The organism is Streptomyces sp. NBC_01707 (genome assembly GCF_041438805.1).
Taxonomy (GTDB): Bacteria; Actinomycetota; Actinomycetes; order Streptomycetales; family Streptomycetaceae; genus Streptomyces.
In genome coordinates this window covers 7,284,213-7,397,828 of the sequence record NZ_CP109190.1, presented here as the reverse complement: position 1 = coordinate 7,397,828, position 113,616 = coordinate 7,284,213, and the positions used below count along the sequence as shown (strand labels likewise).

102 protein-coding genes, 1 tRNA gene and 1 pseudogene (2 of these 104 running past the window's edge) are annotated in these 113,616 nt (G+C 69.5%); 41 read left to right on the top strand and 63 right to left on the bottom strand.

Going from position 1 to position 113,616, the window contains the following annotated elements:
* Positions 1 to 253: the 5' end (the start) of an antibiotic biosynthesis monooxygenase gene (locus OG963_RS33175; RefSeq protein ID WP_362270941.1), read on the bottom strand. It extends 455 nt beyond the left edge of the window; 253 of the gene's 708 nt are visible here — the first part of the coding sequence; its start codon is at positions 251 to 253; its stop codon lies off the left edge, out of view.
* Positions 254 to 418: 165 nt separating this feature from the next.
* Between OG963_RS33175 and OG963_RS33170 the strand changes: the two genes are divergently transcribed.
* A complete protein-coding gene (locus OG963_RS33170; protein ID WP_093771855.1) occupies positions 419 to 862 on the top strand; it encodes a GNAT family N-acetyltransferase in 444 nt (147 codons plus the stop codon).
* A gap of 15 nt (positions 863 to 877) precedes the next feature.
* Here the strand turns inward: OG963_RS33170 and OG963_RS33165 are convergent, their stop codons facing one another.
* Positions 878 to 1,564 (bottom strand): DUF4232 domain-containing protein, encoded by a 687-nt coding sequence (locus OG963_RS33165; protein WP_093929673.1) that lies wholly within the window; start codon positions 1,562 to 1,564, stop codon positions 878 to 880.
* 156 nt (positions 1,565 to 1,720) lie between these two features.
* On the opposite strand from OG963_RS33165, the gene dapA reads away from it, so the two are divergent.
* A complete protein-coding gene (gene dapA, locus OG963_RS33160) occupies positions 1,721 to 2,605 on the top strand; it encodes a 4-hydroxy-tetrahydrodipicolinate synthase (RefSeq protein ID WP_371799762.1) in 885 nt (294 codons plus the stop codon).
* Here the strand turns inward: dapA and dapD are convergent.
* Together dapD and OG963_RS33150 are read right to left on the bottom strand one after the other, a co-directional pair.
* Positions 2,602 to 3,588 carry a 2,3,4,5-tetrahydropyridine-2,6-dicarboxylate N-succinyltransferase gene (gene dapD / locus OG963_RS33155; protein WP_030919878.1) on the bottom strand — a complete coding sequence of 329 codons (987 nt, stop codon included), beginning with the start codon at positions 3,586 to 3,588 and terminating at the stop codon, positions 2,602 to 2,604. The two genes, dapA and dapD, sit on opposite strands and share 4 nt — an antisense overlap.
* A gap of 91 nt (positions 3,589 to 3,679) precedes the next feature.
* Positions 3,680 to 4,927: an MFS transporter gene (locus OG963_RS33150; RefSeq protein ID WP_371799761.1), complete on the bottom strand. Its 1,248-nt coding sequence runs from the start codon at positions 4,925 to 4,927 to the stop codon at positions 3,680 to 3,682.
* 100 nt (positions 4,928 to 5,027) lie between these two features.
* Between OG963_RS33150 and OG963_RS33145 the strand changes: the two genes are divergently transcribed.
* Positions 5,028 to 5,897: a winged helix-turn-helix transcriptional regulator gene (locus OG963_RS33145; RefSeq protein WP_093771849.1), complete on the top strand. Its 870-nt coding sequence runs from the start codon at positions 5,028 to 5,030 to the stop codon at positions 5,895 to 5,897.
* Between the two features lie 123 nt (positions 5,898 to 6,020).
* On the opposite strand, the gene OG963_RS33140 is transcribed toward OG963_RS33145, so the two are convergent.
* Together OG963_RS33140 and OG963_RS33135 are read right to left on the bottom strand one after the other, a co-directional pair.
* A complete protein-coding gene (locus OG963_RS33140) occupies positions 6,021 to 6,557 on the bottom strand; it encodes a TetR family transcriptional regulator (RefSeq protein WP_319325382.1) in 537 nt (178 codons plus the stop codon).
* Positions 6,557 to 6,877, bottom strand: coding sequence for a multidrug efflux SMR transporter (locus OG963_RS33135; protein WP_093771845.1), 321 nt, complete (start codon positions 6,875 to 6,877; stop codon positions 6,557 to 6,559). Before OG963_RS33135 ends, OG963_RS33140 begins: the two co-directional genes overlap by 1 nt.
* Before the next feature lie 275 nt (positions 6,878 to 7,152).
* On the opposite strand from OG963_RS33135, the gene OG963_RS33130 reads away from it, so the two are divergent.
* Positions 7,153 to 8,169, top strand: coding sequence for a hypothetical protein (locus tag OG963_RS33130; protein WP_093929669.1), 1,017 nt, complete (start codon positions 7,153 to 7,155; stop codon positions 8,167 to 8,169).
* A gap of 55 nt (positions 8,170 to 8,224) precedes the next feature.
* On the opposite strand, the gene OG963_RS33125 is transcribed toward OG963_RS33130, so the two are convergent.
* From OG963_RS33125 to OG963_RS33080, 10 genes are all read right to left on the bottom strand, one after another.
* Entirely contained in the window at positions 8,225 to 8,590 is a 366-nt protein-coding gene (locus tag OG963_RS33125) for a VOC family protein (RefSeq protein ID WP_093771841.1), read from the bottom strand.
* 65 nt (positions 8,591 to 8,655) lie between these two features.
* Entirely contained in the window at positions 8,656 to 8,805 is a 150-nt protein-coding gene (locus tag OG963_RS33120; protein ID WP_176901976.1) for a hypothetical protein, read from the bottom strand.
* Positions 8,806 to 9,080: 275 nt separating this feature from the next.
* Positions 9,081 to 9,419 carry a metal-sulfur cluster assembly factor gene (locus tag OG963_RS33115; RefSeq protein ID WP_030919840.1) on the bottom strand — a complete coding sequence of 113 codons (339 nt, stop codon included), beginning with the start codon at positions 9,417 to 9,419 and terminating at the stop codon, positions 9,081 to 9,083.
* Positions 9,416 to 9,871, bottom strand: coding sequence for a Fe-S cluster assembly sulfur transfer protein SufU (gene sufU, locus OG963_RS33110; protein ID WP_037822147.1), 456 nt, complete (start codon positions 9,869 to 9,871; stop codon positions 9,416 to 9,418). Before sufU ends, OG963_RS33115 begins: the two co-directional genes overlap by 4 nt.
* A gap of 10 nt (positions 9,872 to 9,881) precedes the next feature.
* Complete coding sequence (locus OG963_RS33105; RefSeq protein WP_030919837.1) at positions 9,882 to 11,138, bottom strand: cysteine desulfurase; 1,257 nt, start codon at positions 11,136 to 11,138, stop codon at positions 9,882 to 9,884.
* Entirely contained in the window at positions 11,135 to 11,899 is a 765-nt protein-coding gene (sufC, locus tag OG963_RS33100) for a Fe-S cluster assembly ATPase SufC (RefSeq protein ID WP_030919835.1), read from the bottom strand. Before sufC ends, OG963_RS33105 begins: the two co-directional genes overlap by 4 nt.
* Before the next feature lie 7 nt (positions 11,900 to 11,906).
* Positions 11,907 to 12,224 (bottom strand): bifunctional 3-phenylpropionate/cinnamic acid dioxygenase ferredoxin subunit, encoded by a 318-nt coding sequence (locus OG963_RS33095; protein WP_030919832.1) that lies wholly within the window; start codon positions 12,222 to 12,224, stop codon positions 11,907 to 11,909.
* Positions 12,224 to 13,405, bottom strand: coding sequence for a Fe-S cluster assembly protein SufD (sufD, locus tag OG963_RS33090; RefSeq protein WP_030919831.1), 1,182 nt, complete (start codon positions 13,403 to 13,405; stop codon positions 12,224 to 12,226). Before sufD ends, OG963_RS33095 begins: the two co-directional genes overlap by 1 nt.
* Before the next feature lie 59 nt (positions 13,406 to 13,464).
* Positions 13,465 to 14,886 (bottom strand): Fe-S cluster assembly protein SufB, encoded by a 1,422-nt coding sequence (gene sufB, locus OG963_RS33085; RefSeq protein WP_030919829.1) that lies wholly within the window; start codon positions 14,884 to 14,886, stop codon positions 13,465 to 13,467.
* Positions 14,883 to 15,623, bottom strand: a complete 741-nt coding sequence (locus OG963_RS33080) for a metalloregulator ArsR/SmtB family transcription factor (protein WP_030919827.1) — start codon at positions 15,621 to 15,623, stop codon at positions 14,883 to 14,885. The genes sufB and OG963_RS33080 overlap by 4 nt, the downstream gene beginning before the upstream one ends.
* Positions 15,624 to 15,759: 136 nt before the next feature.
* Here OG963_RS33080 and OG963_RS33075 point away from each other — a divergent pair, with 136 nt between their 5' ends.
* The 3 genes from OG963_RS33075 to OG963_RS33065 all read left to right on the top strand — a co-directional run bounded on the left by OG963_RS33075 (position 15,760) and on the right by OG963_RS33065 (position 18,542).
* Positions 15,760 to 16,686, top strand: a complete 927-nt coding sequence (locus tag OG963_RS33075; RefSeq protein WP_093771837.1) for an ABC transporter ATP-binding protein — start codon at positions 15,760 to 15,762, stop codon at positions 16,684 to 16,686.
* The gene (locus tag OG963_RS33070; RefSeq protein ID WP_093771835.1) at positions 16,683 to 17,450 is read left to right on the top strand and encodes an ABC transporter permease; all 768 of its coding nucleotides are present in this window, start codon (positions 16,683 to 16,685) and stop codon (positions 17,448 to 17,450) included. Before OG963_RS33075 ends, OG963_RS33070 begins: the two co-directional genes overlap by 4 nt.
* A gap of 78 nt (positions 17,451 to 17,528) precedes the next feature.
* Complete coding sequence (locus OG963_RS33065; RefSeq protein ID WP_030919821.1) at positions 17,529 to 18,542, top strand: heme A synthase; 1,014 nt, start codon at positions 17,529 to 17,531, stop codon at positions 18,540 to 18,542.
* Between the two features lie 107 nt (positions 18,543 to 18,649).
* Here OG963_RS33065 and OG963_RS33060 read toward each other — a convergent pair whose 3' ends face one another.
* The 3 genes from OG963_RS33060 to OG963_RS33050 form a co-directional block, all read right to left on the bottom strand.
* Positions 18,650 to 19,783: an amidohydrolase gene (locus OG963_RS33060; protein WP_093771833.1), complete on the bottom strand. Its 1,134-nt coding sequence runs from the start codon at positions 19,781 to 19,783 to the stop codon at positions 18,650 to 18,652.
* Positions 19,784 to 19,902: 119 nt separating this feature from the next.
* The gene (locus OG963_RS33055) at positions 19,903 to 20,262 is read right to left on the bottom strand and encodes a hypothetical protein (protein ID WP_030919814.1); all 360 of its coding nucleotides are present in this window, start codon (positions 20,260 to 20,262) and stop codon (positions 19,903 to 19,905) included.
* Between the two features lie 95 nt (positions 20,263 to 20,357).
* Positions 20,358 to 21,311, bottom strand: coding sequence for a heme o synthase (locus OG963_RS33050; protein ID WP_078878798.1), 954 nt, complete (start codon positions 21,309 to 21,311; stop codon positions 20,358 to 20,360).
* Between the two features lie 400 nt (positions 21,312 to 21,711).
* Here OG963_RS33050 and tkt point away from each other — a divergent pair, with 400 nt between their 5' ends.
* From tkt to OG963_RS33020, 6 genes are all read left to right on the top strand, one after another.
* Entirely contained in the window at positions 21,712 to 23,814 is a 2,103-nt protein-coding gene (gene tkt / locus OG963_RS33045; RefSeq protein WP_371799760.1) for a transketolase, read from the top strand.
* 34 nt (positions 23,815 to 23,848) lie between these two features.
* Positions 23,849 to 24,967 (top strand): transaldolase, encoded by a 1,119-nt coding sequence (gene tal / locus OG963_RS33040; protein WP_093771829.1) that lies wholly within the window; start codon positions 23,849 to 23,851, stop codon positions 24,965 to 24,967.
* A 5-nt stretch (positions 24,968 to 24,972) separates the two neighbouring features.
* On the top strand, positions 24,973 to 26,505 hold the full coding sequence (gene zwf / locus OG963_RS33035; RefSeq protein ID WP_030919801.1) for a glucose-6-phosphate dehydrogenase: 1,533 nt from the start codon (positions 24,973 to 24,975) through the stop codon (positions 26,503 to 26,505).
* Positions 26,502 to 27,518, top strand: coding sequence for a glucose-6-phosphate dehydrogenase assembly protein OpcA (opcA, locus tag OG963_RS33030; RefSeq protein WP_093771827.1), 1,017 nt, complete (start codon positions 26,502 to 26,504; stop codon positions 27,516 to 27,518). Before zwf ends, opcA begins: the two co-directional genes overlap by 4 nt.
* The gene (pgl, locus tag OG963_RS33025; RefSeq protein WP_093771825.1) at positions 27,515 to 28,297 is read left to right on the top strand and encodes a 6-phosphogluconolactonase; all 783 of its coding nucleotides are present in this window, start codon (positions 27,515 to 27,517) and stop codon (positions 28,295 to 28,297) included. Before opcA ends, pgl begins: the two co-directional genes overlap by 4 nt.
* Before the next feature lie 80 nt (positions 28,298 to 28,377).
* Positions 28,378 to 28,737, top strand: a complete 360-nt coding sequence (locus OG963_RS33020; protein ID WP_093771823.1) for a VOC family protein — start codon at positions 28,378 to 28,380, stop codon at positions 28,735 to 28,737.
* A 253-nt stretch (positions 28,738 to 28,990) separates the two neighbouring features.
* Here OG963_RS33020 and pgi read toward each other — a convergent pair whose 3' ends face one another.
* The 10 genes from pgi to uvrC form a co-directional block, all read right to left on the bottom strand.
* On the bottom strand, positions 28,991 to 30,661 hold the full coding sequence (gene pgi / locus OG963_RS33015) for a glucose-6-phosphate isomerase (RefSeq protein ID WP_371799759.1): 1,671 nt from the start codon (positions 30,659 to 30,661) through the stop codon (positions 28,991 to 28,993).
* A 155-nt stretch (positions 30,662 to 30,816) separates the two neighbouring features.
* Entirely contained in the window at positions 30,817 to 31,152 is a 336-nt protein-coding gene (locus OG963_RS33010; protein WP_078852825.1) for an RNA polymerase-binding protein RbpA, read from the bottom strand.
* 109 nt (positions 31,153 to 31,261) lie between these two features.
* Positions 31,262 to 31,492: a preprotein translocase subunit SecG gene (gene secG, locus OG963_RS33005; RefSeq protein WP_030919783.1), complete on the bottom strand. Its 231-nt coding sequence runs from the start codon at positions 31,490 to 31,492 to the stop codon at positions 31,262 to 31,264.
* A 129-nt stretch (positions 31,493 to 31,621) separates the two neighbouring features.
* On the bottom strand, positions 31,622 to 32,398 hold the full coding sequence (gene tpiA, locus OG963_RS33000; RefSeq protein WP_030919781.1) for a triose-phosphate isomerase: 777 nt from the start codon (positions 32,396 to 32,398) through the stop codon (positions 31,622 to 31,624).
* Positions 32,399 to 32,404: 6 nt separating this feature from the next.
* The gene (pgk, locus tag OG963_RS32995) at positions 32,405 to 33,616 is read right to left on the bottom strand and encodes a phosphoglycerate kinase (protein ID WP_093929666.1); all 1,212 of its coding nucleotides are present in this window, start codon (positions 33,614 to 33,616) and stop codon (positions 32,405 to 32,407) included.
* A gap of 108 nt (positions 33,617 to 33,724) precedes the next feature.
* Positions 33,725 to 34,732 (bottom strand): type I glyceraldehyde-3-phosphate dehydrogenase, encoded by a 1,008-nt coding sequence (gene gap, locus OG963_RS32990; protein ID WP_030919775.1) that lies wholly within the window; start codon positions 34,730 to 34,732, stop codon positions 33,725 to 33,727.
* Positions 34,733 to 34,993: 261 nt separating this feature from the next.
* The gene (whiA, locus tag OG963_RS32985; protein WP_030919772.1) at positions 34,994 to 35,983 is read right to left on the bottom strand and encodes a DNA-binding protein WhiA; all 990 of its coding nucleotides are present in this window, start codon (positions 35,981 to 35,983) and stop codon (positions 34,994 to 34,996) included.
* Entirely contained in the window at positions 35,974 to 37,008 is a 1,035-nt protein-coding gene (gene yvcK / locus OG963_RS32980) for a uridine diphosphate-N-acetylglucosamine-binding protein YvcK (protein ID WP_093771817.1), read from the bottom strand. The genes whiA and yvcK overlap by 10 nt, the downstream gene beginning before the upstream one ends.
* Entirely contained in the window at positions 37,005 to 38,015 is a 1,011-nt protein-coding gene (gene rapZ, locus OG963_RS32975; RefSeq protein WP_051878074.1) for an RNase adapter RapZ, read from the bottom strand. Before rapZ ends, yvcK begins: the two co-directional genes overlap by 4 nt.
* On the bottom strand, positions 38,012 to 40,048 hold the full coding sequence (gene uvrC / locus OG963_RS32970) for an excinuclease ABC subunit UvrC (protein WP_371799758.1): 2,037 nt from the start codon (positions 40,046 to 40,048) through the stop codon (positions 38,012 to 38,014). Before uvrC ends, rapZ begins: the two co-directional genes overlap by 4 nt.
* Positions 40,049 to 40,364: 316 nt before the next feature.
* Between uvrC and OG963_RS32965 the strand changes: the two genes are divergently transcribed.
* Positions 40,365 to 41,291, top strand: a complete 927-nt coding sequence (locus tag OG963_RS32965) for a hypothetical protein (protein ID WP_093771813.1) — start codon at positions 40,365 to 40,367, stop codon at positions 41,289 to 41,291.
* 71 nt (positions 41,292 to 41,362) lie between these two features.
* On the opposite strand, the gene OG963_RS32960 is transcribed toward OG963_RS32965, so the two are convergent.
* Positions 41,363 to 41,788, bottom strand: a complete 426-nt coding sequence (locus OG963_RS32960; RefSeq protein ID WP_030919756.1) for a Rieske (2Fe-2S) protein — start codon at positions 41,786 to 41,788, stop codon at positions 41,363 to 41,365.
* Between the two features lie 255 nt (positions 41,789 to 42,043).
* Positions 42,044 to 45,067: an excinuclease ABC subunit UvrA gene (gene uvrA, locus OG963_RS32955; protein WP_093771811.1), complete on the bottom strand. Its 3,024-nt coding sequence runs from the start codon at positions 45,065 to 45,067 to the stop codon at positions 42,044 to 42,046.
* Positions 45,068 to 45,242: 175 nt separating this feature from the next.
* On the opposite strand from uvrA, the gene OG963_RS32950 reads away from it, so the two are divergent.
* Positions 45,243 to 45,932, top strand: coding sequence for a maleylpyruvate isomerase family mycothiol-dependent enzyme (locus OG963_RS32950; protein WP_371799757.1), 690 nt, complete (start codon positions 45,243 to 45,245; stop codon positions 45,930 to 45,932).
* Between the two features lie 10 nt (positions 45,933 to 45,942).
* Positions 45,943 to 46,599, top strand: a complete 657-nt coding sequence (locus OG963_RS32945; protein ID WP_030919748.1) for an MBL fold metallo-hydrolase — start codon at positions 45,943 to 45,945, stop codon at positions 46,597 to 46,599.
* A gap of 48 nt (positions 46,600 to 46,647) precedes the next feature.
* Here OG963_RS32945 and OG963_RS32940 read toward each other — a convergent pair whose 3' ends face one another.
* The 5 genes from OG963_RS32940 to OG963_RS32920 form a co-directional block, all read right to left on the bottom strand.
* Positions 46,648 to 47,649 carry a TerC family protein gene (locus OG963_RS32940; RefSeq protein ID WP_030919744.1) on the bottom strand — a complete coding sequence of 334 codons (1,002 nt, stop codon included), beginning with the start codon at positions 47,647 to 47,649 and terminating at the stop codon, positions 46,648 to 46,650.
* A gap of 252 nt (positions 47,650 to 47,901) precedes the next feature.
* A complete protein-coding gene (locus OG963_RS32935) occupies positions 47,902 to 49,878 on the bottom strand; it encodes a TerD family protein (protein ID WP_371799756.1) in 1,977 nt (658 codons plus the stop codon).
* Positions 49,879 to 50,054: 176 nt separating this feature from the next.
* On the bottom strand, positions 50,055 to 50,633 hold the full coding sequence (locus tag OG963_RS32930) for a TerD family protein (RefSeq protein ID WP_030919738.1): 579 nt from the start codon (positions 50,631 to 50,633) through the stop codon (positions 50,055 to 50,057).
* A gap of 132 nt (positions 50,634 to 50,765) precedes the next feature.
* The gene (uvrB, locus tag OG963_RS32925) at positions 50,766 to 52,904 is read right to left on the bottom strand and encodes an excinuclease ABC subunit UvrB (RefSeq protein WP_371799755.1); all 2,139 of its coding nucleotides are present in this window, start codon (positions 52,902 to 52,904) and stop codon (positions 50,766 to 50,768) included.
* A 40-nt stretch (positions 52,905 to 52,944) separates the two neighbouring features.
* Positions 52,945 to 53,832 carry an MHYT domain-containing protein gene (locus OG963_RS32920; RefSeq protein ID WP_093771803.1) on the bottom strand — a complete coding sequence of 296 codons (888 nt, stop codon included), beginning with the start codon at positions 53,830 to 53,832 and terminating at the stop codon, positions 52,945 to 52,947.
* A 215-nt stretch (positions 53,833 to 54,047) separates the two neighbouring features.
* Between OG963_RS32920 and OG963_RS32915 the strand changes: the two genes are divergently transcribed.
* From OG963_RS32915 to OG963_RS32905, 3 genes are all read left to right on the top strand, one after another.
* Positions 54,048 to 55,007: a glycerophosphodiester phosphodiesterase family protein gene (locus OG963_RS32915; protein WP_093771801.1), complete on the top strand. Its 960-nt coding sequence runs from the start codon at positions 54,048 to 54,050 to the stop codon at positions 55,005 to 55,007.
* Positions 55,008 to 55,064: 57 nt separating this feature from the next.
* Complete coding sequence (locus OG963_RS32910; RefSeq protein WP_093771799.1) at positions 55,065 to 55,631, top strand: methylated-DNA--[protein]-cysteine S-methyltransferase; 567 nt, start codon at positions 55,065 to 55,067, stop codon at positions 55,629 to 55,631.
* A gap of 69 nt (positions 55,632 to 55,700) precedes the next feature.
* Positions 55,701 to 56,993 carry an MFS transporter gene (locus OG963_RS32905; protein WP_093771797.1) on the top strand — a complete coding sequence of 431 codons (1,293 nt, stop codon included), beginning with the start codon at positions 55,701 to 55,703 and terminating at the stop codon, positions 56,991 to 56,993.
* Positions 56,994 to 57,105: 112 nt separating this feature from the next.
* Here OG963_RS32905 and OG963_RS32900 read toward each other — a convergent pair whose 3' ends face one another.
* Positions 57,106 to 57,468, bottom strand: coding sequence for a cupin domain-containing protein (locus OG963_RS32900; RefSeq protein ID WP_362270913.1), 363 nt, complete (start codon positions 57,466 to 57,468; stop codon positions 57,106 to 57,108).
* Between the two features lie 151 nt (positions 57,469 to 57,619).
* Here OG963_RS32900 and OG963_RS32895 point away from each other — a divergent pair, with 151 nt between their 5' ends.
* A complete protein-coding gene (locus tag OG963_RS32895; protein ID WP_093771795.1) occupies positions 57,620 to 58,600 on the top strand; it encodes a pseudouridine-5'-phosphate glycosidase in 981 nt (326 codons plus the stop codon).
* Positions 58,597 to 59,493, top strand: coding sequence for a PfkB family carbohydrate kinase (locus tag OG963_RS32890; RefSeq protein WP_319325391.1), 897 nt, complete (start codon positions 58,597 to 58,599; stop codon positions 59,491 to 59,493). Before OG963_RS32895 ends, OG963_RS32890 begins: the two co-directional genes overlap by 4 nt.
* 30 nt (positions 59,494 to 59,523) lie before the next feature.
* Here OG963_RS32890 and OG963_RS32885 read toward each other — a convergent pair whose 3' ends face one another.
* From OG963_RS32885 to OG963_RS32875, 3 genes are all read right to left on the bottom strand, one after another.
* On the bottom strand, positions 59,524 to 60,171 hold the full coding sequence (locus OG963_RS32885; RefSeq protein WP_093771791.1) for a uridine kinase: 648 nt from the start codon (positions 60,169 to 60,171) through the stop codon (positions 59,524 to 59,526).
* A gap of 283 nt (positions 60,172 to 60,454) precedes the next feature.
* Positions 60,455 to 60,970, bottom strand: a complete 516-nt coding sequence (locus tag OG963_RS32880) for a cupin domain-containing protein (protein WP_371799754.1) — start codon at positions 60,968 to 60,970, stop codon at positions 60,455 to 60,457.
* Between the two features lie 111 nt (positions 60,971 to 61,081).
* On the bottom strand, positions 61,082 to 61,750 hold the full coding sequence (locus tag OG963_RS32875) for a helix-turn-helix domain-containing protein (RefSeq protein ID WP_093771789.1): 669 nt from the start codon (positions 61,748 to 61,750) through the stop codon (positions 61,082 to 61,084).
* 86 nt (positions 61,751 to 61,836) lie between these two features.
* On the opposite strand from OG963_RS32875, the gene OG963_RS32870 reads away from it, so the two are divergent.
* Both OG963_RS32870 and OG963_RS32865 read left to right on the top strand, forming a co-directional pair.
* Positions 61,837 to 63,048, top strand: a complete 1,212-nt coding sequence (locus OG963_RS32870) for a pyridoxal phosphate-dependent aminotransferase (RefSeq protein ID WP_319325393.1) — start codon at positions 61,837 to 61,839, stop codon at positions 63,046 to 63,048.
* Positions 63,045 to 63,698 (top strand): C39 family peptidase, encoded by a 654-nt coding sequence (locus tag OG963_RS32865; RefSeq protein ID WP_319325394.1) that lies wholly within the window; start codon positions 63,045 to 63,047, stop codon positions 63,696 to 63,698. The genes OG963_RS32870 and OG963_RS32865 overlap by 4 nt, the downstream gene beginning before the upstream one ends.
* A 290-nt stretch (positions 63,699 to 63,988) precedes the next feature.
* On the opposite strand, the pseudogene OG963_RS32860 reads toward OG963_RS32865, so the two are convergent.
* Positions 63,989 to 64,074, bottom strand: a pseudogene (locus OG963_RS32860).
* Positions 64,075 to 64,106: 32 nt separating this feature from the next.
* Positions 64,107 to 64,838, bottom strand: coding sequence for a hypothetical protein (locus OG963_RS32855; RefSeq protein ID WP_030919687.1), 732 nt, complete (start codon positions 64,836 to 64,838; stop codon positions 64,107 to 64,109).
* A gap of 264 nt (positions 64,839 to 65,102) precedes the next feature.
* On the opposite strand from OG963_RS32855, the gene OG963_RS32850 reads away from it, so the two are divergent.
* The gene (locus tag OG963_RS32850; protein WP_256223522.1) at positions 65,103 to 65,573 is read left to right on the top strand and encodes a DUF3574 domain-containing protein; all 471 of its coding nucleotides are present in this window, start codon (positions 65,103 to 65,105) and stop codon (positions 65,571 to 65,573) included.
* Positions 65,574 to 65,666: 93 nt separating this feature from the next.
* Here the strand turns inward: OG963_RS32850 and OG963_RS32845 are convergent, their stop codons facing one another.
* The 3 genes from OG963_RS32845 to OG963_RS32835 form a co-directional block, all read right to left on the bottom strand.
* Positions 65,667 to 66,965 (bottom strand): SWIM zinc finger family protein, encoded by a 1,299-nt coding sequence (locus tag OG963_RS32845; protein WP_093771785.1) that lies wholly within the window; start codon positions 66,963 to 66,965, stop codon positions 65,667 to 65,669.
* Positions 66,962 to 69,931, bottom strand: coding sequence for a DEAD/DEAH box helicase (locus OG963_RS32840; RefSeq protein WP_371799753.1), 2,970 nt, complete (start codon positions 69,929 to 69,931; stop codon positions 66,962 to 66,964). Before OG963_RS32840 ends, OG963_RS32845 begins: the two co-directional genes overlap by 4 nt.
* A 108-nt stretch (positions 69,932 to 70,039) precedes the next feature.
* Complete coding sequence (locus tag OG963_RS32835) at positions 70,040 to 70,993, bottom strand: slipin family protein (protein ID WP_037822143.1); 954 nt, start codon at positions 70,991 to 70,993, stop codon at positions 70,040 to 70,042.
* Positions 70,994 to 71,185: 192 nt separating this feature from the next.
* Here OG963_RS32835 and OG963_RS32830 point away from each other — a divergent pair, with 192 nt between their 5' ends.
* The gene (locus tag OG963_RS32830) at positions 71,186 to 71,533 is read left to right on the top strand and encodes a hypothetical protein (protein WP_030919672.1); all 348 of its coding nucleotides are present in this window, start codon (positions 71,186 to 71,188) and stop codon (positions 71,531 to 71,533) included.
* Positions 71,534 to 71,558: 25 nt separating this feature from the next.
* On the opposite strand, the gene OG963_RS32825 is transcribed toward OG963_RS32830, so the two are convergent.
* From OG963_RS32825 to OG963_RS32815, 3 genes are all read right to left on the bottom strand, one after another.
* The gene (locus OG963_RS32825) at positions 71,559 to 71,984 is read right to left on the bottom strand and encodes a DoxX family protein (protein WP_093771781.1); all 426 of its coding nucleotides are present in this window, start codon (positions 71,982 to 71,984) and stop codon (positions 71,559 to 71,561) included.
* 118 nt (positions 71,985 to 72,102) lie between these two features.
* Positions 72,103 to 72,798: a bifunctional 2-polyprenyl-6-hydroxyphenol methylase/3-demethylubiquinol 3-O-methyltransferase UbiG gene (locus tag OG963_RS32820; protein WP_030919666.1), complete on the bottom strand. Its 696-nt coding sequence runs from the start codon at positions 72,796 to 72,798 to the stop codon at positions 72,103 to 72,105.
* A 58-nt stretch (positions 72,799 to 72,856) separates the two neighbouring features.
* Positions 72,857 to 73,975 carry an ADP-ribosylglycohydrolase family protein gene (locus OG963_RS32815; RefSeq protein ID WP_371799752.1) on the bottom strand — a complete coding sequence of 373 codons (1,119 nt, stop codon included), beginning with the start codon at positions 73,973 to 73,975 and terminating at the stop codon, positions 72,857 to 72,859.
* An 81-nt stretch (positions 73,976 to 74,056) separates the two neighbouring features.
* Here OG963_RS32815 and OG963_RS32810 point away from each other — a divergent pair, with 81 nt between their 5' ends.
* Entirely contained in the window at positions 74,057 to 74,335 is a 279-nt protein-coding gene (locus OG963_RS32810) for a DUF6343 family protein (RefSeq protein WP_093771775.1), read from the top strand.
* 64 nt (positions 74,336 to 74,399) lie between these two features.
* Here the strand turns inward: OG963_RS32810 and OG963_RS32805 are convergent, their stop codons facing one another.
* The 4 genes from OG963_RS32805 to OG963_RS32790 form a co-directional block, all read right to left on the bottom strand.
* Entirely contained in the window at positions 74,400 to 74,768 is a 369-nt protein-coding gene (locus tag OG963_RS32805; protein ID WP_030919659.1) for a tetratricopeptide repeat protein, read from the bottom strand.
* Between the two features lie 68 nt (positions 74,769 to 74,836).
* Positions 74,837 to 75,439, bottom strand: a complete 603-nt coding sequence (gene coaE, locus OG963_RS32800) for a dephospho-CoA kinase (RefSeq protein WP_093771773.1) — start codon at positions 75,437 to 75,439, stop codon at positions 74,837 to 74,839.
* 90 nt (positions 75,440 to 75,529) lie between these two features.
* Complete coding sequence (locus OG963_RS32795; protein WP_176902087.1) at positions 75,530 to 76,468, bottom strand: PAC2 family protein; 939 nt, start codon at positions 76,466 to 76,468, stop codon at positions 75,530 to 75,532.
* Positions 76,469 to 76,552: 84 nt separating this feature from the next.
* Positions 76,553 to 78,076 carry an FAD-dependent oxidoreductase gene (locus OG963_RS32790; RefSeq protein ID WP_093772267.1) on the bottom strand — a complete coding sequence of 508 codons (1,524 nt, stop codon included), beginning with the start codon at positions 78,074 to 78,076 and terminating at the stop codon, positions 76,553 to 76,555.
* 338 nt (positions 78,077 to 78,414) lie between these two features.
* Between OG963_RS32790 and OG963_RS32785 the strand changes: the two genes are divergently transcribed.
* Complete coding sequence (locus OG963_RS32785) at positions 78,415 to 79,377, top strand: right-handed parallel beta-helix repeat-containing protein (protein WP_371799751.1); 963 nt, start codon at positions 78,415 to 78,417, stop codon at positions 79,375 to 79,377.
* Between the two features lie 100 nt (positions 79,378 to 79,477).
* Here the strand turns inward: OG963_RS32785 and rpsA are convergent, their stop codons facing one another.
* Positions 79,478 to 80,989, bottom strand: coding sequence for a 30S ribosomal protein S1 (gene rpsA / locus OG963_RS32780; RefSeq protein ID WP_030919647.1), 1,512 nt, complete (start codon positions 80,987 to 80,989; stop codon positions 79,478 to 79,480).
* Between the two features lie 397 nt (positions 80,990 to 81,386).
* Between rpsA and OG963_RS32775 the strand changes: the two genes are divergently transcribed.
* A complete protein-coding gene (locus tag OG963_RS32775; RefSeq protein ID WP_093771767.1) occupies positions 81,387 to 82,199 on the top strand; it encodes a class I SAM-dependent methyltransferase in 813 nt (270 codons plus the stop codon).
* 103 nt (positions 82,200 to 82,302) lie between these two features.
* Entirely contained in the window at positions 82,303 to 84,810 is a 2,508-nt protein-coding gene (hrpB, locus tag OG963_RS32770; protein WP_371799750.1) for an ATP-dependent helicase HrpB, read from the top strand.
* Here hrpB and OG963_RS32765 read toward each other — a convergent pair.
* The 3 genes from OG963_RS32765 to OG963_RS32755 form a co-directional block, all read right to left on the bottom strand.
* Entirely contained in the window at positions 84,797 to 85,807 is a 1,011-nt protein-coding gene (locus OG963_RS32765) for a DUF3068 domain-containing protein (RefSeq protein ID WP_093771763.1), read from the bottom strand. The genes hrpB and OG963_RS32765 overlap by 14 nt on opposite strands.
* Positions 85,808 to 85,819: 12 nt before the next feature.
* Positions 85,820 to 85,957, bottom strand: a complete 138-nt coding sequence (locus tag OG963_RS32760; RefSeq protein ID WP_107055348.1) for an SPW_0924 family protein — start codon at positions 85,955 to 85,957, stop codon at positions 85,820 to 85,822.
* Positions 85,958 to 86,101: 144 nt separating this feature from the next.
* Positions 86,102 to 87,766: a lytic murein transglycosylase gene (locus OG963_RS32755; protein ID WP_371799749.1), complete on the bottom strand. Its 1,665-nt coding sequence runs from the start codon at positions 87,764 to 87,766 to the stop codon at positions 86,102 to 86,104.
* A 198-nt stretch (positions 87,767 to 87,964) separates the two neighbouring features.
* On the opposite strand from OG963_RS32755, the gene OG963_RS32750 reads away from it, so the two are divergent.
* Positions 87,965 to 88,837, top strand: a complete 873-nt coding sequence (locus tag OG963_RS32750; protein ID WP_371799748.1) for a DUF4184 family protein — start codon at positions 87,965 to 87,967, stop codon at positions 88,835 to 88,837.
* Between the two features lie 57 nt (positions 88,838 to 88,894).
* Here OG963_RS32750 and polA read toward each other — a convergent pair whose 3' ends face one another.
* Positions 88,895 to 91,603 carry a DNA polymerase I gene (polA, locus tag OG963_RS32745; RefSeq protein WP_093929655.1) on the bottom strand — a complete coding sequence of 903 codons (2,709 nt, stop codon included), beginning with the start codon at positions 91,601 to 91,603 and terminating at the stop codon, positions 88,895 to 88,897.
* Positions 91,604 to 91,759: 156 nt separating this feature from the next.
* Here polA and OG963_RS32740 point away from each other — a divergent pair, with 156 nt between their 5' ends.
* From OG963_RS32740 to OG963_RS32710, 7 genes are all read left to right on the top strand, one after another.
* The gene (locus OG963_RS32740; protein WP_371799747.1) at positions 91,760 to 94,087 is read left to right on the top strand and encodes an FdhF/YdeP family oxidoreductase; all 2,328 of its coding nucleotides are present in this window, start codon (positions 91,760 to 91,762) and stop codon (positions 94,085 to 94,087) included.
* An 81-nt stretch (positions 94,088 to 94,168) separates the two neighbouring features.
* A complete protein-coding gene (locus OG963_RS32735) occupies positions 94,169 to 94,639 on the top strand; it encodes a PaaI family thioesterase (RefSeq protein ID WP_030919624.1) in 471 nt (156 codons plus the stop codon).
* Between the two features lie 637 nt (positions 94,640 to 95,276).
* A complete protein-coding gene (locus tag OG963_RS32730; protein WP_030919622.1) occupies positions 95,277 to 96,485 on the top strand; it encodes a branched-chain amino acid ABC transporter substrate-binding protein in 1,209 nt (402 codons plus the stop codon).
* A gap of 108 nt (positions 96,486 to 96,593) precedes the next feature.
* Positions 96,594 to 97,523, top strand: coding sequence for a branched-chain amino acid ABC transporter permease (locus OG963_RS32725; protein WP_030919619.1), 930 nt, complete (start codon positions 96,594 to 96,596; stop codon positions 97,521 to 97,523).
* A gap of 5 nt (positions 97,524 to 97,528) precedes the next feature.
* Entirely contained in the window at positions 97,529 to 99,313 is a 1,785-nt protein-coding gene (locus tag OG963_RS32720; RefSeq protein ID WP_093771755.1) for a branched-chain amino acid ABC transporter permease, read from the top strand.
* Positions 99,314 to 99,318: 5 nt separating this feature from the next.
* Positions 99,319 to 100,257, top strand: coding sequence for an ABC transporter ATP-binding protein (locus OG963_RS32715; protein WP_030919614.1), 939 nt, complete (start codon positions 99,319 to 99,321; stop codon positions 100,255 to 100,257).
* A complete protein-coding gene (locus tag OG963_RS32710; RefSeq protein ID WP_030919612.1) occupies positions 100,254 to 100,970 on the top strand; it encodes an ABC transporter ATP-binding protein in 717 nt (238 codons plus the stop codon). The genes OG963_RS32715 and OG963_RS32710 overlap by 4 nt, the downstream gene beginning before the upstream one ends.
* A 76-nt stretch (positions 100,971 to 101,046) precedes the next feature.
* On the opposite strand, the gene OG963_RS32705 is transcribed toward OG963_RS32710, so the two are convergent.
* Positions 101,047 to 101,706, bottom strand: coding sequence for an ANTAR domain-containing response regulator (locus OG963_RS32705; protein WP_030919608.1), 660 nt, complete (start codon positions 101,704 to 101,706; stop codon positions 101,047 to 101,049).
* A gap of 99 nt (positions 101,707 to 101,805) precedes the next feature.
* Between OG963_RS32705 and OG963_RS32700 the strand changes: the two genes are divergently transcribed.
* Both OG963_RS32700 and OG963_RS32695 read left to right on the top strand, forming a co-directional pair.
* Positions 101,806 to 101,880, top strand: a tRNA-Leu gene (locus OG963_RS32700).
* Between the two features lie 108 nt (positions 101,881 to 101,988).
* Complete coding sequence (locus tag OG963_RS32695) at positions 101,989 to 102,765, top strand: helix-turn-helix domain containing protein (RefSeq protein WP_093929654.1); 777 nt, start codon at positions 101,989 to 101,991, stop codon at positions 102,763 to 102,765.
* An 8-nt stretch (positions 102,766 to 102,773) separates the two neighbouring features.
* Here the strand turns inward: OG963_RS32695 and pyk are convergent, their stop codons facing one another.
* Positions 102,774 to 104,207 carry a pyruvate kinase gene (gene pyk, locus OG963_RS32690; protein ID WP_030919606.1) on the bottom strand — a complete coding sequence of 478 codons (1,434 nt, stop codon included), beginning with the start codon at positions 104,205 to 104,207 and terminating at the stop codon, positions 102,774 to 102,776.
* A 406-nt stretch (positions 104,208 to 104,613) separates the two neighbouring features.
* On the opposite strand from pyk, the gene OG963_RS32685 reads away from it, so the two are divergent.
* The gene (locus tag OG963_RS32685) at positions 104,614 to 106,413 is read left to right on the top strand and encodes a bifunctional UDP-sugar hydrolase/5'-nucleotidase (protein WP_030919603.1); all 1,800 of its coding nucleotides are present in this window, start codon (positions 104,614 to 104,616) and stop codon (positions 106,411 to 106,413) included.
* Positions 106,414 to 106,475: 62 nt separating this feature from the next.
* Here the strand turns inward: OG963_RS32685 and OG963_RS32680 are convergent, their stop codons facing one another.
* The 3 genes from OG963_RS32680 to pepN all read right to left on the bottom strand — a co-directional run bounded on the left by OG963_RS32680 (position 106,476) and on the right by pepN (position 112,034).
* Positions 106,476 to 107,897: a lysine N(6)-hydroxylase/L-ornithine N(5)-oxygenase family protein gene (locus OG963_RS32680; RefSeq protein ID WP_093771751.1), complete on the bottom strand. Its 1,422-nt coding sequence runs from the start codon at positions 107,895 to 107,897 to the stop codon at positions 106,476 to 106,478.
* Positions 107,894 to 109,306 (bottom strand): aspartate aminotransferase family protein, encoded by a 1,413-nt coding sequence (locus OG963_RS32675; RefSeq protein WP_371799746.1) that lies wholly within the window; start codon positions 109,304 to 109,306, stop codon positions 107,894 to 107,896. Before OG963_RS32675 ends, OG963_RS32680 begins: the two co-directional genes overlap by 4 nt.
* A 223-nt stretch (positions 109,307 to 109,529) precedes the next feature.
* Positions 109,530 to 112,034, bottom strand: a complete 2,505-nt coding sequence (gene pepN, locus OG963_RS32670) for an aminopeptidase N (RefSeq protein ID WP_093771747.1) — start codon at positions 112,032 to 112,034, stop codon at positions 109,530 to 109,532.
* A 164-nt stretch (positions 112,035 to 112,198) separates the two neighbouring features.
* Between pepN and OG963_RS32665 the strand changes: the two genes are divergently transcribed.
* Positions 112,199 to 112,741, top strand: a complete 543-nt coding sequence (locus OG963_RS32665; RefSeq protein ID WP_030919593.1) for a MarR family winged helix-turn-helix transcriptional regulator — start codon at positions 112,199 to 112,201, stop codon at positions 112,739 to 112,741.
* Between the two features lie 166 nt (positions 112,742 to 112,907).
* Here the strand turns inward: OG963_RS32665 and OG963_RS32660 are convergent, their stop codons facing one another.
* On the bottom strand, positions 112,908 to 113,616 hold the 3' portion of the coding sequence (locus OG963_RS32660) for a Rieske 2Fe-2S domain-containing protein (RefSeq protein WP_371799745.1). Its footprint extends 365 nt past the window's final position; only the last 709 of its 1,074 coding nucleotides appear in the window; the start codon falls outside the window, past its right edge; the stop codon is at positions 112,908 to 112,910.

Sequence of the window (113,616 nt, the reverse complement as noted above, 5' to 3'; positions counted from 1 at the left end):
TCGCGAGGAACTCCTGATATGCGCCTTCACCACTCCACTGCGAGTAGTGGAACAGCGTCTTCCCGTCGTCCCCGGCGTGCACGGTGTACGAGAGCAGCCCCGGGTGCGGCCAGTCCCGGCCGCCCCACACCTCGCGGATGGCCTCGACCGCCTGCCGCTGCCGCACAGGGGTGCCGACGTCCCAGGTACTGGCCTTGACGAGGCCCGCATCGCGCCGGACGACATCGGGACGGGACTCGAACTGCACGCTCATGACGGTCCTCCTCGCCGGGGCACCCCTGCGGTGCGCCGCTGACGACCACCCTGATACGTCAAGCACGCTCGAGGTCAACCACCGGTTTCACGGGCGGCGGCCGACCGCGCGGCCGCACCGTATCCGGCTGCTCAGCGCTCAGGTACCCGTGCCAGACTCCGGGACATGATCCTTCGCACCGCCACCCGCGCCGACCTGCCCGCCGTCCTCGCGCTCCTCGCGGACGAGAACCGCGTCGTGGACCCGGCCTCGGTCGTGGTCGACCGGGGGTACGAAAAAGCCTTCGCCGACATCGAGAGCGATCCGCGCAACGAAATGCTTGTGCTGGTGGACGGCGACACCGTGCTGGGCTGTCTGCAGGCCACGTACATACCGGGGCTCGGGAAGCGCGGCGCGGAGCGGGCGCTGATCGAGGCGGTGCGGATCAGGGCCGACCGGCGGGGCGGTGGGCTGGGGCGGGAGCTGATGAGGCAGGCCGTCGACCGGGCCCGGCTGCGGGGGTGCGCGCTGGTGCAGCTGACCAGCAGCAAGCGGCGTGCCGACGCGCACCGGTTCTACGAGTCGCTGGGCTTCGACCGAAGCCACGAAGGTTTCAAGCTGGCCCTCTGAGCCGCCCCGGAGGCGCTACTGGGGCGACACGGTGCGCCAGGCGGTCATGTTCAGCTCGTCGAGCAGCCGTACGTCGCTCCCCTTCAGCGGGAAGGTACGCGCCTCCAGCCCCGGTGCCGGTGCGATCTCCAGCGCGTCGCCCTCGATGAGGTCGCCGCCGGTCGCGGTGGAGACCCAGGCGAGCAGCGAGTGCAGAGACTTCCCCGGCTTCAGCATGATCTCTTTCGGCCCCGGGTCGGTTCCCATGTACGAGGAGCCCGGGTTCACCTTGACCGGCAGCGGTTCGCCTTCGTCGTCCAGGACCCGGACGGACGGGTAGCCGTCGACCCGGTACGGCTTGCTCCCGCAGTTGGTGAGCGTGAGCCCCACGGCCCGGTGACCCAGTGCGGCCTGCACCTCGCCCATGTCCACGACGACGCCGGAGGACGGGCAGTCGGCCCGGGCGGCGGCACTCGGCGGCGGGGCCGGGCTGGTCACGTCGCCGGTGGCCGGCGGGGCGGTGGACAGATCACCGGGCTGCAGCTTCTCCGCGTGCACCCGGCCGGGCGTCCGCGAAACGCTCGGCGTCGGCGCCGGCTCCCCCTCGCCGGCCGGCACGAACAGTCCGGCGCATCCCGACAGCGACAGGGCCAACACCCCGGCCGTGCACGCGGCCGCCACCGCTCTTCGCGTACCGCTCCCCGTACTCGCCGTTTCCTGCATGCTCATGCACCCGCCCCCGTATCGGCCTGCCGCATAGGCGTTCGATCATGCCAGAGCGCGGACCGGACTCCTAGGACCATTGTTCAGCGTTCCTTCCTCTTCACCCCAAGAAGAACTAAGTAGACCTTTACGGTCCGGCCGTCGGACACTTCGGACATGACAGCATCCGTAGCCCCCTTCGGTCGCGCCCTCTGCGCCATGATCACTCCGTTCACCGCCGAGGGCGACCTGGACCTGGACACCGCCGGGAAGCATGCCGCCGGCCTCGTCGCCGACGGCTGCGACGGCCTGGTGCTCAGCGGGACCACCGGCGAGTCCCCGACCACCACCGACGCCGAGAAGACCGCACTGCTGCGCGCGGTCCGGGAGGCCGTCGGCGACGGCGTACCGCTCGTCGCGGGGGTCGGCAGTGCGGACACCCGGCACACCGTGCAGCTGGCGCAACAGGCCGAACAGGCCGGAGCGGACGGGCTGTTGGTCGTGACGCCGTATTACAGCAGACCCCCGCAGGCCGCCGTCGAGGCGCACTTCGGGCGCGTCGCCGACGCGACCGGCATTCCGCTGATGCTGTACGACATCCCCGGCCGCACCGGCACCCGTATCGAGCCGGCGACCCTGCTGCGGCTGGCCGAGCACCCGCGCATCGCGGCGGTGAAGGACTGCGCGTACGACCTGCTCGGCTCGACGAAGGTGATCGGCGCGACCTCGCTCGCGTACTACTCGGGTTGCGAGGAACTCAACCTGCCGTTGTACGCGGTGGGCGCGGCGGGCTATGTCAGCACGGTCGCCAATGTGGCGCCCCGGCAACTGCGTGAGGTCATCGACGCGTTCGACGCCGGGGACACCGCGGAGGCCGCCCGGCTCAATCTGCTGACCGCGCCGCTGGCCGAGCTGATGATGGCGTCGGGTCTGCCCGGCACCGTGACGGTCAAGGCGCTGCTCGACATGGGCCCGGTCCGGGAACCGCTGCAGCCCGCCGGGCGCGAGGCGACCGACGGGCTGCGGAGGGCGTACGAGGAACTCCTCGCGGCTACACGCTAGTTGTGGCTGTGCAGGATCTCGTTCAGGCCGTCCCACACCGCGTTGTTCGGGCGGGCCTCGACGGCGCCGGTGATCGAGTTGCGGCGGAACAGGATGTTCGAGGCCCCGGAGAGCTCGCGCGCCTTGACGATCTGGCCGTCCGGCAGCGTGATGCGCGTACCGGCGGTGACGTACAGACCGGCCTCGACGACGCACTCGTCGCCGAGCGCGATCCCGACGCCGGCCTCGGCGCCGATCAGGCAGCGCTCGCCGATGACGATGCGCTCCTTGCCACCGCCGGAGAGGGTGCCCATCGTGGAGGCGCCACCGCCGATGTCGGAGCCGTTGCCGACGACGACGCCCGCGGAGATGCGGCCCTCGACCATCGACGTGCCGAGCGTGCCGGCGTTGAAGTTGACGAAGCCCTCGTGCATGACGGTCGTACCGGCGGCGAGGTGCGCGCCGAGCCTGACCCGGTCGGCGTCGGCGATCCGGACGCCCTTCGGAGCGACGTAGTCCGTCATCCGGGGGAACTTGTCGACCGAGGTGACCTGGAGGTGCAGGCCGTCGGCGCGGGCGTTCAGCCGCACGTGCTCCAGGTCGTCGACGGCGACCGGACCCAGCGACGTCCAGGCGACGTTGGCGAGGAAGCCGAAGATGCCGTCCAGGTTCTGGCCGTGCGGCTGGACGAGGCGGTGCGAGAGGAGGTGCAGGCGCAGGTACGCGTCGTGCGCATCGAGCGGCTTGTCGTCGAGCGAGGCGATGACCGTACGGACGGCGACGATCTCGACACCGCGGCGGGCGTCCACGCCGATGGCCTTGGCCGCACCCTCACCGAGCAGGTTCACGGCGAGGTCGGGGGTGAGCCGCTCGGTTCCGGCCGGACCGGGCTCGGCGGTGAGCGCGGGGGCGGGGTACCAGGTGTCGAGAACGGAACCGTCGCCGGCGATGGTGGCGAGGCCGGCGGCGACGGCGCCGGTGGTGCGAGAAGTCGTGTCGGTCATGACACGAAACCTAACCGGCGAGGACCCGCCGGAGCCAACCGGTCTCGCCGGACGGTCACCGCGCGGCCCCCGCCGGCCTCGCACGGTCCGGTCACCCGGACCGTGCCTGCCGTACGGGTGGCGCCTGCGCCGCAGACGCGTCGCGCACCGGCCCCCGCACGGTCTTCGCCCCGGGCCCGCTCAGCCGCCGCGCCGCCAGCACCGCGAGGCCCGCGCCGCCCGCCAGCAGCGCGCAGGCCGGCCAGAGCAGCTCCGGCGCGGCGGCGTAGAGCGCGCCGCCGAGCGGTGGCGCCAGCACCTGCCCGCTGATGGAGGCGCCCGCGTACAGACTCTGGAAGCGGCCCTGCGCATGGGCGTGTGCCTGGTCGGCGACGTATGCCGTGGCGGTGGTCTTGTAGAGGATCTCGCCCGCGGTCACCGACGCCATCATGGTGACGGCGAACAACGCCCCCGCCCCCGGGATCAGTACCGCGAACCCCAGTCCCACCAGCAAGAGACCGGCGCCGACGATGCTCAGCGGCGCCCGTCGGCGCAGCGCGTGCGTCACGGGGAGTTCGAGGCAGAGGATGACGCCGCCGTTGATGGCGAGCAGCCAGCCGTAGAACTGGGTGCTGCGGCCGTGATCGGCGAGGAAGACCGGCAGGGTCGAGTACTGCTGCCGGTAGACGAGGTCCACGCAGAGGATCGCGGCGAGCAGCACGGGCACCGCCGGCCTCGCCCGCATCTCCCGCAGGAGTCCGGGCGCGTCGGGGTTGCGGGCCTGCCGGGTGTGTACGGTGCCGCGCGCCGGGAGCACCTTCGATGCGTACACGGCGAAGAGCAGCGTCCCTAGGCCGTCGACGACGAACAGCAGGCCGTACGAGAAGTGGGCGGCGATCAGCGCGCCGAGCGGTGGGCCGACGGTGAAGCCCGCGTTGCCGCCGGCGCGCATCACGGCGAAGCTCTGGCGTCGGCCGCCCTCGGGCACGGAGACGGCGACGAGTGCGGAGTTGGCGGCGCGTACGACGCCGGCCGCGTACTGCGCGAGCGGCAGCACCGCGTACATCGCCGCGATCGGCAGGACCGGCAGGGTGACGAGCACCGCGCCGCTCACCAGCGCGCCCGCGAGGAGCATCCGGCGGTGGCCGTAGTGGTCGCCGAACCAGCCGCCGGTGAAGTTCCCGGCGACCAGGCCGACCCCGCCGATGCCGGCGATCACTCCGGCCTGCGGAACGGTCAGTTCGCGCGGTCCGGTCAGATAGACGAAGAGATAGACGAAGGTGAAGCTGACGACTCCGTTGAGGAAGGCCCCGAAGGCCAGCAGCCGCACCGTCCGCGGCACGTTCCGCAGCATCCCCATCCCCGTCACCCTCCCCAGTGAGTTCCCCTTGGGAACGGACTATGGCAGCATGCTTTCCGCGGGTCAATCCATGAGGAAGAGAACGGAAGAAGACGAAGCAATGCCGCAGCGCACCAGCCTGGCCGACGCCGACTGCGCGATCGCCCAGGCCCTCGATGTCGTCGGCGACTGGTGGACCCTGCTGATCGTGCGGGACACCGCGCGCGGGGTGCACCGCTTCGACGCGCTCCAGCAGGAGCTGGGTATGTCCCGCAAGGTACTCACCGAGCGGCTGCGCCTGCTGGTCGACGCGGGGGTACTGACCCGGGAGCCGTACCAGGACCGCCCGGCCCGGTACGAGTACCGGCTCACCCCGCGCGGCCGGGCACTGCTGCCTGTGTTGATCGCGCTCCAGGACTGGGGCGACACCTGGGTGACGGGAGGCGGAGAGACGATGGCGACGACCGAGGAGGCGTCCCGGGAGGCGGCGCGGGTGCACGCACTGGTGGGCACCCGCCTGCCCGAGCTGCAACTACAGGACAGCTACGGCGTGTTGAGCGACCCGGTCGCCGACACCCCGTACACCGTCCTGTACTGCTTTCCGGGCGCCTACGCCCGCCGGGACGCCTATCCGCCCGGTTGGGCGGAGATCCCGGGCGCGCGCGGCTGCACCCTCGAATCCTGTACGTACCGCGATCAGTTGGCCGAGTTCACCGCGGCGGGGGCGAGTGTGCACGGAGTCTCCACCCAACGCCCGGACGAGCAGCGGGCGTTCGCGGACGCGGAGGGGCTGCGCTTCCCACTGCTTTCCGACGCGGAGCTGGAGCTGGCGGCAGCGCTGCGGCTGCCGACGTTCCGCGCCTCGGGGGTCAGCCGGCTGAAGCGGCTGACGCTGGTGGTGGACCGGGACCGGACGGTTCGCGAGGCGCTGTATCCGATCACGGACATCGAGGCGAGCGTGCGGGCGGCGCTGACGGCGGTCGGCGGCTGAACCGGCCGGACGCCCCCGGCCTGCCGATGGGCGATGCGCCGACGCCCACCCGGTCCGGGACCGCTCTGCGCCGCCCTGCCCCGGCCGACCGTGGCCGGCCCTGTCAGCCCTGACCGGCCCTGGTCAGCCGATGATCCGGGCCAGCATCTCCCGCGTGTACGCCGCGTCGTACGTCCCGCCCGTCAGCAGCACCTGCAGACAGATCCCGTCCATCAGCGCTGTCAGCGCCCGCGCGGTGGCCGGGTCGGTGCGCCCGGCGAGCAGCTCGGCGGTACCGTCCGTCCACTCGGCGGCGACGGGCCGCAGTGCCGGCCGGCGCAGCGCCGCAAGATACAGCTCGTACTCCAGCTCCGGTCGCCCGCGCCCGCCGGAGAACCACTCCCCCAGCAGCCGGGCCAGCTCCTCGGCGAGGTCCGCGTCCGGCGCGAGGAGCGCCTCGCTCTCCCGCATGGCGCGGGCGAAGTGCTCGTTCGACCGGCGCAGCGCGGCGATCAGCAGATCGTCGAGCGAGGCGAAGTGATACGTCGTCGAACCGAGCGGCACATCGGCCTCGGCGGCGACGGAGCGGTGGCTGAGCCCCGCGATGCCCCTTGCGCCCACCACCCGGATCGCCGCGTCGATGATGCGGCCGCGGCGCTCGGGGTCGTAACGGCGGACCATCAGTGGGCTCCGCCCAGGTTGAGCACCACCACGCCGGCGATGACCAGGGCGATGCCCGCCACCTTGACCGGGTTGCCGGACTCACCCATGAACAGGACGCCTATGGTGGCGACCGCGGCCGTGCCGACCCCGGCCCAGATGGCGTACGCGGTTCCCATGGACAGTGTCTTGAGGGTCTGCGCGAGCAACGAGAAGGCCAGCAGATAGCCGACGACGGTGATGAGCGAGGGCCACAGCCGGGTGAAGCCCTCGCTGTACTTCATGGCCGTCGTCCCGGCCACCTCCGCCGCGATGGCCGCGGCCAGCAGCCCATATCCCATGTGTACGAGTGTACGCATCGTTGCGTACACCTGTACACAACGCCGGGCCGGATCCGGCATCCCCGGCCCGCAGCGGTCGGTGGTGCCGGCCGGGATCCGCTGCCGGGTCCGGACCGCTACGGTGTCCCGACCGGCACACAGCAACGACAACAGACAACGGAGCAGCAGTGGCGCAGGACGCAGGGTGGGGCGGCGGTGTGCCCGGGGGCGGCACACCGTACGGAGGAGCGCCGTACGGAGGGCCTCCCGGGCCGCCGGGATGGGGCGGCGGCTGGATGCCCCCGAAACCCGGGGTGATACCACTCCGGCCCCTCGGTCTCGGGGACATACTCGGTGGAGCCTTCTCCACGATGGGCCGCTACTGGAAGCAGCTGTTCGGCGTGGGCGCGGCCGTGTACGGCGGGGCACTGGTCGTGGTCGGGGCGGCGGTCGCGATCGCGTACTCCGCGGTCAGTGACCCTCTGCACCGGGTCATGGAGCTCTCCTCGGAGGAGAGCCCTCGATCCGAGGACATCGTGCCGCTGGCGATCGCCCTCGGCGCCGTCTGGCTGGTGGCCGTCCTGGTGCTGATGACCGCCACGGCGATGATGTACGCGACGGTTCCGGCGGTTCTGCAGGACGCGGTTCTGGGCCGGCCGACCACCTTCGGCATCATCTGGCGCCGGGCCTGGGCGCGGGTCCCGGCCGTGATCGGCACGGTGCTCCTGACCTCCCTGGTCGCGGTCATCCCGATAGTGCTCATGATGGTCGCCTTCATCGCCATGACGATCGCGTTCATCACCCTGGACGGATCCGGCAGCGGGGTGGCGATCGCGGTGGGCGTCCTGGGCGCTCTGGCCACCGCCCCGTTGGCGATTTGGCTCTGGGTGAAGTTCTCGCTGGCCCCCGCGGCCGCGGTCTTCGAGGGGCAGCGCCCGGTCGCCGCGCTGCGCCGCTCGTCTCAGCTGGTGCGCGGTGACTGGTGGCGGATCTTCGGCATCTCTCTGCTCGCCATACTCATGGCGGCCGTGGCGAGCTACATCATCCAGCTGCCGTTCTCGATCCTCGGCATGTTCCCCGGCATGATCGGCATGGAGAGCCTGGGCTCCGATCCGAATGCGACGGCGGTCGTCGTCGCCATGAGCGGCTACCTGGTGGCCACGCTGCTGGGGCAGCTGGTCAGCCAGCTCGTCTCGGCCACGTTCCCTCAGCTGGTGACCGGTCTGCTGTACGTCGATCGCCGGATGCGCAACGAGAACCTGGGCCCGGTGCTCGCCGAAGCCGCTGCCGTGCCCCCGCAGTTCGGCCCGTGAGCGCGGGTCGGGCCCGCGCACACGGGTCCGACCCGGGTACCGGTGCAGTCGGCTCTCAGTCGATGAGCGAGTTCTTCGGAGTCAGCACGCAGAACTCGTTCCCCTCGGGGTCTGCCAGCACCACCCAGCCCGCATCGGCGCGCTGGCCGACGTCCGACCGGGTGGCACCGAGGCCGATGATCCGTGCGACCTCCACGGCCTGGTCGTCGGGTGCGAGATCGATGTGCAGCCGGTTCTTGACCGTCTTCCCCTCCGGTACGGGGACGAAGGTGATGCCGGGCACGGCGTCCTTGTCGGCGCCGATGACGACTTCGTCGTCGGCTTCGAAGAGCACCTCCCAGTCGAGCACCCGGCACCAGAACCGGGCCTGCGACGGCAGATCGTGGGCGTCGACGACGATGGAGTAGAAGGAAACGGCCATGACCGCCAGTCTGCACGGTGGACATGGCCGTTCGCCATGACAGAACGCGAAGCCGTGCCCGGTCGTCAGCTGCTGACGGTGAACCGGACGGAACGCGGCTTCTTCCACTCGGCGTGGTCGAGGTCCCTCGCCTCGGTAACGTCCCCGTACATATCGGCGGAACCGGCGTCGGTGATCAGCTGCGCCCGCGCACCCGGCACCGCCAGGTCCGGCACGTCGACGACGGCCTCCTCGCCGAAGTCCCGTAAGTGGCGGCGTGCGCAGGGGTGTCGACTCCCAGGGCCGCCAGCACAGGAACGCCGGCCGCGGCGGTGGCCCCGACGGTTCCGCAGCGAAAACTGATGCAGCACGGCGTGCCTCTCGTCGGCGTGATGTCGAGGAGTACGCTCCGGTTCCCGTACCAACGGCGGGCACACCATCCGTAGGGCAGACGGACGACGCCGAACGGCCCCCGGTGGAAGCCGGGGGCCGTTCGGGTCAGGCATATGGCTCAGACGTTGAAGCCGAGCGCACGCAGCTGCTCGCGCCCGTCGTCCGTGATCTTGTCCGGGCCCCACGGCGGCATCCAGACCCAGTTGATCCGCAGCTCACTGACGAGGCCGTCGGTCGCGGACTTCGCCTGGTCCTCGATGACATCGGTCAGCGGGCAGGCCGCGGACGTCAGCGTCATGTCGAGGGTGGCGATGTTGGCGTCGTCGATGTGAATGCCGTAGATCAGGCCCAGGTTGACGACGTCGATGCCCAGTTCGGGGTCGACGACGTCGTACAGGGCCTCGCGGACCTCCTCCTCGGAGGCCGGCTTGGTGGTCAGAGTCTCGTTGTCGCTCATGCCGTCTTCCCTTCGGACAGCGCCTGCGCCGTCGCGTCCTTCCACGCCATCCAGCTCAGCAGCGCGCACTTGACCCGGGCCGGGTACTTCGAGACACCGGCGAACGCGACCGCGTCCTCCAGCACCTCCTCCATCGCATCGTCCGGCTCCAGCTGACCCTTCGACTGCATCAGCTCCAGGAAGGTCTCCTGGATCTTCTGCGCCTCGCCCAGCTCCTTGCCGACCAGCAGCTCGTTCAGCACGGAGGCGGAGGCCTGGCTGATGGAGCAGCCCTGACCCTCGTACGACACGTCGGCGATGGTCTCGCCGTCGTACCTCACCCGGAGCGTGATCTCGTCGCCGCACGTCGGGTTGACGTGGTGCACCTCGGCGTCGCCGTCCCGCAGGCCGCGCCCGTGGGGGTGCTTGTAGTGGTCCAGGATCACTTCCTGGTACATCGAATCAAGCTTCACCAGTCAACCCTCAGCCGAAGAAGTTCCGTACATGCTCCAGACCGTCCACCAGGGCGTCGACCTCGGCAGGCGTGGAGTACAGATAGAACGACGCTCGCGTCGTCGCAGGAATTCCGTACCGCAGGCAGACCGGCCGTGCGCAGTGGTGTCCGACCCGGACCGCGATGCCCTGCTCGTCGAGGACCTGGCCCACGTCGTGCGGGTGGATGTCGCCGAGCGTGAACGAGATCGTGGCGCCGCGGTCCTCCGCGGTGGCCGGACCGATGATCTTGAGGTCCGGGACCTCCAGGAGGCGCTTCACCGCGTACTCGGTGATCGCGTGCTCGTGCTGGAAGATCTTGTCCATGCCGATCGCCGAGAGGTAGTCCACGGCCGCGCCGAGGCCGACGGCCTGCGCGATCGGGGGCGTACCCGCCTCGAACTTGTGCGGTGCCGGGGCGTATGTCGACGAGTGCATCGACACGGTCTCGATCATCTCGCCGCCACCGAGGAACGGCGGCAGGTCCTCCAGCAGCTCGTGGCGGCCCCAGAGCACACCGATGCCGGTCGGGCCGACCATCTTGTGACCGGTGAAGGCCACGAAGTCGGCCTGCAGCGCCTGCACGTCGAGCACCATGTGCGGGGCGGCCTGCGAGGCATCGATGCAGACCAGCGCGCCGACCTGCTGGGCACGACGGATGATCTTCTCGACCGGGTTGATCGTGCCCATGATGTTGGAGACCAGCGTGAAGGAGACGATCTTCGTCTTCTCCGTGATGATCTCGTCGATGTTGGACAGGTCCAGGCGGCCGTCGTCGGTGATGCCGAACCACTTCAGCTTCGCGCCGGTGCGCTGCGAGAGCAGCTGCCACGGCACGATGTTGGAGTGGTGCTCCATCTCCGTGGTGACGATCTCGGTCTCGTGGTCCACCCGGTAGGGCTCGTCGGCCCAGCCGAGCATGTTCGCCACCAGGTTGAGCGACTCCGAGGCGTTCTTGGTGAAGATCACCTCGTTGCGGCTCGGCGCGTTGATGAACGCGGCGACCTTGTCACGGGCGCCTTCGTACAGCGCCGTGGCCTCCTCCGCGATCGTGTACACACCTCGGTGGACGTTGGCGTTGTGCCGCTCGTAGTACTCACTGAGAGCGTCGAGCACCTGGCGCGGCTTCTGCGAAGTCGCCGCGCTGTCCAGGTAAACGATCTTCTTCCCGTCGTGGACCGTACGATCCAGCAGGGGGAAGTCCTTGCGGATCGCCTCGGTGTCGAGGAGGCCCGGCAGCTGTGTCACGCGGAAGCGCCACCCTTCACATATGCCTCGTAGCCCTCGTTCTCCAGCTTGTCGGCGAGCTCGGCGCCGCCGGACTCGGCAATACGGCCGTTGGCGAAGACGTGCACGAAGTCGGGCTTGATGTAACGGAGGATCCGCGTGTAGTGCGTGATCAGCAGCGTGCCGACCTCGCCGGTCTCGCGGACCCGGTTCACGCCCTCGGAGACGACGCGCAGGGCGTCGACGTCCAGACCGGAGTCGGTCTCGTCGAGGATCGCGACCTTCGGCTTGAGGAGCTCCAGCTGAAGGATCTCGTGGCGCTTCTTCTCACCACCGGAGAAGCCCTCGTTGACGTTGCGCTCGGCGAACGCCGGGTCCATCTGGAGATCGGCCATCGTCTCCTTGACCTCCTTCACCCAGGTACGCAGCTTGGGCGCCTCGCCGCGGACGGCGGTGGCGGAGGTACGCAGGAAGTTGGAGACCGAGACACCGGGGATCTCGACCGGGTACTGCATGGCCAGGAAGAGGCCGGCGCGGGCGCGCTCGTCGACGGTCATCGCCAGGACGTCCTCGCCGTCCAGGGTCACCGTGCCGCTGGTGATCGTGTACTTGGGGTGACCCGCGAGGGAGTACGCGAGGGTCGACTTGCCGGACCCGTTGGGGCCCATGATGGCGTGGGTCTCGCCCTGCTTCACGATCAGGTCGACGCCCTTGAGGATCTCCTTCGTGGCGTTGTCGGCCTCGACGGAGACGTGCAGGTCGCGGATTTCAAGCGTTGCCATGGGTGACTCAGGACTCCTGGGTGACGGAGACGAGCACATCGTCCCCTTCGATCTTGACGGGGTATACGGGGACGGGGCGCGTCGCGGGAAGGCCGGACGGCTTGCCGGTGCGCAGGTCGAAGCTGGAGCCGTGCAGCCAGCACTCGATCATGCAGTCCTCGACCTCTCCCTCGGACAGTGAGACGTTCGCGTGCGAGCAGATGTCGTTGATCGCGAACACCTCGCCCTCGGTGCGGACCAGGGAGACCGGCGTACCGTCGAGCTCCACCCGCTTCGGGGTGTCCTCCTCCAGCTCGCTCAGCGCACAGACTTTGACGAAGGCCATCAGACGGAAGCCTTCAGCTCGGCCTCGATCTTGTCGAGCAGACGGGCCTCGACGTCCGGCAGACCGATCTGCTGGACGAGCTCGGCGAAGAAACCGCGCACGACGAGTCGGCGGGCCTCCTCGGCCGGGATGCCGCGGGACATCAGGTAGAAGAGCTGCTCGTCGTCGAAGCGGCCGGTCGCGGAGGCGTGACCGGCGCCGACGATCTCGCCGGTCTCGATCTCCAGGTTCGGCACCGAGTCGACCCGCGCACCGTCCGTGAGAACGAGGTTGCGGTTCATCTCGTACGTGTCGGTGCCCTCGGCCTTGGCCTGGATGAGGACGTCACCGATCCAGACGGCGTGCGCGTCCTGGCCCTGCAGCGCGCCCTTGTAGACGGCGTTGGACTTGCAGTGCGGGGTGTTGTGGTCGACCAGGAGGCGGTGCTCCTGGTGCTGGCCCTTGTCGGTGAAGTACAGACCGAAGAGCTCGGCCTCGCCGCCGGGGCCCGCGTAGGCGACCCGCGGGTGGAGCCGGACCAGGTCGCCGCCGAAGGTGACGACGATCGACTTGAAGGTGGCGTCGCGGCCGATCAGCGCGTTGTGCTGGGCGGCGTGGACGGCGGTGTCGTCCCAGTCCTGGACGGAGACGACGGTGAGCTTCGCGCCGTCACCGAGGACGTACTCGACGTTGCCCGCGACGACCGCGTCACCGGTGTGGTCGATGACGACGACGGCCTCGGCGAAGGCTCCCAGCTCGACGACCTGGTGGGCGTAGGCCACACCGCCCTCGCCGTGCACGGCGATCCGGATCGGCTCGGGAAGCACTGCCTCCTTGGCGACCGTGATGACCGAGGCCTGCTCGAAGGACGAGTACGCCTGGGCGGCGACACGGTCCACCGGGGTGCCGGCCCGGCCGAGCCGGGCGTCGTCACGGCCGACGGTCTCGACCGTGACGCCCTCGGGGACTTCCACCGCGACCTTGACGGCGCCACCGGTCGCGACGGCGGTGCCGTCGTGCAGCCCGCGCAGCCGCTCCAGCGGCGTGAACCGCCACTCCTCCTCCCGGCCGTGCGGGACCGGGAAGTCCGCTACGTCGAAGGACGGGGGCGCGCTCATGCGCGTGGCGACGGTCGACTCGGCGGCCACCGCGATGGACCCGGTGGTGGTGGACCCCGCCGGAATGTTCTGAGCCTCAGCCATGGCTGTCGTAGTGCTCGCTTTCTCTGTCAAAAGTCGGGGGATTCGGTCGTCAGGCTGTGCTAGCCGACCGAACCCTCCATCTGCAGCTCGATCAGCCGGTTGAGCTCGAGCGCGTACTCCATGGGCAGCTCGCGCGCGATCGGCTCGACGAAGCCGCGCACGATCATGGCCATGGCCTCGAACTCGGTCAGACCGCGGCTCATCAGGTAGAAGAGCTGGTCCTCGGAGACCTTGGAGACGGTGGCCTCGTGACCCATGGACACGTCGTCCTCGCGGACGTCCACGTACGGGTACGTGTCGGAGCGGGAGATCGTGTCGACCAGGAGCGCGTCGCACAGCACGTTGGACTTGGAGCCCCCGGCGCCCTCGCCGATCTCGACCAGACCTCGGTACGAGGTACGGCCGCCGCCTCGCGCCACCGACTTGGAGACGATGTTGGAGGAGGTGTTCGGCGCCATGTGGACCATCTTGGATCCGGCGTCCTGGTGCTGGCCCTCGCCCGCGAAGGCGATGGAGAGCGTCTCGCCCTTGGCGTGCTCGCCCATCAGGTAGACGGCCGGGTACTTCATGGTGACCTTGGAGCCGATGTTGCCGTCGACCCACTCCATGGTCGCGCCCTCGTACGCCACGGCGCGCTTGGTGACCAGGTTGTAGACGTTGTTCGACCAGTTCTGGATCGTCGTGTAACGGCAGCGGCCGCCCTTCTTCACGATGATCTCGACAACGGCGGAGTGCAGCGAGTCCGAGGAGTAGATCGGCGCGGTGCAGCCCTCGACGTAGTGGACGTAGGCGTCCTCGTCGACGATGATCAGCGTCCGCTCGAACTGGCCCATGTTCTCCGTGTTGATACGGAAGTAGGCCTGCAGCGGGATGTCGACGTGGACACCCTTCGGCACGTAGATGAACGAGCCGCCGGACCACACGGCCGAGTTCAGCGAGGCGAACTTGTTGTCGCCGACCGGGATGACCGTGCCGAAGTACTCCTTGAAGAGCTCCGGGTGCTCCTTCAGCGCGGTGTCCGTGTCGAGGAAGATGACGCCCTGCTCCTCCAGGTCCTCACGGATCTGGTGGTAGACGACCTCGGACTCGTACTGCGCGGCGACACCGGCGACCAGGCGCTGCTTCTCCGCCTCCGGGATACCGAGCTTGTCGTACGTGTTCTTGATGTCCTCGGGCAGGTCCTCCCAGGACTCCGCCTGCTTCTCGGTGGACCGCACGAAGTACTTGATGTTGTCGAAGTCGATGCCCGACAGGTCCGAGCCCCAGTTCGGCATGGGCTTCTTGTCGAACAGGCGAAGCCCCTTGAGACGGAGCTTCAGCATCCACTCGGGCTCGTTCTTCTTTGCCGAGATGTCGCGTACGACAGCCTCGGAGAGGCCGCGCTTGGCCGCCGCGCCTGCCGCGTCGGAGTCGGCCCAGCCGAATTCGTACGTACCCAGACCCTCGAGCTCAGGGTGGGCAGTCTCCGTGGGGAGCGTCATGCGGGGTTCCTCCCGGCCGTGCTTGCAGATGCTGATGTGGTGGTCTGTGCGGTTGCGGGTCCGCCGCGCGGTACGAACGTCGTGCACACCCCGTCGCCGTGGGCGATGGTGGCCAGACGTTGCACATGGGTCCCGAGCAGGCTGGAGAAGATCTCCGTCTCCGCCTCGCACAGCTGCGGGAACTGCTCGGCGACATGTGCGACCGGGCAGTGGTGCTGGCACAGCTGCTCGCCCTGCTGGGGGCCCGGCGCGCTTCGCGCCGTAGCAGCGTACCCGTCGGTGGACAAGGCCTTGGCCAGCGCCTCCGTGCGCTTCTCGGGGTCCGCCGCGTCGATCGCCTTGCGGTAGGCCGCCGACTGGGCGGCCGCCCTGGCGCGGACGAAGGCGACGACCGCCTCGTCGCCCGCGGTCTCGGCGATCCAGCGAAGAGCGTCGGCGGCAAGCTTGTCGTAGGACTGGTCGAAGGCGTCCCGGCCGCAGTCGGTCAGGGCGAACACCTTGGCCGGACGACCGCGGGTCCGCGCCCCGTAGACCCGCTGTTCGCGGGCCTCGACGACACGGTCGGAGACGAGGGCGTCCAGATGGCGGCGGACGGCGGCCTGGGTCAGTCCCAGGCGCTTCGCCAGATCGGCGACGGTGGACGGGCCGTGGTCCAGGATGGAGCGCGCGACCCGGTTGCGCGTCGAGCGCTCGCCGGTCGCGAGTTCCTCCTGCGGAGCCTCGCCCTGGTATTTCACAACGCCATTGTTGCGTAATTACTCCGGCCCTGACAACCACGGTCCGAAACGATCAATGGTGGAGTTCGTCACTTAGGGTTACCTAATTCGGCCCCGGGGGACTCGCCCGCCGGGCCGCTGCCTAGACTTACCGGCCATGAAGAACGAGCCGGTCGTGCAGATCCGTGGCCTGGTGAAGCGGTACGGCACCAAAACCGCCGTCGACGGCCTCGACCTGGACATACGCACCGGTGCGGTCACCGCCGTCCTCGGCCCCAACGGCGCCGGCAAGACCACCACGATCGAGAGCTGCGAGGGCTACCGCCGGCCCGACGCGGGCACCGTCCGCGTCCTCGGCCTCGACCCGGTCACCGACGCGGCCGCGCTCCGCCCCCGGATCGGCGTGATGCTGCAGTCGGGTGGTGTCCACTCCGGAGCACGCGCCGACGAGATGCTCCGCCACATGGCGAAACTCCACGCCCACCCGCTGGACGTCGACACCTTGATCGACCGCCTCGGCCTCGGCAGCTGCGGCCGTACGACCTACCGCCGGCTCTCCGGCGGCCAGCAGCAGCGGCTCGCCCTGGCGATGGCCGTCGTCGGCCGCCCCGAGCTGGTGTTCCTGGACGAGCCGACCGCGGGCCTCGACCCGCAGGCCCGCCGTTCCACCTGGGATCTCGTACGGGAACTGCGCTCCGACGGTGTGTCGGTCGTCCTCACCACCCACTTCATGGACGAGGCCGCGGAGCTGGCCGACGACGTCGCCATCGTCGACGCGGGCCGGGTCATCGCACAGGGCAGCCCGGAGACGCTCTGCCGTGGCGGCGCCGAGAACACCCTGCGCTTCACCGGCCGCCCCGGACTCGACCTCGGCTCGCTGCTGAAGGCGCTGCCCGACGGCACGCAGGCGGACGAGCTCACCACCGGCGGGTACCGCATCAGCGGCCAGGTCGACCCGCAGCTGCTGGCCACCGTCACCTCCTGGTGCGCGCAGCACGGCGTGATGCCGGACGGCATCTCCGTCGAGCGCCACACCCTGGAGGACGTCTTCCTGGAACTGACCGGCAAGGAGCTGCGCGCATGAGCGCCGGTACGTACACCCCGCGGCCCGGTGCCGCCCCGCTTCCCCGCATGATCGGTGCGCAGGCCGCGCTGGAGACGCGGATGCTGCTGCGCAACGGCGAGCAGCTGCTCCTGACGGTGATCATTCCGACGCTGCTGCTGGTGCTGTTCAGCGCCGTCGACATCGTGGACACGGGCGCGGGCAGGTCCGTCGACTTCCTGGCGCCCGGCATTCTCGCGCTCGCCGTCATGTCCACCGCCTTCACCGGACAGGCGATCGGCACCGGCTTCGAGCGGCGCTACGGCGTGCTCAAGCGGCTCGGTGCCTCACCGCTGCCCCGCTGGGGTCTGATGACCGCCAAGACCCTCTCCGTGCTGGTCACCGAGGTACTGCAGGTCGTACTGCTGACGGCGATCGCGTTCGCGCTCGGCTGGTCGCCGCACGGCAGCCCGTTCGCCGTCCTGCTGCTCCTCGTGCTCGGCACCGCGGCCTTCTCCGGGCTCGGGCTGCTGATGGCCGGGACGCTGAAGGCGGAGGCGACGCTCGCCGCCGCCAATCTGGTCTTCCTGCTGCTGCTGGTCGCCGGCGGGGTCATCGTGCCGCTGGACAAGTTCCCGGACGCGGTGCAGTCGGTGCTCGGGCTGCTGCCGATCGCGGCCCTGTCGGACGGACTGCGGGACGTGCTCCAGCACGGTGCCTCGATGCCGTGGCGGGATCTCGGGATCCTCGCGGTCTGGGCGGTGCTCGGGCTGGGCGCCGCAGCCAAGTTCTTCCGCTGGGAATGACACGGACGGACCGCTCCGGCCCACCGGTTCGGGGTAACTCGTCCCCCTCGTGAAAGCTTGCACAAGCCGCCGCTTACGATGGTGCGCGTGCCCAAGCTGACCCGAGCCGAAGTCGCTCAAGCCACGCGGAACCCGCTTCTCTGCATCGCCGAACGCTGGACTCCGTCCCCCCGGACGGTCCGCCGGGCGGCGATGTCGGCCGTCGTGATGGCCGTGCTCATCGTGGTGACCGGCGGCGCCGTCCGGCTCACCGGCTCCGGCCTCGGCTGCCCGACGTGGCCCAAGTGCACCGACGAGTCCCTGACCGCGACCAGCGCGATGGGCTTCCACGGCGCCATCGAGTTCGGCAACCGGATGCTCACGTACGTGCTGTGCGCGGCGGTCGGCTGGACGATCATCGCGGCCCGCTCGGCGAAGCCGTGGCGGCGCAGCCTCACCCGGCTGGGCTGGGCACAGTTCTGGGTGGTCATGGGCAATGCGGTGCTCGGCGGCATCGTGGTGCTCGTCGGCCTCAACCCGTACACCGTCGCGGCCCACTTCCTGCTCTCCACCGCGCTGCTCACGGTCGCCGTGCTGACCTGGCAGCGGGTCCGTGAGGGCGACGCCGAGCCCCGTCCGCTGGTGGGCAAGGCGGTCTCACAGCTGACCTGGCTGCTGACGGTCGCGGCCGGTCTGCTGATCGCGGTCGGCACGGTCGTCACGGGTGCCGGACGGCACGCGGGCGACTCCAGCGACGTCCACCGCATCCCGCTCGACTGGAAGATGATCGCGCAGCTGCACGCCGATCTCGCCTGGGTCGTGGTGGCGCTGACGGTGGCGCTCTGGTTCGTGCTGAAGGCCGTCGACGCGCCGGCCGGGCCGCAGCGCCGTACCCGTGATCTCTTCCTGGTGCTGATGGCGCAGGGCGTGATCGGTTACGTCCAGTACTTCACCGACACCCCGGAGATCCTGGTGGGGCTGCACATGCTCGGCTCGTGCCTGGTGTGGATCGCGGTCCTGCGGGTCCTGCTGTCGCTGCGTGAGCGCCCCTCGGCCGTCGCCTCCGTCCCCGGCCCCGCCGCCGAACAGCCGGAGCCCGCGGCCGCCGGCTGAGCCCAGGGGCGGCGACCGGTTCGTCTCCCCGCCCCACTCGGCGACTTGCCGTCACGGTTTCGGGGAACGCGAGAAGGCCTTCGACGAGGACGGGCGCCGACCGCCCTTCACGCCGGCCCGTACACCCTGCGCGCATTGCCGGAGGCGATCATCGCGGCGACCCGCGTGGCATCGGTACGCGACCACGCGCCGTCCGCCACCCAGTCGCCCAGCACCCGGCCGAGCGCCTCGCGGAACTGCCGCGCGCCCACCACATGGAGTTCCGGCAGCCCCTGGGCGCCGCTGGAGAAGAGCAGCTTGCCGAAAGGGGCCAGCTCCAGGGTCTCCGCGAGGACGGCCGCGGCGCGCGCCCCCGTCCGGGCGGGGGCGGCGCCCACGTCGGCGTACACATGCGGGTGGACGCTCGCGAGCTGCGCGGCGTGCCGGTGGTACGGATAGCTGCGCAGCAGCACCAGGTCGCTGCCGAGCCCGGCCGTGGCGGCGGCGAAGCCCGCCAACCGCTGCGGGTCGCTGGCGTGCAGATGGAACTGCAGCGGCCGCCCGCAGGCCACGGCGGTCCACAGCAGGTGCCGCAGCAGCACCGGGTCGTCGAGGGGCGCGTACGGCGCACTCGGGCCGCCACCGCCGGTGCGTGCCGCTCTGCGTTCCGCCTCCCGCCCGGCGAGCCACCGTCCGGCCGCTCCGCGCACCGCGCCCGGCCCGGGCGGCCCGGCGTCGGGTTCCAGGCCGTGGCGTGCGGCCGCGACGGAGGTGAAGGCGGCGGCGGAAGCGGCGGAAGCGTGCACGGCCTCGGCCAGATTGGCGAGGAAACTCTCGACGGTGCCCGAGGTGTCGGCGATCTGCTCGGCCAGCGACTCCAGCCGGACGAGCTCGCGGGCGTCGGCCCCGGACGCGACGGCGATCTCGGCGGGGCCCGTCAGGTCGCCGCGGAGGCCGGTGTCGACGAGGTAGGTGGTGACGCCGGTGGCCCGCAGGAGCCGTCGGCCGGTCTCGAGCACGCCCAGTTCCCGGCGGCGGGCCAGGTAGCCGGCCGGCGGGCAGTGGGGTTCGAGGCCCAGCAGCGGAGGGCACCAGCGCCGCACGGCGAAACCGGTCTGTGTGTCGAAGAAGGTGGTGCCGGGGGCGGCCTGCCCGCCGGCCGTCGCCAGCCGGGCCTCGAAGGTGCCGAGGCCCAGCTCGGTCCGGAGCACCCCGTGGCAGTGCTGGTCGACCAGATCCGCCACGGGCAGTGTGTCGGTCATCCGGGGCTCCCTCGACGACGTGTGTGTACCCGTCCTAACGGGTGAACCCGGTGTCAGGTGTTGCTCCTGCGCCACCGGTGTGCGCCCCGCACGCCGTCGGATGAGGCCCGGGTGGCCGGTCAGGCCTTGTTGGACGGGCCTCCGACCTGGATCCCGGCCATCCGCGTCCACTCGTAGGGGCCGGTGCGGACCTTGGCGGCGAACTCGCCGTCGAAGGACTCGTGCATCGTGATCCCGGCCTTCGCGGTGGCGCTCTCGGCGACCGCGTACGACGGTGCGACGAGGTCGCCCCAGCCGCCGTCCCCGCCGACCAGGACGATGCGGGTGCCCATCTGCCCGATGTACGCGAGCTGCCCCTCGGCCCCGCCGTGCGCCTTGGCGAAGGCACCGATCTGCTTGGCGAGCCTGGCTGCCCTGCGCTCCGCGCGGGCGGCCTGCTTGCTGTCGTCAACCTGCTGGGTTTCTGCCGTCTCTGCCATGCAACGGATGCTACCGACGGGTAGATCAACTGGCGACGGGCGGGCCACGTGGCATGGGCCACGTCGCCCGCCCGTCGGCAGGAGCGGAAGCGGTGTCAGCGCAGGAAGGGGTCCACCGCGACGGCGACGAACAGCAGCGAAACATAGGTGATCGACCAGTGGAACAGTCGCATCTCCTTGAGCTTGGCACCGGACACGCCGGCCTTGGCCCGGTTCTGCAGGCCGTGTGCCTCCCAGAGCCAGAACCCGCCTGTCAGCAGCGCCACAGAGGTGTAGAACCAGCCGGTGTAGCCGAGCGGGGTCAGCAGCAGCGAGACGGCCACCATCACCCAGCTGTAGATGACGATCTGGCGGGCGACCACCCGGTTGGAGGCAATGACCGGAAGCATCGGCACGCCGACCCGGGCGTAGTCGTCCTTCACCTTCATCGACAACGGCCAGTAGTGCGGCGGCGTCCAGAAGAAGATGACGGCGAAGAGGATGACGGCGGCCCACGACAGCGAGTTCGTGACGGCGGACCAGCCGATGAGGACCGGCATGCAGCCCGCGATGCCGCCCCAGACGATGTTCTGCGCGGTGCGGCGCTTCAGCAGCATCGTGTAGACGACGACGTAGAAGAGCAGGGCACCGAGCGCCAGCGCCGCCGAAAGCCAGTTGACCAGCAGTCCGAACCAGACCGTCGAGATCACCGCGAGGGCGATGCCGAAGGCCAGGCACTCGCGCGGACTCACCATGCCGGTCACCAGTGGGCGCTGCGACGTACGGTCCATCAACGCGTCGATGTCGCGGTCGATGTACATGTTGAGCGCATTGGCACCACCCGCGGAGAGATATCCGCCGATGGTGGTGGTGAGCACGAGCCACAGGTCGGGCACACCTTGAGCGGCCAAAAACATCACCGGAACGGTGGTGATAAGCAACAGCTCGATGATCCGCGGCTTGGTCAGCGCCACGAATGCCTTGACACGGGCCCCGAACGGGCGATGGCCCCCTGGGCTCGGAGTCAAGGCGACCCCTGCGGGTCGGGACTCGACGGCCGTCACGCACACCCCTGACAGAGAAATCCCAGCAAGCTCCGGGCAGGAAGGCCCAGTGAAGACTTGCGCGAACCAGACCACTGTAGACGTTGGGGACAGGCCGTTCTTCGCGGGGGTGGGGTCGTGTTGGAGTGGCACAGAAGTGCTGTGCACGAGCGGTGCTCATGCGTCGCGCAGGAGAGGCGCATAAGTAAGGAGTGACGCTCATCGGAGTAGCGCAGAAGTGGCCGGTCGCGCTCATCGGAGTGGCGCAGAAGTGAGCCCTCCCGCTCATACGGGAGGCGAACTTCGCGGGTCGCCTGCACCCTGGAAAGCACCCGGAAATTGCGGCTTCTGACGGGGGTAGGCTCGACAATGTCCGGTGCGGTCACAGTCACCGGTTTACAACAGTGGAGAGGAGCCCTGACTCAGGGTGAGCACCAAGCCGACCACCACAGACCTCCAGTGGACCGAATTGGACCAGCGGGCCGTGGACACTGTCCGCGTCCTTGCCGCCGACGCCGTACAGAAGGTCGGAAACGGCCACCCGGGTACGGCTATGAGCCTGGCTCCCGCCGCGTACACCCTCTTCCAGAAGGTGATGCGGCACGACCCCGCCGACGCGGACTGGACGGGCCGCGACCGGTTCGTGCTCTCGGCGGGCCACACCAGCCTGACCCTGTACATCCAGCTCTACCTGGCCGGGTACGGCCTGGAGCTCGATGACCTCAAGGCGTTCCGCACCTGGGGCTCGAAGACCCCCGGGCACCCGGAGTACGGCCACACCACCGGTGTCGAGACGACGACCGGTCCGCTGGGCCAGGGTGTCGCCAACGCCGTGGGCATGGCGATGGCCGCCCGCTACGAGCGCGGTCTGTTCGACCCGGAGGCGGCCCCCGGCACCTCCCCGTTCGACCACATGATCTGGGCCGTCGCAGGTGACGGCTGCCTGCAGGAGGGCATCTCCGCGGAGGCGTCCTCGCTGGCCGGGCACCAGAAGCTCGGCAACCTGGTCCTGCTCTGGGACGACAACCACATCTCCATCGAGGGCGACACGGAGACCGCGGTCTCCGAGGACACCCTGAAGCGGTACGAGGCGTACGGCTGGCACGTCCAGCGCGTCGCCCAGCTGCCCAACGGCGACCTGGACCCGGTCGGTCTGTACAACGCGCTGCAGGCGGCCAAGGCCGAGACCGAGCGTCCGTCGTTCATCGCGGCCCGCTCGATCATCGCCTGGCCGGCCCCGCACGCCCAGAACACCGAGGCCTCGCACGGCTCGGCGCTCGGCGACGACGAGGTCGCCGCGACCAAGAAGGTCCTGGGCTTCGACCCGGAGAAGACCTTCGAGGTCTCCGACGAGGTCATCTCGCACACCCGTGAGGCGCTGGACCGCGGCCGCGAGGCCAAGGCCGAGTGGGAGAAGACGTTCGCCGCGTGGCGCACCGCCAACCCGGAGCGCGCCGCCGAGTTCGACCGGATCTCGGCGGGCGAGCTGCCCGCGGGCTGGGAGGACAAGCTTCCGGTCTTCGAGCCGGGCAAGGCGATCGCCACCCGCGCCGCCTCCGGCAAGGTGCTCCAGGCGCTCGGCGAGATCATCCCCGAGCTGTGGGGCGGCTCCGCCGACCTCGCCGGCTCGAACAACACCACGATCGACAAGACGTCGTCGTTCCTCCCGGTGGGCAACCCGCTGCCGGGCGCGGACCCGTACGGCCGAACGATCCACTTCGGTATCCGCGAGCACGCCATGGCCGCGGCCATGAACGGCATCGCACTGCACGGCAACACCCGCATCTACGGCGGCACCTTCCTGGTGTTCTCCGACTACATGCGCAACGCCGTGCGTCTGTCCGCGCTGATGCACCTGCCGGTGACGTACGTGTGGACGCACGACTCGATCGGTCTCGGCGAGGACGGCCCGACCCACCAGCCGGTGGAGCACCTGGCCTCGCTGCGCGCCATCCCGGGCCTGAACATCGTCCGCCCGGCCGACGCCAACGAGACCTCCATCGTCTGGCGCGAGATCCTGCGCCGCTACACCAAGGTGTTCGGCAAGGGCGCCCCGCACGGTCTGGCGCTCACCCGTCAGGGTGTGCCGACGTACGAGGCGAACGAGGACGCGGCCAAGGGCGGCTACGTGCTCTTCGACTCCGAAGGGGCCGACGGGCAAAGCGCGGAGCCGCAGGTCCTCCTGATCGGCACCGGTTCCGAGGTGCACCTCGCCGTCGAGGCGCGCGAGGAGCTGCAGGCGGCCGGCATCCCGACCCGGGTCGTGTCGATGCCGTCCATCGAGTGGTTCGAGGAGCAGGACCAGGCGTACAAGGACAGCGTTCTGCCGCCGTCCGTGAAGGCCCGCGTCGCCGTCGAGGCGGGCATCGGCCTGACCTGGTACCGGTACGTCGGCGACGCCGGCCGGATCGTGTCGCTGGAGCACTTCGGTGCCTCGGCCGATGCCAAGGTCCTGTTCCGCGAGTTCGGCTTCACCGGCGAGCACGTGGCCGCCGCAGCACGGGAATCCCTCGCCGACGTCACGCGCTGACGCCGTTATACGACTAGTAGGAGATGCAATTCTCATGACAGACGCACTCAAGCGCCTCTCCGACGAGGGCGTGGCGATCTGGCTCGATGACCTGTCGCGCAAGCGGATCACGTCCGGCAACCTCGCCGAACTGATCGACCAGCAGCACGTCGTGGGCGTCACCACCAACCCGTCGATCTTCCAGAAGGCCATCTCGCACGGCGACGGTTACGAGCAGCAGCTCACCGACCTCGCGACCCGCAAGGTCACCGTCGACGAGGCCATCCGCATGATCACGACGGCGGACGTCCGTGACGCCGCCGACATCCTGCGGCCGGTCTTCGACGCCACGGACGGTCAGGACGGCCGGGTCTCCATCGAGGTCGACCCGCGGCTGGCCCACCGGACCCACGCCACGATCGCCGAGGCCAAGCAGCTGGCCTGGCTGGTGGACCGGCCGAACACGCTCATCAAGATCCCGGCGACGAAGGCCGGTCTGCCGGCCATCACCGAGGTCATCGGCAAGGGCATCAGCGTCAATGTCACGCTGATCTTCTCGCTGGAGCGCTACCGCGAGGTCATGGACGCCTACCTGGCGGGCCTCGAGAAGGCGAAGGCCGCGGGCCTGGACCTCTCCAAGATCCACTCGGTGGCCTCGTTCTTCGTGTCCCGCGTGGACTCCGAGGTCGACAAGCGGCTCGACGCGGTGGGCACCGACGAGGCCAAGGCACTGAAGGGCAAGGCGGCGCTCGCCAACGCCCGGCTGGCCTACGAGGCGTACGAGGAGGTCTTCTCCTCCGACCGCTGGGCCGCCCTGGACAAGGTGCAGGCCAACAGGCAGCGTCCGCTGTGGGCCTCCACCGGCGTGAAGGACCCTGCCTACAAGGACACGCTGTACGTCGTCGACCTGGTCGCCCCCGGCACGGTGAACACCATGCCCGAGGCCACCTTGGATGCCACGGCCGACCACGGGGAGGTCACCGGCAACACCATCGCCGGCACCTACGCCCAGGCGCGTGCCGAGCTCGACGCCGTCGCAGAGCTCGGGATCTCCTACGACGACGTCGTGCAGCTCCTCGAGGACGAGGGCGTCGAGAAGTTCGAGGCGTCCTGGATCGATCTGCTCAACTCCACCGAGGCGGAGCTCAAGCGCCTCGCCCCTTCGGAGGGCTGACCACTTTGTCTGGTGTTCCCGGAGCCAACCCGCTCCGTGACGCCCAGGACCGCCGGCTCCCGCGTATCGCGGGGCCGTCGGGCCTGGTCATCTTTGGCGTCACGGGCGATTTGTCCCGTAAAAAGCTGATGCCCGCCATCTACGACCTGGCCAACCGCGGTCTGCTGCCGCCGGGCTTCTCGCTCATCGGCTTCGCGCGCCGTGAGTGGCACGACGAGGACTTCGCGCAGGAGGTCCACGACGCCGTCAAGCAGCACGCGCGTACGCCGTTCCGGGAGGAGGTCTGGCAGCAGCTCATCCAGGGGATGCGCTTCGTCCAGGGCAACTTCGACGACGACGACGCCTTCGAGACCCTGAAGGCCACCATCCAGGAGCTCGACAAGGAACAGGGCACGGGCGGCAACTTCGCCTTCTACCTGTCCGTGCCGCCGAAGTTCTTCCCCAAGGTCGTCCAGCAGCTCAAGAAGCACGGGCTGGCGGACCAGAAGGAGGGTTCCTGGCGGCGCGCCGTCATCGAGAAGCCGTTCGGCCACGACCTCGCCAGCGCGCAGGAGCTCAACCAGCTCGTGCACGATGTGTTCCCGCCCAACGAGGTCTTCCGGATCGACCACTACCTGGGCAAGGAGACGGTCCAGAACATCCTGGCGCTGCGGTTCGCCAACACGATGTTCGAGCCGATCTGGAACCGGTCGTACGTCGACCATGTCCAGATCACGATGGCCGAGGACATCGGTATCGGCGGCCGGGCCGGCTACTACGACGGCATCGGGGCAGCCCGTGACGTCATCCAGAACCACCTGCTCCAGCTGCTGGCGCTGACGGCGATGGAGGAGCCCGGCTCCTTCCACCCGAAGGCCCTGGTGACCGAGAAGCTCAAGGTGCTCACGGCGGTGGAACTGCCGGAGGACCTGGGCAAGCACACCGTGCGCGGCCAGTACGCGCACGCGTGGCAGGGCGGCGAGGAAGTGCTCGGCTACCTCGAGGAGGACGGTATCGACCCCAAGTCGAAGACCGACACCTACGCCGCGATCAAGCTGACGATCAACAACCGCCGCTGGGCGGGCGTGCCGTTCTACCTGCGGACCGGAAAGCGGCTCGGCCGCCGGGTCACCGAGATCGCGGTCGTCTTCAAGCGCGCCCCGTACCTGCCCTTCGAGTCCGGTGCGACGGAGGAGCTGGGCGGCAACGCCCTGGTCATCCGGGTGCAGCCGGACGAGGGTGTCACGGTGCGCTTCGGCTCCAAGGTCCCCGGCACCTCGATGGAGGTCCGGGACGTCACGATGGACTTCGCCTACGGCGAGTCCTTCACGGAGTCCAGCCCGGAGGCGTACGAGCGGCTCATCCTCGACGTGCTGCTCGGTGACGCCAACCTCTTCCCCCGCCACCAGGAGGTCGAACTCTCCTGGAACATCCTCGACCCGATCGAGGCGTACTGGGACAAGCACGGCAAGCCCGCGCAGTACGCGGCGGGCACCTGGGGTCCGGCCGAGGCGGACGAGATGCTCGCACGAGACGGACGGAGCTGGCGTCGGCCATGAAGATCGATCTCACGGAAACCACCTCCAGCAAGATCAACCAGGCGCTGGTGTCGGCCCGGCGTGCCGCCGGCTCCCCGGCCGTCGGCATGGTGCTGACCCTGGTGGTCGTCACCGACGAGGAGAACGCGTACGACGCCCTGAAGTCGGCCGGCGACTCCTCGCGCGAGCACCCTTCGCGCATCATCGCGGTGATCAAGCGGGTCAGCCGCTCGCCGCGCAGCCGGCGCGACGCACGGCTCGACGCCGAGGTGCGGGTCGGTTCCGACTCGGGCTCCGGCGAGACCATCGTGCTGCGACTGCACGGTGAACTTGCCAACCACGCCCAGTCGGTGGTCCTGCCACTGCTGCTGCCGGACGCCCCGGTCGTGGTGTGGTGGCCCGAGGGCGCGCCCGAGGACCCGGCCAACGATCCGCTGGGCGCACTCGCCCAGCGCCGGATCACGGACGCGTATTCCGCGGAGCACCCGAGCGCCGAACTGGCGGTGCGCGCCAAGTCGTACACCCCGGGCGACACCGATCTGTCCTGGACCCGCATCACGCCGTGGCGCTCGATGCTCGCGGCCGCACTCGACCAGAAGCCTGTCGATGTCGTCTCGGCGACGGTCGAGGGCGAGTCCGAGAACCCGAGCTGTGAGCTGCTCGCCATGTGGCTCGCGGACCGGCTGGGCGTGCCGGTGGAGCGCACGCAGTCCAAGGGTCCCGGTCTGACGGCCGTGCGGATGCAGACGAAGGGCGGCACCATCGTCCTGGACCGGCCCGACGGTTCGCTGGCCACGCTCTGCATGGAGGGACAGCCGGACCGCGCGGTGGCGCTCAAGCGACGGGAGACCGCCGAACTGCTCGCCGAGGAACTGCGGCGTCTCGACCCGGACAACATCTACGCGTCCGCGGTGAAGTTCGGCGTGGACCGGCTCGGCGGCGCGGCCGAGCCGAAGCCCGCCGAGCCGGAGCAGCCCGCCGCCGCACCGGCCGCCGCGAAGAAGACTGCGGCGAAGAAGGCGGCAGCGAAGTGAGTGCCCCTCAACTTGTCGTGCACCGCGACAAGGAACTGATGGCGCAGGCCGCCGCGGCCCGGCTGATCACGAAGATCGTGGACGCCCAGGCCGCGCGTGGTCACGCGTCGGTGGTACTCACCGGTGGACGCAACGGCAACGGCCTGCTGGCCGCTCTCGCCGAGGCGCCCGCCCGGGACGCGATCGACTGGTCGCGGCTCGAACTGTGGTGGGGCGACGAGCGGTTCCTGCCGGAGGGCGATCCGGAGCGCAATGTCACGCAGGCCCGCGAGGCTCTGCTGGACTCGGTGCCGCTGAACCCGTCCCTGGTCCATGCGATGCCCGCGTCGGACGGCCCGTGCGGCAACGACGCCGACGCCGCCGCGGCCGCGTACGCCGACGAACTGGCCGCCGCGGCCCGTCCGGAGGACCACGGCCCGGTACCGACGTTCGATGTGCTGATGCTGGGCGTGGGCCCGGACACGCATGTCGCGTCGCTCTTCCCGGAGCTGCCCGCGGTACGGGAGACCGAGCGCACCGTCGTCGGTGTGCACGGCGCTCCCAAACCGCCGCCCACCCGGGTCTCGCTCACGCTGCCCGCGATCCGGGCGGCGCGCGAGGTGTGGCTGCTCGCGGCGGGCGAGGACAAGGCGGAGGCCGCGGAGATCGCGCTGTCGGGTGCCGGGGAGATCCAGGCACCGGCGGCGGGCGCGTACGGACGCAGCCGCACTCTGTGGCTGCTGGACGCTGCGGCGGCCTCCCGGCTGCCGCGCGCACTGTATCCGCCGGCATCTCCCTGAGCGGTCGTCAGCACTGCTGTACGTCGGGCCCGGTCCGCTCCCAGGAGCGGGCCGGGCCTTCGCCGTGAAAGGCTCCGGCCATGGTGCGTATCGGAACCGTGGTGATGGGTGCGTCGGACGTCCGCCGGGCGGCCGCCTTCTGGACGGCGGCGCTCGGTCATGTGGAGCGCGAGCCGGCGACGGACGACTGGGTGGTGCTGGTGCCGGCCGACGGGCAAGGCGTCGGGCTGTCCCTGGGGCTGAGCGAGTCCCCCGTGCAGGAGGTCCCCCGGGTCCATCTGGATCTGTACACCGAGGAGCAGGACGCCGAGGTGGAGCGGCTGCTCACGCTCGGGGCGGCCCGGGTCGACTGGCCTCTGTATCCGCAGGACCCGGACTTCGTGGTGCTCGCGGACACCGAGGGCAACCGATTCTGCGTCATCGACACGACGCACGGCTGACCGAGGCGGGCAAGTCCGCCGGGGTACACGCCGGAAGGCCTGCAGCGGCCCTGGTACGGCCTCACGAGGGAGGCCGATGTGCGGGGGGCGCGGCCTCGTACGAGTCGTTGACGGGGAAGAGGACGGCACACGCCACGCCCAGGACCGCCGCGGTCGGCGGCCTCCCTGCCGCCACCGGCCGACGGCGTTCCGGTCCGGCGTGCTGTTCGGCGGCCGGAGCCGCCCCGCCCTCTCCCCCGGGGCCGTCCCCGGCTCAGCGACCCCTGCGCGTGCGGTACGCGGCGACCAGCGCGGCGGTGGAGCTGTCCAGCTGCTCGCCACCCTCCGCCGCGGCCGATCCCGCCGTCCCGGTCAGCACCGGTTCGATCTTCTTGGCGAGGACCTTGCCGAGCTCGACGCCCCACTGGTCGAACGAGTCGATGTTCCAGACGGCACCCTGGACGAAGACCTTGTGCTCGTACAGTGCGATCAGCTGGCCGAGGACGGACGGCGTCAGCCGGTCGGCCAGGATCGTGGTCGTGGGGTGGTTCCCCCGGAACGTCTTGTGCGGCACGAGCTCCTCGGCCACGCCCTCCGCTCGGACCTCGTCCGGCGTCTTGCCGAAGGCGAGCGCCTGGGTCTGGGCGAAGAAGTTGGCCATCAGCAGATCGTGCTGGGCGACCAGCCCGGGCAGCAGGTCGGCGACCGGCTCGGCGAAGCCGATGAAGTCGGCCGGGATGACCTTGGTGCCCTGGTGGATCAGCTGGTAGTAGGCGTGCTGCCCGTTGGTGCCGGGCGTGCCCCAGACGACCGGACCGGTCTGCCACTCGACCGGGTGGCCGTCCCGGTCCACGGACTTGCCGTTGGACTCCATGTCCAGCTGCTGCAAGTAGGCGGTGAACTTGGACAGATAGTGGCTGTACGGCAGTACGGCGTGCGACTGGGCATCGAAGAACGCGCCGTACCAGACACCCAACAGGCCGAGCAGCAGCGCGGCATTGGCCTCCGGCGGAGCGGTGCGGAAGTGCTCGTCGACGAGGTGGAACCCGTCGAGCATCTCGCGGAAGCGGTCCGGGCCGATGGCGATCATCAGTGAGAGGCCGATCGCGGAGTCGTACGAGTAGCGGCCGCCTACCCAGTCCCAGAACTCGAACATGTTGGCGGTGTCGATGCCGAACTCCGCGACCTTCTCGGCGTTCGTCGACAGGGCCACGAAGTGCTTCGCGACGGCGTCCTGATCGGCGCGCAGTCCGGTCAGCAGCCAGTTACGGGCGGAGGTGGCGTTGGTGATCGTCTCGATCGTGGTGAACGTCTTCGACGCGATGATGAAGAGCGTCTCGGCCGGGTCGAGGTCACGGACGGCCTCGTGCAGGTCGGCGCCGTCGACGTTGGACACGAAGCGGACGGTGAGCGAGCGGTCCGTGAAGGAGCGCAGCACCTCGTACGCCATGGCGGGACCGAGGTCGGAACCGCCGATGCCGATGTTGACGACGTTCTTGATCCGCTTGCCCGTGTGACCGGTCCACTCCCCCGACCTGATGCGGTCGGCGAAAGCCGCCATCTTGTCGAGCACGGCGTGCACGGCGGGCACCACGTTCTCGCCGTCGACCTCGATGACCGCGTCGCGCGGGGCGCGCAGCGCGGTGTGCAGGACGGCACGGTCCTCGGTGGTGTTGATCTTTTCGCCGCGGAACATGGCGTCCCGCAGCCCGGCGACACCGGTGGCGTCGGCGAGCTCGCGCAGCAGCCGGAGCGTCTCGTCGGTGACCAGGTGCTTGGAGTAGTCGAGATACAGATCGCCCACCCGGAGGGTATATCCGGTGCCGCGCTCGGGATCGTCCGCGAACAGCTGCCGCAGATGGGTCTGGCCGAGCTGCTCACGGTGCTTGCCGAGAGCGGTCCATTCGGGCGTCTGATTCAGCTTGGTTCGGCTTTGTGCGTTCATCCCGGATATCAGCCCACTTCTTCTCGTGCCTGCACATGCCCCGCTGCCCCTCCAACTTAATTGATCAGAGGGGTGGACGAGGCGACAGAGAGCTGCGACGCCGACAAATGCACTCCGGCCGGGCACCCTGGGGGTGACCGGCCGGTGAACAACTCTTAGATTTCGCCCCGGAGTTTTGCGAGGGCCTCGGCGAGGATGGCCTCGCCGTCCGCATCGCTGCGCCGCTCACGTACATACGCGAGGTGCGTCTTGTACGGTTCGGTGCGCGGCGGGTCCGGCGGGTTGTCCCGGTCCTGTCCCGCCGGGAAACCACAGCGCGGGCAGTCCCAAGTCTCCGGTGTCTGCGCGTCACTGGCGAAGCTCGGCTGCGTCTCGTGCCCGTTCGAGCACCAGAAGGAGATGCGGAGGCGCGGCGCGGACTCGCCCCGCTCGGCCTCCCCCATCGGCCCCGCTCCGACCCGGCTTCCCCGGATCGCGTTGCCACTTGCCACGGTCGTAACTCCCTGCGTGATGGTGCTCGAAGATGCCCCAGTCTACGTAAGGCCCAACGCGCGTCCAGTGAAAGGAGTTACACCCTCACCAGGAATCGCGGACGACGGGTCAGTTGTCCAGCTTCATCAGCAGACCAAGCACAATAATGCACGCGAACCATCCCAGACCGACCACCACGGTGATCCGGTCGAGGTTTCGCTCGGCGACCGACGAGCCACCGACGGACGACTGCATACCGCCACCGAACATGTCGGAGAGGCCGCCGCCCTTTCCCTTGTGCATCAGCACCAGCAGCATCAGCAGCAGGCTGAAGACGATCAGGGCGATCGAGAACCCCATAACCACGGCTGGTCCCTACTTTCCGGAATTCCCTTGGACTGCTCTAACGGATCTGACGGACAACGGGGGCCGGGAGGACGTACCTCCTCGGCCCCCGCAAGGGTACGACGGATCCGCGCTACCGCATACTCACTGGTCGCGGAAGCGGACGATCTTGACGAATTCGTCCGCGTCGAGAGCGGCGCCACCGATCAGGGCACCGTCGATGTCGGGCTTCGCCATGATCTCCGCGACATTCCCCGACTTCACCGAGCCGCCGTACTGGATGCGGACCGCGTCGGCCAGCTCCTGGGAGTACAGCTCGGCGAGCCGGCCGCGGATGGCCCCGCAGACCTCCTGGGCGTCGTCGGCGCCGCAGACCTTGCCGGTCCCGATGGCCCAGACCGGCTCGTACGCGATCACGATGGACTCGGCCTGCTCGGCCGGAATCTCCTTGAGCGCGCCGTCGACCTGCGCGAGCGTGTGCTCGACGTGGCGGCCCGCCTCGCGGACCGACTCCTCCTCGCCGACGCACAGGATCGGGGTCAGGCCGTTCTTGTACGCGGCCTTGATCTTGGCGTTGACGATCTCGTCGGTCTCGTGGTGGTACTGGCGGCGCTCGGAGTGGCCGATGGCCACATAGGTGCACTTCAGCTTGGCGAGCATGGGGCCGGAGATCTCGCCGGTGTACGCGCCGGAGTCGTGCGCCGAGATGTCCTGGGCGCCGTACTTGATCTTCAGTTTGTCGCCGTCGACCAGCGTCTGCACGGAGCGCAGGTCGGTGAAGGGCGGCAGGACGGCGACCTCGACGGCGTCGTAGTCCTTGTCGGCCAGGGCGAAGGCGAGCTTCTGGACGTGTGCGATGGCCTCGAGGTGGTTGAGGTTCATCTTCCAGTTGCCCGCCATCAGCGGGGTACGGGTGCTCATGAAAGGTCAGTCCTCCAGTGCGGCGAGGCCGGGAAGCGTCTTGCCCTCGAGGTATTCGAGGCTGGCGCCGCCACCGGTCGAGATGTGGCCGAATGCGTTCTCGTCGAAGCCCAGGATGCGGACGGCCGCGGCGGAGTCGCCACCGCCGACGACACTGAAGCCCTCGGAGTCGACGAGGGCCTGGGCGACCGCCCGGGTGCCCTCGGCGTAATCGGGGTGCTCGAAGACGCCCATCGGGCCGTTCCAGAAGACGGTGACGGCGTCGGCGAGCTTCGAGGCGTACAGCTTGTTGGTCTCGGGGCCGTTGTCCAGACCCATCACACCGGCCGGGATGGCATCCGCGGGCACGGTGGTGTGCCGGCTCGGGGCCTTGGTCTTGAGGTCGGGGAACTGCTCGGAGACCACGACGTCGACGGGGAGCACGAACTCCACGCCCTTCTCCTCCGCCCGCTTCAGATACTCCAGCACCGCCGGGATCTGGTCCTCCTGCAGGAGGGAGCTGCCGACCTCGTGGCCCTGGGCCTTGAGGAAGGTGTACGCCATGCCCCCGCCGATGAGGATGCGGTCGGCCCGCTCCAGGAGGTGGTCGATGACGCCGAGCTTGTCGGAGACCTTGGAGCCGCCGAGCACGACGGCGTACGGGCGCGCGACGTCCTCGGTGAGCTTCTTCAGGACACCGACCTCGGTGGCGATCAGGTCGCCCGCGGCGTGCGGCAGCCGGGCCGGGAGGTCGAAGACCGAGGCGTGCTTGCGGTGGACGGCTCCGAAGCCGTCGCCCACGTACACGTCGGCGAGCTCGGCGAGCTGATCGGCGAACGCGCCGCGCTCGGCGTCGTCCTTCGACGTCTCGCCGGGGTTGAAGCGGAGATTCTCGATGACGGCGACCTTGCCGTCGGTGAGCGCGGCGACCGTGGTGCGGGCGGACTCGCCGACCGTGTCGGTCGCGAAGGCCACATCGGCGCCGATCAGCTCGCCGAGGCGGGCGGCGGCGGGGGCCAGGGAGAAGGCCGGGTCCGGGGCGCCCTTGGGGCGGCCCAGGTGCGAGGCGACGATGACCCGGGCACCGGCCGCGGCCAGCTTCTCCACGGTCGGCTGGACGGCGCGGATGCGGCCGTCGTCGGTGATGGTGGTGCCGCTCAGCGGCACGTTGAGGTCGGCGCGGACGAATACGCGCTTGCCGGTGACCCCTTCGGCGAGAAGTTCGTCGATCGTCTTCATCTTGCTGGACTCCTTGGAGGGCGTTGAAGCATGCAACGGGGCTCGAACGGCGCTGCGTTGCGCTGTCCGAGCCCCTTGCTCACATCGAGGTGCCTGCCGATTCGACGGTCAGAGCTGGCTGCCGACGAAGACGGTCAGGTCGACGAGGCGGTTGGAGTAGCCCCACTCGTTGTCGTACCAGCCGATGACCTTGACCTGCGTGCCCTCTGCCATGGTCAGCAGGGAGTCGAAGGTGCAGGAAGCCGGGTCCGAGACGATGTCCGAGGACACGATCGGGTCCTGGGTGTAGACGAGCTTGCCCTTGAGCGGGCCTTCCTCGGCGGCCTTCTGGAACGCGGCGTTGACCTCGTCGCGGGTGACCTCGCGCTCCAGCGTGATGACCAGGTCGGTGACGGAGCCGGTCGGGACCGGGACGCGCATCGCGATGCCGTCGAGCTTGCCCCTGAGCTGCGGGAGCACCAGAGCGGTGGCCTTGGCGGCACCGGTCGTGGTCGGGATGATGTTCTCCGCGGCGGCGCGGGCACGACGCAGGTCGGAGTGCGGGAAGTCCAGGATGCGCTGGTCGTTCGTGTACGCGTGGACCGTCGTCATGAGGCCCTTGACGATGCCGAAGTTCTCGTCCAGGACCTTCGCCATCGGCGCGACGCAGTTGGTGGTGCAGGAGGCGTTGGAGATGACGTGGTGGTTGGCCGCGTCGTACTTCTCCTCGTTGACGCCCATCACGATGGTGATGTCCTCGTCCTTGGCCGGAGCCGAGATGAGGACCTTCTTGGCGCCGCCCGCGATGTGCTTCTCGGCGTCGGCCTTCTTCGTGAAGATGCCGGTCGACTCGATGACGATGTCGACGCCCAGCTCACCCCAGGGGATGTCGGCCGGGTTGCGCTCGGAGAGCACCTTGATGGTGTGGCCGTCGACGGTGATGCTGTCGGCGGTGTGGCTGACCTCTGCCTTCAGACGACCCAGGATGGTGTCGTACTTCAGCAGGTGGGCCGTGGTCGCAGTGTCACCCAGGTCGTTGACAGCCACGATCTCGATGTCCGCACCCTGCTCCAGCAGCGCGCGGAAGTAGTTACGACCGATGCGGCCAAAGCCGTTGATGCCTACGCGGATCGTCACGAACCGATCTCCTCGTTAGGTACGCCGGGTTTCGACGCCGGCGAGTTGTATGGGATGTCCCCGACCGCCTCCGACCCTACCTCTCCGTGGGCCCTGGAGTGACATCGTGCGGGGCCGGAAGCGCCGCAAAGGCCCGTACTCCCCGGTAGGAGTACGGGCCTCCGGTTGCTCGGCCTCACATGCGGTGCCGATTACGGAGTGTCAACATCCCGGAGGGCGGAGCGCGTTCCGCCGTCGGCCGGGATTCGACGCCGTTTCACCTCAGCCCACTAGGCCGTCGGCGAGCTCCTCGCTGAGCGTGGACTCCGTCCCCGGGATGCCGAGGTCCTGGGCCCGCTTGTCGGCCATGGCGAGCAGCCGGCGGATCCGGCCGGCGACCGCGTCCTTGGTCAGCGGCGGGTCGGCGAGCGCACCCAGCTCCTCCAGGGAGGCCTGCTTGTGCTCCATGCGCAGCCGTCCGGCCGCCGCAAGGTGCTCGGGCACCTCTTCGCCCAGGATCTCCAGGGCGCGTCCCACCCGGGCGCCTGCGGCCACCGCGGCCCGCGCCGAGCGACGCAGGTTGGCGTCGTCGAAGTTGGCGAGACGGTTGGCGGTGGCCCGGACCTCACGGCGCATCCGCCGCTCCTCCCAGGCCAGCACCGACTCATGGGCGCCGAGCCGGGTGAGGAGGGCGCCGATCGCGTCGCCGTCGCGGACGACGACCCGGTCCACGCCACGCACCTCACGGGCCTTCGCCGCGATGGAAAGCCTGCGGGCCGCCCCGACCAGTGCGAGTGCCGCCTCCGGGCCCGGGCAGGTCACCTCCAGCGAGGAGGAGCGGCCCGGCTCGGTGAGCGAGCCGTGGGCCAGGAAGGCACCGCGCCAGGCGGCCTCGGCGTCGCAGGTGGCCCCCGAGACCACCTGCGGCGGCAGTCCACGGATGGGGCGGCCGCGACCGTCCACCAGCCCGGTCTGGCGGGCCAGCTGATCGCCGCCCGCCACCACCCGTACGACATAGCGGGAGCCGCGCCGCAGCCCGCCGGGGGCCATCACGATCAGCTCCGAACTGTGCCCGAAAATTTCGAGAATGTCCCGCTTCAGCCGACGCGCCGCCATTGCGGTGTCCAGCTCCGCCTCGATCACAATCCGGCCGCTCACCAGGTGCAGCCCGCCCGCGAACCGAAGAATCGCCGAAACCTCTGCCTTCCTGCAGCAGGTCCGGGTCACGGGAAGCCGAGAGATTTCGTCCTTCACCGCTGGCGTCATCGCCATGGGCCGATCCTTCCATGCATCCGAAAAATACGGTCGTACGCGGCAGCCAACAGCTCCGGATCATGGATCGGAACGCCGTCGGGTGAGGCCACCGGCGCCAGCTCGACCGCGGCGCCGAGCCGCTTGGCGGCATCGGCGAGGGACTCGCGATCGGGCACGGCGGCTTCGTCGGCCAGCACCACGTCCAGGGCGAGTTTAGGGGCGTGTCGTCCCAAAACCTCCAAATGACGCTGCGGAGAGAAGCCATCAGTTTCGCCGGGCTGCGGTGCCAGGTTCAGCGACAGGACCTTACGGGCCTTCGTCGCGACGAGCGCGTCGAGCAGTTCCGGTACGAGCAGATGCGGGATCACCGAGGAGAACCAGGATCCCGGGCCGAGCACCACCCAGTCCGCGTCGAGGACCGCCTCGACCGCCTCCGGGACGGCCGGCGGGTCGTTCGGGACGAGGTGCACGGACTGCACCTCACCAGGGGTCAGCGCCACCGTCGCCTGGCCGCGCACCGTGTCCACGGCGTCCGGGCGCTCCGGATCGTGGCCCCGTACGAGCGCCTGGAGCTCCAGCGGCACGGCGGACATGGGCAGCACCCGCCCGTGCGCGCCGAGGAGCTTGCCGACCAGGTCCAGGGCCTGGACATGGTCACCGAGCTGCTCCCAGAGGGCGACGATCAGCAGATTGCCGACCGCGTGCTCGTGCAGATCGCCCTTGGACTGGAAGCGGTGCTGGATGACCTGTGCCCAGGTCTGACCCCAGTCGTCGTCGCCGCAGAGCGCGGCGAGCGCCTTGCGGAGGTCGCCGGGCGGCAGGACGCCGAGCTCCTCACGGAGCCGGCCGCTGGAGCCGCCGTCGTCGGCGACGGTGACCACGGCGGTGAGATCGCCGGTGATCCGGCGCAGCGCGGCGAGCGAGGCGGACAGGCCCATGCCGCCGCCGAGTGCGACGACCTTGGGCTGGGCGCCACGCTTGCGGGCGGAGAGCGCGGAGGTGGCTCTGCGCAGCCGCCGCAGGCGCAGATTGCGGCTGGTCACTCGCGCCCCATGTCCCGGTGGACGAGGACGGTCTCGATCCCTTCGGCGGCGAGCCGGGCTGCCAGCTTCTCGGACATCGCGACGGAGCGGTGCTTGCCGCCCGTGCAGCCGACGGCGATCGTCACGTAGCGCTTGCCCTCACGGCGGTAGCCGGCGGCAACCAGCTGGAGCAGCTCGGTGTACTGGTTGAGGAACTCCTTGGCACCCGGCTGGTTGAAGACGTACGCCGAGACCTCCTCGTTGAGTCCGGTGAACGGGCGCAGCTCGGGGACCCAGTGCGGGTTGGGCAGGAAGCGGCAGTCGGCCACCAGGTCCGCGTCCACGGGCAGGCCGTACTTGAAGCCGAACGACATCACCGTGGCGCGCAGCTCCGGCTCCTCGTCCCCGGCGAACTGGGCGTCCATCTTGGCGCGCAGCTCGTGCACGTTGAGGCTGGAGGTGTCGATCACCAGGTCGGCGTCGCCGCGCAGCTCGCGCAGCAGGTCGCGCTCGGCGGCGATGCCGTCCACGATGCGGCCGTCGCCCTGGAGGGGGTGCGGCCGGCGGACCGATTCGAAGCGGCGGACCAGCGCGTCGTCGGAGGACTCCAGGAAGACGATCCGCCGGGTGACGTGCCTGGCCGCGAGGTCGGCGAGGGACTCCCGCAGGTTGTCGAAGAAGCGACGGCCGCGCACGTCGACGACGACGGCGATCCGGGCCACATTGCCCTGGGACCGGGCGCCGAGCTCCACCATGGTGGGGATCAGGGCGGGCGGCAGGTTGTCGACGACGAACCAGCCGAGGTCCTCCAGACACTTGGCGGCGGTGGATCGTCCGGCGCCCGACATGCCGGAGATGATCACCAGCTCGGGGATGGCCGCGGTGGCATCGCCCGTCTCGGTCGTGGTGCCCGTACTCACGTGTCCTGCTCCGTCTGCTCGGTCCGTGCTGTCGTGCGCGCGGTCTGTGCCGTCGTGCGCGCTCTCCGGCTCGTGTTCGTGTTCCTGCTCGTGTTCGTGCTCAGTCATGACGTGCTGCCCCCGTCGTCCTCTTCAATGATCTCTCCTGTCGCCGTATTCACGGCGGGTGCGGCCGGGGTGGTCGAGGCGAGGGCGACAGCCACTGATTCCGCCGTCCTGCGGCCTATCCCCGGAACCTCGCAGATCTCGTCGATTGTCGCCTGCTTCAGCTTCTTCACGGAGCCGAAATGCTTGATCAACGCCTGTTTCCGGGTCTCGCCGAGGCCGGAGACCGCGTCCAGGGGGCTGGAGCGGATGCGCTTGGCCCGCTTGGCACGCTGATAGGTGATGGCGAAGCGGTGGGCCTCGTCACGGACGCGCTGCAGGAGGTATAGGCCCTCGCTGGAGCGGGGCAGGACCACGGGGTCGTCGTCATCGGGCAGCCACACCTCTTCGAGGCGCTTGGCGAGGCCGCAGACGGCGATGTCGTCGATCCCGAGCTCGTCGAGCGCCCGCTTGGCCGCGGCGACCTGCGGCTGGCCGCCGTCCACCACGACGAGCTGCGGCGGGTAGGCGAACCGCTTGGGGCGGCCGTCGTCCTCGCGGGGCTCGTTGTCGAAGGGGTCGCCGTCCGCGGCGGCGGTCTCCGGGGCCGGTACGGCTCCGGAGACCGCGGGGCTCTCCTCCCACTCCCCCGTCCGCTCCTTCTCCTGGAGGTAGCGCCTGAAGCGGCGGCCGATCACCTCGTGCATCGAGCGGACGTCGTCCTGCCCCTCGAAGCCCTTGATCTGGAAGCGGCGGTACTCGCTCTTGCGGGCCAGACCGTCCTCGAAGACGACCATGGACGCCACCACGTCGTCGCCCTGGAGATGGGAGATGTCGAAGCATTCGATGCGCAGCGGAGCCGTATCGAGACCGAGCGCCTCGGCGATCTCCTCCAGGGCGCGGGACCGGGTCGTCAGATCGGAGGCGCGCTTGGTCTTGTGCAGCCCCAGCGCCTGCTGGGCGTTGCGCTGGACCGTCACCATCAGGTCCTTCTTGTCGCCGCGCTGCGGGATGCGCAGGCTGACCTGGGAGCCCCGGCGGTCGGCGAGCCACTGGGAGACCGCTTCGGGGTCCTCCGGAAGGGCCGGGACGAGGACCTCCTTGGGGACGGAGTCGCCTGTCTCCTCCCCGTACAGCTGCTGCAGGGCGTGCTCGATCAGGCCCGAGGTGTCGACCGCCTCGACCTTGTCGGTGACCCAGCCGCGCTGGCCGCGCACCCGGCCGCCGCGGACGTGGAATATCTGCACGGCGGCCTCGAGCTCGTCCTCGGCGACCGCGATCAGGTCGGCGTCGGTCGCGTCGGCGAGGACGACGGCGCTCTTCTCCATGGCGCGCTTGAGGGCCTCCACGTCGTCGCGGAGCCGGGCCGCCCGCTCGTACTCCATCTCTTCGGCCGCCGCCATCATGTCCTTCTCCAGCCGACGGATGTACGTACCCGTGCGGCCGGCCATGAAGTCGCAGAAGTCGTCCGCCAATTCCCGGTGCTCCTCGGGGGTGACCCGGCCGACGCAGGGCGCCGAGCACTTGCCGATGTAGCCGAGGAGGCAGGGGCGGCCGGTCCGCGTCGCGTTCTTGAAGACACCGGCGGAGCACGTACGGACGGGAAAGACCCGGAGCATCAGGTCGACCGTCTCGCGGATCGCCCAGGCGTGCCCGTACGGACCGAAGTAGCGCACGCCCTTCTTCTTCGCGCCGCGCATGACCTGGACGCGCGGGTACTCCTCGTTCAGCGTGACCGCGAGATACGGATAGCTCTTGTCGTCGCGGTACTTGACGTTGAACCGGGGGTCGAACTCCTTGATCCAGGAGTACTCCAGCTGCAGCGCCTCGACCTCGGTGGCGACGACGGTCCACTCGACGGAGGCGGCCGTGGTGACCATCGTGCGGGTGCGCGGGTGAAGACCTGCCAGGTCCTGGAAGTAGTTGGCCAGGCGCTGGCGCAGGCTCTTCGCCTTCCCGACGTAGATCACCCGGCGGTGCTCGTCGCGGAATTTGTAGACCCCCGGGGAGTCGGGGATCTGTCCCGGCTTGGGGCGGTAGCTGGAGGGGTCTGCCATGGTGCCCACCCTACTTGCGGGCGGTGACAGTGCGGTGTCCCCCGGAGTGATGCCGTGCTCCGGGGTGCGGGGTGGGGGAGCGCGCCCCGGAGCACGGGGCCGGCGGGCACCGTCACCGTTCGAGGCCTGTGCCGTCACCGTGCAAGGAGCATCAACCGTTGTCGGGAACGGGTCAACACGCTTCAATGCGGGGGAACAGCGCGGTGTGAAGGTGTGGCGGCGTACGTGAACGGTTCCGCCCCCGGCCACCTGCCGTCCCGCTCCCGCCGGCGCGGTCCCCCCGTCCCGTGCCGTGAACGTTCACTGGAGGCACGTCATGCAGCGCACCGAGGCCGAACTGGCACAGGTGCTGCACACCGGACCGTTCCATCTGGCGCTGCGCACCGCCTTCTCGGTGCGTGGGCTGCCGCTCCAGCGGGTGCAGCACCATCTCGCGCACCGTGGGGTCAAGGTCGGCGTGACCAGCCTCAGTTACTGGCAGCAGGGAGCCCGGCGCCCGCAGCGCGCCGAGTCCCTGCGGGCGGTAAAGGCGCTGGAGGAGGTGCTGGAACTGCCGGGGAACTCGCTGCTCCGGCTGCTCGGCGCCGGGGATGCCCGAGCGGACACCGAGCGACCGGCCGGTCGCTCGTACCGCTCCCTGATGGAGGCGTCCGGCGCGGTGGAGCGGCTGCTCGACGCCCTGGAGTCACCGGCCGACGGCGGGCTGCACACGGTGGGGCACCAGGAGCGGGTACGGATCGGATCCGGCCGGGAGCTGCGGCGCCGGGACTCGCACCACGTCGTGCGCGCGCACCGTGACGGGATCGACCGCTATCTCGCCGTGTACCGCGGCGATCCGGGCTGCGACCCCGCGCGGGTCGAGGTGGCGGCCCGGGAGAACTGCCGGACGGGCCGGGTCCGCTGGGACCGGGAGGCGGGGGTGCTCGTCGCCGAGCTGCTCTTCGACACCCGGCTGCGGGCGGGTGAGACGTACCTCTTCGGCTATGGGTTCGACGACGGTACGGGCGGGCCGTGCGGCGAGTACGTGCGCGGCTTCAGCTTCGGCGGCGGGCAGTACGTGCTGCAGGTGCACTTCGACGAGGACGCGCTGCCGGTCCGGTGCCGGCGGTTCACCCAGGCTTCGGTGGGGGTTCCGCGCGGCGGCCGTACGGACCTCACGCTCACCGGCCGGCACCGGACCGTGCACCTGGTGGAGCAGGGGGTGCGGCCCGGCCTGGTCGGCATCGACTGGGACTGGGAGTGAGGCCGACCGGGGACCGGGAGTGACGACGGCCGGTCCCCGTACGCCAGGCGTCAGGCGTCAGGCGTCAGGCGTCAGGCGTCAGGGCCGGCTATCAGCTTTCCGCTCTCGACCCTGACCGGGACGGAGGGCAGCGGCACGGTCGCCGGTCCCTGCACCGCCTCGCCGGTCGTCGTGTCGAAACGGCTGCCGTGGCAGGGACAGTTCCCCTCGTTCTTCTCGACCTTGTCCAGCAGACAGCCCGCGTGGGTGCACTGGGCGCTGAACGCCTTGTACTGGCCCTTGGCCGGGCAGCTGACGACGACCCGCTGCTCGCGGTAGAGCTTGGATCCGCCGACCGGCACCTCGTCCGCGGCACCGAGCTCGACGGGGGCGGTGGGCGTGGGCGTCTCGGCGTGCCCGAGCTTCGACTCGGTCGAACAGGCGGCCACTCCCAGCCCGGCGACACCGGCGAGAGCGGCACCCTTCAGCACGGTACGGCGGGCGGGCTGGCCGGACATGCGGACTCCACGGGTTGTGAGGGGTAGGGCGAGGGGCGTCAGGGAAGCGCCGGGTATCGAGGTACCAGGAGACTCCGGGGATACCAGGGGCACCAGGGGCACCAGGGGCACCACAGGCATCGGTGACAGAAGTGACGATACCGGCGGAGCGGGACAGCGATGCGGCCGGGCCGGTTCTGGACGATCGCGCCTGGTCACAGCTCTACGCGAGAGGGCGGATCCCGTCCGGGAACCGCCCTCTCGACACCGCGCGGGTCAGGCCTTGCGCGTGCGCGTCGCCTTCTTCGCTGCGGGCTTCTTCGCGGCAGCCGCCGTGCCCGAGCCCGTCTTCGCCGTCGCCGTCTTCCGCACCGGGGACGACTTGGCGGCCACCGTCTTCGCCGCCGCCTTCCGTACCGGCTTGCGCGCCGCCGGAACTGCCGCCTCGCTCACCCGGACCGGGTCCAGGACGCCCTGCAGGAACTTGCCGGTGTGACTCGCCGGGACCATGGCGACCTGCTCCGGCGTGCCTTCGGCGACGACCAGCCCACCGCCGTTGCCACCCTCCGGGCCCATGTCGATGACCCAGTCCGCGGTCTTGATGACATCGAGGTTGTGCTCGATGACGATCACCGAGTTGCCCTTGTCGACCAGCCCGGACAGCACCTTGATGAGCTTGCTGATGTCCTCGAAGTGCAGTCCGGTGGTCGGCTCGTCCAGGACGTAGACCGTGCGACCGGTGGAGCGCTTCTGCAGCTCGCTCGCGAGCTTCACACGCTGCGCCTCACCGCCGGAGAGCGTCGGCGCGGACTGGCCGAGCCTGACGTATCCGAGGCCCACCTCGTGGAGCGTACGGAGGTGACGGGCGATCGTCGGGACGGCCTCGAAGAACTCGAGGCCCTCCTCGATCGGCATGTCCAGCACCTCGGCGATGGACTTGCCCTTGTAGTGGACCTCCAGGGTCTCCCGGTTGTACCGCGCCCCGTGACAGACCTCGCACGGGACGTACACGTCCGGCAGGAAGTTCATCTCGATCTTGATCGTGCCGTCGCCGGAGCAGTTCTCGCAGCGGCCGCCCTTGACGTTGAAGGAGAAGCGGCCCGGCAGATAGCCGCGCACCTTCGCCTCCATCGTCTCGGCGAACAGCTTGCGTACATGGTCGAAGACTCCGGTGTACGTCGCCGGGTTGGACCGGGGCGTCCGGCCGATGGGCGACTGGTCGACGTGCACCACCTTGTCGACCAGGTCGTCACCGTCGACCCGGGTGTGCCGGCCGGGGACCGACTTGGCGCCGTTCAGCTCGCGCGCCAGGTGGGTGTAGAGGATGTCGTTGACCAGCGTCGACTTGCCCGAGCCCGAGACTCCGGTGACCGCCGTGAGTACGCCGAGCGGGAACGAGACGTCGATGTCCTGGAGGTTGTTCTCCCGGGCCCCGCGCACCGTGAGCCGACGGGTCGGGTCGGCCGGGCGCCGGATGTCGGGCATCGGAATGGACTTCTTGCCGACCAGATAGTGGCCGGTGATCGACTCGTCGTTGGCCAGCAGCTCCTTGAGCGATCCGGAGTGGACCACCTTGCCGCCGTGCTCACCGGCGCCCGGGCCGATGTCGACGACCCAGTCGGCGACCTTGATGGTGTCCTCGTCGTGCTCGACGACGATGAGCGTGTTGCCCATGTCACGGAGACGGACCAGGGTCTCGATCAGCCGGTGGTTGTCACGCTGGTGCAGCCCGATGGACGGCTCGTCCAGCACGTACAGCACGCCGACGAGGCCGGAGCCGATCTGGGTGGCGAGCCGGATGCGCTGCGCCTCGCCGCCGGACAGGGTGCCTGCCGCGCGGTTGAGCGAGAGGTAGTCGAGGCCGACGTCGACCAGGAACCTCAGCCGCTCGTTGACCTCCTTCAGCACCCGCTCGGCGATCTTCTTGTCGCGGGCGTTCAGCTTCAACCGGCCGAGGAATTCGGCGCACTCGCTGATCGACATCGCGGAGACCTGGGCGATGGACTTCTCCATCACCGTCACCGCGAGGACGATCGGCTTCAGCCTCGTGCCCTCACAGGTCGGGCAGGGCACCTCGCGCATGTAGCCCTCGAAGCGCTCTCGGCTGGAGTCGCTCTCGGCCTCGGAGTGCCGCCGCTTGACGAACTGCACCGCACCCTCGAAGGCCGGGGTGGTGTAGGCGCGCTCGCGCCCGTAGCGGTTGCGGTAGCGGACCTCGGTCTGGATCTTGTGGCCGTGCAGCAGGGCCTTCTTCGCGCGCTGCGGCAGTCCGGCCCACGGGATGTCCGTACGGAATCCGAGGGCGTCGGCGAGGGCGCCGATCAGCCGTCCGAAGTACTCCTTGGTGTGGCCGTGCGACCAGGGGTGGATCGCACCCTCGTCGAGGGACTTCTCCTCGTCGGGGACGATCAGCTCCGGGTCGACCTCCATCCGCGTACCGATGCCCGTGCAGTCGGGGCAGGCGCCGAAGGGCGAGTTGAAGGAGAAGGAGCGCGGCTCCAGCTCCTCGAAGGAGAGGTCGTCGTACGGGCAGTAGAGGTGCTCGGAGTACATCCGCTCACGCTCGGGGTCGTCCTCGGGGAGGTCGACGAAGTCGAGCACGACCATGCCGCCGGAGAGTCCGAGCGCGGTCTCGACCGAGTCGGTCAGCCGGCGCTTGGCGCCGTCCTTCACCGTGAGGCGGTCGATGACCACCTCGATGGTGTGCTTCTCCTGCTTCTTGAGCTTGGGCGGCTCGGCGAGGTGGATGGTCTCGCCGTCGACCCTGGCCCTGCTGTAGCCCTTGGTCTGCAGATCGGAGAAGAGGTCGACGAACTCGCCCTTGCGCTCGCGCACCAGCGGCGACAGCACCTGGAAGCGGCTGCCCTCGGGCAGGGCGAGCACCTTGTCGACGATGGCCTGCGGCGACTGGCGGGAGATCGGCCGGCCGCACTCGGGACAGTGCGGCTTGCCGATCCGGGCGAAGAGCAGTCGCAGGTAGTCGTAGACCTCGGTGATCGTGCCGACCGTCGAGCGCGGGTTGCGCGAGGTCGACTTCTGATCGATCGAGACGGCGGGCGACAGGCCCTCGATGAAATCGACGTCCGGCTTGTCCATCTGACCGAGGAACTGCCTGGCGTACGAGGAGAGCGACTCCACGTATCGCCGCTGGCCCTCGGCGAAGATCGTGTCGAACGCCAGCGATGACTTGCCCGACCCGGAGAGCCCGGTGAAGACGATGAGGGAGTCGCGGGGGAGGTCGAGCGAGACGTTCTTGAGGTTGTGCTCGCGAGCGCCACGGACGATGAGACGGTCGACCACGCCGGTCCGCACCTTTCTAGAGAGAAGTGGGGGAACTGAGCCCCCGTCCCAGGGTATGGGGGGCGCCACAGCGATGTACGAAGCTTTCGAGTCCGAGCGTATAGCACGCGCATTCGATTTACGGACCGCTGATATCTCCTTCACCCGAATGAGTGGCGGCGCTAGGCTCGGCCACATGATTGATCATGCGCGCGACCTGGAAGCCGTACGTGAAGCGACCGATCGGCTCCTCAGTGCAACGGGCAAATTGGACAGCGTCACAGTCGCCGAGCCGTCGCGGCTGCCCGGCTGGAGCCGGGGCCATGTTCTTGCGCACCTATCTCGTAACGCCGACGCGCTCGTAAATGTTCTCCAGAGCCGCCCGATGTACGCAGACAGCGAAACCCGCGACCGTGACATCGAGCGTGACGCACCCCGGCCGCTCGCCGAACAGCTGGCCGATGTGCGCGAGAGCGCGGCCCGTTTCCTCGCCGCGGCCGCCGAGCCGGCGGACTGGTCGCGCACGATCACGATGCGCAACGGCGTGACGGACTCGGCGTCCCGCCTCCCCTTCCGCCGCTGGATCGAGGTCGAGCTGCACCATGTCGACCTGGGCATCGGTTACGAGCTGGAGGACCTGCCGGACGAGTTCGTGGCCCGCGAGATCGACTTCCTCGCGGAGCGGTTCGGCCGGCACCCGGAGGTCGTGTCCACGGGCGTCGCCGCCGACAACGGCAAGTTCTGGACCACGGGCGGCGGCGCGGAAGGCAGCCCCGTCGTGGTCCGCGGCCCGGCGCCTGAGCTGCTGGGCTGGCTCTCCGGGCGTCGCGACGGGTCCGCACTCACCGTGGACGGTGGCCACCTCCCCGTACTGCCCCCGCTATAGGCTGAGGCGTATGACGTACAGCGGAGCGGTCAAGGTCGGCGGACGTGCGGATGTACACGAGTTGACGGATCTGATGATCTCCAAGGTCGCCGTCGGCCCGATGAACAACAACGCCTATCTGCTGCGCTGCCGGGCCACCGGCGAGCAGCTCCTGATCGACGCGGCCAACGAGGCCGGAACCCTGCTGCGGCTGATCGGTGACGACTCCATCGCGTCCGTCGTCACCACCCATCAGCACGGCGACCACTGGCAGGCGCTGGCCGAGGTGGTGGCGGCCACCGGTGCGCGTACCTACGCCGGGCGGTACGACGCCGAAGGCATCCCGGTCCCGACCGATGTCCTCGTCGACGACAACGGCACGATCCGGGTGGGGCAGGTCACGCTGACCGCCCGCCATCTGGTCGGCCACACCCCGGGCTCCATCGCGCTCGTCTACGACGATCCGCACGGCGCTCCGCACCTGTTCACCGGGGACTGCCTCTTCCCCGGCGGGGTCGGCAATACGCACAAGGATCCCGAGGCGTTCGCGAGCCTGCTCCACGATGTGGAGACCAAGCTCTTCGACCAGCTGCCCGACGAGACCTGGGTATACCCGGGCCACGGCCACGACACGACGCTCGGTGACGAGCGACCGCAGTTGCCCGAGTGGCGCGCACGCGGCTGGTGAGGAAAGGGCGGGCGGCTCAGCCGCCCGCCCCTGTTGCCCCCGCCCGGATCAGGCGTCGATGCTGGAATCCTTCTCCGCCGCCCGGTCGGCCTCGGCGGCCACGGCCGCCTCCTGCTTCTTGTTGGCGATGAGGCTGGTGATCGTGGTGATCACCAGTACCGCGCAGATGAAGCCGAGCGAGACGGGGATCGAGATCTCGGGGACATGGACCCCGGACTCGTGCAGGGCGTGCAGCACCAGCTTGACGCCGATGAATCCGAGGATGACCGAGAGCCCGTAGCTGAGGTGCACCAGCTTCTTCAGCAGACCGCCGATGAGGAAGTACAGCTGCCGCAGCCCCATCAGTGCGAAGGCGTTGGCGGTGAAGACGATGTACGGGTCCTGGGTCAGGCCGAAGATCGCAGGGATCGAGTCCAGCGCGAACAGCACATCGGTGGTGCCGATGGCGAGCATGACGACCATCAGCGGGGTCAGGACGCGCTTGCCGTTGTTCCTGATGAACAGCTTGGTGCCGTGATACCTGTCGGCGACACCGAAGCGGCGCTCGATCGACTTGAGGAGTCGGTTCTCCTCGAACTCGTCCTCCTCCTCGTCGGCCCGCGCCTCCTGGATGAGCTTCCAGGCGGTGTAGATCAGGAACGCGCCGAAGATGTAGAAGACCCACGAGAAGTTGGCGATGACCGCGGCGCCCGCGGCGATGAAGATCGCTCTCAGCACCAGGGCGATCAGCACACCGACGAGCAGCACGCGCTGCTGGAGGTGGGAGGGCACCGAGAACTTGGCCATGATCAGGACGAACACGAAGAGGTTGTCGACACTGAGCGACTTCTCGGTGATGAAGCCGGCGAAGAACTCGCCCGACGCCTGGGTCTCGCCGAAGAACAGCAGGCCGAGCCCGAAAAGGGCGGCCAGCGCGATCCAGACGATCGTCCAGATTCCGGCTTCCTTCGTCGTCACGTCATGTGGCTTGCGCCCGATGAAGAAGTCGATGGCAATAAGGGCTGACAGACCAAGAATGGTCAGCACCCAGAGGGTTCCTGAAACGTCCACTGCGCCTCCGGCAGTTCGCTACGGCTACTGATCAGCGTCGTCGCTGCCGGAGGTCTCTTCCACCCGGGCGCACGGGCTGCGCACCACGGGCCGACGCCCCGGGACCGGTCACAGTCCGTACTGACGGGCACGTCGCGTATGGGAGTACTCCCCTCCGTCCAAGAAACAGTACAGGGAACACCAAGAAAAGGTAAAGCCCAGGGTAAAGATCACCCAAGGGACCAGGTCAGGGATGTCTGAGAGACCGTTGCCCTACAGTCGTCGGCCGGTGCGCCGGGCAGCGGCAACCTGGGCGAGAACCTGCTCCAGCACCCGGCTGTCGGCCGGCGTCCGCAACGGCTCGTACGTCCAGGCATGGCCGACCCAGGGATCGGCCAGGTGGTCGTCGGCGACCGGGGTGATTCGCAGCAGCGACCGCCACAGCGGATCGAGCACCGGCCCGTAGGCACTCGCGTCCTCCCGGTCCGCGACCATCAGCAGATGAACGCCGACCGAGGGCCCCTCGTCGGCCAGATAGCGCAACTGGGTGACGGCCCGGTCGTCGAAGCCGTGCGGGAAGTCGTTGACGATCAGGAGTTGCTCGGCCGTGTCCAGGTCCGGCGGGAGCGAGTCGGCGGCGCCGGCCCGGATCGCCATCTGCACCAGATCGACCCGTCGGGTGAGACGGGCGAGGACCGATGCCACTCCCCCGGCACCAGCGGCGGGCGGCCCGGCGAGCACACCGGAGTTCACCAGAGGTGCGAGTGCTGTCGCCGCCGAGCCCGCGGCGTCGATGACATGGACGGAGAACTCGCCCGCGGGGTAGACGGCGAGCAGCCGGGCGGCGTGCGCGACCGCGTTGTCCATGGCGAGGCGGCGGAGCCGGTCCGTATCGGTCAGAGCCGCGGCTTCGGATGCCGTGCGCCCACTGTCGACCCAGATGCCGCGCTCGAGCGGCAGCCGTACGAGCAGGGGGATGTGCAGGTCGGGGTCCTCGGGCAGATGGAGGTCGCCGATCCGCAAGGCCATGGGGATCTCCATGGGGACGCGGTAGGCATGCCAGACGGGGTTGTCCCAGGCTGCGAACGCGGCGGGGAGCGCGGGCTCGACGACAGCGGACTCGGCGGCGAGCTGCGCGAGATCGCGGTCGAGTGCCTCACGGGCCCGGTCGGTCAGCTGGTCACGCTTGGCGCGGGCCTCATGGCGGGCGCGGTCGCCCGCCCCGCCGATCCTGCTGCGCGGATCGGACAGCGCCCGGTCGAGCTCCTGGTCCATGCGGGACTCGGCGAAGTCGACGGCGCTGCGGTAGGCGGCGGTGGTGCGGGCCAGGTCCTCGAACATGCCCCAGACCTGGTTGTAGAGGCGCTCCTCCATGGACCAGCCCGTCGCGTCCCCGGCAACGGGCTGCGCGGGCCGGCCAGGTTCGGCGGACGGTGCGGTGGGCGGGGGCGGCGGGGGCGCAGTCGCCTGGCGGCGTGGGTGCGCGTAGTTGATGGGCCCCGTGGGGCCCGCGCTCGGCCCGGCGGTGGGGCCGCCCGCGGTGGAGTCCGTGGTGGGGCCGCCTGTGGCGGGTGTGGGCGGGGTGGGCGCGTGGCCGGCCGACGGGGCGACGGGCGGGGCCGGATCGCCGATCGCCGCAGTGTGGCGGACCCGGTCCCCCTCCGGGGTGCGGGGCGGGGGCGGCGCCACCGAACGGGCCATGCCCCGGGCGACCGCCTCGTGGATCGACCGGGCCAGCTCCGCCGCTCCGGTCACCCCCTGGTCGGCGAGCATCGCGGCCAGACCGCCCGCATATCCCTGGCCGACCGCGCGGACCTTCCAGTCGCCCTGCCGACGGTAGATCTCCAGGGCGGCGACCGCGGACTCGGCGTCCAGGCCGGTGAGGGTGAAGGTGGCGATCTCGGTGCCCTCGAGGCCGGTGACGGCGACGAACGGCGCGGCGACGGCGCCGAATCTGACCGGACCGCCGGCCTCCATGGGCAGGGCCAGCAGCACGGTGACGCGGTGCACCGCGGCAGGCACGGCGTCGAGGTCCACGGCCAGCCGGTGGTCGGCGGCGGCTTGCTTGGACACCTCGAGTCCGGGCAGCTGGGGCGAGCCCGGGTGGGCGATCCACTCGATGCCGTGCACCGTGCCCCGCTCGTCTCCGAGCGTGGCACCGGCCACGACGGGCGTACCGGCCGACACCCGGATCTCCAGACGGGTCTGGGGCAAGGTGTGGTTCTGCCCCCGGACCAGCTCGGCCGTCATTGCCCTGTCCCCTCGACGAGTTGATGATGCGCGGTCCGCCGCCACGATCCGCCGTGCCGCGCGATGCCGGGCCGGTGGTGCGGTGCATGTGGTGCGGTGCATGTGGTGCAGCTCCCGGCGGCCGATGCCTCCGGGAGCTGCGCGTACCGATACGGACCCGATCGGTCCGGCCGTGCCTACAGGTGCGGCAGGATCGCCGGCATCAGGTCCTGGAACGTACGGCCGTTGGCCGGGTTACCGAGGGCCGTCATCTGCCACCCGGCGCCGACGCGGTGCACCTTGGCCATGATCTGGGCGGTGTACTGACCGCCGCCGTCGAGGGTGTAGCGGGCAAGCTCCTGGCCGTTGGTCTCGTCGACGATGCGGCAGAAGGCGTTCTGCACCTCCTGGAACGTCTGACCGGTGAAGGAGTTCACCGTGAAGACGATCTGGTCGATGTGGACCGGCACCCGCTGCAGGTCGACGAGGATCGCCTCGTCGTCGCCGCCCGAACCGGCACCGCCGACCAGGTTGTCGCCGGTGTGCTTGACCGACCCGTCGTCGCTGACGAGGTGGCGGAAGAAGACCACGTCGACCGGCTGCTTGTCGGCGAACAGCACGGCCGACGCGTCCAGGTCGATCTCCCGCGTGCGCGAGCCGAACAGACCGCGGCGCGGCGCCGCCTGCCAGCCGAGTCCCATCCGTACCGCGGTCAGGGTCCCCCCGTCGCTCTTCTGCAAGCTGATGGCCTGACCCTTGGTCATGTTGACCGTCACGCGCTGTCCCCTCTCCCCTAGCCCCGCAACCGTCCGTGCGCGGTTTCCCAGCACCCTACGCAGTCACGCCGAAGGCGCAGCAGCCCTGGACCGTTTTTGTGTCGGTCCTGCAACACACACCGGTGCGGCAGATCAGGCCAGGCCCGCCTCGCGCATCTGGCGCAGCTCCTTCTTCAGCTCGCCGACCTCGTCGCGCAGTCGGGCGGCCACCTCGAACTGCAGGTCCGCGGCGGCTGCCCGCATCCGGTCGGTCATCTCCTCGATGATCCCGGCGAGTTCGGTCGCCGGCCGGTCGGTGACCACCGCGCCGACCTTCTTGCCGCCGGCCGCCTTCCCCGCCTTGCCCGCCTTGCCCGCCTTGCCCGCGAGTGCGGGGACCGGGGCCTTGTCGCCCTTCGCCTGGCGGTAGCCGGTGCCGAGCAGCTCCTCGGTGTCGATCTCCTCGCGGGCGATCGTCGCGACGATGTCGTTGATCTTCTTACGCAGCGGCTGCGGATCGATGCCACGCTCGGTGTTGTACGCGATCTGCTTCTCCCGGCGGCGGTTGGTCTCGTCGATGGCCTTCTCCATCGCCGGGGTGATCTTGTCGGCGTACATGTGGACCTGGCCGGACACATTGCGGGCCGCGCGGCCGATGGTCTGGATGAGAGACGTCCCGGAACGCAGGAAGCCCTCCTTGTCGGCGTCGAGGATGGCCACCAGGGACACTTCGGGAAGGTCGAGCCCCTCGCGCAGGAGGTTGATCCCGACCAGTACGTCGTACTCACCGGCGCGCAGTTCTCGCAGCAGCTCGATGCGGCGCAGCGTGTCGACGTCACTGTGCAGATAGCGGACCTGGATGCCCAGCTCCAGGAAGTAGTCCGTGAGGTCCTCGGACATCTTCTTGGTGAGGGTGGTGACCAGGACCCGCTCGTCCTTCTCGGTGCGCTTGCGGATCTCGTGCACCAGGTCGTCGATCTGGCCCTCGGTGGGCTTCACGACGACCTCCGGGTCGACGAGGCCGGTGGGGCGGATGATCTGCTCCACGAACCCGTCGCCGCGGGACAGCTCGTACTTGCCCGGGGTGGCGGAGAGATAGACGGTCTGGCCGATCCGCTCCACGAACTCCTCCCACCTCAGGGGGCGGTTGTCGAGGGCGGACGGCAGCCGGAAGCCGTGCTCGACGAGGCTGCGCTTGCGGGAGGCGTCGCCCTCGTACATCGCGCCGATCTGCGGCACGGTGACATGCGACTCGTCGATGACGAGCAGGAAGTCCTCGGGGAAGTAGTCGAGGAGGGTGTTGGGGGCGGTGCCGGGCTCGCGGCCGTCCATGTGCATCGAGTAGTTCTCGATACCGGAGCAGGTGCCGATCTGGCGCATCATCTCGATGTCGTACGTGGTGCGCATCCGCAGCCGCTGGGCCTCCAGCAGCTTGCCCTGCTTCTCCAGCTCGGCGAGACGGTGCTCCAGCTCCTGCTCGATGCCGTTGACCGCCTTCTCCATGCGCTCGGGTCCCGCCACGTAGTGGCTGGCGGGGAAGACATAGAGCTCGTTGTCCTCGCTGATGACCTCACCGGTGAGCGGATGGAGGGTGGAGAGCGCCTCGATCTCGTCGCCGAACATCTCGATGCGGACGGCGAGCTCCTCATAGACCGGGAAGATCTCGATGGTGTCGCCGCGCACCCGGAAGGTGCCCCGGGTGAACGCGATGTCGTTGCGGGTGTACTGGATCTCCACGAAGCGGCGCAGCAACTGGTCGCGGTCGATCTCGTCGCCCACCTTGAGCGGGACCATGCGGTCCACGTACTCCTGTGGCGTACCGAGGCCGTAGATGCAGGAGACCGAGGCGACCACGACCACGTCACGGCGGGTGAGCAGCGAATTCGTCGCGGAGTGGCGCAGCCGCTCGACCTCGTCGTTGATCGACGAATCCTTCTCGATGTACGTGTCCGACTGCGGGATGTACGCCTCGGGCTGGTAGTAGTCGTAGTAGGAGACGAAGTACTCGACGGCGTTGTTGGGGAGCAGTTCGCGGAACTCGTTCGCCAGCTGGGCCGCGAGGGTCTTGTTCGGCGCCATCACGAGGGTCGGGCGCTGGAGCTTCTCGATCATCCAGGCGGTGGTCGCCGATTTCCCGGTGCCGGTCGCGCCGAGCAGCACGACATCCTTCTCACCTGCCCGGATGCGCCGTTCCAGCTCGGCGATGGCCGTGGGCTGGTCGCCGCTGGGCTGGTAGGAACTGACGACCTCGAAAGGCGCCACCGAACGTTCGATCTTCGAAACGGGCCGCATGGAACCACCGTACGACCCCCCACTGACAACCGGGGTCCGGTCACCGCTCCCGCGACGGCGGGGTGTGCTGACGCTGCGACCGGAAGGACGCCGGATCCGCGTAGGTGCCGGTCCTCGGCACCTGCCGCTGGACGGGGATGCCGGGGGCCCGGTCGATGCGGTGGGCGCCGTGTCCCGCCGGGTCGGTCCGGTCGGGGTCGCCCATCACCATCAAGGGGTCGAACATCACGACCACCGCGGCGAGCAGGAGGAAGCAGCCGGGGCCGATCAGCAGCGGGATCAGGGGTGCGGTCGGGCTGTCGGCCGCGTTGCCGGTGACGGCAGGGTGCAGATGGACACTGAGCGCGGCCATGCCCGTGTAGTGCATCCCGCTCACCGCCACCCCCATCACCACGCTGGCACCGAGGCTGGGCAGGAAGCCGCGGATGGAGACGGCCGCCCAGAGTGCGACCGTCGCGGCGACCACGGCGATGACGACGGAGAGCGCGACGGTGAACGTGTCGTACTCGAACTGCCCCCGGAGACGCATTCCTGCCATGCCGAGGTAGTGCATGGTGGCCACGCCGAGACCGGTGATGGTGCCGCCGGTGACCATGGCCATCCAGGTCGTGCCCTGGTACCCGACGATGAAGATGCCGATACCGACCATGACGATCGCGACGGCCAGGCTGGCGAAGGTGATCGGGACGTCGTAACCGATCGGCACCTCATCGACGCTGAATCCCGTCATCGCGATGAAGTGCATCGTCCAGATGCCGGAGCCTATGGACGTCGCCCCGAGCGCCAGCCAGACGGCCTTGAAGGAGCGCTCGGTCCGCAGCGACCGCGTCGTGCAACGCAACCCCAGGGCCGCGCCGAGGCACGCCATCAGGAAGGCCGCAGCGGGCGTCACCATCCCATAGCTGAAGCCGTCGATTGTGCCCTGCATGCTCGTACGCCCTTCGAGTGAAGCCCGGGTTCGGGGTGACCCTAAGGCGCATTGCCCGGCAAACAAACAGAAGACCTGCATTTTATCGGCAGCTCAATCGGCCAGAGACCCGGTCTCGGCTCTTCCGTTCATGTGGTGGCCATCCTTCGCCGGTCCGTCGTTCGGGGGCGGCTGTCACCCTCGGCCCGGACGGAACTCTGACGCAAGGAGTACACGTGTACGCACGCACCGCCACCGCCTCCCTCGCCGCTGCCGCTCTCCTGGGCGCCGGCGCGCTGCTGCTGATCCCCCACTCGCAGGCCACGGATTCCGGAACGGACACGGCTGCGGGTGCGCGCATGGACACGAGCACGGAGAAGGTCATCCGGACCGTCGTGAACACGCGGGCCATTCCGACGCCCGGTGCCCCGGTCGTCCTCGCCCACCGGGGCGCATCGGCGTACGCGCCGGAGAACACTCTGGCCGCCGTCGACCGGGCCAACCACCTCGGCTTCGACTGGATGGAGAACGACGTCCAGCGCACCAAGGACGGAGTGCTGGTCGTCATCCACGACACCGATCTGAAGCGGACCACCGACGTCGAGAAGGTCTTCCCCAAGCGCGCACCGTGGGCGGTCAAGGACTTCACGGCCGCGGAGATCGCCCGGCTGGACGCGGGCAGCTGGTTCGCCGCCCGGTACGCCGGGACCCGTGTCCCCACGCTCGCGCAGTACCTGGACCGGATCGAGCGCAACGACCAGAACCTGCTGCTGGAGATCAAGAGCCCGCAGAGCTACCCGGGCATCGAGAAGGAGACACTGCGGGTACTGCGCCAGAAGGGGTGGCTGAACCCGGGTCACGTCAGGTACCGGCTGGTGATCCAGAGCTTCAGCGCGGGCAGCATCAAGAAGGTGCACCAGCAGCGTCCCGACGTCACGACCGGTTTCCTCGGCACCCCCGCGGTTGCCGATCTGAAGGCGTACGCGGCGTTCACCGACCAGATCAACCCGTCGTACGCGTCGATCAGCTCCCGCTATGTGGCGGCAGCGCACGCGCTGAAGGGCGCACACGGCAGGAAGCTCCGGGTCAACACATGGACGGTCGACGACGCGGCCACCGCCAGGAAGGTGGACGGATTCCACGTCGACGGGATCATCACCAACACCCCTGACGTGGTGCGCAGGGCCACCGACTGACGGCCGGCCGGAGCACCTCCTCCCCCGCTGTCAGTGGCCGGCCGTACGGTGGTTTCCATGAACAGCAACGGGGATGCCCGCGACGGCGCCGGTGGGACGGTCGAGTGGGCCGTCGTCGGCAGCGACATCGGGCCGCTGCTGCTCGCCGCGACGGGCACGGGGCTGGTGAGCGTCGTCTTCCACGCCGGCCCGTCGGTGCGGGACAGGGCGGTCGGGCAGCTGCGGGCGCGGCTCGGCGCGGAGCCGGTGGAGACACCTGGCTCCGCCCGCCTCACCGAGCCGATACGCCAGCTCGCCGAGTACTTCGCGGGTTCGTTGCGGGAGTTCTCCCTCCCGCTGGACTGGTCGCTGACGTCGGGCTTCAACCGTCAGGTGCTCCGCGAGCTCGCGGCGGGCGTGCCGTACGGAACGGTCGTCGGGTACGGGGATCTCGCGAGGCGTGTGGGGCAGCCGGGAGCGGCCCAGGCGGTCGGGACGGCCATGGGGTCCAACCCGCTGCCGGTGGTGGTTCCGTGCCACCGGGTGGTGGAGAGCGACGGGGGGCTCGGCGGCTTCGGCGGCGGCCTGGAGACCAAGCGGCAGCTGCTGGCGCTGGAGGGCGTCCTGCCGCAGCCACTGTTCTGAGGGCGCTCGCCACGGCCGCCCTCCCCGGACCTGTTTTCGCACCTGCATGCGAGCTGGCACACTCTGTCAGTGACCAACGCCCTCGACGCACCTGACACCCCCACCGGGCCCGGTTGTCCCGTCACCGCGGCGGAACTCCCTGCCTTGCGGCGCCGTACGTCGGCAGTGCTCATCGCCAGCCAGATACTCGGCGGGCTCGGCGTACCCATCGGAATCGCCCTGGCCCCTGTACTGGCGACGGAGGTGAGCGGCTCGGAGGCGCTGTCCGGTCTCGCCCCGACGGCGTCGGTTACCGGTACAGCGCTGCTGTCGCTGCCGCTGGCCGCGCTGATGGCCTCGCGGGGCCGGCGCCCCGGCCTCGTGCTGGCCTATCTGATCGGCGCGCTCGGCGCGGCCCTGGTGGTCCTGGCCACCGTCGTGGGCAGTTTCCCGTTGCTGCTGCTCGGCATGGCCGCGTTCGGTGCCGGTTCGTCGGCCAATCTGCAGGCCCGGTTCGCCGCCGCCGACCTGGCCGAGCCGGAACGCCGAGGACGAGCGATCTCCACCGTCATCTGGGCCACCACGATCGGTTCGGTCCTCGGGCCCAACATCGCGGCTCCGGCGGGTCATGTCTTCCGTGGCACATCCATATCCGAGACGGCCGGACCGTTCCTCATGGCGGCGGCCATCTTCCTGCTCGCCGCGGTGGTGGTCGGGGTGCTGCTGCGGCCCGATCCGCTGCTCACCGCACGTGCGCTGGCGCCGCAGGAGGGCAGTTCCGCGGGTGGCCGTTCGCTGCGTGCGGGCCTGGCGGCGGTGCGGGCCTCGCCGATGGCCCGGCTGGCGCTGCTGACGGTTGCCGTGTCGCACACCGCGATGGTCTCGATCATGGTGATGACCCCGGTCCACCTGGGCCACCACGGCGCGGACCTCGAGCTGATCGGCCTGGTCATCAGCGGGCACATCGCGGGCATGTACGCGTTCTCGCCGGTGATGGGCTGGCTCTCCGACAAGTTCGGACGGCTCACCGTGATCGGGCTGGCGGCCGGGCTGCTGTCGTGCGCCGCGCTGCTGGCCGGCACCGCCGGCCCCAGCCACGGCCGGACGGCCGCCGGGCTGTTCGTGCTCGGTCTCGGCTGGTCGGCGGGGCTGGTCGCCGGTTCGGCGCTGCTCACCGACTCCGTACCGCAGCCCGCCCGCGCCGCCGTGCAGGGCCTTTCGGACCTGACCATGAACACGGCGGCGGGCATCGGCGGCGCGGTCGCCGGGGTGATCGTCTCCCAGGCGAGCTACGGCTGGCTGAACGCGGTCGGCGCGTGCCTCTTGCTGCCGATGGCGGCACTCACGCTGCGCCGCGCGCTGGCCCGGCCCGCCGCGGCCTGACCGGGCGGGATCCGCAGCCCGGACACCGCAGGACGAGGTCCGCAGGGCGAGGCACCCCCGGCCGGACCGGGCAAGGCGCGGCAGGGCCGGGCCCGGGACGGACCTCGGGTCCTCAGAGGCTGATGTGGTACGCCTTGCGCAGCGTCTCGTGCACGGTCCAGGTCGTACGGTCGCCCTCGCGCAGGACACAGGCGTCGCCCGGACCGATCTGCAGTGTCGCGCCGTTCTCGACCGCGACGGTCGCGCGCCCGCTGACGACCACGAACAGTTCGTCGGCCTCGGTGTCGGTGACCACGCCCGGCGTGATCTGCCAGATGCCCCGCACCTGCTTGCCGTCGGCGGACTCCCACAGCACCTTGCCGGTCACCACGGGCTCGCCCGACACGATCTGCCCGGGGTCGAGCGGCTCCGGTTCGAGCTCGGCGTCGGGGACGTGTACGGCGAAGGAGGCGGGAGCTTGATCAAATGTGGTCATGGCCGGTCACCCTAGCGACCGCCGCAGGACGTCTCGCGATCAGGACCGGCCGGAGGGAGCCGGACCGGTCCAGCTCGTGCCGCACGGTCCGGCGGCTGTTCGGGCCCCGGGTCACGTTTGAGGGAAGCCCGGCCGCGACAGGGATGTGGACATGTCACTGAATGCGCCGGACAACACCCACCCGTACGTACCGGTCCTCTCAGCCGAGGTGCAGGAAGCCCTCGCCACGCACCGCCCCGCCGTGGCCCTGGAGTCGACGATCATCGCCCACGGCCTGCCGCGCCCCCGGAATCGGCAGGTCGCGGAAGAGCTGGAGGAGCTCGTGCGGTCCGGGGGCGCCGTCCCCGCGACCATCGCCGTACTGGACGGACGAGCCCATATCGGCCTGGACAAGGACCAGTTGGAAAGGGTTGCCGAGGATCCGGCGATGCGGAAGCTCGGGCACCGGGACCTGGCACCGGCGCTGGCGGCCGGTGCGAGCGGGGCGACGACCGTGTCCGCGACCGCGTTCCTCGCGGCCCGCGCGGGCCTGTGCGTCTTCGCGACCGGCGGCCTCGGCGGCGTACACCGGGACTGGACCTCGACCCAGGACGAGTCCGCGGATCTCCGGCTGCTCGCCCGCACCGACATCACGATGGTGTGCGCCGGCGTGAAGTCGATCCTGGACGTCCCGGCCACGCTGCAGCGCCTGGAGACGCTCGGGGTCGGAGTGCTCGGCTACGGCACGGAGCACTTCCCCGGCTTCTATCTGAGCAGTTCGGGCGAGCCCGTCGACTGGACGGTGCGTTCCCCGGAGGAGGTCGTGGAGGTGATGCGGGCCAGGGAGACCCTGGGCGGCCCCGCCGCGGCACTGATCGTCGCCAACCCTGTCCCGCAGAAGGATCAGCTGGATCCCGCCCTGCACGACCGGGTGCTGGCTCAGGCACTGGACGCGTGCCGGGAGCGCGGCATCGTGGGGCAGGCCGTCACGCCGTTCCTGCTGGACCACCTGATGCAGCACACCGGAGGGGCCTCGCTGGAGGCCAACCTGGCGGCCGTGCGCGGAAACGTGTCCCTTGCCGCGCGGATCGCGGTTGCCCGGTCCGCCGCGGGACACGGAACCGCGGGGCCGAAGGAGGCGGCCGCGCAATGACCGGCGGCGCTCTTCTCGTCGTCGGGGACGTGGTCACGGACGTGGTGGCGCGGCACGGCGGGCCTCTCGTCCACGGCACGGACACGGTGGCCAGGATCAGCACACTGCCGGGTGGGGCCGGTGCCAACGTCGCCTGCTGGGCGGTGCGTTCGGGATGCCGGGACGTACGGCTGCTGGCACGGGTGGGCACCGACTCCGCCGGCTGGCACGAGGATGTGCTGCGCCGGGCGGGAGTACGTCCGCTGCTGGCCGTGGACGACGAGGCGCCGACCGCCACCGTCGTCGCGCTCGTCGACTCCACCGCCGAGCGCACCTTCCTCACCGACAGCGGCGCCGTGCTGCGTCTGGCCCCCGACAACTGGTCGCCTTCGATGCTCGACGGCATCGCGCATCTTCATGTCTCCGGCTACCTTCTCTTCGCCGCCACGAGTCGCGCCACGGCCCTGCTCGCCCTGCGGGAGGCCCGGCGGCGTGCCATCCCGGCGAGCGTGGACCCTGCCTCCGCGGGCTTCCTCGCCGAGCTCGGCGTCGGCCCTTTCCTGGCGGCCGTGGAGGGGACGGAGCTGCTGCTGCCGAACGCGGACGAGGCCCGGCTGCTCACCGGCCTCCCCGAAACGGCCGATGCCGCGGCGAAGTTGAGCCTCCTGGTTCCGAAGGTCGTCGTCACCCTGGGCGAGGAGGGAGCCCTGCTGGCCACCGGAGGAACGGTGACCGGGCGCGTCCCGGCGGTCCCGGTGCACGGAGCGGTGGACTCGACGGGGGCGGGCGACGCCTTCACCGGAGGGTTCCTTGCCGCGTGGCTGGCCGGGGCGGACGATGCCACGGCCGCGGCGGCGGGCTGCCGGTCGGGCGCCGAGGCGGTCACGACCGTCGGCGGCCGCCCCGGCATGTGACCCCGAGGCCTTTTCCGGACGGGACAGCCTCTAACCCTCCTGGGGCAGACCGGTCCAGGCCGGGTGGAGCGGATCGTCGGCCCGGACGACCGCGTCCGCACGCCCGGCGGGTGCCACCTCGTCCTCGTACCGCGCGAAGGCGGGCAGGGTCCACCGCTCGCTGTCCTCGGTACGCCGCCGCAAAGCGCCCGGCGAGAGCCGCAGGTGGACGCTCACGTCGAACGGGAACCAGTGCCCGAGCAGCAACGGCCCGTGGACCACCAGCACTCCGCCCTCCGGGAGCCGCTGATACGGGCTGCGGGTCGCCCGGTCCGTCGCCGGGTCCCAGAGATCGGGCAGCACGCGTCCGCTGCCGCCCGCCTCCAGCGGCCCGAAGACCTCGCGCCAGAGCGCACCCGTGTCGAACCAGCTGTCGAAGTACGAGTCGGGGTCCTCCTTGCCGTACTCGTACCGCAGACTCGCCGGGCGCAGGAACCCCTGGGTGGAGACGACGAACACCGCACGACCGCGGATCCGCAGCGCCTCGGCGACACGCTCCGCCAGCTCTCCGGTGCGGGCGGCCGGAGCGCCGTCGACGGCGACCTTGAGCCACGGCCCGCCGTCGGCCGGCCTCAGCCCGTCGGCGTGCGCGGCGAACGCTTCGGCCAGCCGTTCCCAGGTGATCGGTTCGAGTCGCACCCGTCCATCATCGCTCCCGGCGTCCGCGCGTCGGCGCCGGCCGTCCCGTCGACGGGGATCTCGCTCGTCGGATCCGTCGGCGGCGACGACACAGGCGGCGAAGTGGTCGTCGGGCACGGACCGGACGCTGTCGCGTTGCCGTCCGCCGCGCCTCGGGAGAGGGGCTCCCCTCGGTTGCACTCCTGATCCGCAGCGGTGGGCGCCGAGCGGATCAGAAGGCCTACGGGGAGACGCTCGCCGACCGACGGCCGGCGACGGCGGTGTGCGAGCGTCTCACGCCATGTCACTTCTTCGCGCCGCAGTCCACCACATCGGCGTCGTCGGAGAGCGCACTGCCCTCGGGCAGGAGATAGGTCACCCAGAGCACGACCGGCTCGGTGCCGAGGTTACGTCCGATGTGGCGGTGGTGGGCGCCGGCCGGCTCGATGAACGACGTACCCGCGGGCGTCACCTCGACCGAGCAGTCGTCCAGTGTGCGCGTCAGCGTCCCCGACTTGACGACGGCGATCAACTGACCGCTGTGGGTGTGCCAGCCGGTGGAGCCGCCCGGCTCCACGGTGATCGTCCGGAAGGTGACATCCGTACGGCCCCTCGGCGTCTTGACCTTCAACTTCCCGGTCGACGTGCCCTTCGCGACCACCGTGCCGCTCACCCCGCTGCCGGGGGTGGCGACGGCCGCCGACGGTGCGAAACCGAGTGCGGCCACGCAGCCGCCGACTACCAGAGCCTTGCCCAGTCGCACCTGCTGCCCATGCTGCTCCTGGCGTTCCCGTCGTTCCTGTTGTCTGCCGATCCTCATGCGAATCCTCTCCGCCTCGACGTCCAGGACATCCCAAATGCCCCCACGCTACCCGGAAGTTGATACGCGGAATCATCCGGACACGACGGTCGTACGACAGTCACATGCCGGTCATTCGCCCCGAAGCTCTCCGGCCAGCGGCCCCTCGCCCACGACCTCGATCCGTCCGTCCTTCACGGCCTCGGCGAGCGTGCACTCGCCCCGCCCGAGCGCGAGACAGAGCTCGACGTCGAGCGTGATCCGGGCGTCGGCGTGAGCGGCGGGCCCGTCCCCGTACACCCCCTCGCCGTCGACCGGGCCGCCCACCCGCACGTGGAACTCCCCCTCGTCGAGGTGGACTTCGACGACTCCCTCGTGAGCCAGCCCGTCCAGCACCCGCAACAGCGGAAGCGCGAACCAGTGGGCCCGCACCGCATCCGTCGGCCGCCGCTCGCCGATCGCGGGCGCACCCCACTCGGCGAGCGCGGCGAGGACCGGCAGCAACCCGTGACCGCGCTCGGTCAGTTCGTACACCGAGGCGGCGGCGGGCGGCGGCAGCCGTCGGCGGGTGGCCAGGCCGCTCTGCTCCATGTCCTTGAGGCGGGACGCGAGGACGTCCGTACTGACGCCGGGAAGGTCGGCGTGCAGATCGGTGTAGCGGCGTGGCCCGGCCAGCAGTTCACGGACTATCAGCAGGGTCCACCGGTCTCCGACGGAGTCGAGGGCCCGGGCGGTGGCGCAGAACTGGTCGTAACTCCGGCGGCGCGCGGAGCGTGCGGGCGGCTGCTGCTGACGTGGCATGCGACGCAGTCTAGACATGTTGTTGGACTTTCCAAGCCCGAGCTTGGTAAAACCAAGTATCGCAATCAGGTCGGGGAGGCCACCGCATGGAGTTCCGGCAGTCCAGCAAGCTCAACGAGGTCTGTTACGAGATCCGGGGCCCGGTCATCGAGCACGCCAACGCCCTGGAGGAGGCGGGCCACAGCGTGCTCCGCCTCAACACGGGCAACCCCGCGCTCTTCGGTTTCGAGGCGCCGGAGGAGATCGTCCAGGACATGATCCGGATGCTCCCGCAGGCCCACGGCTACAGCGATTCGCGCGGCATCCTCTCCGCCCGTCGTGCGGTGGCGCAGCGCTACCAGGCGATGGGACTGACCGATGTCGGGGTGGACGACATCTTCCTCGGCAACGGGGTGTCCGAGCTGATCTCCATGTCCGTACAGGCGTTGCTGGAGGACGGCGACGAGGTACTGATCCCCTCACCCGACTATCCGCTGTGGACCGCGGTGGTCACCCTGGCGGGCGGCAAGGCCGTGCACTACACCTGCGACGAGGCATCGGACTGGAACCCGGACCTCGCCGACATGGCCTCGAAGATCACTGACCGCACCAAGGCCGTCGTGATCATCAACCCGAACAACCCGACCGGCGCCGTCTATCCGCGCGAGATCCTCGAAGGCATCCTCGACCTGGCACGCCGGCACGGTCTGCTGGTCCTCGCCGACGAGATCTACGACCAGATCCTGTACGACGACGCCGAGCACCACAGTGTGGCGGTCCTCGCCCCCGACCTGGTCTGCCTCACCTTCAGCGGTCTGTCCAAGACGTACCGGGTGGCAGGGTTCCGCTCCGGCTGGATGGTGGTGTCGGGTCCGCAGCAGCACGCCCGCAACTATCTGGAGGGCCTCACCATGCTCGCCTCCATGCGGCTGTGCCCGAACGCGCCCGCCCAGTACGCCATTCAGGCCGCGCTCGGCGGCCGGCAGTCCATCCATGAGCTGGTGGCGCCGGGCGGCAGGCTGTACGAGCAGCGCAACCGGGCCTGGGAGAAGCTGAACGAGATCCCAGGGGTGTCGTGCGTGAAGCCGAAGGGGGCGCTGTACGCGTTTCCGCGCATCGATCCGAAGGTGCACAACATCGTCGACGACGAGAAGTTCGTCCTCGATCTGCTGCTGCGCGAGAAGATCCAGGTGGTGCAGGGCACCGGCTTCAACTGGCCGCGTCCCGACCACTTCCGGATCCTGACCCTCCCGTACGCTGACGATCTCGACGCGGCGATCAGCCGCATCGGCCGCTTCCTGAACGGATACCGTCAGTGACCTGTCCCGCCTGCCGGCTGCCCGTCCACACGCAGTTCGCCTCGCCCGCGCTCGTCGGCCCGATCGTCGAGGGTGGACTCGATCCGGCCGACGACCCGGGCTGGGCGGACTCCGGGGCGGACTCACCCGCCGAGTACGCGCGCTGGGCAGGTCACCTGTGCGGTGTGACTTGTCTGCGCATGGCGCTCGGCGCCGGTGCCCCGTCGCTGTTCGCCCTGCGTGACGGGGCGCTCAAGTACGGCGCGTACACGGAGGATGCGGAGGGGGCGATCCGGGGCCTGGTCTACGCGCCCTTCGCGGAGTACGTGCGGGAGGTGCACGGCCTCGAAGCGACCGTCCACCGTCACCTGTCGACGGACGAGATCGTGGCCCTGCTGGACGAGGGGCGGACGGTGATGGCGTCGGTGCACTACGGGATCCGGCATCCGGAACGGCCCGCTCCGGGCCGGGGCGGGCATCTGGTACTGGTGACGTCCCGTACGCCGGACGGCAACGGCATCCATTTCCACAACCCGTCGGGCACGACGGCCACGACTCGGGCTGCGGAACTGCCCCTGTCGGACTTCGAGCGATTCTTCGCCGGACGCGGGGTGTCGCTCGCCGGCGACACACGACAGGGGTCGCAGACGGGAGCGGACCCGGGGGCGTAGCCGGCCCCCGGGCCCTGAGTGATGCCGCCCATTCGGCACGCCGGCACTTTTAAGAGCCCGGGTCAGTCGTAATGTCGCCGCGTCCTCCCTTTAGACGACCGCAGATCGAAGCTCCGCGGGTTGGAGTCGAACCAACATCTCGACGCGCATGGGCCCGAGCCCGTTTGATCCGGCGATCGGCGGCGAATGCTGAGTCTGGAGCAAGAGTCTGAGATTGATCGCGGTCTGCCTCTGCCATTTGGGCCACCCCGGCCCGTATGACCGCACCGACCGAATCGGTGCGGCCCGAATGCCGGGGGGAGGACTCGAACCTCCACCGGAACCGCGTCGTCACGACAAGCTTCAGTTTCAGCTTGCGCTCCTCGCGCACCCCGGCCGTGACGATGTGGCCGGGGAATCCATGGTCGGCTACCCGAAGAGGTAACCGAATACCGCGTCACCCACCCGCTGGTCGGTGACCTCCACGCCGTTGGCCTCCTCGCGGGCGAACTTCACGGCCTGCTGGAGCTTCTCCACCCGGTCCAGGAGTTCATTGATACGCCGCGCGGGAAGAGCCCCGGAGAACTTCACGGTCGTCCAGTAACCGATCGGAACGTCCTCGTAGTACACCTCGACCTGCGCCGGGTGCTTCTCGGTGGCCTCCGCCTTGACATGGTTGCGGGGCACCTTCTTCGTACGGAGCGTCCGGACCGGCTCGGTCTTCCAGGAGTCCGTCGACGGGTCCTGTGTCCACGCCTCGGCGGCGTCGAGCACCGGCAGCTTGCGCACGAACGTGTTGATGTCCGTCAGCTGCTTCTCCAGGAAAAGCAGGTACGACACCGGGACATCGGCGACGAGCACCCGACCGTCGACCTTCACATCCGCGCGGGCCGCACAGTTCGCCCAGTCCTTCGTGGCGGTCACGTCGAAGAGCCGGGTCAGCGTCGCCGCGGTGTTCCGCAGCACGTCCTCGGCCTTGATCTGCACCGGTGTCGACTCCGGCGGGAGCTGCTCACCCTCTTCGTCCTTCGGCTGATAGGTCCGGGAGATCCCGGCCAGCAGCCCGGCCTTCTGGAGGCCGTGATGCGCCGCCGTCAGGTCCTGGTGAGCCTTGGACTTGACGCCTTTCTCCACTGCGATGATCTGATTGAGTTTCGCCACGTCGAGGAAGTTAGCACCGCCAATCCGCCCCGTACGAAGGGTTTTTGCGGCGGTGCTCCGCCTCCCGCGCACCTGCCTTCACCGGTACGGGTGGTTTCCACCCGATGCCCATGTCCTGCCGCTCTCCGGAGGGGGCTCACTTGCCACAGTGAGCCGCGCGCAGTCCGCGCCCCCTCCCGAAAGGCCCTTCCGTTGCCGCTCCTCCCCCACTCGACCGGCCACCACTGCAACGACAGCCCTGACGTCGGTGGCAGCCGGCACCGCCTGAAGCAGCACACCGCGCTGACCGCGGCGGCCGCCGCCCTCGCCGTACTGGCCGTGGGCACACCCTTCGCCTACGCCACACTGGGCAACGGCTCGCCCGCCGCCCCGCAGTCCGCTCCGTCGGGCGTCGTCGCCCGCGGCAAGGCCTACATCGAGACCAGGCTGTTCTTCGGAACGGAACGCCCGGACGGTGGACCTGCTGTGACCGACCAGCAGTTCCTGGCCTTCGTCGACGAGGAGGTCACCCCGCGCTTCCCGAGGGGCCTGACCATCCAGGACGGCCGCGGTCAGTGGCGGGACTCCCACGGGGAGATCGAGCGGGAGCGCAGTTACGAACTGATCCTGCTCTACCCGGCGACCGAGGCACGCCTGCGCGACGAGCAGATCGAGCGGATCCGCAACGCGTACGAGAACGCGTACGCCCAGGACTCGGTGGCCCGGCTGGAAGAGCGCACGACCGCCGACTTCTGACCGGATCCGAGCCGACTGACCGTCGCCCGCTGTCTGCGGAGCCGACAGCCGGCCTCGAGGACCGATACGGGGTGGGCCAGGGGGCTCCGGTGGTCAACGGCCGAGCAGCGCCGTGAGTGCGCCCACCGGGTCCACGTCCGGCGTGGCGCGGGGCCACCAGTCGTCCTTGCCCCGGTCCGACTCATAGCCGTACCAGCGGCCGTCGTGGCCGAAGCGGAGCTGGAGTGTGCCGCCGGGGTGGGTGAGGTGGTTGCGCCAGGGCTGGAAGCGGGGGAAGTCGGCGGCCGCGAGGGCGGGGCGGGCCCGGTCGAAGGGGCCGGCCGGGGGGTCCCACGGCGTTTCCAGGACGTCCAGGCCCTCGGCGCCGCCCTGGCGCCAGGCGGCGACGGCGCGGGCCAGGTCGGTGGTGGTGCGGCCGGTGGCGAAGGCCAGTTCCCGGTAGAGGGCGCGGGTGGTGGCGGTGAGTCCGGCGGTGGGGCGGGCCGCGGCCAGCCGGACGGCGTCCTGCCAGGGAGTGAGCCCGCAGAGGGGGTCCTGACCGGTGGTGAGGAGGGCGTGCGCGCGGGCGGCCGCGTCCGTGGCGAGGTGGTCGAGGGAGAGCGGATCGCGGGCGCCGGGCAGCGGCGGGTACGAGGGTGGCTGGCCGGGCTGTGACGGTACCGGGAGCGGGGCGGGCAGCGGCGGGAGGAAGCGGTCGGCCAGGGCCTCGCGCGCCGGCACGGAAGGAGTGGTGGGGGCCGTGGGGCGTTCCCGGGCACCGTGCGCCGCGCTGCGCCGGCCCAGCTCCTCGACGAGTTCGCGCTCACCGCGGCCGCGCAGCAGCAGGAGGACGAACGGGTCGGTGTCCAGCAGGCGGGCCATCTGGTAGCAGAGGGCGGCGACGTGCTTGCAGGGCCAGCCGTGGTCGGGACAGGAGCAGCTCGGGTCGAGGTCGTTCGCGGCGGGCAGCAGCCCGGTGCCGGTCTCGGCCGCCGTGTCGACGAGGGTGGGCGGCACCTCCTTGGCGAGCAGCGCGGCGAGATGGTCGGGCCGGGCGGCCACGGCGTCGAGGAAGGTGTCCCAGCCGGTGTCGGTGAGGGGGCGCAGCCGCAGCTCGGCGCGGTACGGACGGGCGCGGCTGCCCTGGACGTAGGCGACGACGCGGCCGGGGGTGACCGTGATGGCGGCGACATGGCCGCTGTCGGCGTAGGTACGGCCGCGGGCGAGCCGGCCCTCGTCCATCGACAGGGACTCCAGCGCCGCCACCCAGGACCGCCCCCACCACGTGTCCGCGAACGGTTCGTCGCCGTGGGACGTGCGGGGCGGAACCGCCTCGAAGGTGCGCCGCAGGTCGTCGGGGCCGGGGCGGGCCCTGACGTAGGACGGGGACGGGGGCCGGGAGCGGGGGCTCATGTGGGCCTCCGGAGCGAGACGAGATCGGCGAGGTCTCGGTCGCTGAGTTCGGTCAGCGCGGTCTCTCCGCTGCCTAGGATCGCGTCGGCCAGGGCCTGCTTGGCCGCCAGCATCTCGCCGATCCGGTCCTCCACGGTCCCTTCAGCGATCAGCCGGTGCACCTGGACGGGCTGTGTCTGCCCGATGCGGTACGCACGGTCCGTGGCCTGTTCCTCGACGGCCGGGTTCCACCAGCGGTCGTAGTGGATCACGTGTGCGGCGCGGGTGAGGTTCAGCCCGGTGCCGGCCGCCTTGAGAGAGAGCAGGAAGACGGGTACCTCGCCGGACTGGAAGCGGTCCACCATCCGTTCCCGCTCGGCCACCGGCGTACCGCCGTGCAGTAGCTGGGAGGGGACGGCGCGCGAGGCGAGGTGCGCGGAGAGGATGCGGGCCATCGTCACGTACTGGGTGAAGATCAGCACGGAGCCGTCCTCGGCGAGGATCGTGTCGAGCAGCTCGTCGAGCAGAGCGAGCTTGCCGGAGCGGCCGATGAGGCGGGTCGGCTCCTCCTTCAGATACTGCGCCGGGTGGTTGCAGATCTGCTTGAGCGAGGCCAGCAGCTTCATGATCAGACCGCGGCGGGCGATTCCTTCCGAGGCCTCGATGAACGCCATGGTCTCGCGCACCGCCGCCTCGTAGAGCGTGGCCTGTTCGCGGGTGAGGAAGACGGGGTGGTCGGTCTCCGTCTTGGGCGGCAGCTCCGGGGCGATGCCCGGGTCGGACTTCTTACGGCGCAGGAGGAACGGCCTGACCAGCCGGGAAAGGCGCTCGACCGCTTCGTCGTTGCCGAGTCCTGCCGCGGTGCCGGTGTTCTCGACGATCCGCGCGTGCCGGGCGCGGAACGCCTTGAGCGGGCCGAGCAGTCCTGGAGTGGTCCAGTCGAGCAGGGCCCAGAGCTCGGAGAGGTTGTTCTCCACGGGGGTGCCGGTGAGCGCGATCCTGGCCGGCGACGGGATGGTGCGGAGCGCCTTCGCCGTGGAGGAGTGCGGGTTCTTCACATGCTGCGCCTCGTCGGCGACGACAAGTCCCCAGCTGTGGGCGGCGAGTCGGGTCGCGCTGGAGCGCATCGTGCCGTACGTGGTGAGGACGAAGCCGCCGTCGGGGTCGTCGAGCGTGCGGCCGGTGCCGTGGAAGCGGCGCACGGGGACGCCGGGGGCGAATCGGTTGATCTCGCGGTGCCAGTTCCCGAGGAGGGAGGCGGGGCAGATCACCAGGGTGGGTGCGGGGTGCGCGCGGTGCAGGTGGAGCGCGATGACGGTGATGGTCTTGCCGAGTCCCATGTCGTCGGCGAGGCAGCCGCCGAGACCCAACGATGTCATGCGGTCCAGCCAGGCCAGGCCGCGCAGTTGGTAGTCGCGGAGTGTAGCGTCCAGCCCTGGCGGCGGCTCGATGGCCGTGTCCTCGGCGAGGATGCGGGTACGGAGCTCGGCGAGTGCACCGGCCGGCACCGCCTCAACCTGCTCGCCGTCCACCTCCGCGCTGCCGGTGAGCGCGACGGCGAGGGCGTCCACCGGATCGAGCAGCCCGAGCTCCCGCTTGCGCGCCTTGCGTACGAGCGCGGGGTCGACGACGACCCACTGGTCCCGTAGGCGCACCACCGGCCGGTGGGCCTCCGCGAGGATGTCCATCTCCCGCTCGCTGAGCTGTTCGTCACCGAGGGACAACTGCCAGTTGAAGGCGAAGAGCTGCTCGGCGTCGAAGAACGAGGTGCCGTCGGTGGCCGAGCCGGGTGCGGGCCGGACCACGGCGACGGCGGTCAGGGAACGGACGAGCTCGCGCGGCCAGTGGACGCTCACACCGGCCTGCGCCAACCGCGCCCCGGCGTCGCTCAGCAGCTCGTACAGTTCGTCCTCGGTCAGAGCGAGCACATCGGGGACCGGCTGGTCCAGCAGCCGTTCCAACGGCGCCCAGACGCGGGCGGCACGACGCAGCGCGAGCACGGCGTCGATCCTGGCCCGGGGGCCGAACGGCTCTCCTGCGTCGCCGTTCCACAGTGCGGCGGCGTCGATGACGTACGTCGGGTCGGCCAGGCTGTGCACCTGCGTGATCGCCGCGGCGGCGTGCCGGGCGGCGCCCGGGCGAACCTCCTCGGAGACACCGGAGGCCTCGGGCCCGTCGGTGCGGGCTGCGGTTTCGTCGACCGCATCCTGAGCGTCGGGGTTGCCGTGGGTGTCGGCCGTGTCGAAGAGCTCGTACGCCGACAGGTCGAGGCGGAGCGACACCCGTACCCCCGCGTCCAGACCCGCCGCGACCTCGACGGCCCAGTCGCCGGCCCGGGGCAGGTGCTGGGCCTCGCGGGCCGCGAAGGGGGCACCCGTCGCGTACGCCGCAGCGGGCGTCCGGGGCAGGGTGTCGGCGACCGCGTCGAGGAAGGCGCCGAGCAGCGACTCGGGATCGGGAAGCCGGAGCGGTGTGCCCTCCGGGAGCGGGACGGCGTAGGCCTCGCTCGGCATGGCGGCGGCGACGGCCCGCAGGTGGGCGATGTCCTCGGCGTCGCGCGGTCCGGCCCGCCAGGCGTCGTGGCCGTCGGCCGTCAGGCCGGGGACCAGCCTGCCGCGCGCGACCAGGTTGAGCGCATGGAGTGCGGCCGCGCCCCAGCAGCGCGCGGCCGGGTGGGCGGACTGCTGCTGCCGGGCACGGGCCAGCAGGGGCACGGCATCGGCGACCGGCAGCAGCACGGCAGGTACCGTCCGGCGGTGGACGTCGCCCTGCTGTCCGTGGCGTCGCACCACCGTGATCTCGGTGGTCTCGGCCGTGGTCGGTCCCTGGGCGCCGCCGATCGCGGGCAGCGGTCCGCCGTCCGGGTCCCAGAAGGCGACGCGTCCCTCTCTCGGCAGTGGGGCGGGCAGGAAGACGGCAGCACAACGCAGGAGGCGGGCAGTTGCCGCGTCCTGCGTCAGTTGCTGTGCATGTGGTGCCGAGGTCATCGCTCCCCTCCCGTCCCGCCCTTGATCGTCCGATCCTCTCGATCTCACTCTCTCTGCGAGTCTAGGCGGGGGGTCCGACAACCGGTCTCGCGCCGGTATACGTGCAGGTCAGTGCCTGGCCAGCGGCTTGGAGCGAGTGACCCGCGCGGGCCCTGGCGGGGTCGGCGCAGGGGCGGGCGCAGACATCACGGGCGGCTGCTGCTGTGGCGACTGCGACTGCTGTTGCTCAGGCTGTGGCTGCTGCTGCGACTGTTGTCGCTGAGGCTGAGCCTGAAGCTGCGCTTGCTGCTGCGTCGATACGGGCTGCTGCGCCCGCTCCAGGAAGCGGAGCAGCTCCACCGGGAACGGCAGCACCAGCGTGGAGTTCTTCTCCGCAGCGACCGCGACCACGGTCTGCAGCAGTCGCAGCTGAAGCGCGGCCGGCTGGGAGGACATCTGCTTCGCCGCTTCGGCCAGCTTCTTCGATGCCTGGAGCTCGGCGTCCGCGTTGATGACACGCGCGCGCCGCTCCCGGTCGGCCTCGGCCTGACGCGCCATCGAGCGCTTCATCGTCTCCGGCAGCGAAACGTCCTTGATCTCCACCCGGTCGATCTGGACGCCCCACCCCACGGCCGGACTGTCGATCATGAGCTCCAGCCCTTGGTTCAGCTTCTCCCGGTTGGACAGCAGGTCATCCAGGTCACTCTTGCCGATGATCGAGCGCAACGATGTCTGCGCCATCTGCGACACCGCGAACTGGTAGTCCTCCACCTCCACGACCGCGCTGGCCGCGTCGACCACCTTGAAGTAGATGACCGCGTCCACCCGCACCGTCACGTTGTCCCGTGTGATGCCGTCCTGCGCGGGCACCGGCATCGTCACGATCTGCATGTTGACCTTGTGCAGCCGCTCGATACCGGGAAGCACCATGGTGAATCCCGGTCCGCGCACATCGTTGCGCAGCCTGCCGAGCCTCAGCACGACGCCCCGTTCGTACTGCTTGACGATCTTCGCAGCCGCCGCCACGTAGACCACACCCACGGACGCCGCCGCCACCAGGGCGACCACCAGTTCTTGGACCATGACGGCCCCCTGCCAGCCGGATACATGCGCTTCATGCCGCTATTACCACGGTATGCCCCATTTGAACACCGGGCGAACATGGGTCGGCTCCACGGTCACCCGGCAGGCCGCGCACCGGATGCCGGGGCGGCCGGTAACGGGCAGCGTGACTAGCGGTACAGATGAGCCGGACGAGACAGACGAGGACCACCCATGCCTGTGATCGACCACCGACGCCGTCGTTTCGGCATCGCCGCCGGGACCGCGCTCCTGACCGTCACCGTCGCGGGCTGTTCCGGCCTGGGCCGCACCGCGGTCGGGCCGGTCACCTACGTCACCGAGCGCGACGCGGTGATCATGGTGAACAGTCCCTCCGTCAAGGGCTGCCACCAGCTCGCCCCGGCGGGCGCCAAGGAAGTGCTGAACGGGACCCTGATCGACATCATCCTGTACCGCACGCGCGACTGCACGGGTCCCGGGACGACGTACGTCGCCACGACGCTCGCCGACGTCAATCCGCCGAGCGCCCTCCCCTGGCGCAGCTTCAGCACCGTCCACTGACGGGGCGCCGGCCCCGGACCCACCCCTAGGCGCGCCGACGCACGAGCGCGATCAGCTGTGCCGTACTGTCCTGCCGGTCCCGGGCGATCAGGACGACCAGCACGATGAGCAGCGCCGGCATGATCGCGTTCACCGGGTCGAGCAGCGTGAGCTGGACGACGGACGCTCCGGCCAGCAGCCCGACGAAGGCCATCGCCGCCACCCCGGACAGCAGGGGCACCAGCAGGGCGACGGCGCCCGCCATCTCCAGGGCTCCGATCAGGTACATCGCGCCATGGCCCCAGCCCATCCGGTCGAAGGACTCGATCGCGGACTCATGGGCGATCAGCTTGGCGAACGCGCTGAAGGCGAAGAACAGGGCGAGCACGACCCGTGCGGCGGTGAGCGCGACCGCACCCCGGCCGCGTGCCGCGGTCGCCCCGGTTGCGGTGTTCATCGTGGTCTCGGACATCCGGGTCTCCTCGGGAGGCGCTCGCGTGGTGTTGCGTACGCAGGAAAAGACCCCACAGCGGTCCGGAACTCATCGCATCCCGGAGGGCCGATCTTCTCGGTTCCCGTGGCTCCGGCAACTACCTGGGCACGGCCCGTACCCACACCCCGTCGTCCGTCAGATAGCGGTCGACGGCGAGTCCCGCCGCCTCCAGGTGTCCCTCGAACTGTTCCTTCGTCAGCTCCCGTGACAGGAACGTCTGGGTCCATCGCGCATCGTCGAAGACGTACTCCGCGTGCACCGAGTTCACCCCGTCGCCGACGGGGTCCGCCGACACGATCCGCACGGTGTATCCAGCCGGATCGACCCGCTCCCGCGGCAGATCGGTGTGGTAGTCGGCACCCTCGCGCTGAAGGAGTACGACGCCGCCGTCCCTGACGTACCTCCGGCAGGTCCGCAGCATGGCGTCGCGCACCCGGTGCTCGCTCGTGTGCACCAGGAACGAGGCCAGCATCACCACGTCGAACGTCTCGTCGCCGAGCTCGAGCGACTCGATGGGGCTCCGCACCGTGCGCACGCCCCGAATGTGTTCCAGCATCTGCGCCGACTCGTCCACTGCCGTGACCTCGAAGCCGCGTGCGACCAGTGGACGGGTCACCCGCCCCGCCCCGCAGCCGAGCTCCAGAATGCTCGCGCCGGCGGGCACCGCGGCCTCGATCACGTCCGGTTCGGCCCCGACGGACAACCGCGCGTACAGCTCGACCGCGCAGCCGTCCGGTGTGATCGAGCCGGGCCCCGTCCCGGAATACCCCTCACGCACCACTGATCCGCTCATGTACAGCCGAACGAACGGCCGTTGGGCACCGTTCCCGGTCCTGTCGGGACGGGACCGGTCAGCACACCGGATAGCGCTCCTGCGGCCACTCCACCGACTGCTCGAACTCCAGGCACAGATCGTCCGCCAGCTCGGCGATCACTGCCCGTCCCTCCGTCAGCACCAGCCAGGACGTCGGGAGTTGCACGTCCGCGTGGTGGGCGCCGAGCAGATTTCCGCAGATCGAGCCGGTGGAGTCGCTGTCGCCCGAGTGGTTGACCGAGAGCAGCAGCGCCCGAGCCACCTGGTCGGCGCCCGGCAGCACAAGCGCGCAGTACACGGCGATGGCGAGGGCCTCCTCGGCCACCCAGCCCGCGCCCAGTGACTCCACCTTCTCGGCGGTCGGCGCGCCCTGCGCGGCCAGGTCGACGGCCGCGCGCAGCGCCACCGTCGTCTCCTCGTGTCCCGGGTGGCGGGCCAGCAACTCCATGGCCCGGAGCACGGCGCCCGGCATCGAGTCACCCTCCATCAGATGAGCGATGATCGCGGCGAACACCCCGGCCGCGTACGCACCCGTCAGGTGGCCGTGGGTGATCTGCGCGCACCGGTACGCCAGCCCGAAGCCGGTCTCCGCCCCCTCACCGATCAGCCCGAAGGGCGCGGACCGCATCACCGTGCCGCATCCCTTGGACCCGGTGTTGACCGGACCAGGCCGGCCGAACGGCCCCGTGGGGTCGGGAACGTGCTCGGCCGCGAGCCCGGTCAGGCAGGCGTTGCCGGGGGCTCGGCGCGCGTACAGGAAGCGCTGCTGCCGCAGCCACCCGGTCCGTACGGGGTCGTCCCCGCCGCGGGCCGGTGGTGCCGGGTGGTTCTGGGTGTCGAGCCAGCGCAGATAGGCGTTCCGTACGAGAGCGGTCTCGGCGCCGCCTATGCCCTTCGACATCGCCCGGGAGTGCGCCCTGATCAGGCCTTCGGCGGTGAACAGGGTCATCTGCGTGTCGTCGGTGATCCGGCCGACGGCCCCGTCCGCGTCCGCGACGAGGCCCCGGACGCCGTCTTCCCCGTACGCCCTGCGGATGCCTGCGAGCGAGAGGAACTCCACCGGATTGCCCAGTGCGTCGCCGATCGCACCGCCCAGCAGCGATCCGCGGACCCGGGCCCTTCGGGCGGCGCCGTTCCGCCATGGTGTGCCGTTCACGGGTGGTGGTCCCCCACAATCTGTCTCGACGTGCCTCAAAACCGCAGTCGTGGGTCCATCCTGGTAGGAGAGGCGATCGCCATGCGTACCGGTAACGAACCGATGACTGCACGCAGCCCCCTGCGACTGCGGCTGTGCCTGAGTCTATGGGGCATGGCCTGGGCCGTTTTCGGCCTGACGGCCTTCTCCCTGGTCGACCGTCCGGGCTGGGCCGCGGCCTGCGGACTGCTGCTTCTGCTGACGCTGGTGGATCTTGCGGTGATCGTCCGCCACATCCACCAGGGCCCCCACTACCAGCCGGGTCGCAACATCCCGCCGTACGAGCCGGACCACGGCGGACGCGGCCGGTACGGGCACTGACGCCTCGGTTCCGGCGCGTGCACCCGTCGGTTCCGGCGCAGGTTCGTGGGACGGGCCGAGACCGTCAGGCGCCCGGGTCGAAGCGGGCCGCGCGCAGGTACTCCGGGTTCGGGTCGAGCGCGGCGGCCAGCCGGAAGTGGCGTACGGCCGCTTCCGAGCGGCCGGACCGCTGAAAGGTGCGGGCCAGCGCGAAGTGTGCGAACGCGTTGTCCGGTTCGCGCTCCAGGACCAGTTCGAACTCGAGCTCGGCAGGGCGCAGTTGGGCGGCGGCGAAGAAGGCGCGGGCCCGCAGCAGGCGGGCGGCCGTGTTCTCCGGGTGGGCTGCGATCACCGAGTCCAGGAGTTTGACCGCACCCCGTGGATCGCGCGCGGCCAGCAGGCGTTCGGCCGCGCGGAAGTCTATGACATGGGTTTCCGGGGTCCTCTCGGGCACGCTCGCATCCTTCCCTTCGCTTCCGGCTTTCCAACGTCCGGCCGGGTACCGGTATTCCGGTCCGGTGGTCAGCCCGCGGCCGCCCTCCGGGTCAGCTCCGCCCAGACCTTGCGGACCTGCGGCTCCAGCGCCTCGAGCGGCCCGTCGTTGTCGATCACCAGATCGGCGACGGCGCGTCGCTGCTCGCGGGTGGCCTGCGCGGCCATCCGGGCGCGGGCCTCGGGCTCCGTCATTCCGCGCAGCCGTACGAGCCGGTCGAGCTGGGTCTCCGGGTCGGCGTCCACGACCACGACCAGGTCGTAGAGGGGGGCGAGGCCGTTCTCGGTGAGGAGGGGCACGTCATGGACGACGACGGAGTCGGGGCCTGCGGCCCGCTCCAGTTCGGCGGAGCGGGCACCGACCAGCGGGTGGACGATCCCGTTGAGTGCGGCGAGCCGGTCGGCGTCGGAGAAGACGATCGAACCGAGCTTCGGACGGTCCAGGGTGCCGTCGGCCGTGAGGATGCCTGCGCCGAACGCGTCGACGACCGCCTCGAGTCCGGGGGTCCCGGGCTCGACGACCTCGCGCGCGATCCTGTCGGCGTCGATCAGCACGGCCCCGTACGACACCAACAGCCGTGACACTTCGCTCTTGCCGGCGCCGATGCCGCCGGTCAGGCCCACTTTCAGCATGGTCGGCAGCCTAGTGCGCGCTCCCCGGCCGGTCATGGCCCGGTCACGGCTCATCCGTCGGCCGGTCACGGCATCGCTCGCGCCGGTCCGTCAGCCGTCGCCCTCCCGCTCGGCGAGGAACCGCTCGAATTCGAGGCCGATCTCGTCGGCGGACGGCAGCTCGACCGATTCCGCGACCAGGTTGCCGCGCGTCTCGGATCCGGCGATCGCGTCGTACTGGTGCTCGAGCCCCTCGACCAGCGAGACGAGCTCCTCGTCGCCCTGGTCGATCTGGCGGTCGATCTCGGTCTGTGTGCGGTGCGCCTCCGTGCGCAGCGAGTGGGCGATGCTCGGCAGGACCAGTCCGGTCGCTGCCGTGATCGCCTCCAGCGCGGTGAGTGCGGCGTCCGGGTAGGCGGAGCGGGCGACGTAGTGCGGCACATGGGCGGCCACACCGAGGACGTCATGTCCGGCCTGCATCAGCCGGAACTCCACCAGGGCCTCGGCGGAGCCGGGGACCTGCGCCTCGTCGAACGGGCTGCGGTGGCCCGGCATCAGGTCCGTGCGGTTGCCGTGCGGAGTGATGCCGACCGGGCGGGTGTGCGGGACGCCCATCGGAATACCGTGGAAGCTGACGGCGAGGCGGACACCGAGCCGCTCGACGATCTGCTCGACGGCGGCGGCGAACCTCTCCCACTCCACGTCCGGCTCGGGCCCGGACAGCAGCAGGAAGGGCGCCCCGGTGGCGTCCTGGACCACCCGGACGTCCAGCGTCGGTGTCTCGTAGCCCGCATAGCGGTCGCGCTTGAACGTCAGCAGCGGGCGCCGTGCGCGGTAGTCGACGAGGCGGTCGTGGTCGAAACGGGCCACGACCTGGTGCGGCAGCGACTCCAGCAGACCGTCCACGATCTGCTCGCCCGTCTCACCCGCGTCGATGTACCCCTCGAAGTGGTAGAGCATGACCAGGCCCGCCGACTCCTGCGCGAGCGCCATGTCGACGACCGCCAGGCCCTTCGGCTCCCATTCGTACAAACTCTGCGGATCAGGCACGGTTACCGCTCCTCCTCGTGTTCCTTGAGAAGAACGCCCGCCGGGGCACAGGCATTCCCTGCCTGTGCCCCTTCACAGGGGTGGTTACGCCAGAACCCGCGCGTGCAGTGCGGTGACCGCCTTCCGTGCGGAGGTGAAGGCGCCGTGCTGCCAGGCATCCGCGTAGCTCAGGTAGTCACCGGCGAAGTAGACGCGTCCGGCGGCCTGGTTGAGCGGTGCGAAGGCCGGAGCGTCGGGCCCTCCGGACAGGGAGTGCCAGGAGGCCTCCAGGTACGGGGTCTGCCGCCAGTGGTGGGAGAACGACGTGGCGAGTTCCGTACGGTACTTGTCGCCGTGGATCTTCACGCCCTGGGCGATGGCCCGTGCCTCCCTCTCGCGCGGGGTGAGAGCGGCGTACGCGTCGGCGTTGGAACCGGTGTTGTAGTAGCCGATGATGGTGCCGCGCCGGCCCTGGTGGCCGTAGGACGGGTACCAGATGTGAGAGAGGTCCATGTCGGTCTCGGTGATGCCGCCGTAGATCTGGTGGTCGGTCTCCCACCAGCGGCTCCTGTACTCCAGCCCGATCTTGCCGGCCGAGGACGGCTTGCAGGCCTCCAGGGCGCTCTGGACGGCCGGACCGAGGTTGTGGGCGGTCTTGGCGAGGATGTTGGGCGGCAGGGCGGCGATGCAGTAGTCCGCGTCGACGGTGCGGGTACGTCCGCCCTGGGTGTACGTGACGGTCACGCCATGGGCCGTGTCGGTGATCTTGCTGACGGCGGCGCCGGTACGGATCCTGCGCTCACCTATCGCCCGGGTGAGCGCCGCGGGTATCCGGTCCATGCCGCCGACCGGCTGGAACATCAGCATGGCCTGGTCGTACTCGAACTCGAAGGAGAAGTAGCGTCCGACGCCGCTGGCGAAGACCTCGGAGGCGGACGGCACGGAGCCGAGTTCCTCGCCGGGGGTTCCGGCGGCCGCGGGGTCGATGCGGTAGCCGCGGCGGGGGCTGCCGGTGTAGTCGAGCGTGTCGCCGATGTCGCCGAACTCCTTGAGGAATTCCAGGAGTCGCTCCTGGTCCTCGGCGGTGATCCGACGATCGAGGGCACCCTTGTCCGTGGCCTTGGAGAGGAGTTCGGCCACATAGCCGTACACATCGGCCTTGGCGGTGCGATAGCGCACCGGGGCCTTCATGCCGGCCTTCTCGTTGAAGATGTAGGCGTTGGCGTTCACGTTGGTGAACATCTCGATGGGGACACCGAGTTCGCGACAGTAGTCGAGGGTGACCATCCACTGCGGGATCCGGCCGGGCCCGCAGTTCATGTACTGGCCCTCGCTGAACCGTGCGGTCTGCGTGTTGCCGTACAGGTCGGTGGTGGAATCCCCGTTGCGTACGGTGAAGTTGCGGCCGCCCGTACGGCTCCGGGCCTCCAGGACCGTACAGTCGTAGCCCGCCTTGCCCAGCTCGTACGCGGCGGCGAGCCCGGCGATGCCACCGCCCACGACGACGACCTTGGACGCCGCCTTCCCCTTCAGCGTGAAGTCACCCTTACTGGGGGCACGGAAGGCGGGTTCGCGTTGTGCGGCCTGGGCCGTGGGGGCGAGTCCGAGGGCCCCCATGGTCGCGAACATCGCGCCCGCCCCACCGGTGATCCCGACCTGGCGCAGAAAGCTGCGACGGCTCGCGCCCGTCGCCACGGACGAGTTGTTCGAAGTGTGCGTCATGTCCCGGCTCCCGTTCAGATCTTGACGTTGCCGGGATCCTGGCAAGCGCGTGTTACGGCCCGTCAGTTACTCGTGTATCCCGCACGTTTCTCTCTGTTCACCGCGAGACGGCAGTCGGCGAACAATGGTCCAGACCTTGACAGGAACACACCCCATCCCTACCGTCACTGGGCAGCACGTTCAGACATGCGCCTCATGTTCATGTACGAGAACGGCTCGCACTCCTTCGACGGGAAGGCACCCCCATGCGCACCCGCACGTTGTCACCCGCCCTGCTGGCCGCGACGCTCGCCGCCGGAAGCCTGGCTCTCGTCTCCTCCGGCGCCGCCGACGCCGCCACGGTCATCGACGTGGGCACCGCCGCCCAACTGAAGACGGCCCTGGCCGCCGCGGTTCCCGGCGACACGATCCGGCTCGCCGACGGCACATACACCGGCAACTTCAAGGCGACCGTTCCCGGCACCGCCTCCGCCCGGATCACCCTCACCGGCTCGGCCCGGGCGGTCCTCACCGCAGGCGGCGGTTACGGCCTCCACCTCAACGGCGCCTCCTACTGGACCGTCCAGGGCGTCACCGTCACCGGCGGCCAGAAGGGCATCATGGCCGACGCCGCCGACGGCGTCGTCATCGACTCGGTGACCGTGCACGACCTGGACATGGAGGGCGTGCACTTCCGCAGGTCCAGCGCCAACGGCGTCGTCAAGAACGCGTGGATCTACGACACCGGGCACGACGGCCGCGGCATGGGCGAGGGCGTCTACGTCGGCACGGCCGGTGATCTCACCGACCGGAGCGACCAGGTGCAGATCCTGAACAACACGATCGGGCCGGGCGTCGGGGGCGAGAACGTCGACATCAAGGAAGGCACCACCGGAGCGAAGATCATCGGCAACACCTTCGACGGCAGCGGGCTGACCGGCGCCAACTACGACGACTCCTGGGTCGACGTGAAGGGCAATGACGTCCTGGTCGAGGGCAACAAGGGCACCCGTACGACCAACAACGGCTACGAGACCCACACCCAGCAGAGCGGCTGGGGCTGCGGCACCGTGTTCCGCGACAACACCTCGGACCTGTCCGGCTCCACGGGCGACAGGCGGATCGCCGTCAACGTCACCAACTACGGTGTGAGCTGCCCGACCACCGTCTACAGCAGCAACACCGTCACCGGCGGCAACGGCCTGACCAACATCACGGTCACGCCGTAACCCGGCCGCGGAAACGAGTGAGGCCCGCTCCCCGAAGGGAGCGGGCCTCACTCGTCAGCTACTACTACCGCAGTCGATGACCGACCGGAGGGTCAGAGCGTCAGCTCTGGCCGCCCGCCAGCTTCTCGCGCAGGGCAGCCAGGGCCTCGTCCGACGCCAGGGCGCCGGAGTTGTCCGCGGACTCCGAGGAGTACGAGCCGCCACCGGTGCCACCGGAGGCAGCCGGGGCACCGCCGGCCGGGGCAGCAGCGCCCTCGGCCGCAGCGGCCTCGTCGGCCTCGCGGGACTTGATGACCTGGGCCTGGTGCTGCTCGAAGCGCTGCTGCGCCTCGGCGTACTGCGTCTCCCACGCCTCGCGCTGGGTCTCGTAGCCCTCGAGCCAGTCGTTGGTCTCGGGGTCGAAGCCCTCGGGGTAGATGTAGTTGCCCTGGTCGTCGTAGGACGCGGCCATGCCGTACAGGGTCGGGTCGAACTCGACCGACGCCGGGTCGGCACCGAAGGACTCGTTGGCCTGCTTCAGCGAGAGGCTGATGCGACGACGCTCGAGGTCGATGTCGATGACCTTGACGAAGATCTCGTCGTTGACCTGGACGACCTGCTCCGGGATCTCCACGTGGCGCTCGGCCAGCTCGGAGATGTGGACCAGACCCTCGATGCCCTCGTCGACGCGCACGAACGCACCGAACGGAACGAGCTTCGTGACCTTACCGGGAACGACCTGCCCGATCTGGTGCGTACGGGCGAACTGCTGCCACGGGTCTTCCTGCGTCGCCTTGAGCGACAGCGAGACGCGCTCGCGGTCCATGTCGACGTCGAGGACCTCGACGGTGACTTCCTGGCCGACCTCGACAACCTCGGAGGGGTGGTCGATGTGCTTCCAGGAGAGCTCGGAGACGTGCACGAGACCGTCGACGCCACCGAGGTCCACGAACGCACCGAAGTTGACGATCGAGGAGACGACGCCGGAGCGGACCTGACCCTTCTGCAGGGTCGTGAGGAAGGTCTGACGGACCTCGCTCTGGGTCTGCTCGAGCCAGGCACGGCGGGACAGGACCACGTTGTTGCGGTTCTTGTCCAGCTCGATGATCTTCGCCTCGAGCTCCTTGCCCACGTAGGGCTGAAGGTCGCGGACACGACGCATCTCGACGAGCGACGCCGGGAGGAAGCCGCGGAGGCCGATGTCGAGGATGAGACCACCCTTGACGACCTCGATGACGGTACCGGTGACGATGCCGTCTTCTTCCTTGATCTTCTCGATGGTGCCCCAGGCACGCTCGTACTGAGCGCGCTTCTTCGAGAGGATCAGGCGGCCTTCCTTGTCCTCCTTCTGGAGAACCAGGGCCTCGATCTCGTCGCCGACCTTGACGACCTCGTTCGGGTCGACGTCGTGCTTGATCGAGAGCTCGCGGCTCGGGATGACGCCTTCGGTCTTGTAACCGATGTCGAGGAGAACCTCGTCCCGGTCAACCTTGACGATGACACCGTCAACGATGTCGCCGTCGTTGAAGTACTTGATCGTCTCGTCGATCGCCGCGAGGAACGCGTCCGCGTCGCCGATGTCGTTGACCGCAACCTGCGGAGTGGTGGCGGTGGTCTCGGTGCTGCTCGTCATGTGGGAAAGGGCTCCGGTACGGACAGTGAGTCGTAGGTACTGCTACGCCGAGAGCCCGTATCGCCTCTGCAGAAGCCGGACAGCCTGGGAAGCACCCGACCCGCGAGCGGGAGGCGCCTCGTGAACCGAGGGGACATGCAACAGACGCAAGCGCGGCCTGCTAGGTCTGAGGCGCGCAGGCTCGCAGCGCAACTTGTAGCATACGGGGGCAGCCGGGCAGGGTCAATGCGCGAAGGCGCACACCCGGGGCACAAAGGCCCAAACCGGACACAATTCTTGTTCTCCGAGGCCACATCGGCCCCGGCCGTGTTGCGTGAGTACGGTTCCGTACTCACAGGTACCCCCAAGGTACGTACCGCGTGCAACGGGGTGAAGGCAAACTACAACGACGGACACGATGAGCCAAGAGATCTACGCCGCCGAACCGGAAGCGACACGCCGCAGCGCCGGGAAGGCGGAGAGCAGCCGGGCCAGTCGCGGCTGGTGGGACCGGCACGCCGACGAGTACCAGAGCGACCACGGCGCCTTCCTCGGCGACGACCGTTTCGTGTGGGGCCCGGAGGGGCTCGACGAGGCCGACGCCGGTCTGCTCGGTCCCGCCGAGTCGCTGAGCGGCCTGGCCGTCCTGGAGATCGGTGCGGGCGCGGCGCAGTGTTCGCGCTGGCTGGCGGCCCGCGGCGCCCGCCCCGTCGCCCTCGACCTCTCCCACCGCCAGCTCCAGCACGCACTGCGGATCGGCGGCGAGGTGCCGCTGGTGGAGGCGGACGCCGGGACGCTGCCGTTCCGGGACGGCTCCTTCGACCTGGCCTGCTCCGCCTACGGCGCGGTGCCGTTCGTCGCCGACCCCGTCCAGGTCTTCCGCGAGGTGCACCGGGTGCTGCGCCCCGGGGGCCGCTGGGTCTTCTCGGTGACGCACCCGATCCGCTGGGCGTTCCCCGACGAGCCCGGCCCCGAGGGACTGTCGGTCGCCGCCTCGTACTTCGACCGCACTCCGTACGTCGAGCAGGACGAGCAGGGCGACGCCGTGTACGTCGAGCACCACCGGACGCTGGGCGACCGGGTGCGGGACGTGGTGGCCGGCGGGTTCCGGCTGGTCGACCTGGTCGAGCCGGAGTGGCCGGCCTGGAACGACCAGGAGTGGGGCGGCTGGTCCCCGCTGCGCGGAAACCTGATCCCGGGCACCGCAATCTTCGTCTGCGTGCGCGACTGAGCACTTCTGCCGCACGGCCGAAGGGGCCCGTGCGTCGTGAGGGTCGTGCGGGACCGGGCGCCCGCCGTGCGGTACCGGGCGCCGGTCGTACGAGACTGGGGGCGTGATCCGTACCGACGCCCTCGACCGGCTGCCCGTCCGTACCGCCGTGCCCGCGCTCCGGCAGGCGCTCGACGACCGGGGTGTCGCGGTGCTCTGCGCACCACCCGGCACCGGCAAGACGACTCTGGTCCCGCTGGTCCTCGCGGGCCTGGTCGGCGGCGGCCCCGCGCGCCGTGTGGTGGTCGCCGAGCCGCGCCGGATCGCGGCCCGGGCGGCGGCGCGGCGGATGGCGTGGCTCCTCGGGGAGCAGACCGGGCGGCGCGTCGGGTTCACCGTGCGCGGGGAGCGTGTCGTGGGGCGCGACACGGTGGTCGAGGTCGTGACCACGGGAGTGCTCCTGCAGCGGCTCCAGCGCGACCAGGAGCTCGCCGGGGTCGATGCGGTGATCATCGACGAGTGCCACGAACGGCATCTGGACGCCGACACGGTCGCCGCGTTCCTCCTTGATGTACGGGAGGCGATCCGGCCCGATCTGCGGCTGGTCGCCGCGTCCGCGACGACGGACGCGCAGGGCTGGGCCCGGCTGCTCGGCGACGCACCGGTGATCGAGGCGCAGGGCGTGTCGCACCGGGTGGAGGTGGTGTGGGCCCCACCGGTGAGGCCGGTCAGGCCGCCGCACGGGATGCGGGTCGACCCGGCGCTGCTGACCCATGTCGCCTCGGTGGTGCGCCGGGCGCTCGCCGAGCGGGACGGCGACGTGCTGTGTTTCCTGCCGGGCGTCGGTGAGATCGGCCGCGTCGCGGGACAGCTGGCGGGGGTGCCCGCAGAGGTTCTGCAGGTGCACGGGCGGGCTCCGGCGGCGGTCCAGGACGCTGTGCTGGCGGGTTCGCCGGAGGGCCGCCGGGTGGTGCTCGCGACCTCCGTCGCCGAGTCGTCGATGACGGTGCCGGGGGTGCGTATCGTCGTCGACTCGGGCCTGGCCAGGGAGCCGCGGACCGATCATGCGCGGGGACTGAGCGCGCTGACGACGGTACGGGCCTCGCAGGCGGCGGGGAGGCAGCGGGCGGGCCGGGCGGGGCGTGAGGCACCGGGGGCGGTGTACCGGTGCTGGGAGCAGGGGGAGGACGGGCGGCTGGCCCGTTTCCCGTCGCCGGAGATCAAGGTGGCCGATCTGACGGAGTTCGCGCTGCAGGCGGCGTGCTGGGGCGATCCGGACGCGTCGGGTCTGGCGCTCCTCGATCCGCCGCCGGCCGGCGCGATGGGCGCGGCCCGCGAGACGCTGACGGCGGTCGGCGCGGTGGACGCGGACGGCCGGGTGACCGACCGGGGCGTACGGATGTCCCGGCTGGGTCTGCACCCACGGCTCGCGCGGGCACTCCTGGACGGTGCGGCAGAGGTCGGCGGCCGCCGGGCGGCCGAGGTGGTGGCGCTGCTGAGCGAGGAGCCACCGCGGGAGTACGGGGACGATCTGGCGGCCGCGTTGCGTACCGCACGACGGGGCGCGGACGGCTATGCGGCGCGCTGGCGGCAGGAGGTACGGCGGCTGTCGTCGTCCGTCGACGGCAGCGGCGAGGGCTCCGGCCGCGGCGGTTCGGACGATGCGGCCGTCGGCCTGGTGGCGGCGCTGGCGTTTCCGGAACGGGTGGCGAGGGCCCGCGGCGAAGGAGTCTTCCTGATGGCGTCGGGGACAGGTGCGGAGCTGCGGGACGGGTCGCGGCTGCGCAGTGCGCCGTGGCTGGCCGTCGCGGTCGCGGACCGGCCGGCGCACGCGGCGTCCGCCCGGGTGCGGCTCGGCGCCGTCATCGACGAGGACACGGCGCGGCTGGCCGCCGGGCATCTGCGGTTCTCCGGCGAGGAGGTCCACTGGGTGGACGGCGACGTGGTGGCGCGCTCGGTGGAACGGCTGGGCGCCGTCGAACTGTCGGTGCGCGCGCTGAAGCAGCCGAGGCCCGAGCTGGTGCGGGCGGCGCTGGTGGACGGGCTCGGGCGCGACGGGCTCGGGCTGCTGCGCTGGACTCGGGAGACGGGACAGCTGCGCGAGCGGCTCGCCTTTCTGTACCGGGAGCTGGGCACCCCGTGGCCGGACGTGTCCGACGGTGCGCTGCTGGCCCGTACCGAGGAGTGGCTGGAGCCCGAACTGTCCCGGGCCCGGCGCCGCTCCGACCTGACGAGGATCGACGCAGGGCAGGCGTTGCGGCGGCTCCTGCCGTGGGCCACCGGCGAGGCGGCCCGGCTGGACGAGCTGGCACCGGAGCGCATCGAGGTGCCGAGCGGGTCGCGGATCCGGGTGGAGTACGGCGGCGAGCAGCCGGTACTTGCGGTGAAGCTCCAGGAGCTGTTCGGTCTCACCGAGACGCCGAAGGTGGCCGGGGTGCCAGTCCTCGTCCATCTGCTCTCCCCCGCGGGCCGCCCGGCAGCGGTCACCGCGGATCTGGCGTCGTTCTGGCGGGACGGATACCGGGCGGTGCGGGCGGAGCTGCGCGGCCGCTACCCGAAGCATCCGTGGCCGGAGGACCCGACGACGGTGGAGGCGACCCGGTACACGTCGGCGCGGCTCAGGCGGGAGTAGGTGCCGGATCCGGCGCGGGTGCGGTGGCCGGCTCCGGCTGCCGGCCGCCCGGCCGCCGGGACCGCGCCTCCAGCCACAGCGCGAGCGCGAGCAGCCCGGCGGCGAGCGCGAGGAAGCCCCACGGCAGGTACGAGGTGAGCAGCAGGACCAGCACCCGCTGGGACTTCACCAGGGCGACGGTGTACTGGATGTAGTCCTCGCGCATCTTCACGTGCCCGGCGAACGCGGTGACGGTGTCCTGGGGCATGCCCATCGCCTTCGCGTTGCGCAGCTCCTCCTTGTGGATCTCCTCGCCGTTGACGGGCGCGCCGGTGACCGGGTCGACCCAGAACATCCGCTTGGTGGTGTACCAGCGGGTCATGCCCGTCTTGGCGACCTGCTCGGCGGTGACGCCCTTGATCGGCATCTTCTTCGGCATCGGGACCTCGGTCCACGGGATGGTCTGCTCGAAGTAGTAGACGTCCATGCCGCGGAACTTCCGGGTGCCCTTGTAGTGGATGGGCGAGGTGGTGCGGCTCTGGGCGTCGAAGTACTCGTAGTCGCGCTTCTGGGTGAGGAACGGCCACTTGAACTCGATGCCCTGGCGTGCGACCGGGTCGCCGTCGACCATCTCGCCGGTGGCGTGGACGGGGGCCTGGCTGTGCGCGTCGAAGATGTAGCGCTCAGGGATCTCCGAGACCATCCTGCCGTTCGGGTCGACGACGTAGCTGAGTCCGTCCCAGACGACGACGTCACGGCCGGCGCTGCGCTCGATCTTCTCGGACGCCTCCACATTGCCCTTGAGGGTCTGCACGATGGTGACCTTGGGCACCTGCTTGACCTTCATGCCGTCGTTGTAGTCGAGGAGGGTGGCGGGCTTCGCCTCCAGCACCATCTCCTGATACTGGCTCGGGGGGATCTTCGCCAGCCTCGGGAAGGCGTACCAGCGCAGCAGGGGTGACAGGGCGGCGAAGAACACGGCGAAGGCCAGGAGTACGAGGCCGGCTCGGCGGCGCATGGCGCCCTCCCTCTACTTCTTGGGGCCGGGGACGGTGGTCAGCAGGGGTTGGGGCGAGGTCTCGCCGGGGGGTGCGCCGATCGCGCTGATGGTGAACACGAGGGCGAGGGCCGCGGCCAGCCCGATGGCGGCGGCGATGACGGCACGCATGCTCGGCCTCCCGGAGAACGCTTATCTGATGGGTCGTCAGGGTTGGGGCACCGTAGCAACGCGGGCGCGAGATGAGAACACGTGGAGCAGCCCCCGTGCCGGGTGGTGGCACAGGGGCTGCTCGGTGAACGCGGTGCGGGGGCGTCAGGCGGCGGGGGCCTCGACCGTGAGCTCGATGACGACCGTGGCGCCGCCCTCGGTGGTCAGGCGGAGCTTGTACGTGCCCGCGGTGTCGTCGGCGTAGATCTTCGGGAGCCGCAGCGTGCCGTCGGCGTCGGTCTTCAGCTCCGTCAGGGTGCGGACCGTGTTGCCGTCGGCGTCCTTGAAGTACGGGCCCTTGTCGTTCTCGGCCGGGGTGTCCCCGTCGGTGATCATCGTGGCGGTGACGGCGACACCGGACGCGATCGCACCCTTGTAGGTGGCCTTGACCTCGACGGCGTCGGCGAACTCGGCGCCGGGCGCCGCGGTCAGCGCCTTGTCGTCGGTCCTGGCGATGGCGTCGGCCTGCCGGGCGGTGACGGTCGCGGTGTAGGCGACGGCCGGCAGCGAGCGGCCGGTGGCGATGGCCCGGACCGTGAACTCGCCCGTCGTCTCGCCCGCCCGCAGCACCGGTGCGGTCACCGTGCCGTCCGATCCGGTGGTCAGGGTGACCGCGCTCTTCCCGCCCTCGAAGCGGGCGTCCGTGTCACCGGCGATGGTGAACGTCACGGACACCTTGGCGAGCGGCCTGCCGAGACTGTTCTCCGCCCGCACCTTGATCCGCTCGGCGAACGCGTCACCCGCGGTGGCGGTCAGCGCACCGGTGCCCGCGTTCTCCAGATCGGCGAGCGTCTGGGACGGCTTGGGGGGCGGGGTGGACGGCGGCGTGGAGGGCTTCGGGTCGGACGAACCGCCGCCCGGTTTCGACGGCTTCGGATCCGGCTTCGGCTTCCCGGGCGGGGTCGGGGACGGCGAGGTACCGGGGTCCGTGCTCGGGTCCGTACCACCGTCGAGGGACGGCGGGACGACGCCGGTGCCGTCGGGGACCTCGTGCGTGCCGCGCTTGTAGTAGTCGAACCAGGAGCGGACCGTACGCAGGTATTCGTTCGAGTGGTTGTAGCTGAGGACCGCCCGGTCGAGATCGGCCGCGAGCGACAGATCGCGGGAGCCGGCGCAGAGGTAGTGCCCGGCGGCGAGCGCCGCGTCATAGATGTTGTTGGGGTCCTTGCGGCCGTCGTCGTTGCCGTCCTGGCCCCAGGTCGCCCATGTCGACGGGATGAACTGCATCGGGCCGACCGCACGGTCGTGCGTCGAGTCCCCGTCGTACGCCCCGTTGTCGGTGTCCTTGATCATCGCGAAGCCCTGGCCGTTGAGGACCGGGCCGAGGATCGGGGAGAACGTGGTGCCGTTCGCGTCGACCCGGCCGCCGCGGGCCTGGCCCGACTCCACCTTGCCGATCGCGGCGAGGAGTTGCCACGGCAGCCGGCAGGCGGCGTCGCTGCTCGCGATGGACTGCTGGGCCTTCTTGTACGCAGCCAGGACCGAGGCCGGTATGCCGGACTCCGCAGTGCCGGTGATCGGCAGATTTGTCGACGTACCGGGCTTGTTGGGCGTGACCAGCGGCGGCAGGTCCGTGTAGTACGGCGAGTTGCCGGTCGCCACGCTGTCGTCGGAGGGTGCGGAACCGGCTGTGCGCTGGTCACCGCCGCCACCGTCCGATGCGAGCACCGCACCGGGGCCCTGTGACGCGGAGAGCGCCGCCACAGCAACTGCGGCCACCGCAGTGGTGGTCGCCCCTCGGCGCAGTCGGCGACCGAATTGCGCTGCCATACGTCTGGTCCCTCCCCATCGACGGCTGCCCGCGCTCCCCAGCGCGAGGACTCAGGCGACCCTACGGCAACTTGCGCCGCCCGAACACAGTGGCCTGACCGATTCTTATTGGTATTTCACGTTCCGGACCGCAAGTTGAACAGCAGGCGTCGGGTGCCCATCCGATCCGCACCATGTTGCTCGCGCATACTTGCGGCCATGCCGTTCACCCTCAGCCATGCCGCTGCCGTACTGCCGGTCGTCCGACGCAACGGCACCGCGCGCGGCCCGCTCTTCGCTTCGGCGCTCGTCGCCGGTTCGTTCGCCCCCGACATGACGTACTACGCGGACACGGCCATCCCGGGCGCAATGGAGTTCGGTCAGGTCACGCATGCCGTATGGGGCGTGTTCACGGTGGACGTCCTGATCACCGCGGCGGTGGTGGCGCTGTGGCTGCTCTTGCGCGAACCGCTGGTGGCGCTGCTGCCCGGAGCGTGGCAGGGGCGCGTGCACACCTTCGTACGCGGAGAGCGGCAGGGCCCGTGGGGGGTGCGGGACGGTGCGTGGTTCGTCGGGTCGGCGGTCATCGGGGCGGGCACGCACGTGGTGTGGGACGCGTTCACCCATCACGACCGGTGGGGCACCCGGCTGGTACCGGTCCTCAGCGAGAACGTCGGCGGCTTTCCGGTGTTCCAGTGCGTGCAGTACGGCAGTTCGGCGGTGGCACTGACCGTGCTCGCCTGGTTCACCGCGTCCGGACTGCGACGGACCGGGGCGCGGCCCGTCCCACCGTCCGTACCGCCCCTCGACCATCGGGCACGGTGGTACGCCGGCGCCCTGCTGAGCGTGTGCGTACTGCTCGGCATCGTCCACCGGTGCGCCCGCTGGTACGCGTACTTCGGGCACATCGACACACCGCTGGACATCATCCCGACCGCCTGCTTCGGCGCCGGAGCAGGCCTCGCGGTCGGCCTGGTGCTGTACGGCACGTGGATACGGCTCCGAGCCCGGCCCCGGGACGAGCCACCCACCGCCACCGCACCACCCGGCGACCATACGGACCTGATGACAAGCCCGCCGGACAGCCCCTGACGGTGTCCGGCCGGCCGGACACCCCCGCGCCCGTGCGGGCGCCACGTCACTGCCGTGTCAGTGCGCCGCGGACTCCCAGTCCGCGCCGACACCGACCGAGACGTCCAGCGGGGCGCGCAACTGCACCGCCGTCGACATCTCGTGGCGCAAGATCTCCTCGACCTGCTCGCGCTCGCCCTTGGCGATCTCCAGCACGATTTCGTCGTGGACCTGGAGCAGCATCCGTGACGTCAACCGGGCATCGGTCAGCGCCCGGTCGACGTGGAGCATGGCGACCTTGACGATGTCCGCCGCCGTGCCCTGGATCGGCGCGTTGAGCGCCATCCGCTCGGCCGTCTCGCGGCGCTGCCGGTTGTCGCTGTTCAGGTCCGGGAGGTAGCGGCGGCGGCCGAACACCGTCTCCGTGTAGCCGGTCGCCCGGGCCTCCTCCACCACCCGGCGCAGGTAGTCACGGACACCGCCGAACCGCTCGAAGTACGTGTCCATCAGGCCGCGTGCCTCGCCCGCCTCGATGTTCAGCTGCTGCGAGAGACCGAACGCGGAGAGCCCGTACGCCAGTCCGTAACTCATGGCCTTGATCTTGCGGCGCATCTCCGGGTCGACGGCGGACTTGTCCACCCCGAAGACCTGCGAAGCGACCGTGGTGTGCAGGTCCTCACCGGACGTGAACGCCTCGATCAGGCCCGCATCCTCCGACAGGTGGGCCATCACCCGCAGTTCGATCTGGCTGTAGTCGGCCGTCATCAGCGTCTCGAACCCGTCGCCGACGACGAAGCCGCGCCGGATCGCCCGGCCCTCGTCGGTGCGGACCGGGATGTTCTGCAGATTGGGGTCGGTCGACGAGAGCCGGCCGGTCGCCGCCACCGTCTGGTTGAACGTGGTGTGGATACGGCCGTCCGCCGCGATCGTCTTGACCAGGCCCTCGACCGTGACCCGCAGCTTCGCCTGCTCGCGGTGGCGCAGCATGATGACCGGCAGCTCGTGCTCCGTCTGCGCGGCCAGCCACGCGAGCGCGTCCGCGTCCGTCGTGTAACCGGTCTTCGTCTTCTTCGTCCTGGGCAGGCCCAGCTCACCGAAGAGGACCTCCTGGAGCTGCTTGGGCGAGCCCAGGTTGAACTCGCGGCCCACCGCCGCGTGGGCCTCCTTCACCGCCTGCTGCACGGCGCCGGCGAACTGCTGCTCCATCGATTCGAGGTGCTCCCGGTCGGCCGCGATGCCGTGCCGCTCCAGCCGGGCCAGCAGCGCGGACGTCGGCAGCTCCATGTCGTGGAGCAGCTCGGCCGCCCCGACCTCCTTGAGCCGGGCGGTGAACGCCTCGCCCAGGTCCAGGACCGCACGGGCCTGCGCCATCAGTGCATCGGCCTCCGCCTGGTCGTCCGCACCGAACGCCAGCTGCCCGTCCGCCGCCGCGGGGGCCAGCTCCCGGCCCAGGTACTCCACCGCCAGCGCGTCCAGCGCGAACGAACGGCGGCCGGGCTTGACCAGATAGGCGGCCAGCGCCGTGTCCATCGTGACGCCCTCGACCTGCCAGCCGTGCTCGGGGAACACCCGCATCGCGCTCTTCGCGTTGTGCATGACCTTCGGCTGCCCGGCGTCCGCGATCCACCCGGCGAACGCCCGCTCGTCCGCCTCGTCGAGCCGCGCCGGGTCGAACCACGCCGCCGCCCCGTCGGCCGCAGCCAGCGCGATCTCCGTAACACTGCCGACGCCCAGCGCCCACGTGTCGACCGTGGCGACACCCAGCGGCTGCCCGCCGTGCTCGGCGAGCCACGGCGCGAGCTCGCCCGCAGCCAGCACCGCACCGTCCAGCTCGACGCCCGCGGCAGGCGCCGGAGCCTCGTCCTCAGCGGCCCCCGGATCCACGGCGAGCAGCCGCTCGCGCAGGCTCGGATTACGGATCTCCAGCACATCCAGCACACCCGTGACCGCCGAGCGGTCGTACGGCGCGCGCTCCAGGTCCTGCGGAGTCTTCGCCAGCTCCACGTCACGGACCATCTCGGTCAGCCGCCGGTTCAGCTTCACGGACTCCAGGTGGTCCCGGAAGTTCTGCCCGGCCTTCCCCTTCACCTCGTCCGCACGCGCGACGAGGTCGTCGAACGAACCGAACTGGTTGATCCACTTCGCCGCCGTCTTCTCCCCGACGCCCGGAATACCCGGCAGGTTGTCCGACGGGTCCCCGCGCAGCGCCGCGAAGTCCGGGTACTGCTGCGGCGTCAGCCCGTACTTCTCCTCGACCTTCTCCGGAGTGAACCGCGTCAGCTCCGAGACGCCCTTGGTCGGGTACAGCACCGTGACGTTGTCCGTGATCAGCTGGAACGAGTCCCGGTCACCGGTGACGATCAGCACCTCGAACCCGGCCGCCTCCGCCTGCGTCGCCAGCGTGGCGATCACATCGTCCGCCTCGAAGCCGTCGACCGCGAAACGATCCGCGTGCATCGCGTCCAGCAGCTCGCCGATCAGCTCGACCTGCCCCTTGAACTCGTCCGGCGTCTTCGAACGATTCGCCTTGTACTCGGGGAACTCCTGCGACCGCCACGTGCGGCGCGAAACGTCGAACGCCACCGCGAAATGCGTGGGCGCCTCGTCACGCAACGTGTTCGCCAGCATCGACGCGAAGCCGTACACCGCGTTCGTCGGCTGGCCCGCCCCTGTCGTGAAATTCTCCGCAGGCAGCGCAAAGAACGCCCGGTACGCCAGGGAGTGCCCGTCCATCAGGAGCAGGCGCGGTCGGTTGTCTGCCGTCTTCTTCGATGCCGTCTCAGCCACGCCCCCGATCCTGCCACGGACCACTGACAATCCGGACCGCAGACCACTCGCCCGGCACACGCCCCACGCCGCGTGACACGATCGAAGACAGGAACGACCACAGGAACACATGCAGCGACACCGCGCAGGTTCGCAGCTGGCTCAAAGGGGAGCACAATGGCCACCAAGCCGCCCACCGGTGACCCGGTCCAGGACGCACCGCACGTCGAACCGGCCCAGCACTCGGCCGCCGGAATTCCCGCCGTCGCCCACAGCCTGCGCATCGCCCAGCAGCAGATGGGCCTCCGCCGCACCGCCCGGACCCTCCTCAAGGTCAACCAGAAGGACGGCTTCGACTGCCCCGGCTGCGCCTGGCCCGAGGGCGACAAACGGCACACCGCCGAATTCTGCGAGAACGGCGCCAAGGCCGTCGCCGAAGAAGCCACCCTGCGCCGCGTCACCCCGGACTTCTTCGCCGCCCACCCCGTCGCCGACCTCGCCGGCCGCAGCGGGTACTGGCTCGGCCAGCAAGGCCGCATCACCGAGCCGATGTACCTGCCCGAAGGCGCCGACCGGTACGAAGCGGTGACCTGGGAACACGCCTTCGACATCATCGCCGAGGAACTGCGCGCCCTCGACTCCCCCGACGAAGCGCTCTTCTACACCTCCGGCCGCACCAGCAACGAGGCCGCGTTCCTGCTCCAGCTGTTCGCCCGCGAATTCGGCACCAACAACCTGCCGGACTGCTCCAACATGTGCCACGAGTCGTCCGGCTCCGCACTCATGGAGACCATCGGCGTCGGCAAGGGCAGCGTCTCCCTCGAAGACCTCCACCACGCCGACCTGATCATCGTCGCCGGACAGAACCCCGGCACCAACCACCCCCGGATGCTCTCCGCCCTGGAGAAGGCCAAGGCCGCAGGCGCCAGGATCATCTCGGTGAACCCACTGCCCGAAGCCGGACTGGAGCGGTTCAAGAACCCTCAGACCCCCCAGGGCATGATCAGGGGCACCGCCCTCAACGACCTGTTCCTGCAGATCCGCATCGGCGGCGACCAGGCCCTCTTCCGGCTCCTCAACAAGATGATCCTGGAGACCGAAGGCGCCGTCGACGACACATTCGTGACCGAACACACCCACGGTTACGAAGAGTTCGCGGCCGCCGCCCGCGCGGCCGACTGGGACGAGACCCTCACCGCCACCGGCCTCGACCGCGCCACCATCGAGCAGGCCCTCACCATGATCCTCGCCTCGAAGCGCACCATCGTGTGCTGGGCCATGGGCCTCACCCAGCACAAACACTCCGTGCCCACCATCCGCGAAGTCGTCAACTTCCTTCTGCTGCGCGGCAACATCGGCCGCCCCGGTGCCGGAGTCTGCCCCGTCCGCGGCCACTCCAACGTCCAGGGCGACCGCACCATGGGCATCTTCGAACGCCCCGCACCCGAATTCCTCGACGCCCTCGACAAGGAATTCGACATCACCTCACCGCGCCACCACGGCTACGACGTCGTCCGCTCCATCCAGGCCCTGCGCGACGGCGACGCAAAGATCTTCTTCGCCATGGGCGGCAACTTCGTCGCGGCGACCCCCGACACCCATGTCACCGAAGCCGCCATGCGCCGCGCCCGCCTCACCGTCCACGTCTCCACGAAGCTCAACCGCTCGCACGCCGTCACCGGCCGCCGCGCCCTGATCCTGCCCACCCTCGGCCGCACCGACAAGGACGTCCAGGCAAGCGGCAAGCAGTTCGTCACCGTCGAGGACTCCATGAGCATGGTCCATGCCTCACGCGGCAACCTCACCCCCGCGAGCCCCCACCTGCTCTCCGAACCCGCCATCGTCGCCCGCCTCGCCCGCGCCGTCCTCGGCCCCGAATCCACCACCAACTGGGAAGAGTTCGAGAAGGACTACGCCACGATCCGCGACCGCATCTCCCGCGTCGTCCCCGGCTTCGAGAACTTCAACGCCCGCGTCGCCCACCCCGGAGGCTTCACCCTCCCGCACCCGCCACGCGACTCCCGCCGCTTCCCCACCACCACCGGCAAGGCCAACTTCACCGCGGCCCCCGTCGAGTACCCCGAACTCCCCGAAGGCCGACTGCTGTTGCAGACCCTGCGCTCCCACGACCAGTACAACACCACGATCTACGGCCTCGACGACCGCTACCGCGGCATCAAGGGCGGCCGCCGCGTCGTCATGGTCAACCCCGACGACGCCCGCGCCCTCGGCCTCGCCGACGGCGCATACACCGACCTCGTCAGCGAGTGGAAGGACGGCGCCGAACGCCGGGCACCCGGCTTCCGCGTCGTCCACTACCCCACCGCCCGCGGCTGCGCCGCCGCCTACTACCCCGAGACCAACGTGCTGGTCCCCCTCGACTCCACCGCCGACACCAGCAACACCCCCGCAAGCAAGTCGGTCGTCATCCGCTTCGAGAACATCCAGAACCGGAGCGTCCAGGAACAGGACAGGACGGAAGAATCCGCACCCACATCGCGCTAAGCGTTCGCTCAGTCGTCTGATAAGAACGATGCACACAGCAATAAAGCTATGAACCACCGCAGACGATCGGAGCCGGACCCCATGGGCGAGCACACCGCACCCAAGTTCCCCCAGGAGATCATCGACGAGTACGCCGCACTCGGCGTCGACCTGCCCGCCCTCTTCTCCGCCGGCCACCTCGGCGAACGCATGGGCGTCCAGATCGTCGAAGCCTCCGCGGACCGCGTCGTCGGCACCATGCCCGTCGAAGGCAACACCCAGCCCTACGGGCTCCTGCACGGCGGCGCCTCCGCCGTCCTCGCCGAGACCCTCGGCTCCGTCGGCAGCATGCTCCACGGCGGCGCCACCAAGGTCGCCGTCGGCGTCGACCTGAACTGCACCCATCACCGAGGGGTACGGAGCGGACTCGTCACCGGCGTGGCCACCCCCGTACACCGCGGCCGCTCCACCGCCACGTACGAGATCGTCATCACCGACGAACAGGACAAGCGCGTCTGCACCGCACGCCTCACCTGCATGCTCCGCGACGTCCCCAAGCCCGCAGCCGCCTGACGCACCGGCACCGCACCACACCTCTGCCCGGCCCGGACCGCAAACCCGGCCGGGCAGAGCCATATCCGCCCACAACCACCCGCACAGGAACCGGTGTTGAGCGGATTCCACCCCCAACACTCTTGACCGCGCGACCCGTTGTATGGCCCACTCAACAGTCACACGCACCCCACGGACACCACGGGGCGTGGACCATACCGCCCCCCGGTGTAACACTGCGTAACAAGCGCGCAATACCCGGGCACCGCCGGGCGGCGCACAGGACCCGGGCCCGCGGCCGCCGGGCACTTCGTCGCGCCCTCACCACCCCCCGCGACGCGACAGCACCAAGATCGCTTCAAGCCCCTTAGCAGAGCTGCGCGTTCTCAGAATGCGGTCACTTCACCGTCCGGTAAAAAGCCGTACATGTCCGCACAGCCACCTCAAGCCTTCCTCAACGTCATAACAAGACAGTCACATCCTCCGCCGACCCATCCCCGACCCCGCCACCTGCGCCTAGAGTCACGGCCAGTCACCGCGCCGCCGGGCGCGTCTGCTGCACGGCCCTGTACCAACCCAGTACGGCCCGGCGAACGACACGGCACCTCAAGCAGAGGAGGCCGCGCCAGGGAAAGGACTTTTCGTGCGACACCGTTCTTTGCTCATCCTCACCACAGTGCTCACCACCGGAGCACTGACGCTCACCGCCTGCGGGTCGCGCGACGACAGCAAGAACAGCAGCGGGGGCGGCGACACCCAGACCGTCGTCATCGGCGTCGACGCGCCCCTGACCGGAGACCTCTCCGCGCTCGGCCTCGGCATCAAGAACTCCGCCGACCTCGCCGTCAACCTCGCGAACAAGAACAAGACGGTCCCCGGCGTCACGTTCAAGCTTCAGCCCCTCGACGACCAGGCCCAGCCCTCCGTCGGAGGACAGAACGCCCAGAAGTTCATCGACAACAAGGACGTCCTCGGCGTTGTCGGGCCGCTGAACTCCAGCGTCTCGCAGTCGATGCAGAAGCCGCTCAACGACGCCAGCCTCACCCAGATCTCCCCCGCCAACACGGGCACCGAGCTGACCCAGGGCAACGACTGGAAGACCGGCAAGAAGCAGCGCCCGTTCAAGACCTACTTCCGCACCGCCACCACGGACCAGATCCAGGGTGCCTTCGCTGCGAAGTACCTCTTCAACAACGCCAAGATCAACAAGGTCTACCTGATCGACGACCAGAAGACCTACGGAGCCGGCCTGGCCGCCTCCTTCAAGGCGACGTTCACCGAGCTCGGCGGCAAGATCGTCGGCTCCGACCACGTCAACCCCGACGACCGCGACTTCAACGCCGTCGTCACCAAGGTCAAGAAGTCCGGCGCCAAGGCCGTCTACTACGGCGGTGAGTACCCCGCCGGCGCACCCCTGAGCCAGCAGCTCAAGGACAGCGTCCAGATCCCCCTCATGGGCGGCGACGGCATGTACAGCGCCGACTTCATCAAGCTCAACAAGAAGGCCCAGGGCGACATCGCCACCTCCGTCGGCAAGCCCGTCGAGGAGCTCGACTCCGCCAAGAAGTTCATCGCCGACTACAAGACGGCCGGCTACAAGGACGCCTACGAGGCCTACGGCGGCGGCACCTACGACGCCACCATGGCCATCATCGAGGCCGTCAAGGCCGTCGTCGCCGCCAACGACGGCAAGCTCCCCGAGGACGCCCGCGCCAAGGTCCTCGACGCGGTCGGCAAGGTCAACTTCGACGGCGTCACCGGCCCCGTCTCCTTCGACGAGTACGGCGACACCACCAACACCATGATGACCGCCTACCAGGTCGACGGCGGCAAGTGGGTCTCCAAGCTCAGCGAGGCCTACAAGTAGGACTGACCAGGCCCTCCCGGTCACGCAGCAAAGCAACCAGACCGCGCGGGAGCGCTACCAGCGCTCCCGCGCGGTGCCATATCCGAACCACTCCACGGAGGCCCTGCGGTGAACGAACTGCCGCAACAGCTGGCCAATGGACTCATCCTCGGCGCGATGTACGGTCTCATCGCGATCGGTTACACGATGGTCTACGGAATCATCCAGCTCATCAACTTCGCCCACGGCGAGATCTTCATGATCGGAGGCTTCGGAGCTCTCACCGTGTACCTCTGGATGCCGGCCGGCTCCAACCTCCTCGCAATCGTCCCCCTCATGATCATCGGCGGCGTCATATGCTCCGTCGCCGTCAGCGTCGCAGCCGAACGCTTCGCCTACCGGCCGCTGCGCACCGCCCCCAGACTCGCCCCGCTGATCACCGCGATCGGACTCTCCCTCGCACTCCAGCAGGCCATCTGGAAGTGGTACCCCAACGCCACGAAGGACCACCCCTTCCCCCAGTTCAAGGGCGAAGCGTTCGATCTCTTCGGCGCCAACATCCAGCGCGGTGACCTCTTCGTCCTCATCGCCGCACCCGTCTGCATGATCGCCCTCGGCCTCTTCGTCTCCAAGACCCGCTCCGGCCGCGGCATGCAGGCAACCTCGCAGGACCCCGACACCGCCAAGCTCATGGGCATCAACACCGACCGCATCATCGTCATGGCCTTCGCCATCGGCGCCGCGTTCGCAGCCGTCGCAGCCGTCGCCTACGGGCTCAAGAACGGCCAGATCGGCTTCCGCATGGGCTTCATCATGGGCCTCAAGGCCTTCACCGCAGCCGTACTCGGCGGCATCGGCAACATCTACGGCGCCATGCTCGGCGGAGTCGTACTCGGCGTCGCCGAATCCCTCGCCACCGGCTACATGAGCGACGTCCCCGGCATGGACCTCTTCGGCGGCGGCGCCTGGAAGGACGTATGGGCCTTCGTCCTCCTCATCGTCGTCCTGCTGCTCCGGCCCCAAGGCCTGCTCGGCGAACGCGTCGCGGATCGGGCGTGATACGGATGACCACCCAGAGCACACTCATCCCACTGCCCGCACCGATCGCCCGCCTCGCCACCGGCGCAGGCGCCGTCATCGCCCTCGCCGGCACCTTCCTCGCCTGGACCTGGACCACCGACTTCCCCGGCGACCTCACGGTCACCGGCTACCCCGGCGGCCTCCAGATCCTCACCCTCACCGGCGCGGCCCTCACCCTCCTCTTCGTACTCAGCGGATACGACATCCGAGGACTGCGCTGGCTCACCCCCGGCGGCACCAACAGCCCCGTCCGGCTCCTCGCCCTCGGCACCCTCGGCACCACCGGCTACACCATGGGGGCCATCGCCTACGAGCTCGGCGGCATCGTCAACCTCGAACCCGGCGCATGGGTCAGCGGCATCGGCGCACTCATCGCCACCGTCGCCGCACTCGCACTCCCCAGCGACGAACCCCTCTCCCCGCGCGAACCCCGGCCGGGCGCCTGGCAGCGCTTCCGCAACAGCCTCGCCGCACCCGCGGCAACCCGCGCCAAAACACTCCCCGCCTGGGCCGAAATCCTCATCATCACAGCAGCCTTCGGCACCATGCTGTACGTCTTCACCTACGGCATCGGCATCCCCACCGAAGACTCCGAACAGTTCATCGGCTTCCTCATCACCGCAGCCTTCGCGTTCACCGCCATCACCCGTGCGGGACTCATCTCCCGCATCACCGCGCTGACCACGAAGCACCGCAACGTCGCCCTCACCGCAGCCCTGGTCGCAGCACTCTGCTTCCCCTTCACCCAGGACACCGCGGAATACACGCTCATCGGCGCGAACATCCTCATCTTCGCGACCGTCGCACTCGGCCTCAACGTCGTCGTCGGCCTCGCCGGCCTCCTCGACCTCGGCTACGTCGCCTTCCTCGGCGTCGGCGCCTACACCGCGGCACTCGTCTCCGGCGCCCCCCTCGCCGCCATCGGCGTCCACTTCCCCTTCTGGGCCGCCGTCCTCACCGGAGCCGCAGTCTCACTCGTCTTCGGCGTCCTCATCGGCGCCCCGACCCTCCGACTGCGCGGCGACTACCTCGCCATCGTCACCCTCGGCTTCGGTGAAATCTTCCGCGTCACCGTCAACAACCTCAACGGCAACAGCGGACCCGACCTCACCAACGGATCCCAAGGCATCCCCAGCATCCCGGACCTCAACCTCTTCGGGATCGACTTCGGACTCAGCCACGACATCGGCCCGTTCACCCTCAGCAGGCCCGCCAACTACTACCTGCTGATGCTCGTCGTCACCGCCGTCGTCGTCCTCGTCTTCCGCCGCTCCGGAGAATCCCGCATCGGCCGCGCCTGGGTCGCCATCCGCGAAGACGAAACCGCCGCCACCGCCATGGGCATCAACGCCTTCCGGCTCAAGCTGCTCGCCTTCGCCCTCGGCGCCACCCTCGCCGGCCTCGCCGGCACCGTCCAGGCACACGTCAACTACACCGTGACACCCGAGCAGTACCAGTTCGCCGGCTCCGTACCCCCGAACTCCGCCTTCCTCCTCGCCGCCGTCATCCTCGGCGGCATGGGAACCCTCAGCGGACCCTTCGTCGGCGCCGCACTGCTCTACCTCATCCCGGCCAAACTCCAGTTCATGCAGGACTACCAGCTGTTCCTCTTCGGCATCGCGCTCATCCTCCTGATGCGCTTCCGCCCCGAAGGCCTGGTCGCCGACCGCAGGAAACAGCTCGAATTCCACGAGAACGACACCATCGACGTACCCGAACCACGGCAGTCCGAAGAAACCGGCGCCGGCATCGCCAAGGCGGGGGCGTGACCACCATGACCACCACCACACAAACCGCCACCACCGTCCTCGACGCAAGCGGCGTCACCATGCGCTTCGGCGGCCTCACCGCCGTACGCAACGTCGACCTCACCGTCAACGCAGGTGAAATCGTCGGCCTCATCGGACCCAACGGCGCCGGCAAAACCACCTTCTTCAACTGCCTCACCGGGCTCTACGTCCCCACCGAAGGCACAGTCAGCTACAAGGGCACCGTCCTGCCGCCCAAGCCCCACCTCGTCACCCAGGCAGGCATCGCCCGCACCTTCCAGAACATCCGGCTCTTCCCGAACATGACCGTTCTGGAAAACGTCCTCGTCGGACGCCACACCCGCACCAAAGAAGGCCTCTGGTCCGCCCTCCTGCGCCTCCCCGGCTTCACCAAAGCCGAGAACGCCAGCCGCGAACGCGCCATGGAACTCCTCGAGTTCATCGGCCTCCGCACCAAAGCCGACCACCTCGCGCGCAACCTCCCCTACGGAGACCAGCGCAAGCTGGAAATCGCCCGCGCCCTCGCCAGCGACCCCGGACTCCTCCTCCTCGACGAGCCCACCGCCGGCATGAACCCCCAGGAAACCCGAGTCACCGAAGAACTCATCTTCGCCATCCGGGACCAAGGCATCGCCGTCCTCGTCATCGAGCACGACATGCGCTTCATCTTCAACCTCTGCGACCGCGTCGCCGTCCTCGTACAGGGCGAAAAACTCGTCGAAGGCACCTCCGACGTCGTCCAGAGCGACGAACGCGTCGTAGCCGCCTACCTCGGCACCCCCTTCGAAGGCGCCCCCGGCGCCGAAGAAGTCGCCGAAGTCGAAGCGGCAGAAGCCGAAGCACACGCCGAAGCCGAAACCACGGAAGCGGAGCCCGCCGAAACGGCAACCGCCACCGACGACGACACCAGCACCACCCGCACCGAAGAGGAGGACACCCGATGACCGCACTGCTCCAGGTCGAAGACCTCCGCGTCGCCTACGGCAAGATCGAAGCCGTCAAAGGCATCTCCTTCACCGTCGAAGCCGGCCAGGTCGTCACCCTCATCGGCACCAACGGCGCAGGAAAGACGACCACCCTGCGCACCCTCTCCGGCCTCCTCAAGCCCATCGGCGGCCAGATCCTCTTCGAAGGCAAACCACTCACCAACGTCCCCGCCCACAAGATCGTCTCCCTGGGCCTCGCCCACTCCCCCGAGGGACGCCACATCTTCCCCCGGCTGACGATCACCGAGAACCTCCTCCTCGGCGCCTACCTCCGAAACGACAAAGCAGGCATCGAAAAGGACATCCAGCGCGCCTACGACCTCTTCCCCATCCTCGGAGAACGAAGGAAGCAGGCCGCCGGAACCCTCTCGGGCGGCGAACAGCAAATGCTCGCCATGGGCCGCGCCCTCATGTCCCAGCCCAAACTGCTCATGCTCGACGAACCCTCCATGGGCCTCTCCCCGATCATGATGCAGAAGATCATGGAGACCATCGTCGAGCTGAAGGCCCAAGGCACCACCATCCTGCTCGTCGAGCAGAACGCCCAGGCCGCACTCTCCCTCGCCGACCACGGCCACGTCATGGAGGTCGGCAAGATCGTCCTCTCCGGCACCGGCCAGAACCTCCTCCACGACGAATCCGTCCGCAAGGCGTACCTCGGCGAGGACTGACCCACCCCTTCACACGGAAGAGGCCCGCACCCCGATCGATCCGGGGTGCGGGCCTCTTCCGTACGTACCTGCGGGACTACTCGCCGTCCTTCGACGCCCGCCGCTTCTCCTCGGCATCCTCGATCAACGCCTCGGCAAGCTGCTGCATCGACAGACGACGATCCATCGACGTCTTCTGAATCCACCGGAACGCAGCCGGCTCCGACAGCCCGTAATCCGTCTGCAGAATGCTCTTCGCCCGATCCACCAGCTTCCGCGTCTCCAACCGCTGCGCAAGATCCGCGACCTCGGACTCCAGCGCCTTCAGCTCCGCGAACCGCGACACGGCCATCTCGATGGCCGGCACCACGTCGCTCTTGCTGAACGGCTTCACGAGATACGCCATCGCCCCGGCGTCCCGGGCCCGCTCCACGAGGTCGCGCTGCGAGAACGCGGTGAGCATCAGAACAGGCGCAATGGACTCCTCGGAGATGCGCTCGGCGGCGGAGATGCCGTCGAGGATCGGCATCTTCACATCGAGGATCACGAGGTCGGGCCGGTGCTCCCGGGCGAGCTCGACCGCCTTCTCGCCGTCTCCGGCCTCGCCGACGACCGCGTAGCCCTCTTCTTCGAGCATCTCTTTGAGGTCGAGGCGGATGAGAGCCTCGTCCTCGGCGATGACGACGCGGGTCGTCAGCGGCGGGACGTGCGACTTGTCGTCGTCGGCGACGGGCTGGGGCGACTCGGGCGTGGTCACGGGGCTCCTCGTTCAAGACAGGGGTACTGCTGCCAAGAGCCTACCTAGCTGCGGTAAGGTGGACGCTCAGCGGGTCGAGGGAAACCTTCGATTCAGCGAGCCCCGGTAGTCCAATTGGTTAGAGACAATGGATTCAAAACCCATCCAGTGTCGGTTCGAGTCCGACTCGGGGCACTTTTCCTTCGATTCCAAGGTCGCAAGGCACCGGCAGGGCTTCACTTGATCGTGTGATCGCCTCACTAAGCCTGCCCGCAAGCTCCATGATCCGCCAGACTCGGTCCTGTGTACGACCTTGATACGCGCAAGCGCGCTCTGGATCTCATCGCCCAGGGTTTCAGTCAGAACTCCGTAAGCAAACAGACCGGCATCTCCCGGGCTGCCATCCGTTCGTGGCAAACACGAATAGAACCCCTCGGCTGGAACCGCGCCGCTGATTGTCCAAGGTGCGACGACCCACCGCGCGATCCCGAAGACCCCGCCGCTTACTCCTATTTGCTCGGCCTCTATCTCGGCGACGGCTGCATCACCCACGCGAGAAGGGGCGTGTACTTCCTGCGCATTGCCTGCGCCGATGCCTGGCCCGGCCTCATCGACGCCTGCGCCGAAACCATGCAGCTCGTGCGCCCTGGCAACAAAGTGTTCCGGGTTCAGCGTCAGGGCTGCCAGAACGTGACCTGCTACAGCAAGCACTGGCCCTGCCTCTTCCCCCAGCACGGCCCAGGCAGGAAGCACAACCGCCAGATCGCTCTCGAGCCCTGGCAACAGAAGATCGTGGACGCTCACCCGTGGGAACTCATCCGCGGCCTGATTCACTCCGACGGATGTCGCATCACCAACTGGACCACCCGACTCGTCGCCGGTGAGCGGAAGCGTTACGAATACCCCCGGTACTTCTTCACCAACAAGTCGGACGACATCCGCAAGCTGTTCAGCGAAACCCTCACCGCCGTCGCGGTCGAGTGGACGACCCTCTCACGCGGGGGCAACCCGCTCAACATCTCCGTCGCCCGACGGGCGTCCGTCGCGCTCATGGACGCTCACGTCGGGCCGAAGCACTGACGACCGATCTACTTGGGGCTGTCGTCCTCGCCGATGTGGTGCACGCGTACCAGGTTCGTCGATCCCGCGACGCCGGGCGGGGAGCCGGCCGTGATGACCACGATGTCGCCCTTCTCGCAGCGGCCGATCCGCAGGAGTTCCTCGTCGACCTGGGCGACCATGGCGTCCGTGGAGTCGACGTGCGGGCCGAGGAAGGTCTCGACGCCCCACGTGAGGTTCAGCTGGGAGCGGGTGGCCGGGTCCGGGGTGAAGGCCAGCAGTGGGATGGGTGAGCGGTAGCGCGAGAGTCGCTTGACGGTGTCGCCGCTCTGGGTGAAGGCGACGAGGAACTTCGCGCCGAGGAAGTCGCCCATCTCGGCGGCTGCACGGGCGACCGCGCCGCCTTGGGTGCGGGGCTTGTTGCGGTCGGTGAGCGGGGGCAGGCCCTTGGCGAGGATGTCTTCCTCTGCGGCTTCGACGATGCGGGACATCGTGCGGACCGTTTCGATGGGGTATTTGCCGACGCTGGTCTCGCCGGAGAGCATGACCGCGTCGGTGCCGTCGATGACGGCGTTGGCGACGTCGGACGCTTCGGCGCGGGTGGGCCGGGAGTTGTCGATCATCGAGTCGAGCATCTGGGTGGCGACGATGACCGGTTTGGCGTTGCGCTTGGCGAGTTTGATGGCGCGCTTCTGGACGATCGGGACTTGTTCCAGGGGCATTTCGACGCCGAGGTCGCCGCGGGCGACCATGATGCCGTCGAATGCGGCGACGATGTCGTCGATGTTCTCGACGGCCTGGGGTTTTTCGACTTTGGCGATGACGGGGAGACGGCGGCCTTCTTCGTCCATGATGCGGTGGACGTCGTCGATGTCTTGTCCGCTGCGTACGAAGGAGAGGGCGATGATGTCGGCGCCGGTGCGAAGGGCCCAGCGGAGGTCTTCGATGTCCTTGTCGGAGAGTGCGGGGACGGAGACGGCGACGCCGGGGAGGTTGAGGCCTTTGTTGTCGGAGACCATGCCTCCTTCGATGACGGTGGTGTGGACGCGGGGGCCGTCGACGTGGGTGACTTCGAGGGTGACGCGGCCGTCGTCGACGAGGATGCGTTCGCCGGTGGTGACGTCGGTGTGGAGGCCTTCGTAGGTGGTGCCGCAGGTGTTGCGGTCGCCTTCGGTGGGTTCGACGGTGATGGTGAAGGTGTCGCCGCGTTCAAGGAGTACGGGGCCTTCGCGGAAGCGGCCGAGGCGGATCTTCGGGCCTTGAAGGTCGGCGAGGATGCCGACGCTGCGTCCGGTTTCGTCGGAGGCTTTGCGTACGTGGCGGTAGCGCTGTTCGTGTTCGGCGTAGGAGCCGTGGCTGAGGTTGAAGCGGGCGATGTCCATTCCGGCTTCGACGAGTGCCTTGATCTGCTCGTATGTGTCGGTGGCTGGGCCCAGGGTGCAGACGATTTTTGCTCGGCGCATGGTTTGAGCCTAGACCTTACCTACGGGTAGTGATTTGGGTCTGCGTGTCGACTCAACAACCTTTGGGTGAAGGGTTATTGACAAGTGTTGAATTGTGCACGAGGGCGCTCTGATGAGCATTCTGTTCATAGTTTTTGGGGGCTGTGGTGAGGCGGGGGTTCACCGGGGCGTGGTGGCGGGGGTGGCGGTTTCGGGGTCGGATTCGAGGTTCGCTGCGGTCGGCGACGCGTGGGTGGTCGGTGGTGCAGTAGGGGGCTGGTGTGTGGGCCGCGCGGCAGCTGCGGCATCGGGGGCGTGGCCCGTGTGGTCATCAGATAGAAACCTGCGGGGGGTGTTGCCGGGTGCGGCTGGTGGGTCATTATCTACGCGCGTTGTGTACTACGAGATCTGATCTGTGGGAGACGAGATGCCGCTGAACCGTAGGACGTTCCTGGGCACATCGGCTGCGGCCGGGGCCGGTGTGGCGATGGCTGGGGGTGTGGCTGTGCCTGCCGAGGCTCACGGTCGTGGTCATGGGCGTCCGCCGAAGCGGTATTCGTTCACGGTGATGGGTACGACCGATCTGCACGGGAATGTCTTCAACTGGGACTACTTCACGGACAAGGAGTTCGACGACAAGGCGCACAACGACGTGGGTCTGGCGAAGATCTCGACCCTGGTGGACCAGGTCCGTGCGGAGAAGGGCCGGCACAACACCCTGATGATCGATGCGGGTGACACGATCCAGGGCACGCAGCTGTCGTACTACTACGCGAAGATCGATCCGATCACGGCGAAGCGTGGTCCGGTGCATCCCATGGCGCAGGCGATGAACGCGATCGGGTATGACGCGGCGGCGCTGGGCAACCATGAGTTCAACTACGGCATTCCGGTGCTGCGGAAGTTCGAGGAGCAGTGTGATTTTCCGCTGCTGGGTGCGAATGCGCTGGATGCGAAGACGTTGCGGCCGGCGTTCGCTCCGTATGTGATCAAGCGGATGCGTACGCCGCACGGCCCGGATGTGAGGGTGGCGATTCTGGGTCTGACGAACCCGGGGATCGCGATCTGGGACAAGGTGAATGTCAGCGGCAAGATGGTGTTCCCGGGGCTGGAGGAGCAGGCGGCGAAGTTCGTGCCGCGGCTTCGGTCCATGGGGGCGGATGTCGTGATCGTGTCGGCGCACTCCGGGACCAGCGGGACGTCGTCGTACGGCGATCAGGTTCCGTATGTGGAGAACGCGGCGGCTCTGGTGGCGGAGCAGGTGCCGGGTATCGATGCGATTCTGGTCGGCCATGCCCATCTGGAGATCCCCGAGTACTTCGTGGAGAACAAGGAGACGGGCAAGAAGGTGGTGCTCTCCGAGCCGTTGAAGTGGGGGCAGCGGCTGACGCTGTTCGACTTCGATCTGGTGTGGGAGAAGGGCCGCTGGGTGGTGGAGCGTGCCGGTTCGCAGGTGCTGAACTCCAACGCGGTGGCTGAGGACCCGAAGATCACCGGCCTGCTGGCCGATGAGCACAAGAAGGTCGTGGCGTACGTCAATCAGGTCATCGGTACGTCGACGGTGGCGATGACGACGGCGGAGGCGGCGTGGAAGGACGAGCCGATCATTGATCTGATCAATGTGGTTCAGGCGGAGACGGTGAAGGCCGCTCTGGCTGGTGGCGAGTACGCGTCGCTTCCGGTGCTGTCGCAGGCGTCGTGTTTTTCGCGTACGGCGCAGATTCCGGCCGGCGACGTGACGATCAAGGATGCGGCGGGGCTGTATCCGTTCGAGAACACGCTTGAGGCACGGCTGTTGACGGGTGCGCAGATCAGGGACTACCTGGAGTTCTCGGCGCGGTATTACGTGCAGACGGCTGCTGATGCTCCGGTGGATACGGCGAAGTTGACGAATGCGGACAACACGCCGGATTACAACTACGACGCGGTGTCGGGTCTGACGTACGACATCGATATCGCGAAGCCGAACGGTTCGCGGATTGTGAATCTGTCGTTCGAGGGCAAGGCGATCGATCCGGCGGCTCAGTTCGTGCTGGCCGTGAACAACTACCGGGCGAGCGGTGGCGGTAACTTCCCGCACGTGCCGGGTGCGAAGCAGTTGTGGGCGAATTCGGAGGAGATCCGCAACACGATCATTGCATGGGTGCAGGCGAAGGGTTCGGTGGATGGTTCGCAGTTCGCTTCGGTGGACTGGCGGCTGACGCGGGACGGTAAGCCGGTGTTCTAGCGGTTCTGTGGTCGAGCGGCCGTCTCCTTTCCGGGAGGCGGCCGCTTTTTGTGTGCCGCTGGTCAGTTGCCTTGTACGAGGGGGATGAGGCCGGGGTGCTGGTGGGGGATTTTGGGGGTGTTCTGGGGGGTGAGGCCGAAGGTGGTGAAGGCGGTGCGTTGTGGGAGGGGGTAGGCGTTGGTGTCGGTGAGGTTGTTGAGGATGGTGGCGCTGCGCCAGGCGGCGAGTCCGAGGTCGGGGGCGCCGACTCCGTGGGTGTGGCGTTCGGCGTTCTGTACGTAGACGTTGCCGGTGACGGTGGGGTCGAGTTCGAGGCGGAAGTGTTCGTCGATGCGGGGGCGTCCGCCGGTGTCGCGGCGGATGTGGGGGGCGAGGCCGGTGAGGATGCGGTCGAGGGGGCGTTCGCGGTAGCCGGTGGCGAGGACGACTGCGTCGGTGGTGAGGCGGGTGCGGGTGCCTTGTTGGGTGTGTTCGAGGTGGAGTTCGACGCGGGTGTTGGCGAGACGGCCTGCGGTGCGTACGTGGACGCCGGGGGTGAGGGTGGTGTCGGGCCAGCCGCCGTGGAGGGTGCGTCGGTAGAGCTCGTCGTGGATGGCGGCGATGGTGTCGGCGTCGATGCCTTTGTGGAGTTGCCATTGGTGGGGGACGAGTTCGTCGCGTACGTGTTCGGGGAGTGCGTGGAAGTAGCGGCTGTAGTCGGGGGTGAAGTGTTCGAGGCCGAGTTTGGAGTACTCCATGGGGGCGAAGGCGTGGGTGCGGGCGAGCCAGTGGAGTTTTTCGTGTCCGGCGGGGCGTGCGCGGAGGAGGTCGAGGAAGATTTCGGCGCCTGACTGGCCGGAGCCGATGACGGTGATGTGTTCGGCGTCGAGGAGTTGCCGGCGGTGGTGGAGGTAGTCGGCGGAGTGGATGACGGGGACGTTTTCGGCGTCGGCGAGGGGTTTGAGGGGTTCGGGGATGAAGGGTTCGGTGCCGATGCCGAGGGCGATGTGGCGGGTGTAGGCGCGGCCGAGGGCTTCGGCTTCGCCGTGGGTGTCGAGTTGGGTGAAGTCGACTTCGAAGAGTCGGCGTTCGGGGTTCCAGCGGGCGGCGTCGACCTGGTGGCTGAAGTGGAGGCCGGGGAGTTGGTCGGTGACCCAGCGGCAGTAGGCGTCGTATTCGGCTCGTTGGATGTGGAAGCGCTCGGCGAAGTAGAAGGGGAAGAGGCGGTCGCGGCTGCGTAGGTAGTTGAGGAAGGTCCAGGGGCTTGCGGGGTCGGCGAGGGTGACGAGGTCGGCGAGGAAGGGGACTTGGAGGCTTGCGCCGTCGATGAGGAGGCCGGGGTGCCAGTGGAAGGCGGGGCGTTGTTCGTAGAAGGTCGCGGCGAGGGGGTGGGGGTTGCCGGGGATGCCGTGGGCGAGGGCGGCGAGGGAGAGGTTGAAGGGGCCGATGCCGATGCCGACGAGGTCGTGTGGCTGGTCGGGGTTGGGGCTGGGTCGGTCGGTCATCGGGGTGTGTTGCCTTTCTTGAGGTCGTGGGTGAGGTGGGTGACGTGGTCGAGGAGGGTTTGGAGGTCGTCGGGGGTGGTGTGGGGGTTGAGGAGGGTGGCTTTGAGCCAGAGGCCGTTGTGGGTGTGTGCGCGGCCGAGGACGGCTCGGCCGTTGGTGAGGAGGGTGCGGCGGATGGTGGCGACGGTGTGGTCGTCGGTGTGGTCGTCGGTGTGGGTGGGGCGGAAGAGGACGGTGGTGATGGTGGGGCGGTCGTAGAGGTCGAGGGTGGGGGTGTGGGTGATGAGGTCGGCGAGGTGGTGGGCGGTGCGGATGGTGCGGTCGATGAGGTCGGCGAGGCCGGAGCGGCCGAGGGCTTGGAGGGTGACGGCGATTTTGAGGGCGTCTGGTCGGCGGGTGGTGCGTAGGGAGCGGCCGAGGAGGTCGGGGAGGCCGGCTTCGGTGTCGTCGTGGGCGTTGAGGTAGGGGGCTTGGTGGTGGAGGGCTTGGAGGTGGTGATGGTCAGGGACGGCGAGGATGCCCGCGGGGGCGGGTTGCCAGCCGAGCTTGTGGAGGTCGAGGGTGACGCTGTGGGCGCGGTGGAGGCCGTGGACTTTGGTGCGGTGGGTGGGGCTGAAGAGGAGGGGGCCGCCGTAAGCGGCGTCGATGTGGAGTTCGGCGCCGTGGGTGGTGCAGAGGTCGGCGATGTCGTCGAGGGGGTCGATCTGGCCGGTGTCGGTGGTGCCTGCGGTGGCGGTGACGAGGAGGCGCTGGTGGTGGTGTCGGGTGAGGGTTTCCTCGAGTGCGGTGAGGTCCATGACGCCGGTGGGGGCCGGGATGGTGAGGGGTTCGGGGAGGCCTAGGAGCCAGGCGGCGCGGTTGATGCTGTGGTGGGCGTTGGTGGCGCAGATGGTCTGTACGGGGCCGTGGCGTTCGCGGGCGAGGAGGAGGGCGAGTTGGTTGGCTTCGGTGCCGCCGGTGGTGATGAGGGCGTCGGGGTGGGGGTGGTGAGGGTAGATCTCGTGGGCGAGTGCGGTGGTGGTGGCGGCTTCGAGGGTTGAGGCGGCGGGTGCTTGGTCCCAGGAGTCCATGGAGGGGTTGAGGGCGGAGGCGGCGAGGTCGGCTGCGGTGGCCAGGGCGAGGGGTGGGGTGTGGAGGTGGGCTGCGCAGTGGGGGTGTGCGGGGTCTGCGGAGCCTTGGGTGAGTGCGGTGACGAGGGTGCGCAGGGCGTGGTGGGGGCCGGTGCCGTGGTCGGGGATGACGGGGTGGGCGGCGGCGTGTATGTGGGTGGTGGTGGTCGGGGGTCCACCGGCGGGGATGGGGCCGTTTCGTCGGTGGGCTCCGTCGTGGAGTGCGGTGAGGACGGTGTCGAGGAGGGGGCGCAGGGCGTCGGGTCCGGTGGTGGATCCGGCCAGGGGTGGGGTGGGCATGGGTGGTGGGGCCCTTCGGGTGCGCGCATGGGTGGACATGCCAGCTTGTCCGGGTTTCTGGTGGCGCGGCCGGTGAGCGTGGTGATCTGAACTCGAAAGGGGGATGGGGGGTGGGGGCGGGGGCTTGTCGGAGTTGCTGGTGGTATGGGTGTGCCCGGCGTCTCCCCTTGGGGTGGCGCCGGGCACGGGTGTTGCGGTGTGTGTGGGGTGTCGGTGTGGTGGATCAGTGGGCGTTGCGTACGGCGAGGGCTCGGCGCAGGTCGTCGATCTGGTCGGTGAGTTTGCGGTGGAGGGCGGGGATGAGGGTGGGGTCGTTCAGGGCTTGCTCGCCGTGGTGGAGGTTGTCGGTGTCGATGGCGTAGTGCGGGAAGGCGTAGCGGCCTGCGGCTTCGGCGATGGCGGGGCCACGGCGGGCGGCGAGTGCGGTGGCTTCGGGGTAGTAGCGGGGGACGTAGGTGTGGACGAGGTCGGCCTGTTCGGGTTGCCAGAAGCCTTGGGCGGTGGCGCTGAAGAGGTAGTTGGAGAGGGTGTCGTCGTCGAACAGGCTGTGCCAGGCGGCGGCTTTGGCTTCGGGGGTGGGGAGGGCGGCGCGGCAGCGGGCGGCGCCTTCCTGGCCGGTGGCGCTGGGGTCGTGTTCGAGTTCGGTGGCGATGGCGGTTTCGTCGGTGGCGCCGAGGACGGCGAGCCGGGTGAGGATGCGCCAGCGGAGTTCGGGGTCGAGTTCGGGGCCGCCGGGGACGCTGCCGTTGGTGAGCCAGTCCTGGATGGTGTCGGGTTGGGTGGCGGCGTCGATGAGGTGGCGTACGGCGGTGAGGCGGAGGCCGGGGTTGGTGCCGTCCTCGGTGCGGCGGATGAGGTCGCGGCAGAGGTCGGTGAGGGTGGCGTGGGCGGCGGGGCGGTTGTCGGGGGTGGTGTAGCGGCGGGTGATCTGGGTGTCGGCGAAGGTGAGGACGCCTTGGACGAGGGCGAGGTCGGTTTCGTGCGGGAGGTGGGTGCGGGCGGTGCGGAGGTAGGTGGTGGGGTGGAGTTCGCCGTCACGGACCATGTCGCGGGCGGTGTTCCAGATGACGGCTCGGGTGAGGGCGTCGGGGATGCCGGAGAGGGTGTGGAGTGCGGTGTTCCACGATTCGGGGTCGAGGCGGACCTTGGCGTAGGTGAGGTCGTTGTCGTTGGGGACGACGAGGGCGGGGCGGCGCCCGGTGTGGTGCTTGGCGGTGTTGTTGTGGGGGACGTCCAGCTCGAAGCGGTCGCGCAGGATGAGGCGGTCGGGTCCTGGCTGGGTGTCGATGGCGTGGTCGTAGGCGCCGACGGCGATGCGGTGGGGGCGGTGGCCGTGCTGGTCGACGGTGATGGACCAGGCGCCGTCCGATTCGTCGATGTGGGGGGTGAGCGTGTCGACACCGGTGGTGCGGAGCCATTGATCGGCCCAGGCATGGACGTTGCGGTCGGTGGCCGAGGCGAGGTTGTCGATGAAGTCGGCGAGGGTGGCGTTGGCGAATTTGTGTCGGGCGAAGTGGGTGTTGATGCCGGTGAGGAAGTCTTTTTCGCCGAGCCAGGTGACGAGTTGGCGCAGGGCGGATGCGCCCTTGGCGTAGGAGATGCCGTCGAAGTTGAGCATGGCGGACGCGGTGTCGGGGACGGCGGCGGGGTCGGGGGCGACGGGGTGGGTGGAGGGGCGTTGGTCTGCGTCGTATCCCCAGCCCTTGCGGGCTACACCGAAGTCGACCCAGGTGTCGGTGAAGCGGGTGGCTTCGGTGAGGGTCTGGTAGCCCATGTATTCGGCGAAGGACTCGTTGAGCCAGATGTCGTCCCACCAGGCGAGGGTGACGAGGTCGCCGAACCACATGTGGGCCATTTCGTGGGAGATGACCATGGCACGGGTCTGGCGTTCGGTGTCGGTGACGGCTGAGCGGTAGATGAATTCGTCGCGGAAGGTGACGAGCCCGGGGTTCTCCATGGCGCCGGCGTTGAATTCGGGGACGAAGGCCTGGTCGTAGGAGTCGAAGGGGTAGGGCTCGTCGAATTTCTCGTGGTAGCGGTCGAAGCAGGCGCGGGTGATGTCGAGGATTTCGTCGGCGTCGGCGTCGAGGTGGGGGGCGAGGGAACGGCGGCAGTGGATGCCGAAGGGCAGTCCGGCGTGCTGGGTGGTGACGGAGTGCCAGGGGCCTGCGGCGACGGCGACGAGGTAGGTGGAGATCAGTGGTGTGGGGGCGATGGTCCAGCGGCCGTTGCCGGTGTGGTCGGCGATGCCGTTGCCGAGGACGGTCCAGCCCTCGGGGGCGGTGACGGTGAGGGCGAAGACGGATTTGAGGTCGGGCTGGTCGAATGCGGCGAAGACGCGTTGCACGTCTTCCATGAAGAGCTGGGTGTAGAGGTACGTTTCGCCGTCGGTGGGGTCGGTGAAGCGGTGCATGCCTTCGCCGGTGCGGGAGTAGCGCATGGCGGCGTCGATGCGCAGTTCGTGCGGGCCGGCGGCGAGTGCGGTGAGGGGGTACCGGTTCTCGGTGAGGTCGGCGGGGTCGAGGGGGTGTCCGTCGAGGCTGATGGAGCGCAGGGTGGCGGGCTTGAGTTCGACGAAGGTGTCTCCGGCCGCGAGTGCGGTGAACTGGATGACGGTGCGGGAGTCGAAGGTGTCCTCCCCCGTGGTCAGATCGAGGTCGATCGTGTACCGGTGTACGTCGAGGAGCTGGGCTCGGGTCTGCGCTTCGTTGCGCGTCAGTACGGACATGGATCCATGCTGCCGCATGGTGCGGGGGCTGCGCAGTGGGGTTCTCGCAGGGCTGAGTGCGCGGTGGGCGGGGCGCGGTGCGTGGGTGGGTGCGCGGCTGCGGGTGGCCGTTGAGGGCTAAGATTCTTACCCATTGTGTTGTTCCTGCACGGAGGGTGCCCGGGATGGCGAAGAGGACGGCTTCCGCGACGCGGCAGGATGCGGTGGCGTCGATCGTCGAGGACTGGCGGCGGGAGCGGCCGGATCTGGATACGGCTCCGCTGGAGGTGTTCGGCCGGCTGCATCGGGCGTTCTTGCGGTACAGCGCGGCGATTTCGCGGCCGGTGGAGCGCAAGGGCCTGTCGATGGCGGGGTTCGATGTGCTGACCGCGTTGCGCAGGGCGGGTGCGCCGTTTCGTCGTACGGCGGGTGAGCTGGCGGATTCCGGGCTGATCAGTTCGGCCGGTGTGACGTTGCGGATCGACAGGCTGGAGAAGGACGGGCTGATTCTGCGGGAGCGGGATCCGCAGGACCGTCGGGTGGTGCATTCGCGGCTGACGGACGAGGGTCTGTCGACGATCGACGAGTTGTTCTCTGAGCATCTGGAGAACGAGCGGCGGATGCTGGCGGGGCTCACTCCTGCGGAGTGCCGGCAGTTGGCGCGGTTGTTGGAGAAGCTGGAGCGGTCCGTGCTCGCGGCGGAGGACGGGGCGGCCGAGGAGGCGTAGGGCCGGGGTCGCCCGGTGGCAGCTCTGTCCTCGGTCGCCGGACGCGCTCGATCTGCCGCACGCGCTCGGAGTCGCTCCGCCCGGCCGGTGCGTGAACCTGGATCGCCGGACGGGCTCGGTGATCGAGCCGGTCCGGCGATCGGGACATCTTGGTGTCCGGGGCGGCTCAGCCGGTGGTGTTCGCCTTGGCCTGGGCCTCTGCTTCGGTGCGGTACATGCGGCGGACGCGGACGACGCCCAGGTCGTGCTGGTAGAGGTTCTCCGCCTGGTCGGCGTCGCTGCGGAGTTCTTCGAGCATGATCCGGTCCTGTTCGAGGACGTCCCAGTGGCGGTCCTCCAGCACGGTCCTGTACAGGAAGCGCCAGGTGTCGCGCTGCCAGTCCGTGACGCGGCGGTAGCGCCAGAAGAAGACGGCGCAGCGGTCCTCGTCGATCGGGGTGGCCATGCCGACGATGCCGAAGGGGCCGCCGGGGCCGGCGGTGGGCGGGTACGGGATGGTCAGGTCGACCCAGTCGACGCCGGTGCGGCAGAGTTCGACCCAGTCGAAGTTCACGCCGCTCTGGTCGGTCTTCTCGAAGAAGAAGCCGCGTTCTGTCTCGCGGATCCGGAAGCGGGCGGTGGTCTGCCCTTCGGACATGCTGTGCGAGTCGCGGTGCAGGAACGACCCGTGCATGGGGTCGAGGAGGTTCTCGACGGCGTAGCGCCAGTTGACGTTCCACTCCGCGTAGCAGAGGAAGGCCGAGACGTCGGGGTCGGTGAGCTGTTCCGGCAGGACGAGAGGGGCCGGTTCGGGGTGTTCGTCGTCCCCGAAGTAGGCGAGGATCGCGCCGCCGGTCTCGATGACGTGGGGTGCGGCGACGAGCTGTTTGCCTTCG

Excerpts from the sequence above, each read along its gene's own strand:
- OG963_RS33170 (WP_093771855.1), top strand. The coding sequence starts at position 419 with ATGATCCTTCGCACCGCCACCCGCGCCGACCTGCCCGCCGTCCTCGCG.
- OG963_RS33165 (WP_093929673.1), bottom strand. The coding sequence starts at position 1,564 with ATGCAGGAAACGGCGAGTACGGGGAGCGGTACGCGAAGAGCGGTGGCG.
- dapA (WP_371799762.1), top strand. The coding sequence starts at position 1,721 with ATGACAGCATCCGTAGCCCCCTTCGGTCGCGCCCTCTGCGCCATGATC.
- dapD (WP_030919878.1), bottom strand. The coding sequence starts at position 3,588 with ATGACCGACACGACTTCTCGCACCACCGGCGCCGTCGCCGCCGGCCTC.
- OG963_RS33150 (WP_371799761.1), bottom strand. The coding sequence starts at position 4,927 with ATGGGGATGCTGCGGAACGTGCCGCGGACGGTGCGGCTGCTGGCCTTC.
- OG963_RS33145 (WP_093771849.1), top strand. The coding sequence starts at position 5,028 with ATGCCGCAGCGCACCAGCCTGGCCGACGCCGACTGCGCGATCGCCCAG.
- OG963_RS33140 (WP_319325382.1), bottom strand. The coding sequence starts at position 6,557 with ATGGTCCGCCGTTACGACCCCGAGCGCCGCGGCCGCATCATCGACGCG.
- OG963_RS33135 (WP_093771845.1), bottom strand. The coding sequence starts at position 6,877 with ATGGGATATGGGCTGCTGGCCGCGGCCATCGCGGCGGAGGTGGCCGGG.
- OG963_RS33130 (WP_093929669.1), top strand. The coding sequence starts at position 7,153 with ATGCCCCCGAAACCCGGGGTGATACCACTCCGGCCCCTCGGTCTCGGG.
- OG963_RS33125 (WP_093771841.1), bottom strand. The coding sequence starts at position 8,590 with ATGGCCGTTTCCTTCTACTCCATCGTCGTCGACGCCCACGATCTGCCG.
- OG963_RS33115 (WP_030919840.1), bottom strand. The coding sequence starts at position 9,419 with ATGAGCGACAACGAGACTCTGACCACCAAGCCGGCCTCCGAGGAGGAG.
- sufC (WP_030919835.1), bottom strand. The coding sequence starts at position 11,899 with ATGGCAACGCTTGAAATCCGCGACCTGCACGTCTCCGTCGAGGCCGAC.
- OG963_RS33095 (WP_030919832.1), bottom strand. The coding sequence starts at position 12,224 with ATGGCCTTCGTCAAAGTCTGTGCGCTGAGCGAGCTGGAGGAGGACACC.
- sufD (WP_030919831.1), bottom strand. The coding sequence starts at position 13,405 with ATGGCTGAGGCTCAGAACATTCCGGCGGGGTCCACCACCACCGGGTCC.
- sufB (WP_030919829.1), bottom strand. The coding sequence starts at position 14,886 with ATGACGCTCCCCACGGAGACTGCCCACCCTGAGCTCGAGGGTCTGGGT.
- OG963_RS33075 (WP_093771837.1), top strand. The coding sequence starts at position 15,760 with ATGAAGAACGAGCCGGTCGTGCAGATCCGTGGCCTGGTGAAGCGGTAC.
- OG963_RS33070 (WP_093771835.1), top strand. The coding sequence starts at position 16,683 with ATGAGCGCCGGTACGTACACCCCGCGGCCCGGTGCCGCCCCGCTTCCC.
- OG963_RS33065 (WP_030919821.1), top strand. The coding sequence starts at position 17,529 with ATGGTGCGCGTGCCCAAGCTGACCCGAGCCGAAGTCGCTCAAGCCACG.
- OG963_RS33060 (WP_093771833.1), bottom strand. The coding sequence starts at position 19,783 with ATGACCGACACACTGCCCGTGGCGGATCTGGTCGACCAGCACTGCCAC.
- OG963_RS33055 (WP_030919814.1), bottom strand. The coding sequence starts at position 20,262 with ATGGCAGAGACGGCAGAAACCCAGCAGGTTGACGACAGCAAGCAGGCC.
- tal (WP_093771829.1), top strand. The coding sequence starts at position 23,849 with ATGACAGACGCACTCAAGCGCCTCTCCGACGAGGGCGTGGCGATCTGG.
- opcA (WP_093771827.1), top strand. The coding sequence starts at position 26,502 with ATGAAGATCGATCTCACGGAAACCACCTCCAGCAAGATCAACCAGGCG.
- OG963_RS33020 (WP_093771823.1), top strand. The coding sequence starts at position 28,378 with ATGGTGCGTATCGGAACCGTGGTGATGGGTGCGTCGGACGTCCGCCGG.
- pgi (WP_371799759.1), bottom strand. The coding sequence starts at position 30,661 with ATGAACGCACAAAGCCGAACCAAGCTGAATCAGACGCCCGAATGGACC.
- secG (WP_030919783.1), bottom strand. The coding sequence starts at position 31,492 with ATGGGGTTCTCGATCGCCCTGATCGTCTTCAGCCTGCTGCTGATGCTG.
- tpiA (WP_030919781.1), bottom strand. The coding sequence starts at position 32,398 with ATGAGCACCCGTACCCCGCTGATGGCGGGCAACTGGAAGATGAACCTC.
- pgk (WP_093929666.1), bottom strand. The coding sequence starts at position 33,616 with ATGAAGACGATCGACGAACTTCTCGCCGAAGGGGTCACCGGCAAGCGC.
- whiA (WP_030919772.1), bottom strand. The coding sequence starts at position 35,983 with ATGGCGATGACGCCAGCGGTGAAGGACGAAATCTCTCGGCTTCCCGTG.
- rapZ (WP_051878074.1), bottom strand. The coding sequence starts at position 38,015 with ATGACTGAGCACGAACACGAGCAGGAACACGAACACGAGCCGGAGAGC.
- uvrC (WP_371799758.1), bottom strand. The coding sequence starts at position 40,048 with ATGGCAGACCCCTCCAGCTACCGCCCCAAGCCGGGACAGATCCCCGAC.
- OG963_RS32965 (WP_093771813.1), top strand. The coding sequence starts at position 40,365 with ATGCAGCGCACCGAGGCCGAACTGGCACAGGTGCTGCACACCGGACCG.
- OG963_RS32960 (WP_030919756.1), bottom strand. The coding sequence starts at position 41,788 with ATGTCCGGCCAGCCCGCCCGCCGTACCGTGCTGAAGGGTGCCGCTCTC.
- OG963_RS32950 (WP_371799757.1), top strand. The coding sequence starts at position 45,243 with ATGATTGATCATGCGCGCGACCTGGAAGCCGTACGTGAAGCGACCGAT.
- OG963_RS32945 (WP_030919748.1), top strand. The coding sequence starts at position 45,943 with ATGACGTACAGCGGAGCGGTCAAGGTCGGCGGACGTGCGGATGTACAC.
- OG963_RS32935 (WP_371799756.1), bottom strand. The coding sequence starts at position 49,878 with ATGACGGCCGAGCTGGTCCGGGGGCAGAACCACACCTTGCCCCAGACC.
- uvrB (WP_371799755.1), bottom strand. The coding sequence starts at position 52,904 with ATGCGGCCCGTTTCGAAGATCGAACGTTCGGTGGCGCCTTTCGAGGTC.
- OG963_RS32920 (WP_093771803.1), bottom strand. The coding sequence starts at position 53,832 with ATGCAGGGCACAATCGACGGCTTCAGCTATGGGATGGTGACGCCCGCT.
- OG963_RS32910 (WP_093771799.1), top strand. The coding sequence starts at position 55,065 with ATGAACAGCAACGGGGATGCCCGCGACGGCGCCGGTGGGACGGTCGAG.
- OG963_RS32900 (WP_362270913.1), bottom strand. The coding sequence starts at position 57,468 with ATGACCACATTTGATCAAGCTCCCGCCTCCTTCGCCGTACACGTCCCC.
- OG963_RS32895 (WP_093771795.1), top strand. The coding sequence starts at position 57,620 with ATGTCACTGAATGCGCCGGACAACACCCACCCGTACGTACCGGTCCTC.
- OG963_RS32890 (WP_319325391.1), top strand. The coding sequence starts at position 58,597 with ATGACCGGCGGCGCTCTTCTCGTCGTCGGGGACGTGGTCACGGACGTG.
- OG963_RS32880 (WP_371799754.1), bottom strand. The coding sequence starts at position 60,970 with ATGAGGATCGGCAGACAACAGGAACGACGGGAACGCCAGGAGCAGCAT.
- OG963_RS32875 (WP_093771789.1), bottom strand. The coding sequence starts at position 61,750 with ATGCCACGTCAGCAGCAGCCGCCCGCACGCTCCGCGCGCCGCCGGAGT.
- OG963_RS32870 (WP_319325393.1), top strand. The coding sequence starts at position 61,837 with ATGGAGTTCCGGCAGTCCAGCAAGCTCAACGAGGTCTGTTACGAGATC.
- OG963_RS32845 (WP_093771785.1), bottom strand. The coding sequence starts at position 66,965 with ATGAGCCCCCGCTCCCGGCCCCCGTCCCCGTCCTACGTCAGGGCCCGC.
- OG963_RS32840 (WP_371799753.1), bottom strand. The coding sequence starts at position 69,931 with ATGACCTCGGCACCACATGCACAGCAACTGACGCAGGACGCGGCAACT.
- OG963_RS32835 (WP_037822143.1), bottom strand. The coding sequence starts at position 70,993 with ATGGTCCAAGAACTGGTGGTCGCCCTGGTGGCGGCGGCGTCCGTGGGT.
- OG963_RS32830 (WP_030919672.1), top strand. The coding sequence starts at position 71,186 with ATGCCTGTGATCGACCACCGACGCCGTCGTTTCGGCATCGCCGCCGGG.
- OG963_RS32825 (WP_093771781.1), bottom strand. The coding sequence starts at position 71,984 with ATGTCCGAGACCACGATGAACACCGCAACCGGGGCGACCGCGGCACGC.
- OG963_RS32820 (WP_030919666.1), bottom strand. The coding sequence starts at position 72,798 with ATGAGCGGATCAGTGGTGCGTGAGGGGTATTCCGGGACGGGGCCCGGC.
- OG963_RS32810 (WP_093771775.1), top strand. The coding sequence starts at position 74,057 with ATGCGTACCGGTAACGAACCGATGACTGCACGCAGCCCCCTGCGACTG.
- coaE (WP_093771773.1), bottom strand. The coding sequence starts at position 75,439 with ATGCTGAAAGTGGGCCTGACCGGCGGCATCGGCGCCGGCAAGAGCGAA.
- OG963_RS32790 (WP_093772267.1), bottom strand. The coding sequence starts at position 78,076 with ATGTTCGCGACCATGGGGGCCCTCGGACTCGCCCCCACGGCCCAGGCC.
- OG963_RS32785 (WP_371799751.1), top strand. The coding sequence starts at position 78,415 with ATGCGCACCCGCACGTTGTCACCCGCCCTGCTGGCCGCGACGCTCGCC.
- rpsA (WP_030919647.1), bottom strand. The coding sequence starts at position 80,989 with ATGACGAGCAGCACCGAGACCACCGCCACCACTCCGCAGGTTGCGGTC.
- OG963_RS32775 (WP_093771767.1), top strand. The coding sequence starts at position 81,387 with ATGAGCCAAGAGATCTACGCCGCCGAACCGGAAGCGACACGCCGCAGC.
- OG963_RS32765 (WP_093771763.1), bottom strand. The coding sequence starts at position 85,807 with ATGCGCCGCCGAGCCGGCCTCGTACTCCTGGCCTTCGCCGTGTTCTTC.
- OG963_RS32760 (WP_107055348.1), bottom strand. The coding sequence starts at position 85,957 with ATGCGTGCCGTCATCGCCGCCGCCATCGGGCTGGCCGCGGCCCTCGCC.
- OG963_RS32755 (WP_371799749.1), bottom strand. The coding sequence starts at position 87,766 with ATGGCAGCGCAATTCGGTCGCCGACTGCGCCGAGGGGCGACCACCACT.
- OG963_RS32750 (WP_371799748.1), top strand. The coding sequence starts at position 87,965 with ATGCCGTTCACCCTCAGCCATGCCGCTGCCGTACTGCCGGTCGTCCGA.
- OG963_RS32740 (WP_371799747.1), top strand. The coding sequence starts at position 91,760 with ATGGCCACCAAGCCGCCCACCGGTGACCCGGTCCAGGACGCACCGCAC.
- OG963_RS32735 (WP_030919624.1), top strand. The coding sequence starts at position 94,169 with ATGGGCGAGCACACCGCACCCAAGTTCCCCCAGGAGATCATCGACGAG.
- OG963_RS32720 (WP_093771755.1), top strand. The coding sequence starts at position 97,529 with ATGACCACCCAGAGCACACTCATCCCACTGCCCGCACCGATCGCCCGC.
- OG963_RS32715 (WP_030919614.1), top strand. The coding sequence starts at position 99,319 with ATGACCACCACCACACAAACCGCCACCACCGTCCTCGACGCAAGCGGC.
- OG963_RS32710 (WP_030919612.1), top strand. The coding sequence starts at position 100,254 with ATGACCGCACTGCTCCAGGTCGAAGACCTCCGCGTCGCCTACGGCAAG.
- pyk (WP_030919606.1), bottom strand. The coding sequence starts at position 104,207 with ATGCGCCGAGCAAAAATCGTCTGCACCCTGGGCCCAGCCACCGACACA.
- OG963_RS32685 (WP_030919603.1), top strand. The coding sequence starts at position 104,614 with ATGCCGCTGAACCGTAGGACGTTCCTGGGCACATCGGCTGCGGCCGGG.
- OG963_RS32680 (WP_093771751.1), bottom strand. The coding sequence starts at position 107,897 with ATGACCGACCGACCCAGCCCCAACCCCGACCAGCCACACGACCTCGTC.
- OG963_RS32675 (WP_371799746.1), bottom strand. The coding sequence starts at position 109,306 with ATGCCCACCCCACCCCTGGCCGGATCCACCACCGGACCCGACGCCCTG.
- pepN (WP_093771747.1), bottom strand. The coding sequence starts at position 112,034 with ATGTCCGTACTGACGCGCAACGAAGCGCAGACCCGAGCCCAGCTCCTC.
- OG963_RS32665 (WP_030919593.1), top strand. The coding sequence starts at position 112,199 with ATGGCGAAGAGGACGGCTTCCGCGACGCGGCAGGATGCGGTGGCGTCG.